The organism is Streptomyces sp. NPDC051310 (assembly GCF_044455245.1).
Taxonomy (GTDB): domain Bacteria; phylum Actinomycetota; class Actinomycetes; order Streptomycetales; family Streptomycetaceae; genus Streptomyces.
Window position 1 is genome coordinate 1 of record NZ_JBITEO010000005.1, and the last position, 112,242, is coordinate 112,242.

Consider the following 112,242-nt stretch of genomic DNA (forward strand, 5'->3'; position numbering starts at 1 on the left):
GCGGCGGGGGGCGGGGGGGGGGGCGGCGGGCCGGCGGCGGCCGCCGCCCCCCCCCCCCCCCCCCCCCCCGGCCCGGGGGCCGCCGCGCGGCGCCCCCCCCCCCCCCCCCCCCCCCCCCCCCCACTTCGCGTCCGTCCACCGCCACCGCCTGCCGCCGCCCGGGCCCCCGCCGCGGGCGCGGCCCGCGCGGGGCCGGCTGCCGTCACGCCGCGGCCGTGACCGGCACCTCCGCCGTGGCCGGGGACAGGGCGAGCTCCAGGACCTGGCGGACGTCCGTGACCGGGTGGACCTCCAGCTTCTCCAGGATCTCGGCCGGGACGTCGTCCAGGTCCGCCTCGTTCCGCTTCGGGATGATCACCGTGGTGATCCCGGCGCGGTGCGCGGCCAGCAGCTTCTGCTTGACGCCGCCGATGGGCAGCACGCGGCCCGTCAGCGACACCTCGCCCGTCATCGCCACGTCCGTACGGACCAGGCGGCCGCTCAGCAGGGAGGCGAGCGCCGTCGTCATCGTGATGCCGGCGCTCGGGCCGTCCTTCGGGACCGCGCCCGCCGGGAAGTGGATGTGCACGCCCCGGTCCTTCAGACCGGTGACGGGCAGTTCCAGTTCGGCGCCGTGCGAGCGCAGGAAGCTCAGCGCGATCTGCGCCGACTCCTTCATCACGTCACCGAGCTGGCCGGTGAGGGTCAGCCCCGCCGCACCCGTCTCGGGATCGGCCAGTGACGCCTCGACGAACAGGACGTCCCCGCCCGCGCCGGTGACCGCGAGCCCGGTCGCCACGCCCGGCACGGCGGTGCGCCGCTCGGCCGGGTCCTGGGCGGACTCGGGCACGTGGTGCGGCCGGCCGATGAGGCCGCGCAGGTCGGCGTCGGTGAGGGTGACCGGCAGCTCCTGCTCGCCCAGTTCGTGCTTGGCGGCGACCTTCCGCAGCAGCCGCGCGATGGACCGCTCCAGGGTGCGGACGCCCGCCTCGCGCGTGTACTCGCCCGCGAGCTTGCGCAGCGCCGACTCGTCCAGCGTCACCTCGCCGCTCTCCAGGCCCGCGCGCTCCAGCTGGCGCGGCACGAGGTGGTCGCGGGCGATGACGACCTTCTCGTCCTCGGTGTAGCCGTCCAGGCGGACGACCTCCATGCGGTCGGCCAGCGCCTCCGGGATGGCTTCCAGGACGTTGGCGGTGGCGAGGAAGACGACGTCCGACAGGTCGAGTTCGACCTCCAGGTAATGGTCGCGGAAGGTGTGGTTCTGCGCCGGGTCGAGCACCTCCAGGAGGGCCGCCGCCGGGTCGCCCCGGAAGTCGGAGCCGACCTTGTCGATCTCGTCGAGCAGGACCACCGGGTTCATGGACCCGGCCTCCTTGATGGCCCGTACGATCCGGCCCGGCATCGCGCCCACGTAGGTGCGCCGGTGACCCCGGATCTCCGCCTCGTCGCGCACGCCGCCGAGGGCGACCCGGACGAACGACCGGCCCATCGCGTGCGCGACCGACTCGCCCAGCGACGTCTTGCCGACGCCCGGCGGGCCGACCAGGGCGAGGACCGCGCCGCCGCGCCGCCCGCCCACGACGCCCAGACCGCGGTCGGCGCGCCGCTTGCGCACCGCCAGGTACTCGGTGATGCGCTCCTTCACGTCCTCCAGCCCGGCGTGCTCGGCGTCGAGGACCTCCCGGGCGCCCTTGATGTCGTACCGGTCCTCGGTGCGTTCGCTCCACGGCATCTCCAGGACCGTGTCGAGCCAGGTGCGGATCCAGGCCGTCTCGGGGTTCTGGTCGCTGGACCGCTCCAGCTTGTCGACCTCCTTGAGGGCGGCTTCGCGCACCTTCCCGGGCAGGTCGGCGGCGTCGACGCGGGCCCGGTAGTCGTCGGACTCCTCGCCCTCCTTGTCGCCGTTGAGCTCGCGCAGTTCCTTGCGCACGGCTTCGAGCTGACGGCGCAGCAGGAACTCGCGCTGCTGCTTGTCGACGCCCTCCTGGACGTCCTTGGCGATGGACTCGGCGACGTCCTGCTCGGCGAGGTGGTCGCGGAGCTGCTCGGTGGCGAGCCGGAGGCGGGCGACCGGGTCGTCGGTCTCCAGCAGCTCGACCTTCTGGGCGGTGGTCAGGAAGGGCGAGTAGCCGGAGTTGTCGGCGAGCGCGGCGACGCCGTCGATCTGCTGGACGCGGTCCACGACCTGCCAGGCGCCGCGCTTCTTCAGCCAGCTGGTGGCGAGGGCCTTGTACTCCTTCACCAGCTCGGCGACCGCGCCGGGCAGCGGGTCGGGGACCGTCTCCTCCACCCGGGAGCCCTCGACCCACAGGGCCGCGCCCGGGCCGGTCGTCCCGGCGCCGATCCTGACGCGGTGGCGGCCGCGGATGAGCGCGCCGGGGTCGCCGTCGGAGAGCCGCCCGACCTGCTCCACGGTGCCGAGGACGCCGGTGCCGGCGTATGTCCCGTCGATGCGCGGCACCAGCAGCACCTGGGGCTTGCCCTTGCCGTCCCCACCCGCGCGGGCCGCCGCCTGGGCCGCCTCCACGGCGGCGCGCACCTCGCTGTCGGACAGGTCCAGCGGCACCACCATGCCCGGCAGGACGACCTCGTCGTCGAGCGGCAGCACGGGCAGTGTGAGCGGTGTGGACGTCGAAGCCATGATCTCCCCTTCGGCAGCCAAGTTGAGCAGTACTGACTCAATGCTCATGAGCCGCCGGGTGTTCCCGGAGTCGCGTTCGCTGTGAGCGATCACCTCCGGCACGGGGACGGCCCGACGGTGCGTCACCCCCCGGCCTGCCGCGCGCACGCACCGGTTCCGGCACCCCGCCGTCGTCCGGGTGGCTGTCAGTGGCCGGTGCCATGATGCGCGGACCGGCGCACACCGCACGACGAGCAGGGGGGGCCACATGGGCACCTGGGACACCGGTCCCTACGACAACGACACGGCCGCGGACTTCGCCCGCACCCTGGACGAAGCCGCCCCGGAGGAGCGCCCGGACCTCGTCCGCGCCGCGCTCGCCCGCGCGGCCGGCGCCACCGGCCCCCTCGGCGCACCCGCCGGGGACGAGGCCGTCGCCGCGGCCGCCCTCGTCGCCGCGCACTGCCCGGGTGGGGATCCGGTCGATCCGGTCTACGGCCCCGAAGAGCCCCTTCCCGACCTCGCGGGTCTGCGTACGCTTGCCCTGCAGGCGCTGGACCGGGTCGTCGCGGAGCCGTCCGAGGTGGCGGAGCTCTGGGCCGGACCGGACGGCGCCCCCTGGCGGGCGGCCGTCCACCGGCTGCAGGAAGTCCTCCAGCCCCGCCCCCCGGGGACGCAGCTCCGCCCGCACTGAACCGCACGCACCGCAGTCATCGTTCCTCGCCCGGAGGTCCTTATGAGCCGGTATCTTTTCCGCCATTCTTCCGACCCCACCTGGGGAGACTTCCACCGGCGAAGCGGGGCCGGATCCTCCGCATGACGGGGCGTCACTTTCCCCGCCGCGCCCGCGCCCGGATCACTCCCGCACGACGCTGACCCCCGCCTCCGGGGCCGGGCCCGGCCGTTCCGGCCCGCCCGGCTCCGAGGCGCTCCCCAGCGACCGTACCCGCCATGAGATAAGGGGTGGCACTGCCGCACGTCCGGCATGTGTAATAGCCCCATGCTGAAGGCAGCCATTACAGATGCATGGGTCCGGGGCTGGGCCGTCTCCCGTGGCACCCCCGCGCCGGTTCCCCGGCCCTGGGGTTACCGCATCGACGTCGGCCTCCCCGGGCACGTGTTGCGGCACGTCCTGCCCCACCCCGACGAGCAGTCCGTCCGCGCGCTGTGCGCGGCCGTCACCCGGCCCGGCGCCTGGCTGAAGGTGCTGGCGGCGCCCGAGGAGGTGGCGGGCTGGATCACTCCCGGCTGGCGCGTACCGGACGACCCCGGCTTCATGATGTTCACCGCCCTGCGTGCCACGCCCGCCCCCGCGCCGCCCGAGGGGTACGCGCGGGAGACCGGCACCCGCGACGGGGTGTTCCGCGTCCGGATCACGGCGTCCGACGGGTCGCTCGCCGCCCGGGGACAGATCGCGCCGACCGGCCGGACGGCGGTGTTCGACCAGATCGAGACGTACCCGGGGCACCAGCGCAGGGGCCTCGGCAGCGTCGTGATGCGTACGCTCGCGACGGCCGGCGCCGCAGCGGGTGCCGACACGGGCGTGCTGTCCGCGACCACGCAGGGCCGGGCCCTCTACAGCGCCCTGGGGTGGGAGTACCAGGGCCCGCTGACCGGGGTGGTCAGGGACGCGGTGCCCGCCGCTCGTCCGGCCGCCCACCCGGCGGGGCCGCCCGCCGCAGCAGCGGCCAGCCGCTGACGCCGGTCAGCAGGGCCAGCGGATGACCCCAGTCGGTGAGCGGGTCCTCGAAGGCCAGCAGGTCCTGCAGCAGCATCACCGACACCCAGGCCAGCACGACCGCGCGGGCCACCGGACTCAGCAGCCCGGCGAGCGCCCCGACGCTCGCCATCAGGCCGAAGCTGATGCCGTAGTCGAGCCGGTGCAGCGACGTACCGGGCAGCTGACCCGCCAGGACCGACAGGGCGACCGGGATCTCCGTCGCCAGGGTGGCCACCACGTGCCCGACCAGGAACACGGCGGCGGCGCGCCACGCCCCGATGCGGCGCTCCAGGGCGGTGAGGACGAAGACGAAACCGACGGCGTACGGCGAGAACAGCCCGCCCGCCACCCACAGCGCGCTGGCGCCCAGGACGAGCATCGGCGTACGGGAGAGGTGCGCGACGTCCGTGCTGGAGCCGTGCAGCAGCGCGGAGACCGTGTCCGGGTCGCCGTACCGGGCGAAGAGCGAGGTGGCGACGAGCACGAGGGTGTAGCCGAAGGTGAAGGGGGCGCCGGCGGGCGTGGGCAGCAGTCGGCCGGTCGCACGCCACCACCACCGCCGCCGGGACTCCGCCGCGGCGGTGCACGGGCGGACCGCGGCAGCCCGTCCGGCCGGAGGCCCGGCCGGCGTCCCGGCCAAGGGCCCGGCCGCAGCAGAGACCGAGGCCGCCGGGACGGAGGTGGCGGCGGAGATGGAAGTGGCGGCGGGGGCGGAAGTGGCGGCGGGGGTCGCGCGCTGCGGGGGAATGCCGTGCAGGAGGCGCTCCCCGCCCTCGGCCGCCGCCGGGCGTCCTACCGCACCGGCCGGCGGTCGCGCCGTGTCGTCGTCCGTCCCCCGCGCTGTGAGCCCGTGCACCGTGGGCAGCCTTTCGCCTCGTCAGGTCCCCCCGGACCGCCCCCCGGTCATGCTTGCCCCCTCAGCCAACGCGATCACCGACCGGGCGTCCATGACGTGGGTCACACCCGTCCCGGCCGTGAACCGGCCGCGGGCACAGGGGCGATAGAGGGAGCGTGAGACTGTTGCGCCCCACAGGGGGAGACCGGGACGACGACTCCGCGCTGCTGCGCGCCGTCGCGCGCGGGGACGCGGAGGCGCTCGCGGAGCTGTACGACCGGCACGCGGGCTGGCTGCACGCCCGCCTGACACGCCGGTGCGCGGATCCCGAGACGGTACGGGAAGTGCTCCAGGACACGTTCGTCACGGTCTGGCGGTCCGCCGGGACGCACCGCGGCGGCGAGGCGGGCGGCTGGCTGTGGGTCATCGCGGCCCGCCGCCTGGTCGACGCGCGGCGTGCCCAGGCGCGGGCCGAGCGGCCCGACCCCGAGCCGGCGCCGCCCGCGCCGTCCGCCGAGGACCGAGTGCTGGCGGGACTGGAGTACGGGGACGTGGGCGCCGCCCTCGACCGCATCTCGCCGGAGCTCCGCGAGGTCCTGCGGGCCACGGTCGTCGACGGCCTGACCACCCGTGAGGCGGCACGGCTGCTCGGCATCCCGGAGGGCACGGTCAAGAGCCGCGCGCTGCGGGCACGCCGTGAGCTGCGCGACGCACTGGCGCAACTCGGCGCCCGGACAGGCCCCTTGGGAGGTACGGCATGAGGGCGGAGTGGCACGTGGACGCCGCGCTGGCGGCCCGGTACGCCGACGGCTCGGCGTCCGAGCCGGAGGCCTGGTCCCTGGAGAAGCACGTGGAGCGCTGCGGCCGGTGCGCCGCCCTGGTGTCCGCCGCGGTACGGGGGTCCGCGGCGGGCCCGGCACTCGCGGAGGCCCGCGGCGCGCTGCTCGCGCTGGTGGCGCCGGGCTCCCGTCCGGCGCCCGCGCCCGCTGCGGCCGGGACCGCGTCGCCGCGCCCCGGTCCGGCTTCGGCGCCCGCGCCCGCGCCCGCGCCGGCTGCGTCTGCCGCTGCCGCCGCGGTGCCGCCGGGTGGGCCCGCGGGCCCGGGACGCCCCCCGCTCTCCCGGCTCGGGCGCCTGGCCTGGGCCGCCGGGCCCGCCCTGCGCGGGGCGTGGATGGTCGCCGTGCTGGTGGTGGTCGCGGGGGCGCTCGGCCTCGCGTACGGCGGCGGCGTCGACGGCGTACGGCCGCTGCTGCTGGCCCTGGCACCGGTGGTGCCGCTCGCCGGGGTGGCGGTGTCGTACGGGCGGCACGCGGATCCGCTGCACGAGATCGCCGCCGCCACCCCGTCCGGCGGACTGCGGCTGCTGCTGACGCGGACAGCCGCCGTGCTCGCGGTGTGCGTCCCGCTGCTCACCGCGGCGGGCGCGGTGCTGCCCGCGGAGGCCGGGGCGCCGGGAGCCGCCGTGTGGCTGCTGCCGGGGCTCGCCCTGACGCTGGCCGCGCTGGCGCTGGGCTCGTACGTCGGCTGCCGGACCGCGGCGGTGGCCGTGGCGGTGGCCTGGCTGGCGGTGGTGGCGGGCCCGGCGCTGGGCGAGGCGTTCCCGTACCCGCCCGACGGCACCGCGTCGGCGCGGTACGTCTCCGGCGGCGCGGCGCAAGGCGGCTGGGCGGCCGCCGCGGCGGTGTGCGCCGGACTGCTGGCGCTGCGGCGCCGTTCCTTCGACCACCTGGAGCGCTGGTGACGCACATCGACAGCACCGTCGCGGTCAGCGGGCTGACCGTCCGGCACCGCCGTACGACCGCGCTGGACGGCCTCGGCCTGGAGCTCGGCCCCGGTGTGCACGGCCTGCTCGGGCCGAACGGCGCGGGCAAGACGTCCCTGATCCGGGTGCTCGCGACGGTCGCCGCCCCCACCGGCGGCCGGGTGCGGCTGCTGGGCCGGGACATCGCGGGCCATCGCGAACGCGCGGAGGTGCGGCGGCGGCTGGGCTACCTGCCGCAGGAGTTCGGCCACTACCCGGGGTTCACGGTGCGGGAGTTCGTGGCGTACGTGGCCTGGCTCAAGGAGATGCCGGCCGCGCGCGCCGCGGCCGCGGTGGAGCGGGCGGTGGAACGCGTCGGACTGGCCGGCCGGATCGACGCGAAGATCCGGACGCTGTCGGGCGGCATGGTGCGGCGGGTCGGCATCGCGCAGGCGATCGTGAACGAACCGGAACTGCTGCTCCTCGACGAGCCGACGGCCGGTCTCGATCCGGAGCAGCGCGTCGAGTTCAGAGCACTGCTCCGCGATGTGGGCACCGCTTCCACCGTCATCGTCTCCACCCACCTCGTCGAGGACGTCGCCGCGGCCTGCACCGAGGTGACCCTCATCGAGTCGGGCCGGCTCGCCTTCCGCGGCACCACCGCCGAGCTCACCGCCATCGGCAAGGACTCGCCCGCGGACGACGACGGCACCCGACCCGGCGGTACCTCCGTCACCCCCGTCACACCCGCCACACCGGGCTTCCCCGCCACACACACCAGCGCCGCCACACCGGGCACCCCCGCCACACCCGGTGACGGAGAACCTCCCGCCGCACCCGCCCCGCCGCGCCCCCGGCCCGCGCCCGCTCCCCCGCACGGCAGCGCCATCGAGCGCGGCTACACCACCGTCCTGCGCGCCCACCGCGCCGCCGTCGCGGGAGGCCGGAGGTGAGTCTGCGTACCGAGCTGCGCCGCGGCATCGGGCCCTGGTCCGGGGTGGCCGTCGCCGTCACCGTGCTCGTCGCCATGTACGGCAAGGCGCCCGGCTGGCAGGGCCGCTGGTCCGACGCCTCCGACCTGCTGCACACCGCCGCCGGGCTGCTCGCCGGACCGCTCGCGGCCGCCACCGGCTGCTGGCAGGGCGGCCGCGAACGGCGGCGCTCCACGGGCGAGCTGCTCGCCTCGGCGCCGCGCGGCCGCCTGGCCCGCACGCTGGTCGCCGCCGCGCCGGCCGCGCTGTGGCCCGCCGCCGGACTGCTGTGCGCGGTCGCCGTCTGCCTGGGCGCGACCTGGCCGTACGCCGCCGGCGGTCGCCCCTTCGTGTCCGTGCCGGCCGCCGACGCCGTCGCCGTGGCGGCGCTCGGCGCGCTCGGGTTCGTCGCCGGGCGCCTGGTGCCGTGGCGGCTGACGGCCCCGCTGGTCGCGGCCGCCGCGTACGTGGGCCTGGGCCTGCCGTCGTACACCGCCTCCCCCGCCCGCTGGCTGAGCCCGGCCGCCGACCGCTACACGGTCTGGCACGAGCCGCTCTGGTGGTTCGGCCCGGCGATGGCGGTGTGGACGGGCGGCCTCGCGGCGGCCGCGCTGCTCGCGTACGGGGCCCGGCACCGCGCCCTGGCGCTCGTACCGCTCGCCGCGGCGTGTGCCGTCGCCGTACCGGTGCTGCGCCTCGACGGCGACGACGGCCCCTGGCGGCCGGACCCGGAGGCGGCCCGCCTCGTCTGCGACGACGGCACGCCCCGGGTCTGCCTGTCGGCCGTCGACCGCGCACTGCTGCCCGAGGCGTCCCGGGCGCTCGCCGGCCTGAACGCCAGGCTGCGCGGTGTGCCCGGCGCCCCCGTCCGCTGGGTCGGCGGCCCCCGCGCGCCGGGCCCGGACGAGGCGGCGCTCCCCGACCCGGTGGCCGCGGCCGCCCACGGCGTGCTCCGGGACCCGCGGCAGTACGCGTACGACGCCGCGGCGGCCCTGTCCGACGGCTCGTGCCCGTCCGGCGAGGGCGAGGAGGGCATCGCCCTGGACCTGGCGGTCCAGGAGTGGCTCGCGCCCGCACCGCCCGGCAGCGGTGCCGACCCGGCGGCCCTCCAGCCGTACCTCGACCGGCTGCGCACCGGATCACCGGAGCGGCAGCGGGCGTTCCTCGGCCGCTACCTGACCACCGGCCTGTGCGAGTCCGCCGGGGTGCCCCTCCCATGAGCCTGCGGCTGTACGCGCGCTCCCGCGCGCTTCCCGTGACGTATGCCGCTCTCCTGGGCACGGCGCTCGCCGCCGGCTGGTCCGCCCACCGGCTCCAGGCGCAGCCGTTCCTCGACCACACCGCGCGCGTCCCCGTGGTGGTCCTCGCCCCGCTGGTCGCGGGCGCGGCGATCGGGACCGGGCTCCACGCGTACGCCGACGAGCTCGACCGCACCGCGGTACGCCCCTGGTGGCCGCGCCGCCTCGCTCACCAGGCCGTGCTGACGGCGTCGGCCGCCGTGCTGCTCGCCCTCGCGGTGCCCGGCCACCCGGAGGCGTTCGGGGCGCCCGCGATGGTGCGCAACGTGCTGGGCGCGGCGGGCGTCACCGCGGCCGCGGCCGCGGTGCTGGGCGCCCGGCTGAGCTGGCTGCCGCTGCTGGCGTACTTCGGCACCGTGTACGTGGCGGCGCCGTCCGCGCCGGGCGGAGCCGGCGCCGTCTGGGCGTGGCCGGTGCAACCGGGGCCCGAGGGCGGGGCCTGGGCGGTGGCGCTGGCGGCGTTCGTGACGGGGGTGGCGCTGTACGCGGCCCTCGGCGCGCGCCCCGACGGCGGCCGGCCACACAGGGAGGGCGTGCCACGGGGAACGGGCCCCCGCCGGCGGGACCTCCGCGCGGCGGGCGGAAGAACCGGTGGCGGGAGAACAGGTGGCGAAAAAACCGGTGGCGGGCCCAACTAGGCTGAAAGCCATGGCTGAGACGACGCCCGTGACCACGCTCGACCGACGTGTAGGCCCGTACGGCGAGGTGGTCCTGCGCCGGCGTGGCGACCACTACGAGATCATCGCCAACGGCACCTTCCTCATGGACACCTCCGACGGCCGCTCGGAGCGGCTGCTCGTCGACGCGGCGCTCCGGGCGCTGGGCGGGCGGCATGGTTCGTCCGTCCTCATCGGCGGCCTCGGGGTCGGCTTCTCGCTCGCCCACGCCGCCGCCGACCCCGCCTGGAGCCGTATCGCGGTGGTCGAGCGCGAGCAGGCCGTCATCGACTGGCACCGCGAGGGGCCGCTCGCCGCGATCTCGGGCAGCGCGCTCGCCGACCCGCGCACGGTGCTGCTCCACACCGACCTCGTGGAGTACGTCCGCACCTCGCCGGACACGTACGACGCGCTCTGCCTGGACATCGACAACGGCCCCGGCTGGACCGTCTCGGAGAGCAACGAGGGCCTGTACTCACCGGCCGGTCTGGCCGCCTGCGCGGCCCGGCTGAACCCCGGCGGGATCCTCGCCGTCTGGTCCGCGCAGCCGTCCGCCGATTTCGAGGAGTCATTGCGGAATGCCGGATTCAGCGGGGTAAGAACCGAAGAGATCCCGGTTGCCCGGGGCGTTCCGGACGTGGTCCACCTCGCCGTTCGCCCTGCGTAGCCGGGACGTGGTCGGTGCCTTTACGCTGCTGACCGAACACACGGATCTACACGCGGTTCGCGTCGCTGGACGCGAGCAGGGGCGGGGCGATGGAGCAGACACACACCAGCCATACCGGTACGGCGGTCACGCCGGGTACCCAGCGCCGAGTGCTGGTCGTCGAGGACGACACCACCATCGTCGAGGCCATCTCCGCACGGCTGCGGGCCGAGGGCTTCCTGGTGCAGACGGCGACGGACGGTCCGGCGGCCGTCGACGCGGCCGAGGCCTGGCAGCCGGACCTGATGGTCCTCGACGTCATGCTGCCGGGCTTCGACGGCCTGGAGGTGTGCCGCCGGGTCCAGGCCCAGCGGCCGGTTCCGGTGCTGATGCTGACCGCCCGCGACGACGAGACCGACATGCTGGTCGGGCTCGGGGTCGGGGCCGACGACTACATGACCAAGCCGTTCTCGATGCGGGAGCTGGCGGCCCGGGTGCACGTCCTGCTGCGCCGGGTGGAGCGGGCCGCGCTGGCCGCGGTGACGCCGCGCAGCGGCATCCTGCGCCTCGGCGAGCTGGAGATCGACCACGCGCAGCGGCGGGTACGGGTCAAGGGGGACGACGTCCACCTGACGCCGACCGAGTTCGACCTGCTGGTCTGCCTCGCGAACACGCCGAGAGCGGTGCTCTCGCGCGAGCAGCTGCTGGCCGAGGTGTGGGACTGGGCGGACGCCTCGGGCACCCGCACGGTGGACAGCCACATCAAGGCGCTGCGCCGCAAGATCGGCGCCGAGCGGATCCGTACGGTGCACGGCGTCGGCTACGCGCTGGAGACCCCGGCTCCATGAGCCGGCGGAGGGCGCCGCTCCGCTCCCGCGTGCGGTCCGGGGTGCGGTCGCGGCTGCGGCTGCGGTCCCGGGTGCGGGCGGTCACGATCTCGATCAAGACCAAGCTGGGCACCCTCGTCGTCGTGTCGGTCTTCATCACGACCGGGCTGCTGATGGTGGCGCTGCGCACCGAGACCGAGCTGCGCTTCATCACCGTGTTCTCGGTGATCGCCACCCTGCTGATCACCCAGTTCGTGGCGCACGGCCTGACCGCGCCGCTGGACGAGATGAACACGGTGGCCAAGTCGATCTCGCACGGCGACTACACCCGCCGGGTGCGGGGCGCCGACCGCCGCGACGAGCTCGGCGACCTGGCGTCCACGATCAACCGCATGGCGGACGACCTGGAAGCGGTGGACCGGCACCGCAAGGAGCTGGTCGCCAATGTCTCGCACGAGCTGCGCACGCCGATCGCGGCGCTGCGCGCGGTGCTGGAGAACGTGGTGGACGGCGTCTCCGCCGCCGATCCCGAGACGATGCGCACGGCGCTGAAGCAGACCGAGCGGCTGGGCCGGCTCGTGGAGACGCTGCTGGATCTGTCACGGCTCGACAACGGTGTCGTACCGCTCCGGTCGCGCCGCTTCGAGGTGTGGCCGTACCTGTCCGGGGTGCTGAAGGAGGCGAACCTGGCCGCCGCGCAGCGCGGCCTGAGCTCGGGCTCCGGCCACCACACCCGGACCGACGTGCACCTGCACCTCGACGTGTCGCCGCCGGAGCTGACCGCGCACGCGGACGCGGAGCGGCTGCACCAGGTCGTGGCGAATCTCATCGACAACGCCGTGAAGCACTCCCCGCCGCACGGGCGGGTCACGGTCCGCGCCCGGCGCGGGCCGCAGCCGGAGTCGCTGAACCTGGAAGTGGTGGACGAGGGGCCGGGCATCCCGGAGTCCGAGCGCCACAAGGTCTTCGAGCGGTTCAACCGCGGCAGCGTGGCGTCCCCGCACGGCCCGGGCAGCGACGGCGGCACGGGGCTGGGACTGGCGATCGCCCGCTGGGCGGTCGATCTGCACGGTGGCCGTATCGGGGTGGCCGAATCCGCACGTGGGTGCCGGATTCAGGTCACCCTTCCGGGGATCCCGCGACCACGTAATTGACGTATGGTTCGAACCGGAGGACCGGCTTCTGCGTGGACACGTGCAGGACGCGACAGGAGCCGCCCGGGTCTGCCCCCCGATGTGGGGCGCAGCCCCGCTGTCGGCTACCCGCTCCCGGGGGAACCACGCTTGTTTCCCGCCATTTCCTGCCCCGAAACCCGCCCTCGGATGTGATGTACGCGACGATGGCACGCCCGGCCTGCACCTCCAGGCCAGGGAGGCGTAGCCTTTATTTCCGCTGTCCATCACCTTGTGAAGCGGAAGAGGGCGGTTGCCGCCGTGTCGTCTCAGTCCCCCAGTAACTCGAGCATCTCGACCGACCAAGACGGGCAGGGTCCTCAGAACCCCGCCGCCGCGTTCGGTGCCAACGAGTGGCTCGTCGACGAGATCTACCAGCAGTACCTCCAGGACCCGAATTCGGTCGACCGCGCCTGGTGGGACTTCTTCGCCGACTACAAGCCGGGTTCCTCCGGCTCGGCGGACAAGCCCGCGGGCGAGGGCGGTGCCGTAGCCGCGGGGGCTGCCGGCACCACGACGCCCGCCGCCCCTGCCCCGGCGGCCCCGGCCCCGGCGCAGCCCGCACAGGCGCCGCAGGCCCCGGCGCAGCCCGCACAGGCGCCGCAGGCCCAGGCCCCGGCGCAGGCCGCTCCGGCGAAGCCGGCAGCGGCGGCACCCGCACAGGCCGCCGCTCCCGCCGCCCCGGCCAAGGCTCCCGCCGCGAAGCCCGCGGCCGAGCAGCCGAAGCCCGCCGCGGCCAAGGCCGCGCCGGACACCGAGGCGCCCGCCGGCCCCGAGTACGTGACGCTCCGCGGCCCGTCCGCCGCGGTCGCGAAGAACATGAACGCCTCGCTGGAGCTGCCGACGGCAACGTCCGTCCGCGCCGTCCCGGTGAAGCTGCTGTTCGACAACCGCATCGTCATCAACAACCACCTCAAGCGCGCCCGCGGCGGGAAGATCTCCTTCACGCACCTCATCGGGTACGCGATGGTCCGGGCCATCAAGGCCATGCCGTCCATGAACCACTCCTTCGGGGAGAAGGACGGCAAGCCGGTCCTGGTGAAGCCGCCGCACGTCAACCTCGGCCTCGCCATCGACCTGGTGAAGCCGAACGGCGACCGCCAGCTCGTCGTCGCGGCCATCAAGAAGGCCGAGACCCTGGGCTTCTTCGAGTTCTGGCAGGCGTACGAGGACATCGTCCGCCGCGCCCGCGCGAACAAGCTGACGATGGACGACTTCACCGGCGTCACCGTCTCGCTGACCAACCCCGGCGGCCTCGGCACCGTCCACTCGGTGCCCCGCCTCATGCCCGGTCAGTCGGTCATCATGGGCGTCGGTTCGATGGACTACCCGGCGGAGTTCCAGGGCACGTCGCAGGACACCCTGAACAAGCTGGGCATCTCCAAGGTGATGACCCTCACCTCGACGTACGACCACCGGGTCATCCAGGGCGCCGCGTCGGGCGAATTCCTCCGCATCGTGGCGAACCTCCTCCTCGGCGAGGACGGTTTCTACGACGACATCTTCGAGTCGCTGCGCATCCCCTACGAGCCGGTCCGCTGGCTCAAGGACATCGACGCGTCACACGACGACGACGTGACCAAGGCCGCGCGCGTCTTCGAGCTCATCCACTCCTACCGGGTGCGCGGCCACGTCATGGCCGACACGGACCCGCTGGAGTACCGCCAGCGCAAGCACCCCGACCTGGACATCACCGAGCACGGCCTGACGCTCTGGGACCTGGAGCGGGAGTTCGCCGTCGGCGGCTTCGGCGGCAAGTCGATGATGAAGCTGCGCGACATCCTCGGCGTGCTGCGCGACTCGTACTGCCGCACCACCGGCATCGAGTTCATGCACATCCAGGACCCGAAGCAGCGCAAGTGGATCCAGGACCGCGTCGAGCGCCCGCACTCCAAGCCGGAGCGCGAGGAGCAGCTGCGCATCCTGCGCCGGCTCAACGCCGCCGAGGCGTTCGAGACCTTCCTGCAGACGAAGTACGTCGGCCAGAAGCGGTTCTCGCTGGAGGGCGGCGAGTCGGTCATCCCGCTGCTCGACGCGGTCATCGACTCCGCGGCCGAGTCCCGCCTGGACGAGGTCGTCATCGGCATGGCCCACCGCGGCCGCCTCAACGTCCTGGCGAACATCGTCGGCAAGTCGTACGCGCAGATCTTCCGGGAGTTCGAGGGCAACCTCGACCCGAAGTCGATGCACGGCTCCGGCGACGTGAAGTACCACCTGGGCGCCGAGGGCACCTTCACCGGTCTGGACGGCGAGCAGATCAAGGTCTCGCTGGTCGCCAACCCCTCCCACCTGGAGGCGGTCGACCCGGTCCTGGAGGGCGTCGTCCGCGCCAAGCAGGACGTCATCAACAAGGGCGGCACGGACTTCACCGTCCTGCCGGTCGCCCTGCACGGTGACGCGGCGTTCGCCGGCCAGGGCGTCGTCGCCGAGACGCTCAACATGTCGCAGCTGCGCGGCTACCGCACCGGCGGCACGGTCCACATCGTCATCAACAACCAGGTCGGCTTCACCGCCGCCCCGGAGTCGTCGCGCTCGTCGATGTACGCGACCGACGTGGCCCGCATGATCGAGGCGCCGATCTTCCACGTGAACGGCGACGACCCGGAGGCGTGCGTCCGGGTGGCGCGGCTCGCCTTCGAGTTCCGCCAGGCGTTCAACAAGGACGTCGTGATCGACCTCATCTGCTACCGCCGCCGCGGTCACAACGAGGGCGACAACCCGCAGTTCACCAACCCGCAGATGGTGAGCCTGATCGACAAGAAGCGCTCGGTGCGCAAGCTCTACACCGAGTCGCTGATCGGCCGCGGCGACATCACGCTGGAAGAGGCGGAGCAGGCGCTCCAGGACTTCCAGGGCCAGCTGGAGAAGGTGTTCACCGAGGTCCGCGAGGCCACCTCGCAGCCCGCTCCGACGCCGGTCCCGGACGCCCAGGCCGAGTTCCCGGTCGCCGTCACCACCGCGGTCTCCCAGGAGGTCGTGAAGCGGATCGCCGAGTCGCAGGTCAACATCCCCGACCGGATCACGGTCCACCCGCGTCTGATGCCGCAGCTCCAGCGCCGCGCGGCCTCCATCGACGACGGCACGATCGACTGGGGCATGGGCGAGACCCTCGCCATCGGCTCGCTGCTGATGGAGGGCACCCCGGTCCGGCTCGCCGGCCAGGACACCCGCCGCGGCACCTTCGGCCAGCGCCACGCGGTGCTGGTGGACCAGGTCACCGGCGAGGACTACACGCCGCTGCTGTACCTCTCCGAGGACCAGGCCCGCTACAACGTCTACGACTCGCTGCTGAGCGAGTACGCGGCGATGGGCTTCGAGTACGGCTACTCCCTGGCCCGCCCGGAGTCGCTGGTCATGTGGGAGGCGCAGTTCGGTGACTTCGTCAACGGCGCGCAGACCGTCGTCGACGAGTTCATCTCCTCGGCCGAGCAGAAGTGGGGCCAGACCTCCGGCGTCACCCTGCTGCTGCCGCACGGCTACGAGGGCCAGGGCCCGGACCACTCCTCGGCCCGGCCGGAGCGCTTCCTCCAGATGTGCGCGCAGCACAACATGACGGTCGCCATGCCGACGCTGCCGTCGAACTACTTCCACCTCCTGCGGTGGCAGGTGCACAACCCGCACCACAAGCCGCTGGTCGTCTTCACCCCGAAGTCGATGCTGCGCCTGAAGGCGGCGGCGTCGAAGATGGAGGAGTTCACCACCGGCGGCTTCCGCCCGGTGATCGGCGACGCCTCGGTCGACGCGAACGCGGTCCGCAAGGTCGTCTTCTGCTCCGGCAAGGTCTACTACGACCTCGACGGCGAGCGGAAGAAGCGCGGTGTCACGGACACGGCGATCATCCGGCTGGAGCGCCTGTACCCGCTGCCGGGTGCGGAGCTCCAGGCCGAGATCGCCAAGTACCCGAACGCCGAGAAGTACATCTGGGCCCAGGAGGAGCCGGCGAACCAGGGTGCCTGGCCGTTCATCGCGCTCAACCTGATCGACCACCTCGACCTGGCGGTCGGCGCCGACCTGCCCCCGGCCGAGCGTCTGCGGCGCATCTCGCGCCCGCACAGCTCGTCCCCGGCGGTCGGCTCGGCCAAGCGCCACCAGGCCGAGCAGGCGCAGCTGGTGAACGAGGTCTTCGAGGCCTGAGCCACCGGCACCGTACGCACCACACCGGCAGGGCCCGGCACCGCGAGGTCATCGCGGTGCCGGGCCCTCCGGCGTACTGACTTAACCTGAGGGCATGTACTTCACCGACCGTGGCATCGAGGAACTGGAGAAGCGGCGCGGCGAGGAGGAGGTCACCTTCGAGTGGCTCGCCGAGCAGCTGCGGACGTTCGTCGATCTCAACCCCGACTTCGAGGTTCCCGTGGAGCGGCTGGCGACGTGGCTGGCGCGGCTGGACGACGACGAGGACGACGACCTGTAGGCACCTCGCCGGCCGCGAGGCACAGCAGCAGCCCGTCGGCCACCAGCAGGGCGCCGGCCGCCGCCCAGCCCGGGCTGCGCCGCGCGGCACCCCACACCAGGAGCGGGACACCGGCCGCGAGCCGTGCCGCGGCGAGGGCCCGGCCCCGGGGGCCGTGGAGCCAGGGAAGGCGGGCGGCGGCGGTGTCCCCGACGACGCGGTGGACCGCCGTGCCGACGGCCTCCTCGACGGCCTGCACCTCCTCCCGTACGGCGTCCCGCAGGCCCGGCCAGGCGACCTCCTGCCCGCCCGCGTCCCCGGCGGCGGTCCGCAGCCGGGCGGCCGGTTCGCCGGGGGCGAGCCCGGGCGGCAGGGCGAGGTCCAGCCGGGCGAGGACGGCGATCAGGCCGAGCAGCCGGGAGCGGGCGTCCGCCACCGGGTCGGCCCGGGTGAGGGGCTGGAGGTCCTGGACGTCCAGGACCGGATCGAGACCGAGGCGGACGGCGAAGGTGTGCATCGCCTCGTCCTCGCCGGCCGGGGTGCCGTCCGTGAGCCAGGTGTAGCCGACGGGCCGGCGGAACCCGGACGCCAGGGTGTAGCCCGCCCGGTCCGCGTCCCACCACAGGGCGAGCACCGGCCAGGGCGCGGCGACCGCGAGGGCGGAGGCCCAGCCCGCGGCGACCCGGTCGACCGGTTCGCCGCCGTCCAGCCAGGGGCGCCCTTCGGGGACGAGCACGCTCCAGCCGGGGCCCGCCGGGGCGAGCAGCAGGTGCTCGCGCAGGAGTTGTGCCGCAGGCCGTACGGCCGGGGGTTCGGCCCGGCAGAGCAGGAGCACGCCCGGGGTGGTCGCGGAGGTCGGCATGACCCATACGCTAGGCCAATTCGTCCACTTTTGCGGCCTCTATCCTCTCTGTCGCCTCCGGACCCGGCCTTGACGCCGGAGCACCGCGATATATCGTGTATCTCAGGAGACGCGATATGTTGCGTCCTGTCCCGAGGAGGCGCCATGCCGGAGTGGTCCGTCAGCGAGCCGGTGGAACTCACCCTCGACGACCCCGTGACGGCGCTGAAGGTGCGCATCGTCCACGGCACGGTGAACGTGGTCGGCATCGAGGAGGGCCCGGCGCGGCTGGAGGTCCCCGCGATCGAAGGGCCGCCGCTCGTCGTCAGCCGGCGCGGCTCCGTCCTGACCGTCTCGTACGAGGACCTGCCCTGGCAGGACTTCCTCACGTGGTTCGACCGCAAGGGCCGGCACCGCAGCGCCGTCGTGTCCCTCGCCGTACCGGCGGGCGCCGATGTGGAGGTCGGTGTCGTCGGCGCCGGGGCCGTGGTCTCCGGCATCCGGGGCCGTGTGGAGGTGCGCGGCGTCAGCGGCGACACCACGCTCGTCGGACTCCCCGGACCGGTCCGCGCGCAGACCGTGTCCGGCAGCGTGGAGGCCCAGGCGGTCGCCGGCGACCTGCGGTTCCAATCCGTCTCCGGCGACCTGACGGTCATCGAGGGCACCGGCAGCTCCGTACGCGCCGACACGGTCACCGGCGACATGGTCATCGACCTGGAGCCCGCCGACGGCTCCACCGACATCCGGCTCACCACCGTCTCCGGCGAGGTGGCGATCCGGCTGCCGCACCCGGCCGACGCGCGCGTGGAGGCGAACACCACCAGCGGCGCCGTCTCCACCGCCTTCGAGGACCTCCGGGTGGACGGCCAGTGGGGAGCCAAGAGCATCAAGGGCACGCTCGGGGCGGGCACCGGCACCCTCAGGGCCACCACGGTCTCCGGCTCGATCGCCCTGCTCCGCCGCCCCGCCACCCCCTCCGGAAAGGACCTCTGACATGCCGCCGGTCTTCGCCCACGGCCGCCTGCGGCTGTACCTGCTGAAGCTCCTCGACGAGGCCCCCCGCCACGGCTACGAGGTGATCCGGCTCCTGGAGGAGCGCTTCCACGGGCTGTACGCGCCGTCCGCCGGCACGGTCTACCCGCGGCTGGCCAAGCTGGAGGCCGAGGGCCTGGTCACGCACGCCACCGAGGGCGGCCGCAAGGTGTACTCGATCACCGACGCCGGGCGCGCGGAGCTGGCCGGCCGCAGCGGCGAACTGGCCGACCTGGAGCAGGAGATCCGCGAGTCCGTCTCCGAACTCGCCGCCGAGATCCGCGACGACGTGCGCGGGGCGGCGGGCAAGCTGCGCAGCGAGATGCGGGCCGCGGCGAGCGAGACGCGCACGCACCGGACGTCCTGGCAGGAGCAGGCCCGGCGGGCGCAGGAGGAGTCGCGCAAGGCCCGCGAGGAGGCGAAGCGGGCGCGGCACCAGGCCGAGGAGGCGCGGGACGCGGCGCGCCGGGAGATGCAGCGCATCGCCCAGCAGGTCCAGGACCACATCGCCTCGGGTGAGTGGCCCTCGGCCCTCTCCGACCTGACGGGCCGGCTGTCCGGCCTGTTCGGAGGCGGCACGCCGCCGACCGCGGCGCGCCCGTCCCGCGCCGAGCCCGAGCCGCCCGCCTGGGAGGACGTGCCCGCCACCGGCGACGCGGCCCGCGACCTGGAGCGCCTGCTGGACCGCTTCCGCGACGACATCCGCGACGCGGCCCGCGACCACGGCGTGACGGCGGCCCAGCTCTCCGACGCCCGCCGCCACCTCTCCACGGCGGCGGCCCACATCACCGCCCTCCTCCGCGGCCCGCACACCTGACACCCCCGGGGCGCGACCGGCTGCGCACCGGGGCCTTCAGCCCCGCGTGACGGCGACGGCCGCCCCGGGCACCGCCCGTACCGCCACCCGCCGCTTCGCGCGAGCGGGGACCCGGGAGGGAGCGCTCAGCCGGTGGCGGGTGATACGGACACGGTCACCGTCGCACCCGGCACGCCCCGCACCCGGACCCGCTCGGCCGTCCCCGGGGGAACCGACGTCGTGCGCGGCCACGCCCGGCCCGTCACCTCCACCCGCCAGCCGGCCGGGGACGGCGGCAGGGACAGCTCCGTGGGGCCGCCGCGCCCGGCGACGTACACCAGCCGCTCCGGCGACCGCGAGACCACCCGGCCCGCCACCGCCGCGGCGTACGGCGCGGCGGTCTGCTCCTTGTTCGTCCGCCAGGCGCCGGCGCCGTCCACGGCGCAGTACCCGCCGCCGTAGCACCACACGTACCCCGCCCACCCCGAGGACCAGCGGTCGAGGGAGGCGAGCGCCTCCCGGTAGAAGCGGCCCATGTTCGGCAGCGCGTTGTTCAGCGGGCCCCACTCCCCCACGACGACCGGGACTCCGTACTCCTCGGGGTACGCCGTCACCGCCGCCTCGTACGACTCGATCCAGCGCGCCGCCGGGTCGTAGTCCGCGCCCGCCTCCATCGCGGTGTTGTAGAAGTGCGGGGCGTAGACGACCTTCGGGTCCTCCACCCTCCCCAGGCCCGTGGGGACGCCCTCGCCGACGATCGGGGTCGGCTCGACGAAGATCCAGTTGTCGCCGTCGACCGCGCGCACCGCGTCCGCGAGGCGGTTGTACAGCGGGGTGAGGTGGTCGCGCTCGATGCGGCGCGCGGCCGTCGCGAGGTCCTCGCCGTCCCGCAGCTCGCCCATCGGCTCGTTGATGAGGTCGTAGCCGAGGACCGCCGGGTGGTCCGCGAACCGGCCGGCCAGCACCCGCCACATGCGTGCCTGGGCGCGGCGCAGGTCCTCGTCCTGGTACAGGTGCGTGAAGGCCCGCTGCACGGCCGGTTCGAAGTACTCGGCGAACCAGTCGTCCGGGTGCGGGGTGAACGGCAGTCCGTCGGTGCGGGTGGCCCACTCCGGGATGCCGCGGTGGCCGAAGGCCGGGCCGAAGACGTCCTGGTGGGCGTCGATCAGGACCTGGATGCCGTACCGCTCCGCCCAGTCCAGGATCCGCTCGACCTTGCGCAGGTACGCCTGGCTGTAGCGGCCGCGCCGGGGCTCCAGGTCGTCCCAGAACACCAGCAGCCGGGCGAAGTTGAAGCCCCGGGCCCGCAGGTCGCGGAAGTGCCGCTCGGTGATGGCGGAGAGCGCGGCGTCACCGCGGTGCGTCTTGTCCTCGACGTTCCAGCCGCGCAGCGTCAGGACGCGGCCGCGGTCGTCGGTCAGTTCCGGTATGACCGCTCGGTCCGTGCGGTCCGTGCGGTCCGTACGGTCCGCGTGGGCCGGGGCGGCGGGGGTGAGGGTCAGCAGGGCGGCCAGGGCTAAGGCGGCGGTGCGCATGAGGGACCTCCGGCGTCGGGTGCCGGAGATCCCATCAGCAGAACTGACGATGCATCAAGAGCGCGTCAGGACGTCGTCAGGACATCGTCAGGACGATCTTTCCGAAGAGGTCGCCCGCCGCCATCTTCTCGAAGCCCTCGCGCGCCCGGTCCAGCGGCAGCACCTCGTCGATGACCGGCCGCACGCCCGTCGCCGCGCAGAAGGCGAGCAGGTCCTCCAGCTCGTCCTTCGAGCCCATCGTCGAGCCGACGACCTTCAGCTCCAGGAAGAAGATGCGGGTCAGCTCGGCGTGCGACGGGCGGTCGCCGCTCGTCGCGCCCGAGATCACCAGCGTGCCACCGGGCCGCAGCGACTTGACCGAGTGCGACCAGGTGGCCGCGCCGACCGTCTCGATGACCGCGTCCACCCGCTGCGGCAGCCGCGCGCCCATCTCGTACGCCTCCAGGGCCCCGAGCTCCACGGCGCGCTTGCGCTTGGCCTCGTCGCGGCTGGTGGCGAAGACCCGCAAGCCGGCCGCCTTGCCGAGGACGATCGCCGCGGTGGCGACGCCGCCGCCCGCGCCCTGGACGAGGACCGAGTCACCGGGGCGGACCCCGGCGTTGGTGAACAGCATCCGGTACGCGGTGAGCCATGCGGTCGGCAGGCAGGCGGCCTCCGCGAAGGACAGCTCCTTCGGCTTCGGCAGGACGTTCCACGCGGGGACGGCGACCTTCTCGGCGAAGGTGCCCTGGTAGCGCTCGGTGAGGATGGAGCGGGGCTCGTCCGGTCCGACGCCGTGCCCGCTCTGCCCGATGACGGAGTGCACGACGACCTCTCGGCCCTGCTCGTCGATCCCGGCGGCGTCGCAGCCGAGGATCATCGGCAGCTTGTCCTCGCCGAGCCCGACCCCCCGGAGGGACCACAGGTCGTGGTGGTTGAGGGAGGCGGCCTTGACGGTGACGGTGGTCCAGCCGGGACGGACCTCGGGCGCGGGGCGTTCGCCCAGCTCCAGGCCGTTCAGGGGCTGATCGCGGTCGATTCGGGCGGCGTAGGCAGCGAACATGACCTTGAGGTTAGGGGGGCACCGGTGCGCTGCGGAACCGCGCACCGGTGTGACGTACGTCAGCCCTGCCGCCGGTGGGCGGCGTACGCAGGCCGTGCCGCGGGTGGGGCGTACACCGGCCCCTGTCCCGACCTGACGGCCTCCGGGCCGGTGGCCGTCCGTCCCTCCGGTGGGGCGCACACCGGCCCCTGCCGCCCCGGGCAGGCCCGCCCCCGCGCGCGGGCCTGCCCAGGCCGCGTGCCCCGGATGGGCCGGGCCCGCGGCGCGCGGCCCGGCCCCTCCCGTGCCGCTGACGCGCGGCAGCGCGACCCTGACGCGCTTCTCCCGCGCCCGCACAACGCGCAGGGCCGCGCCGTACCCCCGTGAGGGGGCCCGGCGCGGCCCTGGGAGGACCGTGCGGCGCGTCAGCGGCGAGCGACGCCCTCCGCGCGGGCGGCGGCCGCCACCGCGGCCGTGACGGCCGGGGCGACACGCTCGTCGAACGGCGACGGGATCACGTAGTCCGCGGCGAGCTGGTCGCCGACCACGTCCGCCAGCGCGTTCGCCGCGGCGATCTTCATGCCCTCGGTGATCCGCGACGCCCGCACCTGCAGCGCGCCCGCGAAGATCCCGGGGAAGGCGAGCACGTTGTTGATCTGGTTCGGGTAGTCCGACCGGCCGGTGGCCACGACCGCCGCGTACTTGTGCGCGACGTCGGGGTGCACCTCGGGGTTCGGGTTGGCCATGGCGAAGACGAACGAGTTCGGCGCCATGGCGGCGATCGCCGCCTCCGGCACCGTGCCGCCCGAGACGCCGATGAACACGTCCGCCCCGGCCAGCGCGGTCTCCAGGGAGCCGGTGAGCCCGGCGCGGTTGGTCAGCTCGGCGAGCTCGCGCTTCACCGAGGTGAGGTCCTCGCGGTCGCGGCTGACGATGCCCTTGCGGTCCGCGACCGCCACGTCACCGAGGCCGGCCTCCAGCAGCATCTTGGCGATGGCGACACCCGCGGCGCCCGCGCCGGAGATGACCGCGCGCAGGTCGCCCAGGCCCCGGCCGGTCAGCTTGGCGGCGTTGCGCAGGGCGGCCAGCGTCACCACGGCGGTGCCGTGCTGGTCGTCGTGGAAGACGGGGATGTCGAGGCGCTCCTGGAGCTTGCGCTCGACCTCGAAGCAGCGGGGCGCCGAGATGTCCTCGAGGTTCACTCCGCCGAACGAGGGCGCGAGGCGGACGACCGTGTCGACGATCTCGTCCACGTCGGTGGTGGCGAGCGCGAGCGGCACCGCGTCCACGCCGCCGAACTGCTTGAAGAGGATCGCTTTCCCCTCCATGACCGGAAGCGACGCCTCCGGGCCGATGTCACCGAGTCCCAGGACGGCCGTACCGTCGGTCACGACGGCGACGACCTGGGACTTCCAGGTGTAGTCGTGCACGAGCTCGGGCTGCTCGGCGATGGCGCTGCACACTTTGGCGACGCCGGGCGTGTACGCGAGGGACAGGTCGTTCTTGTCCCGCACGGGCACGGTGGCCTGCACGGCCATCTTGCCGCCCCGGTGGAGGGCGAATGCCGGATCGAATGCCGGATCGAAGGGCTCGTCGGATGAGCCCTCGCTACCGTCGGTGCGAGGGTTGACGATCTCCGCTGCCATTTGTTGACCCCTTAAGTCTTCATGTTGAGGGTGGCCACTCCTGGTTGAGGAGGGGTGGGCGGGCACCGCGTCCGTGCCCCGACCAGGCGATCGGGCTGCCCTGTCGGGGGGAGGTACGAACGCGCGGGCGCGCCGCACACGCGCCCTGAGCCCCGGATGAGGGGTGTAAGGATCCTTCTTACCGGACGGACACGTCCGCGGACGAGTCGGTATCCGGAGAGCGGACGCTCCGGCATCCGGACACGCCCGGTGGCGATGAGGCGACTCATGCATCAATATCTGGACAAGTCAGTACGCCACCTGGATTGCAACCGCAATCCCGTCCGCTTGACGAGATCAACCGAAGATTTTCCGGCCGGGCGAAGGTAACCCCGTAGAAGGTCCGGCCTTGATGTACCGGCCTGTAGGGGTTCGGGGGTCTCCCGTTATCCGATTTTGACATGGCTGGCCCCCTGTTTGGGCTAGTCCGAATGGCAAGATGCCGTAATCACACGAGGTCGCGACACCCGAAGGTGCGTGCCCCGACCATGTGCCGACAGTTGGGCAACCCCTCATACGCCGCTCTTAAGCCGGAGGAAACCGACCATGACCGCAAGCACCACCCGCCGCACCACCGCTGCGAAGTCCCGAACCGCCGCGGTCGGAGCCATCGCGGTCGCCGGCGCCCTGCTGCTGAGCGCCTGTGGCGACCAGACGAACGGCGGCGGCACGGCGGGTACCAACGAGCCCGGCAAGACCGTCGGCTCCGCACCGCTCTTCGACAAGCTGCCGAAGAAGTACCAGGACGCCGGTGTCATCAAGGTCGGCACCGACGCCCAGTACGCCCCGATGGAGTTCGAGCAGGGCGGCAAGATCGTCGGTATCGACCCCGACATCGCCGCCGCGCTCGGCAAGCAGCTCGGCGTGGAGTTCAAGTTCACGAGCGGCACGTTCGACGGCCTGATCTCGTCCCTGAACACGGGCCGGCAGGACCTCGTCATGTCCGCGATGAGCGACACCAAGGCCCGCCAGGAGGGCCTGGACGACAAGGGCAACAAGGTCGGCCAGGGCGTCGACTTCGTCGACTACTTCAATTCCGGCGTCTCCCTGCTGGTCAAGAAGGGCAACCCCCAGGGCATCAAGTCCCTGGAGGACCTCTGCGGCAAGAAGGTCGCCGTCCAGCGCGGCACCATCTACGAGGACACCTTCAAGCAGCAGGCCGCCAAGTGCGACAAGGACAAGAAGGGCAAGCTGACGATCGAGGCGTTCGACACCGACGCCGAGGCCCAGACCCGTGTGAAGTCCGGCGGTGCGGTCGCCGACATGAACGACTACCCGGTCGCCGCGTACATCGCGAAGACCGCCGGCGGCGGCAACGACTTCGAGGTCGCGGGCGGCCAGACCGCGGCCGGTCCGTTCGGCATCGCCGTCGACAAGGACAACACCCAGCTGCGTGACGCGATCAAGGAAGCCCTGAACGCGATCATCAAGAACGGCGAGTACGCCAAGGTGCTGGAGAAGTGGGACGTCAAGGGCAGTGCGATCACCGAGGCGACCATCAACGCCGGTAAGTGATCTTCAGCATTTCGTACCACTCTCGTGTACCACTGAAGGGCAGTCACGGTGACTGACAAGTTCGACAAGGCCCCCGCCGAAGAACCACCCGCCGGGGACCAGCCGGCCGACGCCTCGCCCGCGGAGGAGGCGGCCACGCCCGCCGAGCCCACGGCCGACGAGGCACCGGGCGACGAGGCGACGGGCGCGCAGGGCAAGGGCACGGCGTCCGAGGACGAAGCCGCGCCCGCCGACGCCAAGGCATCCGAGGACGAGACCGCGCCCGCCGACGCCAAGGCATCCGAGGACGAGACCGCGCCCGCCGACGCCAAGGCATCCGAGGACGAGACCGCGCCCGCCGACGCCAAGGCGTCCAAGGACGAGACCGCGCCCGCCGACGCCAAGGCATCCGAGGACGAGACCGCGCCCGCCGACGCCAAGGCGTCCAAGGACGAAGCCGCGGCGACGCCGAAGGGCGGAAGCGACACCACGTCCGAGGAGTCCCGGCCGGCGAGGGCGGCGGCGAAGACCGCCGCCGAGCCCGCGGGGGCCGCCCCGGCCAAGCCCGCCGGGGTCGCCAAGGAGGCGGGGCCGGGCAGCCTCGCCAAGTCCGACACGCTCCCCGAGCAGATCAAGGCCATCCCGGTCCGCCACTGGGGCCGCTGGGTGAGCGGTGTGGTCGTGGTGGCGCTCCTGGCCGCCCTGGTCTCGGCCTTCGCGCAGGGCGACCTGCGCTGGGAGACCGTCGGCGACTTCATCTTCGACGAGCGCATCCTCACGGGCCTCGGCAACACCCTGCTGATCAGCGTGCTGTCCATGGCGATCGGCCTGGTCCTGGGCGTCGTCTTCGCGGTGATGCGGCTGTCGAAGAACCCGGTGACCGGGGCCGTGGCCTGGCTCTACATCTGGTTCTTCCGCGGCACGCCGGTCTTCGTGCAGCTGCTGGTCTGGTTCAACCTCGCGCTGATCTTCCCCATCCTCAATCTCGGGTTCTACAAGGACGAGATGGTGGATGTCATGACTCCGTTCATGGTCGCCCTCCTGGGCCTCGGCCTGAACGAGGGTGCGTACATGGCGGAGATCGTCCGGGCGGGCATCCAGTCCGTCGACGAGGGCCAGACCGAGGCGGCGCACGCGCTCGGCATGAAGAACGGCAAGACCATGCGGCGCATCGTCCTGCCGCAGGCCATGCGCGTGATCGTCCCGCCGACCGGCAACGAGTTCATCAACCTGCTCAAGACGTCCTCGCTGGTCTCCGCCGTGCAGTACACGGAGCTCCTGCGGGCCGCCCAGAACATCGGTTCGACATCGTTCGCCATCATGGAGATGCTGATCGTGGCCTCCGTGTGGTACCTGGCCCTGACCAGTGTCTTCAGCGTCGGCCAGTACTACGTGGAGAGGCACTACGCGCGCGGCTCGCTGCGCACGCTGCCGCCCACGCCGTGGCAGAAGGTCAAGGCGAACGTGCTCTCCCTCTCGAACCTGTGGCGGTGAACAGATGACTGCGATGGTCAAGGCCGAGGGCGTGCACAAGTCCTACGGCGCAGCACACATCCTCAAGGGCATCGACCTCGAGGTGAACAACGGTGAGGTCTTCTGCCTGATCGGCCCGTCCGGTTCCGGCAAGTCCACCTTCCTGCGGTGCATCAACCACCTGGAGAAGATCAACGCCGGCCGGCTGTACGTCGACGGCGAGCTCGTCGGCTACCGCCAGAAGGGCGACAAGCTGTACGAGCTGAAGGACAGCGAGGTGGCGCTCAAGCGGCGCGACATCGGCATGGTCTTCCAGCGCTTCAACCTCTTCCCGCACATGACGGCGCTGGAGAACGTCATGGAGGCGCCCGTCCAGGTGAAGGGCGAGGCGAAGGCCGTCGCCCGGGAGCGGGCGGCCAAGCTGCTGGACCGCGTCGGCCTGGCCGACAAGGCCGGCAACTTCCCCTCGCAGCTCTCCGGCGGCCAGCAGCAGCGCGTGGCCATCGCCCGCGCGCTGGCGATGGAGCCGAAGCTGATGCTCTTCGACGAGCCGACCTCGGCGCTCGACCCGGAGCTGGTGGGCGACGTGCTGGACGTCATGCGGGACCTCGCGGAGTCGGGCATGACCATGGTCGTGGTCACCCACGAGATGGGCTTCGCCCGTGAGGTGGGCGACTCGCTGGTGTTCATGGACGGCGGCGTGGTGGTCGAGTCGGGCCACCCGCGCGACGTCCTGACCAACCCGCAGCACGACCGGACGAAGGCGTTCCTGTCCAAGGTGCTCTGACGTCGACGGCGAAGGGGCGGTACGGCTTCGGCCGTACCGCCCCTTCGCCCGTGTCCGGCCGTCTCCGCCCGTGTCCGGCCTCTCCGGCCGTGTCCGGGGCCCCTCCGCCGCGGGCCCGGCTACTTCAGCGCCAGCACCAGGGAGTCCGAGGGCGAGCACCACACGGCCCGCGCCTCGGCGAACCCGGCGCCGCGCAGGGTGCGCACGTGCCAGTCGAGGGAGGGGGTGTCGCCCTCGGCGTGCTCCCCGTAGATCGCGAACCGCTCGGCGGTCGGCGCGGCGAGGACCGGGTCCGCGGCGGCGCGCTCCCACCACGCGGCCCAGTCGAGCGCGCCGCCGGCCTTGGCGCGGTCCATGGCGGCGTGGCGGTGGGCGCGCTCGGCGGCGTTGATGCGGGGCGTGGACTCGTCGCGCATGCGGTCGGCGTTCATGAAGACGCCGCCCTCGCGGACGAGGCCGCCGAGCTGCCCGTACAGCGAGGCGAGCGGTTCGGCGCGCAGCCAGTGCAGGGCGGTGGCGGTCAGGACGGCGTCGTACGAGTCGTGCGGCAGCGCCCGGATCCAGCCCGGGTCGTTCAGGTCGGCCCGTACGAGGCGGACACGCTCGTCCCCGGCGAAGCAGCCCTCGGCGATGGCGAGGAGCGCCGGGTCGAGGTCGACGCCGGTGCTGGTGGCGTCCGGGAACCTTTTGAGCAGCCGGTCCGTGATACTCCCCGTACCGCACGCGAGGTCGAGCACCCTCGGCGCGGGGCCGGCGATCGCCTCGACCATGTCGAGCATCACCCGGAACCGCTCCTCGCGGTCGGGCATGTACCACTCCTGCTGGCGGTCCCAGCTCTCCTGCCACGCCTGCCAGTCGGTGCCCGCGACCGTCTCCGCCACCACGACCTCCGTAATACCCTCGTCAGATATGGGTCTCTTACAAGACCGTTGCTCCGACCCTAGACCGCCGCCGTAAGGACTACAAGTGGAACTGGCCTCTTACTCGGACTACGCCGTACGTCTGGTGAACACCGAGGAGCCGGCGCGCAACAAGGACTCCCTCACCTCCGTCGACGCGGTCCGCGCCCTGTTCGGCGAGGCGTCGCAGATGGCACGGCGCGCGACGGACGCGGACGTGACGCGCTTCCGCTCGGTGCGGAGCCGGCTGCGCGCGGTGTTCACGGCGGCCGACGCGGGCGACCAGACACAGGCCGTGGACCTGCTGAACTCGCTGCTCCTGGAGTTCCCGGTGAGCCCGCAGATCTCGGGCCACGACTACCTGGACGACCAGGGCCGGCCGCGCTGGCACATGCACCTGGCGGACCACCCGTCCAACGCCACCGCCGGGTACGCCGCGATCGCCGCGATGGGTCTGGCGATCCACCTCACCGAGTTCGGCGCCGACCGGCTCGGCCTGTGCCAGGCGGCCCCGTGCCGCAACGCGTACCTGGACACCTCCACCAACCGCTCCCGCCGCTACTGCTCCGACCGCTGCGCGACCCGCGCCAACGTCGCCGCCTACCGGGCCCGCAAGCGCCTGGAGACGGAGCGGTCGGCCGGCACGGGCCGGACCGCGGACAGCAGCCAGGAGAGCACCACCCGCAGCGACCGCTGACGCCCGGGCCGGATGCCCCGGTACCGGGCCCGCACCCGTCCCAGTACCAGCTCGGCCGGCACCGCCCCGAACGCCCGGCTGTCCACCACGTCCGCGTCCGGATTGTCCCCGAGCACCCACCACCCCTCGCGGCGCCGCTCGACCAGCCGCTTCACGATGAGCAGGTCCTGCTGGAGCGGGTGCCGCAGCACGGCCACCTGCCCGGCGCGCAGCTCGGCGCCGTAGTGCACCAGCAGCTGGTCCCCGTGCCGGAGCGTCGGCACCATGGAGAGGCCGGTGACCTCGGCGATCCCGAACGGCACCCCGGTCTCCCGCCCCTGCTCCGTCATCCCCGCACCTCCCGGTCCTTCCTCCACGGGTCCCATGGTGACCCTGGACTTTTGTCCTAAGCACCCGGGGGCACCCGCGAAAAGCCGACTCCCACGGAGTAATGTCCCACCTGAGAAGACGATCACGAGGAAGGACGGCTCAATGCTCTCCCGCCTGTTTGCCCCGAAGGTGAAGGTCAGCGCGCACTGCGACCTGCCCTGCGGTGTCTACGACCCGGCCCAGGCCCGCATCGAGGCCGAGTCGGTCAAGGCCACGCAGGAAAAGATGCAGGCCAACGACGACCCCCACTTCCAGGCCCGCGCCACGGTCATCAAGGAGCAGCGCGCGGAGCTGGCCAAGCACCACGTCTCGGTGCTGTGGAGCGACTACTTCAAGGCCCCGCACTTCGAGAAGTACCCGCAGCTGCACCAGCTGGTCAACGACACCCTGAAGGCGCTGTCCGCGGCCAAGGCCTCGACGGACCCGAAGACGGGCGAGAAGGCCCTTGAGCTCATCGCCGAGATCGACAAGATCTTCTGGGAGACCAAGAAGGCCTGATCCCGCTCCGGGACACCTTGCTTCCGCACCCGGTCCGCCACCGCACTCCACGAGAGTCCCGGCAGGCCGGGTGCTGTCGCGTCGCGGCCCCTCAGGCCGCCGGGAGCAGGGGGCTGCCGTGGCGCAGGAGCCACTGGCGGTACGTCGCGGTGCCCAGGGCCGCCTCGCGGTACGCGGCCGCGAGTTCGGCGTAGACGGCGTCGGTCTCGGTGCCCGGCCGGTGGTAGAGCAGCAGCCGTACGGCGAGGGGGTCGTCCCGTAACGGCCGGATGGCCATGTCGTCGCGCGGCCCCGAGGTCGGCTGGCACGGCGCCACCGCCTCGCCGGCCACGATGAGCGACGCGGCGGTGTGGTAGTCGCCGTGCAGCACCGGCGGGTCGATACCGGCCGCCCAGAGCACCCGCCGCAGCCCGTCCCACTCGCCGTCCACCGTCGGGTCGACCATCCACCGGTCACCGGCCAGGTCGGCGAGGTCCACGACCGGCGCGGCGGCGGCCGGGTGGTCCCTGGGCAGGGAGATGAACTGCGGCTCGCGCTCCACCAGGACGCGCCGCTCCAGCCCCTCCGGCACCCGCAGCGGACAGCCCTCCACCTCGTGGACGAAGGCGACGTCGAGCCGTCCCGCGGCCAGGCCGCGCAGCAGCGCGCCCGCCGAGACGTCCATCTGCAGCGTGATGTCGGTGCCCGGCAGCCGCCCGCGCAGCCGTCGCAGCCAGCCGGCGAGCACCCGGCTGGCGGTGGAGCCGATGCGCAGCCGGGCGACGCCGTCGGCGTGCGCGGCGGCGGCGCGGGTGTCGCTGACGAGCCGCTCCAGTTGCGCCACCAGGGGGCGGGCGCGGCTGAGGACGGCGTGGCCCAGCGGGGTGGGGCGGCAGCCGGTGCGCTCACGGGTGAACAGCTCGGCGCCCAGCGCCTGTTCGATGCGGCGCAGCTGGGTCGTCAGGGACGGCTGGCTGGTGCCGAGCCGGCGGGCGGCCTTGTGCAGGCTGCCCGTGTCGGCGATGGCGCACAGCGCCCGCAGGTGCCTCACCTCCAGCTCCATGTCCCGAGCGTAAGGCGGCACCTTGCGCCACACCAGACTCATGACGCGGGCGCGCGGGGGCTGTTGAGCGGGGGTGATGCGCCCGTCCTATCGGGAGTTGGCATCATCCGCACACCGCGCGGGCTCCCCGACACTCTGTCCCACCGAACGTGTCCACCCAACACGTTGAGGACCGAGTAGGAGCCCCCCATGAGACACCCCAAGGCCGTGCTGGCCGCTGCCCTGAGCCTGACCGCGGCTCTGGCAGCCGTACCGGCCACGACCGTCAGCGCCGCCGCGGCGCCCTCCCCCGCCCCCGGCTTCGCCGCGTACGCCGGCTCGGCCGAGAACGCCCGGGCGAACAAGGCGTTCCACGACGCCGTGATGAAGTCGGTTGCCGAGAAGCGCGCCGCGAACCCGGGCGCCCTGGCCGTCACCGTCGTGTACTCGGCGGCCAACGCCCCCAGCTTCCGCACCCAGATAGCCCGCTCCACGCAGATCTGGAACAGCTCCGTCAGCAACGTGAAGCTCCAGGAGGGCAGCAACCCGGACTTCCGGTACTACGAGGGCAACGACTCGCGCGGCTCGTACGCGTCGACCGACGGGCACGGCCGCGGCTACATCTTCCTCGACTACCGGCAGAACCAGATCTACAACTCCACCCGGGTCACCGCCCACGAGACCGGCCACGTCCTCGGCCTGCCGGACCACTACTCCGGCCCGTGCAGCGAGCTGATGTCGGGCGGCGGCCCCGGTCCGTCCTGCCAGAACGCCCAGCCGAACACGCAGGAGCGCAGCCGCGTCGACTACCTGTGGCGCAACGGCCTGGCGGCGGCCGTCGCCGCGGCCGCGTCGTCCTAGCCCCACGCGCGAGGGCGTCCCGCGAGCCGCGGGGCGCCCCCTCGGGGCTCCGGGCCGCACCCCGCGGCCGGCACCCCGCGTCAGGCGGCTTCGAGGAACCTGCCGGCGAAGCGGGCGCCGGGCGGGAGCTGGCGCAGGATGCGCGCCAGGGCGAGGTCGAAGTCGCCTCCGGCCACGCCCGACTCGTACGCCGCCCCACCGGAGTGCAGGGTCAGCTGAAGATCCACTCTCTCGGGTGAGCCGTCGGAGAGTGCTTCGCCGAGCGCCAACAGGCAACTGAGCGTGGCTCGTTGGGGCGTTCCGTCGATGACGACCGGCAGCGGCAGGTCCCACTCCAGGACGCAGCCGGCCAGCGGCAGGCCGCCGTTCTCCTCCGCCGCCCGCAGCGCGGCGCAGCCGTCGCCCGTGTATTCCACGCCCCTGATCCGGGTGGCGATGCGCCCCCCGTCCGCCGTGATGGTGATCGCTTCCGCACCCCGGCGGTCCCGGTACCAGCCGGTCCAGACTTCCGTCGACTCCGATGACATGGCGCGGACTGTAGCGGTACGACCGGCTTCGGCGTGCGGCCGGTCACCTCCCGGCCGGACTTCAGCCGGTCTCCGCCTCCTTGCCCGACTCGTCCGCCGCTTCTGCGATGTACAGCGCACAGTCGGGGTTCCGGCAGGGCCGGGGCTCCCACACGGGCACCCACGCGCCGAGGATCTTCCGTCGCTTCATCGTCGTACCGACCGGCAGTCCGCAGGCGCGGCACAGGTGCTCAGGCCCGGCCTGCGGGTGGTGGACGGTCCGGTGTCCTTCACTGCCCATGGATACAGACTATTGCGTTTTGGACAAACCGGACAGTCGACCGCAGCCGGTGGCCGCCGCTCCCGCACGACGAGTCCGTCCGTTCCGGTCCTCCCCCGCGCCGGGGCTGGGCCGGGCCGGGCGGCGGACCCCATGCGCCGGTCGCGCACAGCGACGCGCCCGCCCGGTGGACCGCACGGTCCGGACCGGGCGGGCACCCCCCGCCCTCAGCGCGTACGCCGGGTCATGAACTCCGCCAGCGCCAGCAGGTCACCGGCGGCCGACGGTTCGGGCACCGCCTGCGCGAGCTGCTGCACCGCCCACCCCATCCGGTCGGCGGCCTGGGCCTGTGCCCAGTCCCGGCCGCCCGCCCGTTCCACGGCGTCGGCCGCGCGGCGCTCTCCCGCCGCGTCCAGGACCGGTCGCTCGTGGAGGGCGGCCAGTTCCGCCCCGGCCGCCGCGCCCGAGGCGAGGGCGGCGGCCACCGGCAGCGACGTCCCCCGGGCGGCCGGATCGGCGCCGACGGGCCTCCCGGGGCGGTCCGGGTCGCCGAAGAGGCCGATCAGGTCGTCGATCAGCCGGAACGCCAGACCCGCCTCCCGCCCGAACGCGTCCAGCGCCGCCACCTCCGCCTCCCCGGCGCCCGCGTACAGCGCGCCCACGGCGCAGGCGCACCCGAGCAGGGCGGTCCCGGCGGCCGCCGTGGCGAGGCACTCGTCGAGCGACACCTCCTGCGGGCCGCGCGCCCCGGCGGCGCGGTCCGCCTGCCGGCCCGCGCACAGCTCGATCACGCACGCGGCGAGCCGGGCCGACGCGGCCGGGGCCGCCGGGTGCCCGTCCTCGGCGAGCAGCCGCAGCGCGAGGGCGAGCAGGGCGTCCCCGGCGAGGAGGGCGGCCGGGATGCCGAAGACGGTCCGCGCGGTGGGCCGGCCCCCGCCGGTGGGGCCCTCGTCGACGATGCCGTCGTGGAGCAGGGTGACGTTATGGGCAAGCTCCACGGCGGCGGCCGCGGGGACGGCCGCGTACGGGTCGCCGCCCAGCGCCCGGGCGGCGGCCAGGACCAGCGCGGGCCGGACGGCCTCGCCGTCCGCCCCGGTGGCCGGGCTGCCGTCGGCGTTCTCCCAGCCGAAGTGGTACATCGCCACCCGGCGTACGGGGCCGGGCAGCGACGCGACCGCCGAGCGCAGCCGGGGCCGGACGGTGCCGAGGGCGGGGTCGAGGAACGCCGCGGCCCCGTGGCCCCCGAGCGCGGCGCCCCGGCCCGTCGTGGTCATCGCCAGCGGCTGACTTCGACGTTCTCCAGTACGCCGAGGGCGTCCGGGACGAGGATCGCGGCCGAGTAGTAGGCGGTGACCAGGTACGAGATGATCGCCTGCTCGTCGATGCCCATGAACCGCACCGACAGGCTCGGCTCGATCTCGTCCGGGATGCCGGTCTGGTGCAGCCCGATGACGCCCTGGTCGGCCTCGCCGGTGCGCATGCAGAGGATCGAGGTGGTGCGGGCCTCGGAGATCGGGATCTTGCTGCACGGGAAGATGGGCACGCCCCGCCAGGCGGGGAGCTGGTGGCCGCCCACGTCCACGGACCCCGGGACCAGGCCGCGCTTGTTGCACTCGCGTCCGAACGCGGCGATGGCGCGCGGGTGGGCGAGGAAGAGCTTGCTGCCGCGGCGGCGGGAGAGCAGCTCGTCCATGTCGTCCGGGCTGGGCACGCCGTCGTGCGGCTGGATCCGCTGTCCGTAGTCGCAGTTGGACAGCAGGCCGAAGTCCTTGTTGTTGATCAGCTCGTGCTCCTGGCGCTCGCGCAGCGCCTCGACCGTGAGCCGCAACTGCTGCTCGGTCTGGTTCATCGGCTGGTTGTAGAGGTCGGCGACCCGGCTGTGGACCTTCAGCACGGTCTGCGCGACGCTCAGCTCGTACTCGCGGGGCGAGGCCTCGTAATCGACGTAGGTGTGCGGGACGACCGCCTCGCCGACGTGGCCGGCCGACAGGTCGATGGCCTTCTCGCCGTACTTGTTGGTGCGCTGGCGCGGCAGGGACGCCAGGGCCGCCAGGTGCCCGGCCAGCGAGCCGGCGCGCTCCGCGAGGTTGGTGACGTCGGCACGGGTGAGCTCCAGGACCGTGCAGGCGGTCGCCGCGCGGGCGGTCCACTCCCAGGTGGCGTCGGGGTCGACGAGCGAGCCGTGACCGAGGTAGGCGCCGTCGGCGAGGACGCCGAGGACCGCCTCGTCGCCGTACGGGCCGGTGCCGATCTGCTCGATCCTGCCGTGGGCGAGCAGGAACACCCGGTCCGTGGACGCACCGGCCTCCGCGATGACCTCGCCCGCCGCGAACTCGCGCTGCGTGCACCGCTGGGCGAGCTCGGCGAGCGCCGCCTCGTCGTCGTAGCCGCGCAGGGCGGGCAGTTCCCGGAGTTCGGCGGGGATCACGGCGACCCGCTCACCGGTCTGGACGAAGGTGACCCGTCCGTCTCCGATCGCGTAACTGAGTCGCCGGTTCACCCGGTACGTACCACCCTGCACCTGCACCCACGGCAGCATCCGCAGCAGCCACCTGGAGGTGATCTCCTGCATCTGCGGCGCCGACTTGGTGGTGGTCGCCAGGTTCCGCGCGGCGGCCGTGCCGAGACTCTGCTGCGGGCGTGCCTGCTCGGAGCGGATTTCCTCGCCAACCGAACCAACCGACATGAACATCCCTCTCGATCATGGTCTGACCTTCGGGAAAAGCCTTTCAGCACACAGCGTGGCGACGCCATTACACGAAGGAGCGAGACTGAATCACCTTCAACGGGGCATCACTTCGGCTTTTTCAGCCCCGGGAACACCAGGCGCCCCAGGGGGCCCGCTGTCCGGATCGGTTCGTACGCCGCCCGAACGCCGCCGCACCCCGGGGATCGCTCCCTTACACCCCCTCGTACAGCACCCCTCATGAAGGAGACGGCGTGGCCTCACCCCTGTCCGCGAACGGGTTCCTCGACGCACTGCGCGACGAAGGACTCACGGTCGTCGAGGTCGGCGACTGGCGCCACCACAACCGCAACCACAAGGGCCCCTGGGGGCCGGTGCACGGTGTGATGATCCACCACACCGTCACCAGCGGCAGCGCGAAGACGGTCCGCATCTGCCGTGACGGCCACCCCGGGCTGCCCGGCCCGCTGTGCCACGGCGTGATCACCAAGGACGGCCGGGTCCACCTGGTGGGGTACGGCCGCGCCAACCACGCCGGCAAGGGGGACGACGACGTCCTGCGTGCCGTGATCTCCGAGAAGGCACTCCCCCACGACAACGAGGCGAACCGGGACGGCAACCGGTACTTCTACGGCTTCGAGTGCGAGAACCTCGGGGACGGCGAGGACCCGTGGCCCGAGGCCCAGCTGGAGGCGATCGAGAGGGCCGCGGCGGCCGTCTGCCGGCGGCACGGCTGGACCGCCCGCTCGGTGATCGGCCACAAGGAGTGGCAGCCGGGCAAGGTCGACCCGCGCGGCTTCTCCATGAACACCATGCGCGCCCGCATCGCGGAACGGCTGAAGTGACCGCTGGGCCACAATGGCCGGGTGACCGCGCTCGACCTGTCCTCCCTGGGCCCGCTGCTGCCCTCGCCGCTGCGGCCCGTCCTGGACGAGCGCCTCACCCGGCACGGCGTGCGGCTGCTGCTCAAGCGCGACGACCTGATCCACCCGGACCTCGTCGGCAACAAGTGGCGCAAGCTCGCCCCGAACCTGGCCGCCGCCGGCGGCCGCCCGGTCCTCACCTTCGGCGGCGCCTACTCCAACCACCTGCGTGCCACGGCCGCGGCCGGCCGCCTGCTGGGCTGCCCCACGGTCGGGGTCGTACGGGGCCAGGAGCTGGCCGACCGCCCGCTGAACCCGTCGCTCGCGCGGTGCGCCGCGGACGGGATGCGGCTGCTGTTCGTGGACCGGGCCACCTACCGCGCCAAGGACGACCCGGCGGTGCTGGCGGAGCTGCTGCGCCGCGCCCCCGAGGGCAGCGTCGTCGTGCCCGAGGGCGGCAGCAACGCGCTCGCCGTTCGCGGCTGCGCGGAGCTCGGCCGCGAACTGCGCGGGCAGGCGGACGTGGCCGTGGTGGCGTGCGGTACGGGCGGCACGCTCGCCGGGCTGGCGGCGGGGCTGGGGCCCGGCGGCCGGGCGCTGGGCATTCCGGTGCTCAGGGGCGGCTTCCTCGGCGCGGAGATACGGGCCCTGCAGGAGCGGGCGTTCGGCGGGCCGGCGGGCGACTGGAGCCTCGACGAGCGCTTCCACTTCGGCGGCTACGCCCGGACGAGCCCCGCACTGGAGGCGTTCGCCGACGATTTCGAGCAGCGGCATGGACTTGCCATCGAGCGCATATATGTCGCCAAAATGCTGTACGGACTCGTCGCACTGGCCGCGGAGGGCGCCTTCCCCCGCGGCACGACCGTCGCCGCGGTGATCACCGGCAGCCCGGAGCCGCGTCAGCCGCCGGAGCCGCCCTCCCGGTAGGCGGCGGCCTCCTCCAGGTCGAGCCGGCGCAGCAGCGTGCGCATCATCTCGTCGTCGATGCGGCGGGCGTCCCGCAGGTGCACGAACACCTCCCGCTCGGCCTCGATCATCTCCCGCGCGAGGCGCCGGTAGGTGTCGTCCGCCGACTCGCCGGTGAGCCGGTTGACCCCGCCGAGCCGTTCCCACACGGCGTTGCGCCGCCGCTCCAGGACGGTGCGCAGCCGGTCGGCCAGCGGTCCCGGCAGGGCGTTGCGCTCGTCCGCGAGCAGCTCCTCCAGGCGCTGCTCGGCCGCCCGGGACGCCTCGCTCTGCGCCTGCGCCTCGGCGAGGGTCTCGGCGCGGGCGTCCCGGCCGGGCAGCTTCAGGGCCCGGATCAGCGGCGGCAGGGTGAGGCCCTGCACCACGAGCGTGCCGATCACCGTGGTGAAGGTGAGGAACAGGACCAGGTTGCGCGCGGGGAACGGCTCACCGCCCGAGACCTCCGGGATGGAGAAGGCGATCGCCAGCGACACCACGCCGCGCATCCCCGCCCAGCCGACGATCACCGGCGAGGACCAGGTGACCCCCGCCTCCCGCTCCCGGACGCGCCGCGACAGGGCACGCGGCAGGTAGGTGGCCGGGAAGACCCAGACGAACCGCACGACGACGACCGCGAGGAAGACGCCCGCCGCGTACCAGGCGGCCTCCCCCATCCCGTACGTCCCGAGGCCCCGCACCACGTGCGGCAGCTGGAGCCCGATCAGCGCGAAGACGGAGGACTCCAGGACGAAGGCCACCACCTTCCACACCGCCTCCTCCTGGAGCCGGGTGGCGAAGTCCACCTGCCAGGAGCGGTGCCCCAGGTACAGGGCGACCACGACGACGGCCAGCACCCCGGAGGCGTGGAAGTGCTCGGCCGCCGCGTACGCCACGAACGGGATCAGCAGGGACAGGGTGTTCTGCAGCAGCGGTTCGCGCAGGCCCCGGCGCAGCCAGTGGATCGGGACCATGAGCACCAGCCCGACCGCGATGCCGCCGATCGCGGCCACGGCGAACTCGGCGATGCCGCCCGCCCAGCCGATGCCCTCGCCGACCGCCGCGGCCAGGGCCACCTTGTAGGCGGTGATGGCGGTGGCGTCGTTCACCAGGGACTCGCCCTGGAGGATGGTGGTGATCCGGCCGGGCAGTCCCAGCCGGCGGGCGATGGCGGTGGCGGCCACCGCGTCCGGCGGCGCGACCACCGCGCCGAGGACCAGGGCGGCCGTCAGCGGCAGGTCCGGCACGAGGAGGTGGGCGAGGTAGCCGACGGCGACCGTGGCGAACAGGACGTAGCCGACCGACAGCAGGGCGACCGGCCGCGCGTTGGCCCGCAGGTCCAGGTAGGAGGAGTCGAGCGCCGCCGTGTGCAGCAGGGGCGGCAGCAGCAGCGGCAGCACGATGTGCGGGTCGAGGGTGTAGTCCGGCACCCCCGGTACGTACGAGGCGGCCAGCCCGGCCGCCACCAGCAGCAGGGGTGCCGGGACCGGGGTCCGGCGGGCCGCTCCGGCGATCGCGGCGCTCACCGCGACCAGCGCCACCAGTGGCAATACGTCCATCGTCTCCCCGCTCCCGGCCCGCGCCGTACCCGCCGCACCCGTCGTAACCTGGCCATCATGCGCGAGTGCCAGCACGTAGCCGAACTGCCACGGTCGGAGCCCGTCCCGTCGGGCGACACCTGTCCCGAGTGCCGGGCCGAGGGGACGGATCCGGTGCAGCTGCGGCTGTGCCTGGTGTGCGGGCACGTCGGCTGCTGCGACTCCTCGGCCGGGCAGCACGCGTCGAAGCACTTCAAGGACACCGGTCACCCCGTGATGCGGACCTTCGAGCCCGGTGAGGACTGGCGTTGGTGCTTCGTCGACGGTTCGATCGTCTGAGCCCTGGGTACGTCAACCCTCCGCCGGTTTCTCGCGATTGGGCACCGCAGACCCCTAGCCACTGTGCGTACACATGTGCTTACCATGAGTGACAGTCGCCGGGACAGGGGTCCCCGGCGACACGGCACCATGGATCGCGATAGCGTCACGGCGGACTACGCACACCTGCGTACCGCACCGGCCCGGGGAGGATCTTCCTCCCGCGAGCCCCGAATGAGCTTGTGCCACCTTGGAGGTGAGGGTGTCCCAGATCGCAGGCGAGCCCGGGACCCAGGACTTCGTGGAAGTCCGGCTGCCCGCTGCGGGTGCCTACCTGTCCGTGCTGCGGACGGCCACGGCCGGCCTGGCAGCGCGCTTGGACTTCACCCTCGACGAGATCGAGGACCTGCGCATCGCCGTCGACGAGGCCTGCGCGATCCTGCTCCAGCAAGCGGTGCCCGGCTCCGTCCTCAGCTGCGTGTTCCGCCTCGTCGACGACTCCCTGGACGTGACGGTCTCGGCGCCCACGACCGACGGCCGCGCGCCGGAGCGCGACACGTTCGCCTGGACGGTGCTGTCGGCACTGGCCGGCAAGGTCGACTCGTCCGTCGCCGACGACCGGACGGTCTCCATCAACCTGTACAAACAGCGCGGCGCGGGTCCCGGGCCGGCGTGAGGAACGGGGACGGTCCGGTGCGAAACGAGGAGCGCGGCCCCCGGGCGTTGAGCTCGCCGGAGGGCATCCCGGAGCAGCAGGCGCGGCCGCACCCGGTGGACGGTCTATTGGAGGCGCCGGAGCGGGCGGCGCGGGCAGATCAGGCGGGCCGGATGAGCGAGCACGAGCAGGACCAGCATCAACAGGACCAGCACGGGCACGACCGGCAGCAGGACCGGCACCGGCAGGCGTCGCACGCCGAGCCGCAGGACCGCAGCGGCGCGCGGGCGATGTTCATCGAGCTGCGCGGGCTGCCGGACGGCTCGCCCCAGCGGGCCGAGCTGCGCAACCAGCTCGTGCGGATGCACCTGCCGCTGGTGGAGCATCTGGCGCGGCGCTTCCGCAACCGCGGGGAGCCGCTGGACGACCTGACGCAGGTCGCCACGATCGGGCTGATCAAGTCCGTGGACCGGTTCGATCCGGAGCGCGGGGTCGAGTTCTCGACGTACGCCACCCCCACGGTGGTCGGCGAGATCAAGCGGCACTTCCGCGACAAGGGCTGGGCGGTCCGGGTGCCGCGCCGGCTGCAGGAGCTGCGCCTGTCGCTCACCACGGCGACCGCGGAGCTCTCGCAGCAGCACGGCCGCTCCCCGACCGTGCACGAGCTGGCCGAGCGTCTGGGCATCTCGGAGGAGGAGGTCCTGGAGGGCCTGGAGTCCGCGAACGCGTACTCGACGCTCTCGCTGGACGTCCCCGACACGGACGACGAGTCCCCGGCGGTCGCCGACACCCTGGGCGCGGAGGACGAGGCGCTGGAGGGCGTCGAGTACCGGGAGTCCCTCAAGCCGCTGCTGGAGGACCTCCCGCCGCGCGAGAAGCGGATCCTGCTGCTGCGGTTCTTCGGGAACATGACCCAGTCGCAGATCGCGCAGGAGGTGGGCATCTCCCAGATGCACGTCTCCCGCCTGCTGGCCCGCACGCTGGCGCAGCTGCGCGAGAAGCTGCTGGTGGAGGAGTAACCGCCCCGGCGGGTCAGGCGCGGCCGCGGATCCCGAGGGCCCGGGTGGTCTGCGGGTGGAGCAGCAGCACCAGGCCGGTGACCGCGGCGGCGGCGAGGGCGATGCCGCCCGGGATGGCGGCGCTGTCGGCCTGGAGCAGCGTCCAGGCGACCGGCAGCGCCATCAGCTGGGTGATGATCGCGGGGCCGCGGCTCCAGCTGCGGCAGCGCAGCAGGCCGCGGGCGGCGAGCAGCGGGATCAGCCCGAGCGCCAGGAGCGTCGCACCGCCGGTGAGGGCCTGGGTGAGGTTGTCGGGGGTGCCCGTGAGACTCGTCACGAACAGGTACGCGCCGCCGGCGAACAGGGCGAGCGCCTCCAGCCCTGCCACGGCCGCGGCGGCGGTGACCCGGGCGGGGCGCGGGGCGTCGGTGGCGGTCCCGGCGGTGTTCGGCTCCGTACTACTCACCCTTGCAGGGTAACGGCCGCACCGTCCACGGACCGGACAGGGGCGGGCACGGCCTGGGTCAGGTACCCGGCGGTGGGTAACCTGGCGGGCATGCGCGCACTTCTCGTGGTCAATCCGGCAGCCACCACCACCAGTGCCCGCACGCGCGACGTACTGATCCACGCCCTGGCCAGCGAGATGAAGCTGGAGGCCGTGACGACCGAGTACCGCGGCCATGCCCGGGACGTCGGGCGCCGGGCCGCCGAGGCCGAGGACGTCGACCTGGTGGTCGCGCTCGGCGGTGACGGGACGGTCAACGAGGTGGTGAACGGGCTGCTGCACCACGGCCCGGATCCGGACCGGCTGCCGCGCCTGGCGGTGGTGCCGGGCGGCTCCACCAATGTCTTCGCCCGCGCGCTGGGCCTGCCGAACGACGCGGTCGAGGCGACGAGTGTGATCCTCGACGCACTGGGCGAGCGGCGCGAGCGGACCGTCGGCCTCGGGCTGGCCTCCGGCACGGCGGGCTCGGAGGACGAGGCGGTGCCGGCCCGCTGGTTCACGTTCTGCGCCGGTTTCGGCTTCGACGCCGGAGTGATCGGCCGGGTCGAGCAGCAGCGGGAGCGCGGGCGGAGGTCGACGCACGCGCTCTACATCCGGCAGGCGATGCGCCAGTTCCTGGACGAGCCGCGCCGGCGTCACGGCACGATCACGCTGGAGCGGCCGGGCGCGGACCCGGTGCACGACCTGGCGCTGTCCATAGTCTGCAACACCGCTCCCTGGACCTACCTGGGCAATCGTCCGGTGTACGCGGCGCCGGAGGCATCGTTCGACACCGCCCTGGACGTGCTCGGGCTGAGCCGGCTGTCGACCGCCGCGGTGGCGCGGTACGCGACCCAGCTGCTGACCTCGACACCGGAGCGGGGCCCGCGGGGCAAGTACGCGCTCTCGTGGCACGACCTGACGGACTTCACCTTGCATTCGAAGGTGCCGCTGCCGTTCCAGATGGACGGTGACCACCTGGGTCTGCGTACCAGCGTGACGTTCACAGGCGTTCGTCGTGCACTGCGTGTGATTGTGTGAGTGGAAGGCCCCTTGGTCCTTTATCTCGAACGTATGGGCCAGGGTCCACCCCATAGAAGTACGGCTGTGACCTAGCCGACACCGAGGAATCAAAAAAAACTTTCCGGAAGGGGTTGTATCCGCAGCCGAGGTTTGCGAATCTCTACGTGGCGATCGGGACGGCCCGCAGAACCGGCCTCCAGTGAAAGCCAGAACCCCTCCTCAAATCCAGGTCCACACACGCCCACCCGGCGGTCGGCCCTTCACTTGTTGAGGGATTCGTGAAAGCGTTCACATTCACAAGCAACTTGAATGCAACACCAAGGAGAGGTAGCAGCCATGGACTGGCGTCACAACGCCGTTTGTCGTGAGGAAGACCCCGAGCTGTTCTTCCCCATCGGCAACACCGGTCCTGCGCTGCTGCAGATCGAGGAAGCCAAGGCTGTCTGCCGTCGCTGCCCCGTCATGGAGCAGTGCCTGCAGTGGGCGCTCGAGTCCGGCCAGGACTCCGGCGTCTGGGGTGGCCTCAGCGAGGACGAGCGTCGCGCCATGAAGCGCCGCGCCGCTCGCAACCGGGCGCGTAACGCCAGCGCCTGAGCGACGCCACCGCTACGAGCCTGAGGTCAGGCGACGCGTACAGCGTGTACGCACCACCCGCCTCCCGAGCCGCAGCGCGCAGCAGTAACCCCTAAAGCGTTCGAGCCCCGGACCGTCCCCGACGGACCGGGGCTCGCTGCTGTGCGGCGAGCCGCGCCGGACCCGGAGCCGCTCGCGGGGGGCGTCACTTCTGGGGGCGTACGGGAACGTCGAGCACCACGCGGGTGCCGCGGCCGGGGGCGGGCTGCATGTCGAACGTGCCGCCCAGTTCCCCCTCGACCAGCGTCCGGACGATCTGGAGCCCGAGGTTGCCGGCGCGCTGCGGGTCGAAGTTCTCCGGCAGGCCGCGCCCGTCGTCCTGGACCGTGATCAGCAGCCGGGCGTCGGCGGCGCGCGGATCGCCGCGTACGGCGGAGACCTCGACGGTTCCCTGCTCCCCCGGCGCGAACGCGTGCTCCAGGGCGTTCTGGAGGACCTCGGTGAGGACCATCGACAGGGGCGTGGCGACCTCGGCGTCGAGGATGCCGAAGCGGCCGTTGCGGCGGCAGGTGACCTTGCCGGGCGAGATCTCGGCGACCATCGAGATCACCCGGTCGGCGATGTCGTCGAACTCCACGCGCTCGTCGAGGTTCTGCGAGAGCGTCTCGTGCACGATCGCGATCGAGCCCACGCGCCGCACCGCTTCGTTCAGCGCCTCGCGGCCGCGGTCGGAGTCCATGCGGCGGGCCTGGAGGCGCAGCAGCGCGGCGACCGTCTGGAGGTTGTTCTTCACCCGGTGGTGGATCTCCCGGATGGTGGCGTCCTTGGTGATCAACTCCCGTTCGCGGCGCCTCAGTTCGGTCACGTCCCGCAGGAGGACGAGCGAACCGATGCGCGTGCCCTTGGGCTTGAGCGGGATCGCGCGCAACTGGATGACGCCGCCGCTGCCCTCGACCTCGGCCTCGCGCGGCGCGTACCCGCTGGCCAGCTTGACCAGCGCCTCGTCGACCGGGCCGCGGGAGGGGGCGAGTTCGGCCGTGATCTGGCCGAGGTGCTGGCCGACGAGGTCGGCGGCGAGGCCGAGTCGGTGGTACGCGGAGAGCGCGTTGGGCGACGCGTACTGCACGACGCCGTCCGCGTCGAGGCGGATCAGTCCGTCACCGGCGCGGGGCGAGGCGTCCATGTCGACCTGCTGGCCCGGGAAGGGGAAGGTCCCGTTCGCGATCATCTGTGCGAGGTCGGAGGCGGACTGGAGGTAGGTGAGCTCCAGCCGGCTGGGGGTGCGGACGGTGAGCAGGTTGGTGTTGCGGGCGATCACGCCCAGGACACGACCCTCCCGGCGTACCGGGATGGACTCGACGCGCACCGGCACCTCCTCGCGCCACTCCGGGTCGCCCTCGCGGACGATCCGGCCCTCGTCGAGCGCGGCGTCCAGCAGCGGGCGGCGGCCCCGGGGGACGAGGTGGCCGACCATGTCGTCCTGGTAGGAGGTGGGGCCGGTGTTGGGCCGCATCTGGGCGACGGAGACGTAGCGGGTGCCGTCGAGGGTGGGGACCCACAGGACGAGATCGGCGAAGGAGAGGTCGGAGAGCAGCTGCCACTCCGACACCAGCAGGTGCAGCCACTCCAGGTCGGAGTCGCTCAGGGCGGTGTGCTGGCGGACGAGGTCGTTCATGGAGGGCACAGGGGCGAGCGTACCCGTGCGCCCGACCTGGTGTTCCGTCGGCCGGTAGGGGAGGATGGGCGCTGGAATTACCATCTTCTTACCGATGGACAGACGTGATTGGTCTAGTCCACAATGCTTGACAAGCCTCCGCCCTCCCCGCACAGGAGGGTGGAACGAGGCCCCGGCGCTCTCTGCCCTGACTGCGCTCGGGACCTCTTCACGGCCGCGGGACCGCACACCCGACGGCCGGGCAACTCCGGGCTGCGGTGCCGGACGGGTTGAGGGTCCCGTCGCGGCGCCGCGGCCCGCGGGTGTTTCCGGGGCCGGCACAGGTCCCGGCGGGGCGGCGAGCCCGGCGGGCGCCCAGGCCTCCAGCCGCCGACCGCTAGCCGGGCCAGGCCCGCATGGCCGCCTCGGCCACCGCCTCCAGCTCCTCCTTCGTGGCACCGTCCCGCGCCTGCTGCGACATGCCCTGCAGGACGGCCCCGCTGAAGCGGGCGAGCGCGGTCGCGTCGGTCCCCGCGGGCAGCCGTCCCGCCGCGACGTCGGCGCGGATCCGGTCCGCCATGCCGGCCAGATTGGCGTTGCGCAGCTCGCGCAGGGCCCGCCCGACCTCGGGCGTGGAGCAGTTGACGGCCGCCGAGATCACCAGGCAGCCGCGCGGGCGCGCGGGGTCGGTGAACTCCGCGGCGGCTTCCCGGAGCATCCGGGCGATGCCGTCGCGCGCGGTGGGCCCGCCGTCGAGCGCCCGGGCGGCGAAGGAGCCGTACCGCTCCCCGTACGCGCCGACGACCTCGTCGAACAGGCCCTTCTTGTCACCGAAGGCCGCGTAGAGGCTGGGCGCGCCGATGCCCATGGCCCGGGTGAGGTCGGCGACCGAGGTCGCCTCGTAGCCGTGCTCCCAGAAGGCCAGCACCGCCTGCTCCAGGGCCGCCGCGCGGTCGAAGGAGCGGGGCCTGCCGCGCTGTCTCGTCGCCATGGCCCTCATTTTATAGCGACCACTAGAGAACGCCTGCTACTGTAATTCTGTAACGACCACTAGAGAAAAGGGGGGCGTTGCCATGGGCACGCTTACGGGCAGGACCGCGCTCGTCACGGGCGGCAGCCGGGGCATCGGCCGGAGCATCGCGGAGCGGCTCGGCCGCGACGGGGCGAGGGTGGCGGTGCACTACGGCACGAACGCGGCCGCCGCGGCCCAGACGGTGGCCGCTATCGAGGCGGCCGGGGGCTCGGCCTTCGCGATCGGCCAGGAGCTCGGCGTACCGGGCGACGCCGAGGCATTGTGGGAGCGGTTCGACCGGCACGCGGACGGGCTGGACATCCTGGTGAACAACGCGGGCATCACGTCGCGGACGCCGTTCGGCGAGATCCCCGAGGCGGAGTACGACCGGCTGTTCGCGGTGAACACCAAGGCACCGTTCTTCCTCGCCCGGCTGGGTCTGCGGCGGCTGCGGGACGGCGGCCGGATCGTGAACGTCTCGACGGGGCTGTCGAAGGCCGCGATGATGCCGGACCTCATCGCGTACGCGATGAGCAAGAGCGCGCTGGACGTCTTCACGCAGTACCTGGCGAAGGCCGTCGGCGGCCGGGGCATCACGGTGAACGCGGTCGCGCCCGGCATCGTCGACACCGACATCAACGCGGCGTGGCTGCGGACCGGCGGAACCGCCCGGACCGACGCGGCGGCCCTCTCGGCGCTCGGCCGGGTCGGCGCGCCCTCCGACGTCGCGGACGTGGTGGCGTTCCTGGCGTCCGACGACGCCCGGGCCGTCACCGGGCACTGGCTGGACGCGACGAACGGCTCGATGCCGTAGTCATGTCCGCGCCGTCCCGTCCGCCCGGCCGCGCCCGGCACGCACGCTCAGTGCGTCTCGGTCACCTTCGCCAGGGCGCGCGGCGCGTCGGGGTCCTGGCCCCGGGCGAGGGTGACCTCGTGGGCGAGGAGCTGCAGCGGGAGGATCTCCAGGATCGGCTGGAGCTCCTCGGCGACGCCGTCCGTCGGGAGGACGAAGCCCGCCGACGCGGCGTCCACCTGCGCCTGCGGGCCGACGACCACCAGGTCGGCGCCGCGGCCGCGGAGGCGGTCGAGGACCGGCTGGAGCGCCTCGCCGCCCCTGCCGTCCGGGACCACCGCGATGACCGGCGAGATGTTGTCGACCATGGCGAGCGGACCGTGCAGCAGGTCGGCGCCCGAGTACGCGAGGGCGGGGATGTAGCTGGTCTCCATCAGCTTCAGGGCCGCCTCCTTGGCCGTGGGGTAGCCGTAGCCGCGGGAGGTGATGACCATCCGCTCGGCGAAGCGGTAGCGGGCGGCCAGGGCGCGGACCTCGTCACGGCGGCCGAGGATCCGGGCGGCCAGGTCCGGGAGGTCCCGGGCGGCCGCGCCGCCGCCGTCGCCGCGCAGGCCCTCGACGAGGAGGTACAGCGACAGCAGCGAGGCGGTGTACGTCTTGGTGGCGGGCAGCGCCTTCTCGGGGCCGGCCAGGATGTCGATGTGGTGCTCGCACACCGCCGCGAGCGACGAGTCGGGGTTGTTGGTCACCGCCACGGTCAGCGCGCCCGCCTCCCGCGCCGCGCGGGCCGAGGCCACCAGGTCCGGGGAGCCGCCGGACTGGCTGACCGTGATGACGAGGACGTCGGTGTAGTCGGGCTTCGCCCCGTACGCCGTCGTCGTGGACATGGACGTCAGCCCGCACGGCAGGCCGAGCCGGACCTCCAGCAGGTACTTGGCGTACAGCGCCGCGTTGTCCGAGGTACCGCGCGCCGTCAGCAGGACGAACCGCGGGCGCCGCTCCCGGACGGCCCGCGCCACCTCGCGGATCCGCGGGGCACCCTCGTCGAGGATCCGGCGCAGCACCGCGGGCTGCTCCGCCATCTCCCCCGCCATGATCCGGCCCGGCTGCTCGCTCATGCGCACCATCGAACACGGGCGCCCGCGAGCCCGCCAGCGGGGAGGGCCGTTCTGCTAGATTGGTCTATACCACATGTCATCCTTCAGATCGGCAGGTCCAGCGTGGAAGTTGTCATCGTCCAGGACGCCAAGGCCGGCGGCGAGCTGATCGCCGAGGGCATCGCCGCCCTGCTGCGCCGCAAGCCCGACGCTCTGCTCGGCGTGGCCACCGGCTCGACCCCGCTGCCCGTCTACGACGCGCTGACCGCCAAGGCCGCCTCCGGCGCCGTGGACGTCTCGCGCGCCCGCATAGCCCAGCTCGACGAGTACGTCGGTCTGCCCGCCGGGCACCCGGAGTCGTACCGCTCGACCGTCCTGCGCCAGGTCGTCGAGCCGCTCGGGCTGGACCCCGACGCCTTCATGGGCCCCGACGGCTCCGCCGAGGACGTCCAGGCGGCCTGCGAGGCGTACGACAGGGCGCTGGCCGAGGCGGGCGGTGTGGACCTCCAGATCCTCGGCATCGGCACCGACGGGCACATCGGCTTCAACGAGCCGTGCTCCTCCCTCGCCTCCCGCACTCGCATCAAGACGCTCACCGAGCAGACCCGCGTCGACAACGCGCGCTTCTTCGGCGGTGACATCGAGCAGGTGCCCCACCACGTGATCACCCAGGGCATCGGCACCATCCTGGAGGCCCGCCACCTGGTGCTCCTCGCCACCGGCGAGGGCAAGGCCGAAGCGGTGGCCCAGACGGTGGAGGGCCCGGTCTCCGCCCTCGTGCCCGCCTCCGCGCTGCAGCTGCACCCGCACGCCACGGTCGTCGTCGACGAGGCGGCCGCCTCGAAGCTGAAGCTCGCCGACTACTTCCGGCACACCTACGCCAACAAGCCCGCCTGGCAGGGCATCTGACCGCAGGCGCGGAGGGGCCCGGTTCCGTGCGGAACCGGGCCCCTCCGCGCGTCCGCGCTCACACGCCGGCGATGGCCTCCGCCGCCGCCGTGCCGCACACCCGCGCCGCCCCGTGCGTCGCGATGTGCAGGGCCCCGCGCGCCGGGGCCTGGTTCACGCCCATCTCGACCACCACGGAGTCCGGACGGGCCGCCAGCAGGCCGTCCAGGGCCCGCGCCATCCACGGGTGACGGTGCACGTCCCGCACCACCGCGACGATCCGCCGCTCCCCCGCGTCCCGCAGCACCCGGTCCACGGCCACGTCGGCGGCGTACGTCCCCGTCGCCGTGCCCGGCAGCAGCCGCGCCAGCTCCGGCCCGATGCCCCACGGCGTCTCGTCGCCGACCGCGATGTTCGCCACCGGGGCGAAGGCGGCGACGTAAGGGGGCGCGGTGAGCGGCTCGCGCGTCCCCGTCACCGTGAGGGCGCGCCGCGCCGCCACGAGTCCGACACCGACGGTGTCGGTGCCGGGCGCGGTCCCCTCCTCTGAAGCCGCGCCCGGCTCCGTCTCAGCCCCCCTGGCCCGGTGCGCCTGGGTCCAGGACGCCAGCGCGCGCACCCGCGCCGCCGCGTCGGCCAGCCGCTCCTCGGGCAGTTCGCCGGTCCGTACCGCTGCGACCAGCGCGTCGCGCAGCCGCAGTACGGTCTCCTCGTCCGCCAGGCCGCCGCCGACGCAGATGGCGTCGGCGCCCGCCGCGAGTGCGAGGACGGAGCCGCGCTCGATGCCGTACGTCGACGCGATGGCCTGCATCTCCATGCCATCGGTGACGATCAGCCCCTCGTACCCCAGTTCCCGGCGCAGCAGTCCGGTGAGGATCCGCGGGCTCAGGGTGGCGGGGCGATCGGGGTCGAGCGCGGGAAGCAGGATATGCGCGCTCATCACCGATTTGGAACCCGCGGCGATGGCCGCGCGGAAAGGTGCCAGCTCACGGGCGTGCAGTGTGTCCGGATCCACATCGATACGGGGCATCGCGAGGTGTGAATCCACATTGGTGTCGCCGTGTCCGGGGAAGTGCTTGGTGCAGGCGGCGACACCGGCGGACTGGAGGCCCTCGACGTACGCCACGGTGTGCCGGGCGACCAGCTCGGGGTCGGCGCCGAAGGACCGGACGCCGATGACCGGGTTGCCCGGGTCCGAGTTGACGTCGGCGGACGGCGCCCAGTTGAAGTCCACGCCGCAGGCGGCGAGCCGGCGGCCGAGCTCCCGTGCCACGGCCCGGGTCAGTGCGGTGTCGTCGACCGCGCCGAGCGCGAGGTTGCCGGGGAAGGAGGAGCCGGTGCGCACCTCCAGGCGGGTGACGTCACCGCCCTCCTCGTCGACGGCGACGAGGAGGTCGTCCCGCTCGGCCCGCAACCGCGCGGTGAGGGCGGACAGTTGTGCGGGGTCCTCGATGTTGCGGCCGAAGAGGCCCACCGAGGCGAGCCCCTCGCCGATGCGGCGCAGCAGCCAGTCGGGCGCGGTGGTTCCGGTGAAGCCCGGCTGGAGCACGGTGAGGGCGTCCCGGGTGAGGGAGCCGGAGGCGGCGTCCCGTACGAGTGTGGTCATGAGGGCGTTATCCCTTCACCGCGCCGGCTGTCAGACCCGCGGCCATCTTGCGCTGGACGAGGAGGAAGAGGACGACGATGGGGACGGCCATCAGCGTGGCGCCGGCCATCATCGGGGCGTACTCGGTCCCGTGCTTGGTCGTGAAGTTCCCGAGCCACACGGTGGCCGTCTGGTTCTGCTGGCTCATCAGCATCAGGGCGTACAGGTACTCGTTCCAGGCCTGGATGAAGCCGTACACGGACGTCGCGACCATGCCGGGGGCGAGCAGCGGGAAGACCACGCGGACGAAGGCGCCGGTGCGGGTGCAGCCGTCGACCATGGCCGCCTCCTCCAGCTCCCGGGGGATGTTGACGATGAAGCCGCGCAGCGTCCAGACCGTGAACGGGAGGATGAAGGTCAGGTAGGTGATGATCAGGCCGGTGAGCTTGTCGTACTGACCGAGGTCGTTCAGGAGCAGGAAGACCGGGATGATCATCGCGACGAGCGGAACCATCTGGACCGCCAGGATGCCGATGATCACGACCTTGCGGCCGCGGAAGGCGAACCGCGAGATGGCGAGGGCGGCCAGCATGCCCACGACGATGCCGATGAGGACGACGACGACCGAGACGATCAGCGAGCGTCCGACCGGGCCCCAGAAGTCGGCGACCTGGAAGGCGCGCTCGAAGTTCTCCAGGGTGAACGTACGGGGGAAGAAGTGCGGGTCCGGGTCGATGGCGTCCCGGGCCGGCTTGAACGCCGTGTTCAGCATCCAGTAGACCGGGAAGCCGGCGCAGACGAAGACGAGCAGGCCGAGCAGGTTCCAGCCGAGCTTGCCCGCGGCCTTGTTCCGCGGCGCGGTGGTGGCGCTCACTCGACGTCTCCGATCTTGAGCATCTGGCGCATGTACACGGCCACGACCCCGAGCAGCAGGACCACGGTGACCAGGGCGATGGCCGAGCCGCCGCCGTAGTCGTTGACGACGAAGGCCTTGTCGTACGAGTACGTCGTCAGCAGCTGGAACTCGGCCTCCGGGTGGCCGTTGCGCATCACGAAGACCTGGGGGAAGACACCCATGTCCCAGATCACCGAGAGGGTCGTGAGCATCACGATGATCGGCTTGAGGATCGGCAGGGTGACGTAGCGGAAGACGCCCCAACCGCCGGCGCCGTCGAGCCGGGCGGCCTCCTCCAGCTCCTTGGGCACCTGGGTGAGGCCGGCGCTGAGGGTGATGACGACGAAGGGCACGGCGCCCCAGACGACCAGCAGCATGATCACGGCGAGGCCCTGCGGCCCGCTGGCGAACCAGTTGTGGCCGATCATGTCCACGCCGGGCAGCTTGTCGAGCAGCCAGTTCAGTACGCCGTAGTCGGTGTCGAACAGCCACTTGAAGATCGCCGTGGCGACGATGATGGGCATGCCCCAGCTCGCCACCAGCGCGATGTTGATCAGCGTCCTGACCCATCCGGAGACCCGCTGGAGGAGCAGGGCGATGAGCATGCCGAGGACCATGGTGAGGATCACCGCGCCGCCGGCGAAGACCACGGTCCGCAGGACGACGGCCCAGAACTCGCCGTCCCCGAGGATCTTGGCGAAGTTCGCGAGGCCGACGGACTCGGGCTCCTTGAAGCCCCACAGCTGGGGCTGCTCGAACTTCTGGAAGGACAGGGTGACCAGTCGCACCAGCGGATAACCGAGGACGAGCAGGAGGACGAGCAGGCAGGGCGCGAGCAGTGCCCACGGCACTCCGGCCCCTGCCGCGGTCCCCTTCCTGGTCCTGGCCGGCTTGCCCGGGCCACCGGGCGCGGCGGTTCGCGGTGCCGACGATGGCCGTATGGACGGCACCTCGGCAGTCGTTGTCTCTGCGGCACTCATCGCGCGCTCCTCAGCGGTCCCTCTCGTGTGTCGAAGCCGGCCTCCTCCCCCCGGCCGGGCCGGGGGGAGGAGGCCGGGAGCCCGTGTGGTCACCACGGGCTCCCCAGGTCACTTGGTGTTGATGACCTTGTCGATGGCGGCGTCCGCGTCCTTCGCGGCGGCCTCGACCGACTTCTTGCCGGTACCGATCTCCTGGAGCATGGTCTTGAGGGTCTGGGCCTTCTCGACCTGGCCCCAGCCGGGGGCCATGGGGACGAACCAGCTGGACTCGGCGGCCGTGGCCGGGACCGCGGTCTTGGGGTCGGCCTTCAGGGGTGCGAGGTCGGCCTTGTTGTTGGGCAGGTTGCCCTTGGCGAGCAGGCCCTTCTGGCCCTTGGCGCCGGTGAAGGCGTTGATCCACTCGGCCGCGGCGTCCTGCGCCTTGGACTTGACCGGGATGGCGAGGTCGGACCCGCCGAGGAAGACCGGGATGTTCTTGCCGGACGGGCCGGGCATGACGAAGTTCTCGAGGTTGCCCTTGAGCTTGCCGGTCTTGTCGTTCTTCGGGTCCTCGGCCGTGGCACCCTCCCAGGCGGCGGCGAAGATCATGGCGGCGTTGCCCTGGCCGTAGACGATGTACCGGTCCGACTCGTCCTTGGTCTTGTCGGCCTTCATGTACGTGTCGAGGACCTTCTTGTACTCCTTGAGGCCCTTGAGGGACTCCGGCGAGGACAGGTTGGCCTTCCAGGTGTCGCCGTCCTTCTTGGCGATGGAGCCGCCCGCGTCGTACACGAAGGACATCGCGGCGTACCAGTCCGGCGAGGGCTGGTACCAGGCGCTGAACTTGTCGCCCTTCTTCGCCTGGATCCTGTCCAGGGCGGCGGTCAGCTCCGCGTACGTCTTCGGCGGGGTCTTCACGCCGACCTCGGCGGCGACGTCCTTGCGCCAGTTGGCGACACGGCCGCCGGCGTAGTAGGGGACGCCGTAGGTCTTGCCCTCGTAGGTGACGGACTCCTTGAGGCCGTCCAGCCACTGGTCCGACTGGTCGAACTTCTTCGGGTCGACCTCGGCGAAGGCGCCCTTGACCATGTAGCCGAGCATCTCGGTGTTGCCCATCTCGACCACGTCGGGCGCCTTGTCCGTGGCGAGGACGGCGTCCAGCTTGGCGTTCTTGTCGGGCCAGCCGTAGTACTCGTGCTTGATCTTGATGCCCGGGTACTTCTTGGCGATCGCGTCGTCGGCCGCCTTGACCAGGTCCGGCCAGTTGTTCTGGGCGTCGACCGTCAGCCAGACGGTCAGCTCCTTGGTGTCGCCCCCCGCGCTGTCGCCGCCCTTGTCGGAACCACACGCCGCGACACCGGCCATCATGCCCGCGACGCCTATCGCCGCGATGAGCTTGCGCTTCACGCCACCCTCCTCAGGGATGCCTGCAACCCCTGCCCACCGCGAAGCCATACGACCTGTACTGCCCGTGGGACTGGGACCTGGTCGTTAATGGTTTAGACCAGTAGCCCGGAGCTTGGCCTAGACCTTTTGGGGTGTCAAGAGTGAGCAAGACGGGCGGTCCTGTCTGTTACCGGACCGACACCTGGCGGCGGACGCGCACGCCGGCGCCCCCGGAGCGGGGCCGCCGTCGCGCGCGGAAGCGGGGCCGGTCCACCCGCGGCCCGGTCGGCGTCCAGGTGTGCCGCCGTCATCGATGCACGTTCGCCGTCCGAAAGGTACGGACCTTCCTGACAGGCGGCAATGGGAATGCCAAGTTCCTTTCCGGTACGGCCCGATGGCCGGCGCCGCGGCTTCCCCGCCGCCCCCCGGGGCGGCCGTGCGGCGCCCCCGCACACGGCGTGCGCGCCCCGCCCGCCCGGACGCGCCGCACACCGACCGGCGAATGGCCTAGACCAACGGGGGTGTCCACGGTGTATAAGAAGCGGTGACGACGTACCGTCACTGAACCGGCGGCCTCGGGTAACGGGTCCCGGGCCCGCAAACCGTGCCACCATGTGAGCCGCAACAACGGAGGAGCCGGTGACGGCAGCAGCACAGAAGTCGGGAAGGCGGGCCATGGCCACGGATGGGGGCGGCAGCACCGAGGGCGAGAGCGGGACGGCCACGCGCACCGCACGCGTGCCCAAGTACTACCGGCTCAAGCGGCATCTGCTCGACATGACGCAGACCATGCCCCCGGGCACCCCGGTGCCCCCCGAGCGCACGCTCGCGGCCGAGTTCGACACCTCGCGCACCACCGTGCGCCAGGCGCTGCAGGAGCTCGTGGTCGAGGGGCGGCTGGAACGCATCCAGGGCAAGGGCACGTTCGTCGCCAAGCCGAAGGTGTCGCAGGCGCTCCAGCTCACCTCGTACACCGAGGACATGCGCGCCCAGGGCCTGGAGCCCACCTCGCAACTGCTCGACATCGGGTACGTGACGGCCGACGACACGCTCGCCGGGCTGCTCGACATCTCGGCCGGCGGCCGGGTCCTGCGCATCGAGCGGCTGCGCCTGGCGAGCGGCGAGCCGATGGCCATCGAGACGACGCACCTGAGCGCCAAGCGCTTCCCGGCGCTGCGGCGGTCGCTGGTCAAGTACACCTCGCTCTACACGGCGCTGGCGGAGGTGTACGACGTCCGGCTCGCGGAGGCCGAGGAGACCATCGAGACCTCGCTCGCCACACCGCGCGAGGCGGGCCTGCTCGGCACGGACGTGGGCCTGCCGATGCTGATGCTCTCGCGCCACTCGCTGGACGAGAACGGTCAGCCGGTGGAGTGGGTGCGGTCGGTGTACCGGGGCGACCGGTACAAGTTCGTGGCGCGGCTGCAGCGGCCCAACGGCTGAGTCCCGTGGCCGGTCCGTGACGCGGTCCGGCCCAAAAGCGTTGCCGTACCGATATGCGGACGGGGGGTGACGCTGCGCGAGGCACTCCCCTAGATTTCCTGCGCATTACAGGTGATCAGTGAGGGGACGTGCCACCATGCCAGAGCCGTCAGCACCACCGAACTCTTCGAGGACCGGCCTCACTCCGCGGTCGATCGCCATCTGGTCACTCGTGGCCCTGGTGGGGGCGGCGGGCTGGGCGGTGCTCGCGCTCTCCCGGGGCGAGGAGATCTCAGCAGCCTGGATGCTCGCGGCAGCCCTCGGCTCCTACGCGATCGCCTACCGCTTCTACTCCCGCTTCATCGCGAACCGGGTGCTCAAGGTCGACAAGACCCGTGCCACCCCCGCCGAGCGGCTCGACAACGGTGTCGACTTCCACCCCACCGACCGCCGGGTACTCTTCGGCCACCACTTCGCCGCCGTGGCGGGCGCCGGACCGCTGGTCGGGCCCGTCCTCGCCGCGCAGATGGGCTACCTGCCGGGCACGATATGGATCATCGTCGGCGTGATCTTCGCCGGTGCCGTCCAGGACATGGTGACGCTGTTCTTCTCCACCCGCCGCGACGGCCGTTCGCTCGGCCAGATGGCGCGGGACGAGATCGGCCCCTTCGGCGGTGCCGCGGCGCTGATCGCGGTCTTCGCCATCATGATCATCCTGCTGGCCGTGCTGGCCCTGGTCATCGTCAACGCCCTCGCGCACTCGCCGTGGGGCGTCTTCTCCATCGGCATGACGATCCCGATCGCCCTCTTCATGGGCGTGTACCTGCGGGTGCTGCGACCGGGCAGGGTCACCGAGGTCTCGGTCATCGGAGTCGCGCTGCTGCTGCTCGCCATCGTCGCGGGCGGCTGGGTCGCCGAGTCCTCCCTCGCCGACACCTTCACCCTGGAACCGGGCACGCTGGTCATCTGGATGATCGTGTACGGCTTCCTCGCCTCCGTCCTGCCGGTGTGGATGCTGCTGGCGCCCCGCGACTACCTCTCGACCTTCATGAAGGTCGGTACGATCGCGCTCCTCGCGATCGGCGTCTTCGTCGCCCTGCCGACCCTGAAGATGCCGGCGTTCACCGACTTCGCCAGCCGTGGTGACGGTCCGGTCTTCGCCGGATCCATGTTCCCGTTCGTCTTCATCACCATCGCCTGCGGTGCGCTCTCCGGCTTCCACTCCCTGGTCTCCTCCGGCACCACGCCGAAGATGGTCCAGAAGGAGACCCAGATCCGGATGATCGGGTACGGGGCCATGCTGACCGAGTCCTTCGTCGCCGTCATGGCGATGATCACGGCCTCCATCATCGACCCGGGTCTCTTCTTCGCCATCAACTCCCCGGCGGGCGTGGTCGGGACGACGGTGCAGTCCGCGTCCGAGGCGGTGACGAACTTCGGCTTCACCGTCTCGCCCGACCTGCTGGCCAAGGCGGCGGCGGACGTCGAGGAGGCGTCGCTGCTCTCCCGGACCGGCGGCGCGCCGACCTTCGCCCTCGGCATGTCGGAGATCTTCTCCGCGGTCGTCGGCGGCAGCGCCATGAAGGCGTTCTGGTACCACTTCGCCATCATGTTCGAGGCACTGTTCATCCTCACGACGGTGGACGCCGGCACCCGCGTGGGCCGCTTCATGCTCCAGGACATGCTCGGCAACGTCTACAAGCCCTTCAGGCAGGTCAGCTGGAAGCCGGGCGTGTGGTTCGCCAGCGCGGTCGTCGTCGGCGGCTGGGGCTACTTCCTCTGGGTCGGCGTGCACGACCCGCTGGGCGGCATCAACCAGCTCTTCCCGCTGTTCGGCATCGCCAACCAGCTGCTGGCCGCCGTGGCCCTGGCGGTCTGCACGACGCTGCTGGTCAAGTCGGGCCGGCTGAAGTGGGCCTGGGTCACCGCGGTCCCGCTCGCCTGGGACGTGGCGGTCACGCTGACCGCCAGCTGGCAGAAGATCTTCTCGGCCGACCCGCGGGTGGGCTTCTTCGCCCAGCGGGACAAGTACCAGGCCGGCATCGACTCCGGGCAGGTGCTGCCCCCCGCGAAGTCGATGGACGACATGCACACCGTCGTCACCAACTCCACCGTCGACGGCGTCCTCTCCGCCCTCTTCGCCCTCCTCATCATCGTGGTGATCGCGGACGCGGGGCGCGTCTGCTGGAAGGCCGTCACCGACCCCGCCGGCGTGAAGCTCTCCGAGGTCCCGTACACCGAGTCCCGGATCGTGGCCCCCGCCGGGCTGTTCCCCACGGCGGAGGAGAAGGCCGAACTGGTCGCCGCCGGGCTCGGCCCGGACGGCGGCGTCCGCGGCGACCGCAAGGACGGAGGCAGTGGTGACGAGGTGCCGGCCGGGACCGGCTCGGCATGACACCGGTGACCGCTACGGGAGCACCCGGCCGCCTGCGGCGCGCCCTGGGCCGGCTGCGCTGGTACGTGCGTGAGCTGTCCGGCGAGTCGGTGTACGACAAGTACGTCGCCCACGCCCGGTCCCACGACCCGGACGCGGAGGTGCTGACCCGGCGCGAGTTCGAGCGCAGGCGCACCGACGCGCGGGAGGCGGACCCCCGCGACGGGTTCCGCTGCTGCTGAGCGGGTGAGCGCACGACGGGCCGCCGCGATTCCGGGGACGGAATGCGGCGGCCCGTCGCCGTCCCGCTCCACACTCGGACCATGGACATCACCATCAGGGCCGTACGGCCGGAGGAGCACGGGGCGCTGGGCGAGGTCACGGCCCAGGCGTACCTCGGAGACGGGCTGCTGGACTTCGGGGAGAGCGACGAGTACCTGATCGAGCTGCGGGACGTGTCCCGGCGGGCCGCCGGGGCCGAGGTCCTCGTGGCCGTGGAGCAGGACCGGCAGGTGCTCGGCGGTGTGACGTTCGCCGCCGCGGGCGGCGGGCCGTGGGCCGGTCTCGCCGCGGACGGGGAGGCCGAGATCGGGATGCTCGCGGTGGCTCCGGCGGCGCGGCGGCGGGGCGCCGGGGAGGCGCTCGTCCGGGCGTGCGTGGAGCGGGCCCGGGCGGTGGACGGCTGCCGGCGGGTCGTGCTGTCCTCCCGGCAGGCGATGCGGGCGGCCCACCGGCTCTACGAGCGGCTGGGGTTCGTACGGACTCCGGAGCGGGACTGGCAGCCGGTCCCGGGTGTCACCCTCTTCACCTACGCACTGGAGTTGTGACGCACGGCTGACACAACATGTGGGGGGTGCCGTCGTGGGCGCCCCCCACATGTATGCTCATCTCGCTGTCGCCGCAGGGGAATCCGGTGCAAATCCGGAACTGTCCCGCAACGGTGCACCGGTGTGCTTTTGCGCACCCGGAAGTCCGATGACCTGCCGACGGCGCACCCGGCCGTCCGGTCCGGGTGCCCAGACGTCCGGGCCTCGCGGAGTGGGCCGGTGGACGCGGTGCGTGCGCCCCTGTGCCCGGGGCGCCGGGTTCCGCTTCCCCGCCCGCCCGCCGGCCCCGAGCCGAGCGAGGGAGAGCCCCACGTGACCATCGCGCCAGCCGATCCGGCTTCAGCAGTCGCGGACGCGGAGACCGACGCACCGGGGACCGCGCTGCTGCGGATCCTGACCGACCTCACCGCCGATCTGCCCGACACCGACCCCGGCCGGGTCGCCGCCGCGGCGCTGCGCGGCCGGCACGCAGGTTCGGACGAGGCGGAGCTGCGCGAGCTCGCCACCGAGGCGGCCGCCGGTCTGATCGCCGAGGACCCGGCGTACTCCCGGCTCGCGGCCCGGCTGCTGACCCGGACCATCGCGGAGGAGGCGGCCGGGCAGGGCGCGGTGTCGTTCTCGGCGTCGGTGGCGGTGGGGCACCGGGAGGGTCTGATCGCGGACCGTACGGCGGAGTTCGTGTCGCTCCACGCGGACCGGATGGACGCGCTGGTCGACCCCGCGGCCGACGACCGGTTCGGGTACTTCGGGCTGCGCACGCTGTACTCGCGCTACCTGCTGCGCCACCCGATCACGCGCAAGGTGATCGAGACGCCGCAGCACTTCATGCTGCGGGTGGCGGCAGGGCTGGCCGAGGACGACTCGGTGCGCGCGCTGGAGGAGGTGGCGGCGCTGTACGGGCTGATGAGCCGGCTCGACTACCTGCCCTCCTCCCCCACGCTGTTCAACTCCGGGACCCGCCACCCCCAGATGTCGTCCTGCTACCTGCTGGACTCCCCGCAGGACGAGCTCGACTCCATCTACGACCGCTACCACCAGGTGGCACGGCTGTCGAAGCACGCCGGCGGCATCGGCCTGTCGTACTCACGCATCCGGGCCCGCGGTTCGCTGATCCGCGGCACGAACGGGCATTCCAACGGCATCGTGCCGTTCCTGAAGACGCTGGACGCCTCGGTCGCGGCCGTGAACCAGGGCGGGCGGCGCAAGGGCGCGGCGGCCGTGTACCTGGAGACGTGGCACGCGGACATCGAGGAGTTCCTGGAGCTGCGCGACAACACGGGCGAGGACGCCCGGCGTACGCACAACCTGAACCTGGCGCACTGGATCCCGGACGAGTTCATGCGCCGGGTCAACACCGACGCCGAGTGGTCGCTGTTCTCGCCGGCGGACGTGCCGGAGCTGGTCGACCTGTGGGGCGACGAGTTCGACGCCGCGTACCGGGCGGCCGAGGCGAAGGGCCTGGCCCGCAAGACCATGCCGGCCCGCGACCTGTACGGCCGGATGATGCGGACCCTCGCGCAGACCGGCAACGGCTGGATGACGTTCAAGGACGCCTCGAACCGCACCGCGAACCAGACGGCGGAGCCGGGCCGCACGGTCCACTCCTCCAACCTGTGCACCGAGATCCTGGAGGTGACGGACGACGGGGAGACCGCCGTCTGCAACCTGGGCTCGGTCAACCTGGGCGCCTTCGTGGCCGGCGGCGACATCGACTGGGAGCGGCTGGACGAGACCGTCCGTACGGCCGTCACGTTCCTCGACCGGGTCGTCGACATCAACTTCTACCCGACCGAGCAGGCCGGGCGGTCCAACGCCCGGTGGCGGCCCGTCGGCCTGGGCGCGATGGGCCTGCAGGACGTCTTCTTCAAGCTGCGGCTGCCGTTCGACTCCCCCGAGGCGCGCGCCCTGTCGACCCGGATCGCCGAGCGGATCATGCTCGCCGCGTACGAGGCGTCCGCCGACCTCGCCGAGCGCAACGGCCCGCTGCCCGCCTGGGAGAAGACCCGTACCGCGCGCGGGGTGCTGCACCCCGACCACTACGACGTGGAGCTCAACTGGCCCGAGCGGTGGGAGGCACTGCGCGCCCGTGTCGCCCAGGTCGGCATGCGCAACTCGCTGCTGCTGGCCATCGCGCCGACCGCGACGATCGCCTCCATCGCGGGCGTGTACGAGTGCATCGAGCCGCAGGTGTCGAACCTGTTCAAGCGCGAGACGCTGTCGGGTGAGTTCCTCCAGGTCAACTCCTACCTGGTGGACGAGCTGAAGCGGCTCGGCGTGTGGGACGCCCAGACCCGTGAGGCGCTGCGCGAGTCCAGCGGCTCGGTGCAGGGCTTCACCTGGATCCCGGCCGAGGTGCGCGAGCTGTACCGGACGGCGTGGGAGATCCCGCAGCGCGGCCTGATCGACATGGCGGCGGCCCGTACGCCGTTCCTGGACCAGTCGCAGTCGCTGAACCTGTTCCTGGAGACGCCGACCATCGGCAAGCTCTCCTCGATGTACGCGTACGCCTGGAAGCAGGGGCTGAAGACGACGTACTACCTGCGCTCGCGCCCCGCGACCCGCATCGCGCGCGCCGCCCGGGCGTCCGCCCCCGTACCCGCGCAGGTGACCCCGGAGGACGCGGTCGCCTGTTCCCTCGAAAACCCCGAGTCCTGCGAGGCCTGCCAGTAATGTCCGTGGAAAAGAACCTGCTCGATCCGGGCTTCGAACTGACCCTGCGCCCGATGCGCTACCCCGACTTCTACGAGCGCTACCGGGACGCCATCAAGAACACCTGGACCGTGGAGGAGGTCGACCTCCACTCCGACGTCGCCGACCTCGCCAAGCTCACGCCGGGCGAGCAGCACCTGATCGGCCGGCTGGTGGCGTTCTTCGCGACCGGCGACTCGATCGTGGCGAACAACCTGGTGCTGACGCTCTACAAGCACATCAACTCCCCCGAGGCGCGGCTGTACCTGTCGCGGCAGTTGTTCGAGGAGGCCGTGCACGTCCAGTTCTATCTGACACTGCTCGACACCTACCTCCCCGACCCGGAGGACCGCGCCGCGGCGTTCGACGCCGTGGAGAACATCCCCTCCATCCGCGAGAAGGCGCAGTTCTGCTTCCGCTGGATGGACTCGGTGGAGAAGATCGACCGGCTGGAGACGAAGGCCGACCGGCGTCGCTTCCTGCTGAACCTGATCTGTTTCGCCGCCTGTATCGAGGGCCTGTTCTTCTACGGGGCTTTCGCCTACGTGTACTGGTTCCGCTCGCGCGGTCTGCTGCACGGCCTGGCGACCGGCACCAACTGGGTGTTCCGGGACGAGACGATGCACATGAACTTCGCGTTCGAGGTCGTCGACACTGTCCGCAAGGAGGAGCCGGACCTCTTCGACGACGCGCTCCAGCAGCAGGTCACCGACATGCTGAAAGAGGCCGTGGAGGCGGAGCTGCAGTTCGGCCGCGACCTGTGCGGTGACGGCCTGCCGGGGATGAACACCGAGTCGATGCGTGCCTACCTGGAGTGCGTCGCCGACCAGCGCCTCCAGCGGCTGGGCTTCGCCCCGGTGTACGGCTCCGAGAACCCGTTCTCCTTCATGGAGCTCCAGGGCGTGCAGGAGCTGACCAACTTCTTCGAGCGCCGCCCGTCGGCGTACCAGGTGGCGGTGGAGGGCTCGGTCGACCTGGACGAGGACTTCTGACGTGGCGCCTCCCCGGGGCCGTGGTCCCGCGCGGCCGCGGGGCACCGCCACGCGGCCGGCCGCCTGTGCCGCCGCCGCGCTGACCGTCGCAGCGGGCCTGGGTGTCCGGTCCGCGGCGACGGGCGAGTGGGCCGCGTTCGCCGGGGACGCGCTGTACACGGTGCTGATCGTGGCGCTGGTGGCGGCGGTGGCGCCCCGGCTGCGGCCGGCGGTGGCGGCCGGGACCGCGCTGGGTTTCTCGTACGCGGTGGAGCTGTTCCAGCTGACGGGCGTCCCGGCCGCGCTGGCCGCTCGCAGCGCTCTCGCCCCGCTGGTCCTCGGCACGTCGTTCCACGCCCCGGACCTCCTCCGGTACGCGGTCGGCGCGGCGGCCGGCTGGGCGGTGTACGCCGGGCTTTGCCGCCGCGCCCGGCGGCCGGAGGCCGCGGCCGGACGCTGACCGGACCGTACGGGCGGAAGGGGCACGACCGCCGTGGGCAGGACCGGTGGCGGACACGCGAAGGCCCCGTCCCGGACACCGGGACGGGGCCTTCGGCCGTGTGTCAGTCGTTGGCGACGACCGGGTAGCGCGGCGTGCCCGCCTCCATCTGCTTCAGCGCGTCCTTGCGCTCCCGCTTCGACAGCCGGTCGATGTACAGGTATCCGTAGAGGTGGTCCGTCTCGTGCTGCAGGCAGCGGGCGAAGTACCCGGTGCCGCGCACGGTGATGGGGTTGCCCTTGACGTCCTGGCCGCGCACCACGGCGTAGTCGGGCCGCGCCAGCGACGCGTACGCCGTCGGGACGGACAGGCAGCCCTCGTTGGAGTCGTCCAGCACGCGCCGGACCGCCGGCAGCTCCTCCAGCACCGGGTTGCAGACCACGCCCACGTGCCGTACGCCCTCGTCGTCCGGGCAGTCGTAGACGAAGACCTTCAGGTCCACACCGATCTGATTGGCGGCCAGGCCCACGCCCTCCGCCGTCCGCTGGCTGGCGAACATGTCGTCGACCAGCTGCGCGAGGGACTCGTCGAACGCGGTGACGTCCTTGCACTCCTTGTGCAGCACGGGGTTGCCGACGACCGTGATCGGGCGGGAGGTGCCGCGCTCGCGGTGGATCCGCTCACGCTCCTCGCAGTTCTCCGTGTCGATGACGAAGCCCTCGTCGTCCACGGGGAGGACGTCGATGTCCTGCTGGTCCGTCTCCTGCTGCGCCATGTCCGCCTTCGCGCCTTTCCGTCGGTGCCCGGGTACCCGTTGCCGTGATGTGCCCGTACAGCCTACGCGGGCGCGGGCGGCCGGGGTCAGCAGACTTCCTCGAGATCCCGCCACTCACGGCTGTCCGGGCTGTCCGCCACCCAGCCGTCCAGCAGCCCCCGCACCAGTCCGGCCGGGGCTGCGATCCCGCACTCGCGCTCCGGCACCCACAGCTCGCCCGGCGAGCGGTGCCCGAGCGGCCCGGGGTGCCCCGGCTCGCTGTGGTCGTGCGGGTCCAGGTGCTCGCCCTCGCCCTCCGCGCTCGGCATCCGCGACTCGGAGCAGGTCCGGCACAGCAGCCGCACCGACGACGACCAGTCCTCGGCGGCGAAGCCGGCGTCGGCCGCCAGCCGCTCCAGGGCGTCACGGTCGGCCTCCGTGGCCGCCTCCAGCAGCACGACCCAGGTCGGCACGGGCGACGGTGCCCACAGCTCGATCTCGTCGAACACCGGGAAGCTGTGCCCGGCCGCGGTGGTCCGCTCGCCGTTGGGCACCCCGTCGTGCAGCACGACCTCGCCCCAGCGCCGCCCCGAGGACGGCAGCGGAATGGACAGCACTTCTATCCGGGCCGGGTCGAGCCGGCGGCCCCACACCACTTCCGCCTCGCCCTCCGGCGAGAGCCGTACGGCGGCACTGCCCAGCTCCATCCCGGTCGGCTCCCCGCCCGCCGCGGCCGCCCCGGGCACCTTCAGCCCGTACGCCTGCCAGGCACGGCGGGCCAGCGGCCAGTCCTGGAGGGCGGTGGCGGCGATGCCCACGTTCCACCAGTCGGGCGCGCCGGTCTCCTTGTCGAGCAGCGCGACGGCCCGCAGACCCGCGGTGCGCGCCTGCTCCCAGTCGTGCCGGAACTTGTGCAGCAGCGCCAGATTGAACCAGGACTCCGAGAGCCAGGGCTCCAGGTCCGCCGCACGCGTCAGCAGCGCGCCCGCGTCCTCGTACCGCCCGTCCCCGATCAGCGTGAACGCGCGGTCGGTGGCCTGCCGCCACGAGGCGGAGGGCCGATGCCGTACCTTCCCGAAGATCCTCACGATTCCCGCCTGCCGGTCTGCCGGTCACTGAAGGTCTCTGCCCCCGGACACCCTCTTGTTCGCATCCAACCATGCCGGGTCGCACACCCGCTCATTACCCATGGGTTACCCCGGTGCGGGACCGGTGACGCCGCCCCGGGCCAGCACTCTGGCCAGGGACTCCACCACCGCCGGGTGGTAGTCCCGCGCGGTGCCCAGCCGGAGCTGCTCAAGGGCGGTGAGCGACCCCTGGGCGGTTTCCCCGGCGAGGTCGTCGTATGCGTTGACGGCCCGGACGATCCGGGCGGGCAGCGGCTGCTCGCGGTAGGGGTCGGCCTGGCGCTCCACGACGACCGCGACCGCCGCCGGCACCCCGGTCTGCCGCACCACGGCGCCGCCCAGCAGGGCGATACGGCGCTGCTCGGCGGCCGGGAGCAGAGCGGTGGCACCCTCCGGTACCGGGTCGACCAGCGAGAGCTGCCCGATGTCGTGCATCAGCGCGGCGTACTCCAGCACGGTCAGGTCGGGTTCCGACAGCCCCAGCTCGCGCCCGACGGCGAGGCTGAGCGCCGCGACGCGGTGGGCGTGGCCGGGCGCCGTGTAGCCGGCGATCTCCGTGGCCCGCGCGAGGGAGGCGATGGTCTGGCGGTACGTGGCGCGCACGGCGGTGTACCGGCGGAACGACAGCTGGGTGAGCAGCAGCGGTACGCAGAACAGGGGCAGCGCCCACAGGCCGGCGACCGCGACCGCGAGGGCGATGACGGCGCCGGTGGCGCATACCGCCGAGCCGATGCCGAGCAGGGCGCGCAACTCGTCACGCAGCAGCGGCCCGTACCGGTAGCCCGTGCGGACCCGCAGCAGCAGGGCGGCGAGCACGGCGTCGCACAGCGCCGACAGCACGAGCACCAGCGCCACGAAGAGCGCGTAGAAGGGCCCCTGCCCGATGGACTCGCCCAACCGGCCCGAGTTGTAGAGGGGTTGGAAGCAGGCGGCGGCGAACGCGGTGGTCAGCACCCGGCGCGCCAGGTGGTCGTGGGCGGGCCGGCAGCCGCGGGCCACGTGCGGTACGGCCCCGGTGAGCGTGCCCGCGACGACGACGGCGACGATCTGGAGCACCCCGTGGGTGGTGGCCCGCCCGGCGCACTCGCCGAGCAGGGCGTACGCGAGGGCCCCCGCGGCCCCGAGGGGTGCCGGTTCCCGTGCCCACACCTCGGCCAGCAGCGGCGGTGCCCCTCTGCCGGGCCCGGTGCCCCAGCGGGCGAGCTCCCCGACGGCGATGAGCACGCCGAAGGCGAGCGCGGTGCCCGGCTCGGCGACCCCGTGCCACAGGGTCCATCCGAGCCCGCCGGCGGCCAGGACTCCGGCCGCCCCGTGGACGACGCGCACCGGGTGCGGCAGTACCGCCGCCCGGGCGGCCCCGAGCGCCGTCACAGGGCCCCGTCCCGCGCGGAACCGGGTCCGGCGTCGCGGGCCGCGCCGCCGGGACCGGGCCGGGCCGGGGCGGCCGGGCCGCGTCCCGGGTCACGGGGTGGAGGGACGTTTCGGCGCGGTACCTCGGGCGGATCGTCGGTGGTGACGGCCGGCTCCCATCCGTGCTTGTCCAGCGCCCGCACGAGCGCCCCCACCATCCGCGGGTCGAACTGCGTGCCCGCGCACCGCTCCAGCTCGGCCACCGCCGTCGCCACGGGGCGCGCCCGCCGGTAGGAGCGGGTGGAGGTCATCGCGTCGAAGGCGTCCGCCACCGCGACGACCCGCGCGAACTCGGGGATCTGCCGGCCGCGCAGCCCGTACGGGTAGCCGCTGCCGTCGATGCGTTCGTGGTGGTGCAGGATCGCCGCCCGCGCCTCGCCGAGGAACCCGATGCCGCGCACGATCTCGTGCCCGTACTCCGGGTGCAGTTCGATCACCCGCCGCTCCTCGGGGGTCAGCGGTCCGTCCTTGCGCAGCACGCGCGTGGGCACCCCGAGCTTGCCCACGTCGTGGAGGATCCCGGCGAACCGGATCACCTCCAGCCGCGTCTCGTCCATGCCGAGCTCGCGGGCGATCAGCACCGAGGCGTGGCCAACCCGCTCGCTGTGGCCGCGGGTGTAGGTGTCCTTGAGGTCGACGGCCTGGACCAGGGCGCGGATGGTCGCCTGGTGCGCGGCGCGCTCCCGGTGGTACTGCGTGAACATCCAGCTGGAGATGTACATGGGCAGCAGGACGAACAGCGCGGCGGGCCAGCCGTACGGGCTGCGCCACAGCACCGCCATCATCAGCCCGGCCAGCCCGTGCACGGCGTGCGGCGCCAGCGACCGCGGCAGCAGCCCGCGCCAGGCGCCGCGCCACGGGACGCCCATCGCCGTGGCCATGATGCCGCCGTCGAGCGCGGTGAGCACCAGTGAGAAGGCGAGCACCGACAGGCCGGCGGGCAGCAGCACATGGGGGAAGTCGGGGAACGCGGAGAGGGCGTCGCCGTCGGCGCCGAAGGCCGCCGCGGTCTGCGCCGCGGCCCACGCGGCGAGGGCGAGCCGCGCGGCGCGCCAGGCCCGCCGGGGCGCGGCGGGCCGCTGCTCGACCGGGGCGATCAGCGCCCCGGGGACGGCCACCAGGGCGGCCGCGGCGGGTGGCAGCAGCAGCGCGGCGGCGAGCAGGACGGGGAAGAAGGAGCCCGTGCCCGCGGGCGCCTCGGAGCCCCGCCCCGGCCGGCGCGCGGGCCACTCGCAGAAGGCGTAGAGCGCGGCGAGGAGCGCGAGGGCGCGCCAGGGCGTCCCGGCGGCCGGATCGAACGCGGGCAGCGCGCACACGGCGGCGCACAGCACCGTGCCCACGAGATATGCGCACGCCCCCACCGGAATGCCCGCCACCGTTCCCGCCTCCCGCCGGCCCTCCGAAACGAGCGCAAGGCTACGAGCCGGTGACCGCTTGGTGGCGGCGGACGGAATCTATTAGCCCCTTCGGGTGACCAGCGGATGAACGGGAGGGGCGCGCCGCGGTGCTCGCGGCGCGCCCCTCCCGTCACCTGCGCGGCAGGCGCTACTCCTGGGTCGCGGGCGTGGACGACACGTCGTGGTCCGGCACGGCCTCGCCCGAGCGGATCAGCTCGATCCGCCCCATGACCTTGGCCCGCAGGTCGCTCGGTACGTCGTCATGGCCGCAGCACCGCTTGACCAGCTTCTTCACGGCCTGTTCGAGCCCGTACTTCTCCAGGCACGGGGAGCACTCCTCGAAGTGCACCTCGAACTTGGTGCAGTCGCTGTCGGGCATCTCGCGGTCGAGGAACTCGTAGAGATGGTCCAGGACCTCTGCGCATTCCGTCTCGTGCGGCTCTCCGCAGCTCATGAGCCCGAGCCTTTCCCGTTGTTCGACGACTCTCCGGCGCCCGCGGGGACCAGCCCGCGGTCGCGGGCGTAGTCCTCGAGCATGCCGCGCAACTGGCGGCGGCCACGGTGCAGTCGGGACATCACCGTACCGATGGGTGTACCCATGATGTCCGCGATCTCCTTGTACGCAAAGCCCTCGACATCGGCGAGGTACACCGCGATGCGGAACTCCTCGGGGATCGCCTGGAGCGCTTCCTTCACGTCGGAGTCGGGCAGATGGTCCAGCGCCTGGGACTCGGCGGACCGCAGACCGGTGGACATGTGCGACTCGGCGCGGGCGAGCTGCCAGTCCTCGATCTCCTCGGCGGCGCTGCGCTGGGGCTCGCGCTGCTTCTTGCGGTACGAGTTGATGAAGGTGTTGGTGAGGATCCGGTACAGCCAGGCCTTGAGGTTCGTGCCCTCACGGAACTGGTGGAACGACCCGTACGCCTTGGCGTACGTCTCCTGGACCAGGTCCTCGGCGTCGGCGGGGTTGCGCGTCATGCGCAGGGCCGCGGAGTACATCTGGTCGAGGTAGCCGAGGGCGTCCCGCTCGAAGCGCGCGTTGCGCTCGGTCTCCGTCTCCTCGGGGCCGTCGTTGGTCCCTGTGTCGGTCCCGGTGACCGGACCCACCTCCTCCAGCGCAGTGACGGGACCGAGTCCGGACCCGCTCGAATCGGAGAATAGTCGACCTTCCGGCGCCAGTCCCTTCGAATTCCCTCCGCGAGCTGCCCGGGCAGGGGCGGTCCTGGCCGCAGGGAGCACGGTCCAGTCCAGCTCGGCGGACGCGGACCGGCTGGGGCAGACGATCGAACCCATGCGACGGACTTCCTCTCCTGGCTCAGCTCTCTTCACCGACGCCCGTCATAACAACACCCCGGCGGCTCTTCATTCCCGCAGGGAACCCACCCACGCCGTGACCCGGCCGGTGATCACCGCGAGCGCCGCCTCCTGGGTCACCGGCGCCCGCTTCGGCACGGCGAACCCGTGGTCGCCGAAGGGGACCTCCACCAGGTCGTGGTCGCCATCCGGGAACTCGGCGGGCCTGCCGAAGGGGTCGTTGCCGCCCTGGACGACGAGGGTGGGCACACCCGCCCCGCGCAGCTCGTCCGCCCGCGAGTTCTCCGGCCTGCCCGGCGGGTGGAGCGGGAAGCTCAGCGCCAGTACGGCGCGGGCGCCCAGCTCACGGGCGGTGCGGCAGGCCACCCGGGCGCCCGCGCTGCGCCCGCCGGCCACGATCGGCAGCCCGGGCACGCGCAGGGCGTGCCACAGGTCCCGCCAGGCGGCGTCCAGGGTCCTGGGCGCGGGCGCGAGCTTCCTGCCGGCGACCCGCCAGGGCTGTTCGACCAGGGCGACGGTCACGCCGGCGGCGGGCAGGGCGGCGGCGAGCGCCCGGAGGTCCCGGGCCTCGATGCCGCCGCCGGCGCCGTGGCCGAGGGCCATGACGAGTCGGGCGTCGCCCTCGGCGGCGTGCCAGGTGATGCGGGCGTCGCCGACGCCGGTGGGCACGGTTTCGGTGGTGGTCGTGTCGGTCACCGTGCCATGGTGCCCGGGCGGCGGCGCACGCCGCGCACCGCGTGCCGCGCGTCAGAAAAGCGTTTCCTCCACCGGGCCGGGGAGTTCCTCCAGCAGCTCGGGCCCGTTGTTGCGGACGTTGCTGACGGCGGGCGTCACCGGGTAGGCCCGCATCAGGCCGGCCGGGGGCGGGCTGAGCAGGGAGCGCAGCTCGTCGGTGTCCGTGCGGGCCGGGTCCAGCCAGGCGTCCCACCGGTCGGGCGTGAGCATCAGCGGCATGCGCGGGTGGATGTCCGACAGCGCGTGCGGGCCCTCCGCCGGGGCCACGCCCAGCGGTTCCGTGTCCGCCTCGGTGGTGATCACCGAGCAGGTGGCCCACCACGCCCGGGGGTGGTCCGGCGGCAGGGCCGGGTCGCGCCAGAACTCGTACAGCCCCGCCATCGCGAAGACGGACCCGTCGGCGGGCGTGACGAAGTACGGCTGCTTGCGCGGGCGCTTCTTCTTCCCCTGCTCCTCCAGCTGCCGCTCGGCGGCGCCGGTCACCCACTCGTAATAGCCGTCGGCGGGCAGGATGCACCGGCGCGTGGCGAAGGCCTGCCGGAAGGACGGCTTCTCGTGGACCGTCTCCGCCCGGGCGTTGATCATCCGGGCGGCGCCCTCGGGGGTCTTGGACCACGACGGCACGAGGCCCCACTTCAGGGTCCGCAGCTGCCGGACCGGACGGGGGGAGTCCGCTCCTCTGAGCGGGCGTTCGAGGACCGCGTACACCTCCTTGGTGGGCGCCACGTTCCAGTCGGGGGCCAACGTCTCCTCCGGCTCCCACTTCTGGACCCCGAACAGACCCGTGAGGTCCTCGGGCCGCCGGCTCGCCGCATACCGTCCGCACATCGCGTACCACCCCTCCTCTGTATGCGGTACGAGCCTAGGCGGTGTCTTGCCGATCACGCCGGGGTTGAGCCATCGCCCACCGGGCACGGAGGATGCTCCCTACGCCGAGACACCAGGGAGCCGCCCCACCATGGACCGCACGAGCCTCGCCGACCTCTGGGACCGCGTCGTCGGCACCCAGCCCGCCCCGGAACTGTGGCTCGTCCTGGTCACGGCCGCCGCCGCCCTCGCCGTCACCGTCCCGCACGGGCTGTGGCGGGTGGCGCGGAACGCGATCACGATCGCCCACGAGGGCGGCCACGGACTCATCGCCCTGGTCACCGGCCGGCGGCTGCAGGGCATCCGGCTGCACTCCGACACCAGCGGTCTGACCGTCAGCCGGGGGAAGCCGACCGGCCTGGGCATGATCCTCACCGCGGCGGCCGGCTACACCGCCCCGTCCCTGCTCGGCCTCGGCGGCGCCTGGCTGCTGGCGGCGCACCGCATCACGCTGCTGCTGTGGGTGGCGACCGCGCTGCTCGTCGCCATGCTGGTGATGATCCGCAACGCGTACGGGGCCCTCACGGTGCTCGTGACGGGGGCCGCCTTCCTGCTGGTGTCGTGGCTGACGGAGCCCGTCGTCCAGGCGGCGTTCGCGTACGGCGCGGTCTGGTTCCTCCTTCTGGGCGGTGTCCGTCCGGTCTTCGAGCTCCAGGCGAAGCGCCGGCACGGCGGTGCTCCGGACTCGGACGCCGACCAGCTCGCCCGGCTGACGCACGTCCCGCCCGCCCTGTGGTTGTTCCTCTTCCACGCGGTGTCGCTCTGCTCGCTGATCGGCGGCGGACGCTGGCTGCTGGGCCTGTGAGACCGGCGAGTCCGATGATCATGAGAGCCCGGAGGAGGTGAGCTCTGGCCATAGCGCCCGTCTAAAGTGAGGGGCATGACCGATAGCCCCGCACACCTCGACCTCTGGCCCGCTCCCCCCGCACGCGGAGCCGTCGACGCGACCGTCACCGTGCCCGGGTCCAAGTCGGTCACCAACCGTGGCCTGGTGCTCGCCGCGCTCGCCTCGGAGCCGGGCTGGCTGCGCCGCCCGCTGCGCTCCCGCGACACCCTGCTGATGGCCGAGGCCCTGCGCACGATGGGCGTGGGCATCGAGGAGGGCGTGGGCCCCGACGGCACGGGGGAGCGGTGGCGGGTCATCCCCGCGGGGCTGCACGGCCCGGCGCAGGTCGACGTCGGCAACGCCGGCACGGTCATGCGGTTCCTGCCCCCGGTCGCCGCCCTCGCCGACGGCCCGGTCCGCTTCGACGGCGACCCGCGCTCCCACGAGCGGCCGCTGCACGGCGTGATCGACGCGCTGCGCGCCCTGGGCGCCCGTATCGACGACGACGGACGCGGGTGCCTGCCGATGACGGTGCACGGCAGCGGGGCGCTGGACGGCGGCCCGGTCGAGATCGACGCCTCGTCCTCGTCGCAGTTCGTCAGCGCGCTGCTGCTCTCCGCGCCCCGCTTCAACCAGGGCGTGGAGGTCCGCCACACCGGCGCCAAGCTGCCCTCCATGCCGCACATCCGGATGACCGTCGACATGCTGCGCGCGGTCGGCGCCCAGGTCGACGAGCCGGAGACCGGCGGCGAGCCGAACGTCTGGCGGGTCTCCCCCTCCGCGCTGCTCGGCCGCGACCTCACCGTCGAGCCGGACCTGTCCAACGCCCAGCCGTTCCTGGCGGCCGCCCTGGTCACCGGCGGACGGATCACCATCCCGGACTGGCCGCAGTACACCACCCAGCCCGGTGACGCGCTGCGCGAGATCTTCACCGCGATGGGCGGCTCCTGCGAACTGACCGAGCAGGGGCTCACCTTCACCGGCACGGGCACCGTCCACGGCATCGACTGGGACCTCGGCGACGTCGGCGAGCTCACGCCCGGCATCGCGGCGGTCGCCGCCCTCGCCGACTCGCCCTCGACCCTGCGCGGGGTGGCCCACCTGCGGCTGCACGAGACGGACCGGCTGGCCGCGCTCACCAAGGAGATCAACGAGCTCGGCGGCGACGTCACCGAGACGGCGGACGGGCTGCACATCCGCCCGCGCCCGCTGCACGGCGGTGTCTTCCACACGTACGACGACCACCGCATGGCGACCGCCGGCTCGATCATCGGCCTCGCCGTCGACGGTGTGCTGATCGAGAACGTGGCGACGACCGCCAAGACCCTGCCGGACTTCCCGCAGATGTGGACCGGAATGCTCGAGGCCTGACGACATGCGCCGCTACGGCAAGCACACGGACGAGGACGACATCCGTTCCCGCCCCAACCGCAAGGGCACCCGCCCCCGCACCACCATCCGCCCCAAGCACGAGGACGCGGCCGAGGGCATGGTCCTCACGGTGGACCGGGGCCGCCTGACCTGTCTCGTCGACGGCCGTACGGTCATGGCGATGAAGGCCCGGGAACTGGGCCGCAAGGCCGCCGTGGTGGGCGACCGGGTCTCCCTCGTCGGCGACATGTCCGGCGCGAAGGACACCCTCGCCCGCATCGTCCGCATCGAGCCGCGCCGCTCCGTCCTGCGCCGCACGGCCGACGACGACGATCCGTACGAGCGCGTGGTCGTCGCCAACGCCGACCAGCTCGCCGTCGTCACCGCCCTCGCCGACCCCGAGCCGCGCCCCCGGCTGATCGACCGCTGCCTGGTCGCGGCGTACGACGGCGGTCTGGAGCCGCTGCTGGTGCTCACCAAGTCGGACCTGGCACCGCCCTCCGCGCTGCTGGAGCTGTACGGCGCGCTCGACATCCCGTACATCGTCACCAGCCGCGAGGAGCTGTACGACGGGAACGCGGCCGACCGGGTCCGCGAGCACCTCGCCGGCCGCACCACCGCGTTCGTCGGACACTCGGGCGTCGGCAAGACGACCCTGGTCAACGCGCTGGTGCCGGAGGAACGCCGCCGGCTCACCGGTGACGTCAACGCGGTGACGGGCCGCGGCCGGCACACCACCACGTCGGCGCTGGCGCTGCCGCTGGACGGCGCCGAGGGATGGGTGATCGACACGCCGGGCGTGCGGTCCTTCGGGCTCAACCACGTCGACCCGTCCCGGGTCATCAACGCCTTCCCCGACCTGGTGCCGGGCACGGAGCGGTGCCCGCGCGCGTGCAGCCACGACGAGCCGGACTGCGCGCTGGACACCTGGGTGGCCGAGGGGCACGCCGATCCGGCGCGGCTGTACTCGCTGCGGCGGCTGCTCGCCACGCGCGAGCGACGCGAAGGCGACTGAGTCGCGCACGTTTGCGGATCCCGGCGCCCGGTAAGTGCATAATCGCACCAAGTCGGACCGAGCAGTCACGGACCACGGACGCGGGAGGCACTGACGATGGCGTGGCTGCTGGTGATCGTCGCGGGCTTCCTGGAGACCGGTTTCGCCGTCTGCCTCAAGCTCTCCCACGGCTTCACGCGGCTGTGGCCGACGGTCGCCTTCGCCTGTTTCGCCCTCGGCAGCTTCGGGCTGCTGACCCTGTCGCTGCGGAAGCTGGACGTGGGCCCGGCGTACGCGGTGTGGACCGGGATCGGGGCGGCGGGCACGGCCGTCTACGGCATGATCTTCCTGGGCGACCTGGTGTCCACACTGAAGATCATCTCGATCTCCCTGGTGATCCTCGGGGTCATCGGGCTCCAGCTCTCGGGCTCCTCGCACTGACGCCGCCGACGGCCCGGCGCACCAGCGCGCCGACCTCCTCCCGGGGCGCGGGCGCGACGACGCAGGACAGGGCCAGCCGCACGGCCAGCTCGCACGTCTCCTCCCCGCAGCCCTCCCGGCCCAGCGCGGCCAGGGACCGCTCGCGTACGGCCGCCACCAGTTCGGCCGGGCCGGGGGCGCCCGCGTCGGCGCGGCGCTGGGCGGCCGAGCCGGTCAGGACCCGGCGGGCGGGGCCGGGCCGGGGGCGGGGTGCCGGCAGCCGGTCGCCCCAGCAGCCGGTGAGCAGGGCGCGCAGCAGGGGCCGCGTCCGCGCCTCGCGGACGATCCACTCGGCGACGGAGGCGAGGCGGTCCCCGGCGTCCGTGCCGGTGCCGGTGCCGGCTTCCGTGTCCGCGTTCGTGTCCGTGCCGGTGCGGGCGTTCGCGCCGGTGCCCGTGTTCGTGGCGGCGCGGGTGTTCGTGGCGGTGCCCGTGTTCCCGAGGATGCGCTCGACGCCCTCCAGGTACGCGTCGGCCTCGCTGCGCAGCAGGGCCCGCGCCAGGCCCTCCTTGCTGCCGAACTCGTTGTAGAGGGTCTGCCGGGACACGCCCGCGGCTGCCGCCACGTCGACCATCCGCACCGCCGTCCAGGGCAGGTCCGCGAGCGCCGCGCGAGCGGCGTCGAGCAGTGCTTCGCGCGCGGTGGGCATCGTCGCCTCCCCTGGCCCGACGGCTCTGAACTCAGAGTTGACGGGCCGCCACGCACTGTCAAGAGCTCCCGCGGAAGCGGCCGGTCCCGCGGGATAGAGTGCCGCCCATGGCCGATTACCACGATGATCTGCGTCTTGCCCACGTCCTCGCGGATGCCGCCGACGCCGCCACCATGGACCGGTTCAAGGCGCTCGACCTCAAGGTGGAGACGAAGCCGGACATGACGCCGGTGAGCGAGGCCGACCGGGCCGCCGAAGAGCTGATCCGGGGCCATCTGCAGCGGGCGCGGCCGCGTGACGCGATCCTGGGCGAGGAGTACGGCGTCGAGGGCACGGGCCCGCGCCGCTGGGTGATCGACCCGATCGACGGCACCAAGAACTACGTGCGGGGTGTGCCGGTCTGGGCGACGCTGATCTCGCTCATGGAGGCGGGCGAGGGGGGCTTCCAGCCGGTCGTGGGCGTGGTGTCGGCGCCGGCGCTGGGCCGCCGCTGGTGGGCGGCGAAGGGGCTCGGCGCGTACACCGGCCGCAGCCTGTCGTCGGCGACGCGCATCCACGTGTCCAAGGTCGCGGACCTGTCCGACGCGTCGTTCGCGTACTCGTCGCTCAGCGGCTGGGAGGAGCAGGGCCGGCTGGACGGCTTCCTGGACCTCACGCGCGCGTGCTGGCGGACGCGCGGGTACGGCGACTTCTGGCCGTACATGATGGTCGCCGAGGGCTCGGTGGACATCTGCGCCGAGCCGGAGCTGTCGCTGTGGGACATGGCGGCGACCGCCATCGTGGTCCAGGAGGCGGGCGGCACCTTCACCGGCCTGGACGGCGCGCCGGGACCGCACAGCGGGAATGCGGCGGCGTCCAACGGCCTGCTCCACGACGAGCTGCTGGGGTACCTGAACCAGCGTTACTGACACCGCCGCGGCGGGACGGGACGGGCCGGTCCGGTCCCGCCCCACCGCGGGCGGCCGGGCGGTCCGGTCGCGTCCCCGCCAGGCGCCTACGGTCCGTCATGGCGTACGTGCGCCAGGTCATGCAGACCCCTTGTTGAGGCCGCCCCGGGCTGCCACTCTGAGAGTCCCCGCACTTGTGAACTTGTGAATCGATTCTCGACGAGTCGTTCACCAAGGAGGTGGCTCCATCCATGCTCGTCCGTGACGCCATGAGCACGGTGGTCCTCACCATCGGCCCCGCCCACACGCTCCGCCAGGCAGCGGCCCTGATGGCGGCGCGCCGGGTCGGCGCGGCCGTCGTTCTGGACCATGACACCAGCGGCCTCGGCATCCTCACCGAACGGGACATCCTCGTCTCGGTGGGCGCCGGTCAGGACCCGGATCTGGAGACGGCCGGCGCGCACACGACGACCGACGTCGTCTTCGCCGCGCCGGAGTGGACCCTGGAGGAGGCCGCGACCGCCATGTCCCACGGCGGCTTCCGCCACCTGATCGTGCTGGACGGCACCGGGCCGGTCGGCATCGTCTCCGTACGCGACATCATCCGCTGCTGGGCGCCGGCACGGCGTCACGCGGCCGCCCTGGCCTAGGCCGTATCCGGACGGCCCGGAGGGCCGGCTCCCCTGCGGGAGCCGGCCCTCTCGGCCACGACAAGCGATCCAGTGCTGTTCAGCCGCGCAGGGCCTGGACCGCGGCCTCCAGCCGCTTGCCGAAGTCTCCGTCGGCCTGACGGAAGTTGTTGATCGCGCGCTCGATGATGTCGTCGCGCGAGACCTGGGAGAGCGAGCCCGCGAGGTTCCCGATCAGGCGGTCCTTCTCGGGCTCCGTCATGAGCCGGTAGAGGTTGCCGGCCTGGACGAAGTCGTTGTCCTCGGCGTGCACCGGCGCCTCGTGGTTGCCGGTCCCGCCCGTCACCGGGATCGGCTGCCACAGCGGCCGGCCGGTCTGGAACGGGCCGCCGAAGCTGTTCGGCTCGTAGTTCTTGGCGCCCTTGTGGCGGCCGTCGTACAGGTAGCCGTCGCGGCTGTTCGTCCGCGCCTCGGTGGCGTGCGGGCGGTTCACCGGCAGGTGGTCGGCGTTGATGCCGACGCGGTAGCGATGGGCGTCGCCGTACGCGAAGAGGCGGCCCTGGAGCATCTTGTCCGGGGACGGCCCGATGCCCGGCACGAAGTGGGCGGGGCTGAATATGGACTGCTCGACCTCGGCGAAGACGTTCTCCGGGTTGCGGTTGAGCTCCAGCTTGCCGAACTCGATGACCGGGTAGTCGGCGTGCGGCCACACCTTGGTCAGGTCGAACGGGTTGAAGCGGTAGGTCGCCGCATCGGCCACCGGCATGATCTGCACGCCGACGGTCCAGGACGGGTACTCGCCGCGCTCGATGGCCTCGCGCAGATCGCGCTGGTGCGAGTCGGGGTCCTCACCGGCGAGCTTGTTGGCCTCGGCCTGGGTGAGGCACTTGATGCCCTGGTCCGTCTTGAAGTGGTACTTCACCCAGAAGGCCTCGCCGGCCTCGTTGTTCCACTGGTAGGTGTGGGAGCCGAAGCCGTCCATGTGGCGGTAGCTCGCCGGGATGCCGCGGTCGCCGAACAGCCAGGTCACCTGGTGCACCGACTCGGGCGACAGGCTCCAGAAGTCCCAGACGTTGTCCGCCTCCTGCGAGCCCGTGTACGGGTCGCGCTTCTGGGTGTGGATGAAGTCGGGGAACTTGATGGCGTCCTTGATGAAGAACACCGGGGTGTTGTTGCCGACGAGGTCGTAGTTGCCCTCTTCGGTGTAGAACTTCAGCGCGAAGCCCCGGGGGTCCCGCACGGCGTCGGCGGCGCCCAGGTTGCCCGCCACGGTCGAGAAGCGCAGGAAGACCTCGGTCTGCTTGCCGACCTCGGAGAGGAACTTCGCGCGGGTGTACGGGGTGACGTCGGCCGTCACCGTGAACGTGCCGTAGGCACCGGCGCCGCGCGCGTGGACCACCCGCTCCGGGATGCGCTCCCGGTTGAAGTGGGCGAGCTTCTCGAGGAGCAGCTGGTCCTGGACGAGAACCGGACCGCCGAGGCCCGCGGTCTCGCTGTTCTGGTTGTCGGCGACCGGCGCGCCGGCCTCCGTGGTGAGCGGTCCCTGCGTCACGTGCGCCTCCTGCGTGTTTCCTGCACAACCTGTCCCTTGGCCAAAGCCGGTACCGATCCTACAATGGACAATGTCTAAGTCAAGTCGTCATCCAAAGCCACACCCGTTCGGGACTGAGCCCCCTCCCTGTTAGGCTGGTCCTCATGAGCGACCTGTTGGAACGACTGCGTGGACGCGGCTGGCGCATGACCGCGCAGCGACGCGTCGTGGCCGAGGTCCTCGACGGCGAGCACGTCCATCTGACGGCTGACGAGGTCCACGCACGCGCGGTGGAGCGGCTTCCGGAGATCTCCCGTGCGACCGTCTACAACACGCTGGGCGAGCTGGTGACGCTGGGTGAGGTCCTGGAGGTCACGACGGACCGCCGCGCGAAGCGGTACGACCCGAACGCGCACCGTCCGCACCACCACCTGATCTGTGCGGGCTGCGGCGCGATCCGCGACGTGCACCCGTCGGGCAACCCGCTGGCCGACCTGCCGGACACGGAGCGCTTCGGCTTCACGATCTCGGACGTCGAAGTCACGTACCGGGGCGTGTGCCCCACCTGCGCGGCCGCCTGACGCGCCGACGACACCGAGCCCCCCGGGAGACCGGGGGGCTTTTGCGTTGCGGAAGCCTGCTGCCGGGCGGGGTGCGCGGACCTGCCGGGCGCGGGGCGCCGAAACGTACCGGCAGGGGAAAACACCGAAGGCCCGGATCTCGTAAGATCCGGGCCTTCGGCTTCAGTAGCGGGGACAGGATTTGAACCTGCGACCTCTGGGTTATGAGCCCAGCGAGCTACCGAGCTGCTCCACCCCGCGTCGATGAACACAACCTTACGGGACTGCGTGGAACAGCGCAAATCCATAAGCGAGGCTTGGGAGTGAGCTGCGTTACGCCACCGCCGGGCCTGGCCGCCGGGCGGGGTTCGAGCCCCGCGGTGCGGGGTCCGGTGCCGCGTGCGAGGCCCCGGTGCGGGCCCGCCGGACGGCGCAGGCGCGCCGGATCCGAGCCCCGGACCGGGTGCCGGGCCTGGCCGCCGGGCCCGGGGACAAGCGGTTACGCGGTGAGTTCCTGGTGCAGCGCCTCGCTGAGGCGTGCCGCCCGCTCGGCGACCTCCGCCGGGCCGAGCTCGACGGCGCGCGCGCACCAGCGCCGGCCCTCGGCCAGTTCGCCCCGGCGGGCGGCGAGCAGCGCGAGGCGCAGGGCGGCCCGTCCGTGCCCCGCGCGGGCGGCACGGGTCCACCAGAGCGCCGCCTCGCGCTCGTTGCCGTCCCGGGCGAGCAGCAGGCCGAGGTTGAACGCGCCGTTGCGGCTGCCCGCCTCGGCGGCCTCCCGGTACCAGCGGGCGGCCCCGGCGGTGTCCCCGCGCTGGGCGGCGAGCATGCCGATCCGAACCTGGGCGCGGCGGTGCCCCTGCTCGGCCGCCCGCTCGTACCACTCCTCGCACTCCGTCTTGGGCGCCTGGGGCTCGCCCAGCGCGGGGCGGCCCGGCGGTGGCTGGCGTGCGTCCAGGACGGTGGCCAGCCGGAACGCCGCCTCGGCGCTGCCGCCGCCCGCCGCGCACCGCAGGTGGCGCTCGGCCTCCTGCTCGTCGCCGTCGCGGAGCTTGGCGATGCCCACCTGGAGCGCGGCCTCGGTGTGGCCGGCCCCGGCGGCCCGCTCGTACCAGGTCAGGGCCGTGCGGTCGTCGCCCCGGCCGGCGTACAGGATGCCGAGGTTGAAGGCCGCGTCGACGCTGCCCGCCTCGGCGGCCTTGGAGAACCAGGGCTCGGCGCCGTTGGGGTCGCCGCTCTGCAGCAGCAGGACGGCCAGCGCGTTGGCGGCCTCGCGGTGGCCCGCGTAGGCGGCGCGGCGGTACCACTGCTCGGCCTGCGCGGTGCGGTCCTGGGCGGCGTACAGCAGCCCGAGGTTGTACGCGCCGTTGACGTCACCGGCGTCGGTGGCCGCGCGGTACCAGCGCTCGGCCGTCTGGTGCTCGCCGCGCGCGGCGTGCAGGGCGCCCAGCGCGTTGGCGGCGTTGCCGTCGCCGTCCTGGGCGGCGCGCAGCCACCACACGGCGGCGCTCTCCTCGTCGCCCGCGTCCCGCAGCAGGAAGCCCAGCGCGCAGGCGGCGCGGGGCTCGCCGTCCTTGGCGGAGGTGAGGTACCAGCGGCCGGCCTCCTTCAGCTCGCCGCGCTTCTCCAGGATGGCGCCCAGGTGGAGCGCGGCCCGGCGGTGGCCGCGCGCGGCGGCCTGCCGGTACCACTGCTCGGCCGTCTCGTTCCCCGTGGCGGCCGCGTCCTCGCCCTGCTCCTGCGCGGCGCGCTCCAGGGCGCGGGCGAGGCGGTAGGCGGCTTCGCGGTGGCCCTGTTCGGCGGCGGCGCGCAGCCAGCGCTCGGCGCCGGCGTCGCTGCGGTGCTCCAGCAGATCAGCGAGGGCGTAAGCGCCCAGGGCGTGGCCCTGCTCGGCGGACTGGCGCAGCCAGTACTCGGCGGCGGGTTCGTCGCCGCGCTCGCGGTGGTGGCGGCCCAGGGCGTGGGCGGCGGCCGCGGACCCGGCGACGGCGGCGATGCGCCACCAGCCGGCGGCCTCGTCGGCGTACCCGCGCTGGTGCAGCAGGACGCCGAGGTTGTTGGCGGCGGCGCGGTCCCCGTCGGCGGTGGCGGCACGCAGGTACGGCTCGGCGCCGTCGAGGTCTCCTCGGCGCAGGAGCATCGCGCCGACGATGCTCATCGATGCGGTGTCACCGTTGTCGGCGGCTCGGCGGTGCCGTGCCTCGGTCTCGACGGCGTCCCCGGTCTCCGCGCCGTCCACAAACCGCCCTGTTTCCAAAAGCGTTGCCCTGTCCCCCATATTTTCCATCGTCGCACCACCTGCAACCCGGGTACACCTGGTATACCGCAGCCAGTGAGGTCACTACAGCGTTTTGTCGACATGCCCACAGGGAGACAAGTCAAACACGAGTCGCCCCAACTGCCCCCCTACGGGACGCCGATTGCATCGCCCACGCACCAAGGGCCCGGATCTCGAAAGATCCGGGCCCTTGACTTCAGTAGCGGGGACAGGATTTGAACCTGCGACCTCTGGGTTATGAGCCCAGCGAGCTACCGAGCTGCTCCACCCCGCGTCGGTGAAACCACCGTATCACGACGCGGGACGGACTCCGTCAGCCTGCGGGTTTCTGGTCGGCGGGCTTCTGATCGGCCGGCTTTGGAGCGGCGGGCTTCTGGTCCGCCGGCTTCTCGTCGCCCGGCTTCTCGTCCGCCTCGGCCGCGGCTTCCGCCGCCGCGGCTCGCCGCAGCGCTTCGGCGAGGTCCGCCTGGGCCTTGCCGTACGCCGTCCAGTCGCCCTTCTTCAGCGCCTCCTCGCCTGCCGTGAACGCCCTCTGCGCATCCGCGATGGCCTGCTGCAGTGCGGCGTCGCCGGTGGCCGGCGGCTTGGTCGGGTCGCCGGGCGGCGGCGTGGTGGGCGTCTCGCCGTCCACCCCGAAGACCGCGTTGAGCGCCTTGCCGAGGTCGTCCTCGAACACCGTGGTGTCCTTGGTGGTGTCACCCTCCGGCTGGTCCGCGTCGACGTACGACACGGCCACCTTCCTCAGCAGCGGGTACAGCGCGTTGCGGCCCTGCGCGTACACCGGTTCCACGTACAGGAAGCCACCGTCGAGCGGCACCGTGAGCAGGTTGCCGTACTGGATGTCGGAGTCGGCGCCCTTGAGGTCGCGGACGAACTGGGCCACGGACGGAAGGCTGTTGAGCTTGTTCTGCACCTGGGCGGGGCCCGGTACGTCCTGCGTCACCCGCAGCAGCCTGATCCGGCCGTAGTCCTTGCTGCCGGCGTCGGCGTCGACCGCCATGAAGCCGCCCAGGTTGGGCCGCCCGTTGGGGGTGAACGTCGTCGTCAGCGCGAAGCGCTGCTCCTTGTCGCCCGGCATCTTCATGCTCAGGTAGTACGGCGGAACGGCGTTGCCGTCCTTGTTGGTCGGGTCGTCCGGCACCTGCCAGGCGTCACTGCCGCTGTAGAACTGCGCGGCGTCCGTGACGTGGTAGCGGGTGAGCAGCTCGCGCTGCACCTTGAACATGTCCTGCGGGTAGCGCAGGTGCTCCTTGAGGCCCGGCTTGATGTCGTCCTTCGGCAGCACGGTGCCCGGGAACGCCTTCATCCAGGTCTTGAGGACCGGGTCCTCGGTGTCCCACTGGTACAGCTTGACCGTGCCGTCGTACGCGTCGACGGTGGCCTTCACCGAGTTGCGGATGTAGTTGACCTGGTTCTGCTGCGCCACCACCGCCCGGGTCTCGTTGCCGGCGGTCAGGGAGTCCGTGGTCGTCGTCCCCAGCGTCGTGCGCGAGGCGTACGGGTAGCCGTTCGTCGTCGTGTACGCGTCGACGATCCACTGGATGCGGCCGTCGACCACCGCCGGGTAGGCGTCGCCGTCGATGGTCAGCCACGGGGCGACCGCCTCGACGCGCTGCTTGGGCGTGCGGTTGTACAGGATCCGCGAGCCGTCGCCGATCGCTCCCGAGTAGAGGATCTGCGGCTCGCTGAAGGTCACGGCGTACGCGGCCCGGTTGAACGCGTTGGAGAGGTCGACCCCGCTCTTGCCCTGGTAGCTGGTGGTCTTCTCGCCGTTCTCCTCGTAGTCGAGCTCCTTCTGCGGACCGCCGACGATCGAGTACTGCTCGGTCTTCTCGCCGTAGTAGATCCGCTGCTCGTACTTCCCGGCCTGGCCCGTGGTCGGCAGGCCGGCCTCGGTGAAGATCGGTGAGCCGTTGGCGTCCGTGGTCGTACCCGTGGCCATGATCGCGCCGTAGCCGTGGGTGTAGGTGAAGTGGTCGTTGATCCAGTTCCGCTTCGGGATGCCCTTGATGTTGAGCTCCCGCAGACCGACGACCGTGTCCTTGCCCTCGTAGCGGTCGACGTCGAGCGTGGTCGGGAACTGGTAGTACTTCCGCTTCTGCTCCAGCTGCTGGAACGTCGGCGAGACGATGTTCGGGTCGACGAGCCGGTAGCTGGCCGCCGAGTCGGCGTCGCTGCGCAGCCGGTCCTTGGCCTTGACCGTGGACTTGCCGGAGTAGTTCTCCGGCTTCGCCCGGTCGATGTCGTACGCCTTGCGCGTCGCCTCGATGTTCTTGGCGATGTACGGCGCTTCCTTGGCCTGCTCGTTCGGCTGGACCTGGAACTTCTGCACGATCGCCGGGTACAGCCCGCCGATGAGGATGGCGGAGAGCACCATCAGGCCGAAGCCGATCACCGGCAGCTGCCAGGTCCGGCGCCAGAGCGTGGCGAAGAACAGCACGGCGCAGATGACGGCGATGCAGAAGAGGATGGTCTTGGCCGGGAGGTAGGCGTTGGCGTCGACGTACCGCAGACCCGTCCAGTTGCCGGTCGCCTTGAAGTCGCTGGACTTCACCGCCAGGCCGTACCGGTCGAGCCAGTACGCCACGGCCTTCAGCGACACGAAGATGCCGAGGAGGACCGAGAGGTGCCCGGTGGCGGCGGCGGTGGCGCGCGCGCCGGGGCTGGTGATGCGCAGCCCGCCGTACAGGTAGTGCGTGAGGGCGGCGGCGATCAGCGACAGCACGGTCGCCGCGAAGCCGAAGCCCAGCAGGAACCGGTACCAGGGCAGGTCGAACGCGTAGAACGCCACGTCCATCCTGAACTGGGGGTCCTTCTGGCCGAACGGCACGCCGTTCACCCACATCAGCCAGGTGCGCCACTGCCCGGAGGCGGACGCGCCGGCGATCAGCCCCACCAGGGCGGTGATCGCCAGGAACACCCACTTCTTGTACGGGGCGACGCCCATCCGGTAGCGGTCCAGGCTCTGCTGCTCCAGCGACATGGCGCTGAGCGGCGGGCGGAGCCGGTGGGCGAGCCAGATGTTCAGCCCGACGGCGGTCGCCATGAGCAGACCGAAGACGGCGAACAGGCCGATCTTGGTCCACAGGGTGGTGGTGAAGACGGACGAGTACTGCACGGACCGGTACCAGAGCCAGTCCGTCCAGAACCCGGCGAACATGACGAAGAGCATGGCCAGGACGGCCAGCACCCCCAGCGTCATGAGCAGGGTGCGGGCCCGCCGGGACGGCCGGCCGACTCTGATCCGTGGCCCGGTCGGGCCTCCGCCGCGGTCCGGCATCTGGAAAGCCAACGTGCGCCCCTCGAAGTTCGCGTCGTGTCTGTGCAGGTCGTGTTCCGGGCAGCTGAAGCGGCTGCGCCGGGCCCCAGCGATCGTAGGACCCACTGATGCAACTTACTCAGGCTTTACCTAGTTCCCGTATCGGGGTGGAAAGCAGGCAGGATATTGGTCATGTCCAACGTTTCCCCTTCCGGTCCCCCGATGGCCGCGAGCCCGCTCACCCGCGCGGTGCTCGAGATCGACGAGTACGCCTCCGGTCTCGGCTGGGACCAGCCGGCCCGGCTCTTCGCCCTCGTCGACACGGCGCAGCTGCGCTCCCAGGAGCCGGGGCTGGCCGCCCAGCTCGGTCTCGACGCCGATGAGGCCGCCGCCCCGCTCACCCCGATCGAGCAGGACGAGATCCCGGCCGGCCGGCCGCTCGACGAGTTCCTCGCCACCGTCGCCTGGCCGGACGCGGTCGCCGGCTGCGCGATGACGGTGGAACGGCTGATGCTGCCGCCGTCCGCCGAGGCGTCCGTGCCGGAGGGGCTCGACGAGGCGAAGCTGGCGAAGTGGGTGGCCGCTCACCCCGACCGCCAGGAGGTCCGGATGACGGTGGCGGTGCTGCGGAACGGGGCGCGGGAGTCGGCGCTGCGGCTGCGCGAGAAGGACTCGCCGACGGAGGTCCTGACGGGCGCGGACCTGGTCCCGGGCCTGGCGGACGCGCTGGCGGCGACGTTCGAGTCCTAGGCGGCCGGGTCCTGGTACGCGATCGTCGCGTACGGGGCTGTGAGCGGGGGGAGGGGCGTGGCCGGATGCCGCGCCCCTTTTCCGTGCCCGCGGCCGCCCAGGGGCCGCGGCGGACCGCTGCCGGGGCCGGTGCAGTCCAGGGTGCCAGTACGGGCGCTAGGAGGCCGAGCAGCCGGGCAGGCCGGCGGTGTTGCCCGTGCGGACCTTCTCCAGGGACTTCACGGCGTCGTCGATGGACCGCACCTTGATCAGGGTGAGGCCCTCCGGAGTGTCCGTCGCCGCTGCGGCGCAGTTGTCGGCGGGCGTCAGGAAGTAGCGGGCGCCGGCGTTCCGCGCGCCGACGAGCTTCATGTCGATGCCGCCGATGGGACCGACCTTGCCCTGGTCGTCGATGGTGCCGGTGCCGGCGACGAACCTGCCGCCGGTCAGATCGCCGGGCGTGAGCTTGTCGAGGATGCCGAGGGAGAACATGAGGCCCGCGCTGGGGCCGCCCACGTCGGCCAGCTTGATGTCGACGGTGAACGGGAAGGTGTGGTCGATCCCGGCCTGGATGCCGACGATCGCCCGGTCGCCCTCGTCGGACTTCCTCGTGGTGATCGTGACCTTCTCGGTGGTGGTGGGCTCCTGGCCGGCCTTCTCGGCGGCGGCCGCGGCCTTGGCCGGGACGACGGTGAAGACGACGTCCTGGCCCGGCTTGTGCCGGGTGACCAGCTTGGCCACGTCCTGCGGCGCCTTGACCGCCGTGCCGTCCACGGCCTTGATCACGTCGCCGGCGTGGAGCGCGCTCTCGGCGGGGCTGCCCCTCTGCACGGAGGAGACCACGACCCGGGAGGTGACCGGGATGCCCAGCTGTCCGAGGGCGGCGACCTTGGCGCTCTCCTGGGACTGGCTGAACTCCTCGGCGTTCTCCTGCGTGGACTGCTCCTCGGTCTTGCCGTCCGGGTAGAGCGTCTCGTGCGGGACGACGACGCTGTCGTGGGCCAGCCAGCCGTACACGGCCTCGACCAGGTTCATCCTGTAGTCCGCACCGGTGACTCTGACGGTCGTCATATTGAGATGCCCGGACGTGGGGTACGTCTTGTGCCCGGAGATCCGGAGCACCGGCTCGCCACCCGAGTCCCCCAGCGTGTTGACCGTCGGACCGGGGCTCATCTCCGCATAGGGCACCTTGATGAAGACCCCCGCGCAGAGCAGCGCGATGAGGATGAGGGTCGAAGCGAGCATCGTCGCGGTGCGGCGTGGCATGGAACGACAGTACGGGACGCGTCTGTCAGTACACCCCTGGGGCCGGTCCGTACGGGGTGGCTCCGGCACGTGCTTTTCGGACGCGGACCAGCGGGCCGGAGGCCTCAGGCGGGGCCGCCGCGGGAGTGCGATTTCTCCATCGCGTCACGGAAGCGTGCGTAGCCGGCGAGCTCGGCGACGTCCTCGATGGTCTTGGTGCGCGATGCCCAGCTTCCCCATATCGCAGCTCCGATGGCAGCGAACAGCGGAATCAGCAACCAGGCGAGTACTGCCATCGCGACCTCCCGTCCCCATGCGCGAACGCCACTGACTGATCAGCAGATTAACCATCCGCCCTCACAACGCTCGTGCCCGGGGTGCGGTTACGCAAATCGGACCATCGCCACGTCCGACCGGACGGACCTCTCCGCTTGCGATCAACGGGACATGCCCGCTCGGGTCCGGCGGGCAGCGGCCCTTCCCCTCAGGGTGTTCGTGCCGTCCGGGCCCCGTCATGGGCCTGCGGCTCAGCAGGCGCCGACCCACTCCTCGGTGCCGTCGGAGAAGCGCTGGTGCTTCCAGATCGGCACCTCGTGCTTGAGGTCGTCGATCAGCTTCCGGCAGGCCGCGAAGGCCTCGGCGCGGTGCGGGCACGACACGGCGACGACGACCGCCAGGTCCCCGACGGACAGGTCGCCCACGCGGTGCACGGCGGCCAGCGCCCGGACCGGGTGGTCGGCGACGACCTTCTCGGCGACCCGGCGCAGCTCGGCCTCCGCCGTGGGGTGGCTGGAGTAGCCCAGGGCGTCCACGTCGGCGCCGCCGTCGTGATTGCGCACGGTGCCCACGAAGAGCGCGGTCCCCCCGGCCGCGTCGTCGCCGACGGCCCGGAAGACCTCGTCGAGGGAGAGCGGGGTGTCACGGATCGCCAGCAGCCGGATCGGGTCCGCCGCCGCGCGCTCGCCGGGGTGGTCGTACGTGGGTGCCATGCGCTCCATCGTGCCGTACCGCACCGACATCGTGGAATAGCGCTTTCGCCCGGCCCGTCCCCGCGCGCGTTGGAGCCTCCTACAGGGAGGGCCGGGCCTGCGGGACGGCATCGGGACCAGCGGCCCCGCAGCGCCCGGCGCCACAGCCCGCGGCGCCTACAGCCCGCGGCGCCTGCGGGCCCGCCGTACCAGCGCCGCCGTGCCGAGCAGGGCCACCGTCGCGCCCGCCGCCCCCGCGGCGGTGGCGTCCTTGCGGCCCAGGCGGCGCCCGGCGACCGTGTGGCGGCCCTGGACCTCCTCCAGCAGCGCGGCGAGGACCTCCTCGTTGGTCCACTGCGGCCGCCACCCCGCGTCGTGCAGCCGTCCGACGCTCACCACCCACGGATGCATCGTGTAGGCGAGGTCACCGGCCGGTGAGGGGGTGAGACCGATCCGGTGCAGCCGGGCCGCCGCCCCGAGGGCCACCGCCGAGGGCAGCTCCATGCGGCGGATGCCGCTGAGCTCCTCGACCTCCTCCTGCTCCAGCCAGCCGTCGCAGCCGACGACGAACTCGCCCTCGACCTTCTCCAGCGCCGCGTACTCCAGCGCGCTGACCAGGTCCTCGACGTGGCAGAACTGCCATGTGGGGTGCGACCCCGCTACCACCAGCAGCCGCGGCGACTCGAAGTAGCGGGTCAGCGCCGTGTCCGTGCCGCCGACCAGGACGGCCGGGCGCACCACCGTCACGTTCAGGCCGGGGTGCGCGCGGGGCGCCCGGCGCGCCAGTCGCTCGATCTCCAGCAGGTCGCCCACACCGGTGGCCTCGGCGGTCGCCCGCAGCTCGGCGTCCTCCGAGAGCGGGATGTCGTTGTCGGGCAGGGCACCGTAGACCATGGCCGACGTGCACAGCACCACCCGGTGGACGCCGGCGGCGGCGGCCGCCGTCAGCACGGTCTGGGTGCCGCGGACGTTGTACGCCGTGCGGGCGGCCGCGTCGGTCTCCAGGTCGAGATCGAGCGCCAGGTGCACCACCACGTCCGCGCCGCGCAGCTTCTCGGCGATGGCCGGGTCACGGACGTCCAGGATGTGCCAGTGCGCCTCCGGGACCTCGCCGCGGCGCTCGTCGATGGCGATGACCTGCTTGATCTCCTCGGACGCGACGAGGCGCCGGATCAGCAGGTCGCCGACGCCGGAGGCGGCACCGGTGACCGCGACGACGGGGCGGCGGCCTGCGGACGGGACTGCATGGTTTCGCGCTGCGCGAACCTGCGGATCTGGGGAACTCACCAGGCGTCTCCAGCGGTTGTCTTCAGTACGTACGTGAATGACGCGTACGTACCAGGTGGCGTCCATCCTGCCGCAGCCCACGTGTCGGCGGAGCACCGAGCCCTTATCCGGCCCGGATGTCTACGCTGGTGGTGTTGTCGGGCAGCCGCCGCCGGCAGGAGAGCCGGCGGCCCTACGAGCCGAGGAAACCCGTGAGTGACACCCCATTCGGATTCGGCCTTCCGCCGGAGGAGCCGGAGGACGGCGACGAGGGCAAGAAGAAGCAGCCCTCCGAAGGTGGCAAGGGGGCGGGCAATCCCTTCGGGTTCCCCGGAATGCCGGGCGGCGGACAGGGCGGCGCGGACAACCCCTTCGCCGCGATGTTCGGCTCGCTGAACCCCACCGACCTGGGAGCGGCCTTCCAGCAGCTCGGCCAGATGCTGAGCTACGAGGGCGGCCCGGTCAACTGGGACATGGCCAAGCAGATCGCGCGCCAGACGGTCGCCCAGGGCACCTCGGACGGCACCAAGGACTCCAGCGTGGGCCCGGCCGAGCGCGCCGCGGTCGAGGAGGCCGTACGCCTGGCGGACCTGTGGCTGGACGGCGTGACGTCCCTGCCGTCCGGGGCGAACACGGCCGTGGCGTGGAGCCGCGCGGAGTGGGTCGAGGCGACGCTGCCGGCCTGGCAGCAGCTCGTCGACCCGGTCGCCGAGCGCGTCGGCGCCGCCATGGGCGACGTGCTGCCCGAGGAGATGCAGGCCATGGCCGGTCCGCTGATCGGGATGATGCGCTCCATGGGCGGCGCCATGTTCGGCCAGCAGATCGGCCAGGCCGTCGGCGTGCTGGCGGGCGAGGTGGTCGGCTCCACCGACGTCGGGCTGCCGCTGGGCCCGGCCGGCAAGGCCGCGCTGCTCCCGCTGAACGTGGAAGGGTTCGGCAAGGACCTGGGCGTGCCGCAGGACGAGGTGCGGCTGTACCTGGCCCTGCGCGAGGCCGCTCACCAGCGGCTCTTCGCGCACGTGCCGTGGCTGCGCTCGCACCTGTTCGGCGCGGTCGAGGGGTACGCGCGCGGGATCAAGGTCGACACCTCCAAGCTGGAGGACGCGGTCAGCGGTCTGGATCCGTCGAACCCCGAGCAGCTGCAGGAAGCGCTGCAGCAGGGCATGTTCCAGCCGGAGGACACGGCCGAGCAGAAGGCCGCTCTGGCCCGTCTCGAGACGGCTCTGGCGCTGGTCGAGGGCTGGGTGGACGCGGTGGTCCACGAGGCCGCCAAGTCCCGGCTGACCTCCGCCGCGGCGCTGCGGGAGACCCTGCGGCGGCGGCGCGCCTCGGGCGGCCCGGCCGAGCAGACCTTCGCCACGCTGATCGGCCTGGAGCTGCGCCCGCGCCGGCTGCGCGACGCCGCGCGGCTGTGGGCGTCTCTGACGGACGCGCGGGGTGTCGACGGGCGCGACGACCTGTGGCAGCACCCCGACATGCTGCCGACGGCGTCCGACCTGGACGATCCGGACGGGTTCGTGCACCGGGAGCACCTGGACTTCTCGGAGCTCGACAAGATGCTGGGCGAGGCGGCCGGCGGCACCCAGGGCCGGCCGGGCAGCGACGACACCCGCGGCGAGAGCCCGCGCGCCGACGACGAGGACGAGTCCGACAAGTGACCTTGCACGATGACGCCGTCCTGGTCCTGAAGGCGTACGAGGGGTCCGGGGACCAGGAGCGGCTGCGCCAGGTCTACCTGGATCACCTGGCCGCCCACCCGGACGGAATGTGGAAGGCCTGCGAGGCCGGGCACCTCACGGCGAGCGCGCTGGTGGTGGACCCCGAGCGCGGCCGGGCGCTGCTGACCTTGCACAAGAAGCTGGGCATGTGGCTGCAGATGGGCGGGCACTGCGAGCCCGGTGACGCGACGGTCGCCGAGGCGGCGCTGCGGGAGGCCACGGAGGAGTCCGGGATCCCGGGGCTGACGCTGCTGCCGGGCGGCCCCGCGCGCCTGGACCGGCATCCGATTCCCGCGCCCTGCAACTGGCACCTGGACGTGCAGTACGTGGCGGTCGCGCCGCCGGACGCGGTGGAGGCGATCAGCGACGAGTCGCTGGACCTGCGCTGGTTCCCGTACGACGAGGTGGCGGCCGTCGCCGACACGTCCGTCGTCCGGCTGGTGGAGGCGGCCCGCGCGTCGCTGTGAGGCGGTTCACGTTGCTGTGACGCAGCGCGATGCGGTGCCGCGGCGCGAGCGGTCGCCGCGGCGCTCGCGAGGAGCGGTGAGGAACGGGTGAGGGGCGGTCGCCGCGGCGGCCGCCCCTCCCGTATGCCCGTCGTCCCGCGGGCCCGTCGTATCCGCGGGCCCATGGTCCCCCGGAAGCTCAGTTCCAGGCGTTGTTCTGGTTCTGGGCGTGCGCGCCGTGCTGGCCGACGCCGAACTGCGCGCCGACGCCCTGCCCGATCTGGGCGTTCTGCGGCGGCATGACCTCACTGGGCTGCACCAGGGCGAAGCCCTGCCCGAGGAAGCTGAGCTCCCAGCCCTCGCCGGTGCTGCCGCGGCGGCGGCGCACGTTGGTGGAGTGGGTCTGCGCCTGCATCTGGACGCGCAGCGACGACGACCAGGCGACGATCGCGTCCGAGTCGACGCTGACGTACTTGTCGGGCGTGACGTGCATCATCAGCGGCTGGCCGGAGGTCATCAGGGCGACCTTGCCGCGGCCGGAGATGTTCAGCTGGTACTTGCCGGAGCCGGAGATGCCGTACTGGCTGTCCACGGCGATGACCTCGGTGTGCAGCGTGGAGTCGAGCGCCAGCACATAGGCGCTGTCCACGGTCATGCCGTCCTGGTCCACCTCCACGACGTGGACGTACTGCGCCAGGTTGGCGAAGTAGACGGTGCCCTGCCCGGAGCAGCGCATCAGGTCCAGTCCCTCGCCGGTGTTGGCGCGGGCGCGCTCCTGGGTCCGGTTCCGGTACTCGCCGTCGAAGTCGATCAGGCCCTGGTACGCGACCATGGCGCCCTTGCGGGCGAGGACGTCGTCGTGTCCGGTGAGCGCCACCCGCAGCAGCTGCGGGTTCTGGACGACGTACCGCTCCTGGCTCTGCTGTTCGGTGTGGCTGAAAAGCGGGCTCTGCATGGTGTGTTCTCGCTCCCCCTCAGCCCCGGATCCGCAGGCGGTCCGTGCTGTCCTCGCTCGGCTGTACGACGACGATGCCCTGTCCGGAGAAGGCCATCTGGTACGCCTCTCCGCTGCCCCGCCCGATCAGGGAGGAGGCCTTGAAGCTGCGCTTGCCCTTCACCTTGAGCGCCGGCGACCAGGCGACGAGGGCGTCGGGATCGACGTACGTCTCGTCCTCGCCGCGGCCGCAGTCGACGACGACGGGCGTGCCGCGCGAGGTCAGGGCGACCCATCCGGTGCCCGCGATCTGAACGTTCCACAGGCCTTGGCCGGCGAACTTGGCCAGGCCCTTGACCCGTTCCGCACCCCACTGGAGGTGGGCGTCGAAGGCCAGCACATTGGTGCCGTTGACGGAAATGGCGTCGTTGTTGAGGTTGATCACGACGACATCGGCGCCGTAGTCCGCGAGGTAGAGCAGTCCGTCGCCCGTGCACTTCATGACGGGCGCGCCTTCGCCGGTCATCCACTGGGAGGCGATCTGGCGGACGGCGGGCGGGTTGGGCTCGTACTGGATGAAGCCTTCGTACGACACCATCGAGCCGGTGCGCGCGTACAGGTCGTGGCCGGAGGCCATGGCCACCTTGAGCATGTGACGGCCGTGGTTCTCCATCCGGGCCGCGACGGGGGTCGGGGCGAAGCCCGCGAGCTGCTGGTTCATTGTCCGGGCTCCCTCAGACCTCGTACGGCTGGACGACGATGAAGTTCCCGGGGGCGCCCCGGAACTGGAGGTTCACGGTCTCGCCGCTGTGTCCCGGGTACGCGTTGCGGCGCAGCCGGACCTGGCTGGAGAGGATCACCTGCGACGCGGCCGACCAGGCCACGACGGCGTTGCAGTCCGCGAAGGTGGTGGGCGTGACCGGCAGGACGACCGGGACGCCGTTCGTCTTGACCACGACCGTGCCGGTGCCCGTGAACTGCATCGTGAACAGCGCGCCGCCGGGGATGCCGTGGCCCTCGATCCGGCGCACCTCGTACTGGAGCGTCTCGTCGAACGCGAGGACGTTCTCCGCCGATACGCAGATGCCGTCGCCCTGCAGCTCGATGGGGTGCAGGTGGGCGCCGTTCTCGGCGAGGAAGACCTGGCCGCGGCCGGTGCAGCGCATCAGCTGCATCTCCTGGCCGGTCGCGTTGCCCACGATGCGGCCGGTGAAGCCGGCGCCCTTGTAGCTGAAGTCGACCTTGCCCTGGTACATGACCATGCTGCCCTGGCGGGCGAGGACGGGGCTTCCGCCCATGGCGAGGTCGACCCGCATGAGCTGCTGGTTCTGCGGGGTCCACCGCTGGCCGGTGGCGGTCTCGCGGTACGGCTGGAGCGCGGCCTGCAGACCGGCTCCGCCCTGCGGGACACCCTGGGGCATGCCGTGCGGGGCGCCCGGAGGCATGCCCGCGGGCGGCTGCTGGCCGTACGGGGACGGGGCCGGCTGTCCGTAGGGGGACGGCGCCGGCGCGGGCTGACCGTACGGCGGGGTCTGGCCGGGGACCTGGCCGTACTGCGGCTGCTGCGGCGGCTGCCCGTACGGGGACGGCGCGGGCGGCGGCGTCGGGGCGACCGGCGCCTGCATCGGCGCGGCCATGGTCGGCGCGGCGTGCATGGGCTGCTGCGGTGCGGGAGCCGGGACAGGCGCGGGGGCTGCGGGCGCCGGGGCCACCGGCGCGCCGAACGACGGAGCGGGCTGCTGCGGAGCGGGCGCCGCCGGTGCCGGGGCGGGGGCCGCGGGTGCCGGGGCGGCGAACGCCGGCGGGGCGAACGACGGCGGCACGGCCTGCGACGGCTGAGGGGCGGCCTGCTCCTCCTCGGCGACCTCGCCCCCGAAGTTCTTCAGCAGCGCCTCCAGTCCGCCGTCGAAGCCCTGGCCGACCGCGGCGAACCGCCAGACGTCCTTCAGGTAGAAGTCCCCCAGCATGACGGCGCGCTCGGTGCTGAACTCGGCACCGTTGAAGGAGTACCGGGCCACTTCCTCGCCGCCCGCGACGATACGGAGGTAACCCGGGCCGATCTGCGACATCTGGCCGGCACCGTCGATGGTCGCGGTGAAGGAGAGCTTGTGGATGTGCGCGGGGATGCGGTCGAGCGTGACGCGGAAGGACTCGGTGTCGCCGGCCTGCGCGCCCAGCAGCTGGATGGACTCCTCCGGCGACTTGGGCTGGTTGAAGAAGATGAAATACCGGTCGTCCGACAGCCGTTCGTCGGCGTCGAGGCCGAAGCAACTGATGTCGAAGGTGAGACCGGGCGCCGTGATCTGCACTCCTACGTACAGATCGGTCCCTGGTGTCAGGTCACTGATCCTGGCCTTGTGGCCGCGTTGGAATTCCCTGGCCATGCGTAACGACCGTCCCCCATCCCGAAAGGTGAATCCGTCGCGCCAGGCTAACGGCTTGCGCCGACATTGAGCCAAGCCGGTACACGTTCGGTACAGGATCGGTGAATGTCACTCTCCGCTAGCGGCCGGCAGGTGCGGCAGGCGGCCCGCGGCGGCGACCCCTTCGAGGTAGCCGCGGGCCCGTTCGGTGCGGGGGTACGCCTCCAGCAGCCGCCAGAACCGCGGACCGTGGCCGGGCACCAGCAGGTGCGCCAGCTCATGGAGGAGTACGTAGTCGATGACGTACTCCGGCATGCCCTGGAGCCGGTGCGACAGGCGGATGCTGCCCTCGCCGGGCGTGCACGAGCCCCAGCGGGTGTTCTGGTTGGTCACCCAGCGGACGGAGGTCGGCCGCGTCCGGCCCTCGAAATACTGGGCGGACAGGCGCTCGGCGCGCTCGGCCAGGTCGGTGTCGCCCAGGGTGCGCCGGCTCTCCTGTGCGGCCAGCTTGTCCAGCATCAGGGTCACCCAGCGGCGCTCCTCGGCCTCGGACATGCGGGCCGGGATCAGCACGATCGTCCGGTCGCCCTCGCGGTACGCGGAGACGGTCCGGCGGCGCCGGGAGCTCCGTCGGACCTCGACCGCTTGCGTCCCCGGCAGGCAGGGCGGGTCGCTCGTCAGGCTGGGCTGGGGATCGGCGGGCACGCCCCGACGTTACCCGCTGTCAGCGGGAGAAGTCCCGCCTCCGGAGTTGATCCCCCATGATCCATCCACAGCCTGCACCATTTGAACGATTATTGGACCGACCCTGTGGACAACTTTGCGCCGCGATTGGCCGCGGCGGGCATTCTGGCATCGCGGACCGACGGGGATTCGCAAAGATCACGGGGGACGATATGCATCCGATGGTGAAGCCGGCGCTGCGGCGCGCCTGGCGGAATCTTCAGTTCGTGCAGTTCGGGGCGACACCGGCGCATGCCGTGGTGCTGGGTCCCGTGGACACGACGACGGGGAGCCTGCTCGGTCTGTTCGACGGGACACGGGGACTCGCTCTGCTGCGTGAGGAGGCCCGGGCCCTGGGGTTGTCCGAGGAGCGGATGGAAGCGGTGCTGGCCCGGCTGGCGGACGCGGGGCTGCTGGACGACGCGGCCGTGGGCGACCCGGCGGCGGACGCCCTGCGCGCGGAGGACGGCACGCTCGACCGGCTCCGCGCCGACCTGGCGTCGCTGTCGGTCGTCCACCGCGATCCGGGTGGCGCGATACGACGGCTGGCGGCGCGGCGCTCGATGCGGGTGCAGGTGCGGGGCGCCGGACGGGTGGGGGCGGGTGTCGCGGCGCTGCTGTCCGCGTCGGGCGTCGGCACCGTGGAGGTGCTCGACGGCGGTCGCGTGGAGCCGTGGGACGTGGCGCCGGGCGGGCTGCCGGCGGAGGCGGTGGGCGAGCGGCGGGACGCGGCGGCCCGGCGTCTGGTGGGCAGGTCGGCCCCGGGGACCCGGGTGCCCCGCACGGCGCGGGGGCCCCGCGCGGGGAGGGCGGCCTGCTCGGAGCCGGGACTGTCGCTGGTCGTGGTCGCCCCGCGGGACGGGCTGGCGGCGTACGCGCCGGATCCCTTGCAGGCCGACGACTGGGTCGCCACGGGCACGCCCCATCTCTACGCGGGGGTGGTCGAGGCGACCGGTGTGGTCGGGCCGCTGGTGCTGCCCGGAGGGACGGCGTGCGCCCGGTGCCTGGATCTGGAGCGGGCGGATCGCGATCCGGCGTGGCCACGCATGGTGGCGCAGTGGCGTTCGGGACGGCAGAGCCGGGTCCCGGCCTGCGATCTGGGTCTGGCGTCGGCGGTCGCCGGGCTGACGGCGGCGCACGCGCTGGCGTATCTGGACGGGGAGTTGCCCGCGAGCACGGGGGCGCGCTGGGAGACGTCGCTGCCCGCGCTGGACTGGCGCTCCGAGCGCATCGCCCCGCACACCGACTGCACGTGCGGGGCCGCCGGGCGGCGAGAGGGGGTGCGCGCATCGGACACCGGCCGGGGGCAGGACACAATGGCGGGGTAAGGCCGACGACGGAAGTCTGCCTCGGCAACGCGGCACGGCAGGCTGGGATGTGGAGGGGCGTATGTCTGATCTTCCCCGGAAGGCGGTCACCCGAACCGCCAAGTTGGCCGCGTTGCCGTTGAGCTTCGCAGGCCGGGCCACATGGGGACTGGGCAAGCGGATCGGCGGCAAGTCGGCGGAGCTCGTGGCGCGCGAGCTGCAACAGCGGACGGCCGACCAGCTGTTCAGGGTGCTCGGTGAGCTCAAGGGCGGCGCGATGAAGTTCGGGCAGGCGATGTCCGTCTTCGAGTCGGCGCTTCCGGAGGAGGTCGCGGGACCCTACCGGGCGGCGCTGACCAAGCTTCAGGAGGCGGCGCCGCCGATGCCGACCCGTACGGTCCACGCGGTGCTGGAGGAGCGGCTGGGTCCCGAATGGCGCGAGCTGTTCGCGGAGTTCGAGGACAAACCGTCCGCGGCGGCGTCGATCGGCCAGGTGCACCGGGCGGTGTGGCACGACGGCCGTGAGGTCGCGGTGAAGGTGCAGTACCCGGGGGCGGGGGAAGCCCTGCTGTCGGACCTCGCGCAGCTGAGCCGGTTCGCCCGGCTGCTCGGGCCGCTGATGCCGGGCATGGACGTCAAGCCGCTGATCAAGGAGCTGCGCGACCGGGTGGCGGAGGAGCTGGACTACGGCCTGGAGGCGGAGGCGCAGCGCCATCACGCCACGGAGTTCGCCGACGACCCCGATGTCGTGGTGCCGGAGGTGGTGCACCAGTCCGACCAGGTGCTGGTGACGGAGTGGATCGACGGGATACCGCTGTCGGAGATCATCGCGGACGGGACGCAGGAGCAGCGCGACCGCGCGGGTCAGCTGCTGGCGCGGTTCCTGTTCTCGGGCCCCGCGCGCACGGGTCTGCTGCACGCGGATCCGCATCCGGGCAACTTCCGGCTGCTGCCCGCCGATGACGGCGACTGGCGGCTGGGCGTGCTGGACTTCGGCACGGTGGACCGGCTGCCGGGCGGCCTGCCGGAGACCATCGGCACCTGTCTGCGGCTGACCCTGGAGGGCGACGCCGAGGCGGTCTACGCGCTGCTGTGCGCGGACGGGTTCGTCAAGGAGACGATCGAGCTCGACCCGGACGCGGTGCTGGAGTACCTGCTGCCGATCATCGAGCCGGCGGAGGCGGACGCGTTCACGTTCACCCGTGGCTGGATCCGTTCGCAGGCGGCCCGGATAGCCGATATGCGTTCCCCCGCACACCAGTTGGGCAAGCAGCTCAACCTGCCGCCCTCGTATCTGCTCATCCACCGGGTGACGCTGAGCACGATCGGTGTGCTGTGCCAGCTGAACGCGACGGTGCGGCTGCGGGACGAGCTGGAGTCGTGGCTGCCGGGGTTCGTGGCGGAGGACGGCGACGACACCGCGGACGCTGCGGACACCGCGGATGCCGACGACACCGCGAGCACGGCCGGCAGCGCCGACGACACGGAGGAGACGGTCCCGGCGGAGGCGTAGGCCCGGCCTGGAGGTGGTGGCGGCCGCGCCGTGCGCTGCGCCGTCACCACCAGGCGGAGTCGAGTCTGCTCTCGATGGCTCTGAGGTGGGTGCGGGCGCAGTCGTCACAGAAGTAGTGGCGGCTGCCGTTCTCCACGGAACACGTCCAGGTCACCGGCAGGTTGTCGGCGGTCTTGCCGCAGCGGGAGCACACCACGCTGTGCTTGCCCTGCTGCCCGGGGGGAGGAATCCGCTCGTTCACCACGGGACGATAACTCCGCGGGCCCCCGGGCCGGGCGCAACGCACCGCGGGGACCGGTCCGTTCGGACCGGTCCCCGCGAGGGTTCCGCTGTCTGGCTCAGTACCGGGTGGTACTAGTGCATGACGGCCATGGCCAGCGCGCGGCGGGCGCGCATCGACACGCGCTCGGCGCGGCGCTGCATGCGCCGGGCGGCGACCAGGCGCACGGCCTGGCGTTCCGCGTCGACTTCGCGCATGCGCTCGTGCATATGAGCACGGGCCAAGGCTTCTTGGATGAGTTGCATCTCACGGGTCCTGTTCTGGCGCGAGGCGTTCGCACCGATGGTGGTGAAGGCTGGGGTGGCGGAGCCGTTGGGCTCGCTCGCGGAAGAGGTCATAGGGGCCTGCTTCTGGGGATCGTGCGTCAGGGGGCGGTCGATGGTTCCGGTGCGGACGTTCATGCGGTGACCGGGTTCTTGCGCGGGCGGCCACGGGGCCGCTTGCGGGCGACGACCACGCCCTGGACGAAGAGCTCACCGCCCCAGACGCCCCACGGCTCGCGGCGCTCCTTGGCACCGGCCAGGCAGGCCGCCATGAGCGGGCAGGTCCGGCAGAGGGACTTGGCGTACTCGACGTCGGCCGGCGACTCCGCGAAGAAGACCTCCGGGTCGTAGGCACGGCAGGGAACGGGTACGCCGAGGTTCTCGATGGCGTCGTCGAGCGCGGTCAGCGCGGTGAGGGGGGTCAAAGCGGGGTCCTCCGTGAGGCCGGGCGGGGTGATCGTTTGCGAAGGCGGTACGGACGGGGCGTGCGCTTCGAGTTGCACGGTTCTGTCTTCCTCGTCTGGTCGGTCCGGCCGGTCGGCCGGTGGGCTGGTACCGGGTCGTGCCTTGTCCCGAGGCCCCTTCACTCCGTCTCCCTCGTGAGGGCAAACAGAAGGGCCGCGGATCCCGGGTGGGGTTCCGCGGCCCTGAAGGCGCCGGCCTGATCTGGATCAGGCTGGATCACTCCAGGGTTCGAGCCCACGGAAGGCCCACATGGTGTGGTGCTGCTGCGTCTGCTGCTTGGTTTCGGCACCGGTCGCCGCAAAGGCATAGGCCTGGGCCTCTGCCGCTGCTACTCCTGCTTCCAGTGCCTTGGTCGGTCGCTCATTGCGCTCACGGACGGGGAGAGCCGTCAGGAGCGTGGCGGGACGCACGGCTGCGAAGCCGGACATGCCGGTGCCGATGAACGCCGAACCGGAGAGGCCGAGCGAGCAGGCGGAGACGACCGAGCGATCGGTCATTTTGGCGGTGGTGCTGATGAAGCTGGCGTTGATGCTGATCACTGGAATCGCCTCCTCTCGGCGTCTCAGGGGACCGGTCGCAGCCGGTCCCGCGCGTATTCGGATAAGTACAGCACAAGGACAGGGCTTCAGAGAAGCCGCTGTGCTCGTGGTTAAGAACCTATGGGGATCACTACTGCGGGCGCAAACTATTTTTCCGACGAGTTTTCACGCGTCTTCGCCGTCGTCCGCCGCAAGCTCTTGACCAGCGCAAAGGGCGAGGACATCGGTGCCGAAGCGGTCCAGTTTGCGGGCGCCGACACCGGAGATGGCCGCCAGCTCGCCGTCGGTCGACGGCACGGTCTCCGCGATCGCCATCAGCGTCTTGTCGGTGAAGACGCAGTACGCGGGCTGTCCCAGCTGCCTGGCCTGCTCCGAACGCCACTCGCGCAGCCGCTCGTAGAGCGCCTCGTCCATATCGGAGGGACACCCCTCGCAGCGCATCAGCTTCATCTCGCCGGCGTCGGTGAGGGTCGTCCCGCACACCCGGCACTGCACCGGGCCGCGGCGCTTGCGCCGGCCGCCGCTGCCCCGCTCGATGCCGCCGCTCCCGCCCGGGGTGCGGGCACCGGGCAGCGAGGAGCCCGGCCGCAGCCCCGCGAGGAAGCGGGTGGGGCGGCGCGAGGCGCGCCCGCCGGGCGCGCGGGAGAGCGCCCAGGACAGCGACAGGTGCAGCCGGGCGCGGGTGACGCCGACGTAGAGCAGGCGGCGCTCCTCCTCGACCTGCTCGTCGGTCTTGGCGTAGGTGATCGGCATCATGCCCTCGGTCAGACCGACCAGGAACACCGCGTCCCACTCCAGGCCCTTCGCCGCGTGCAGCGACGCCAGGGTGACGCCCTGGACCGTGGGCGCGTGCTGGGCGGCGGCCCGCTCGTCGAGCTCGGCGACCAGGTCGCCGAGGCCCGCGTCCGGACGGGCCCGGGCGAAGTCCTCGGCGAGCCGGACCAGGGCGGCCAGGGACTCCCAGCGGTCGCGGACCGCCCCGGAGCCGGCCGGCGGCTCGGTGGTCCAGCCCTTGGTGGACAGCACCGCCCGCACCTGCGAGGGCAGGTCCCCGGCGTCGTCCAGCAGCGCGTCGTTGCCCCCGGCGCGGGCCGCGCCGCGCAGGGCCACGCCCGCCTCGCGGACCTCGGCGCGCTCGAAGAAGCGCTCGGCGCCGCGCAGTTGGTAGGGCACACCGGCGTCGGCCAGGGCCTGCTCATAGACCTCCGACTGGGCGTTGATCCGGTACAGCACCGCGATCTCGCCGGCCGGGACGCCGGCGGCGATCAGGTCGCGGATGCGGCGGGCGGTGCCCTCCGCCTCGGCGGGCTCGTCCGCGTACTCGGTGTAGGCGGGCTCGGGGCCGGGGTCCCGCTGGGAGATCAGCTCCAGGCGGTGCTCGGCGGCCCGGCCGCGGGCCTGGCCGAGCAGCCCGTTGGCGAGGTGGACGATCTGCGGGGTCGAGCGGTAGTCGCGGACCAGCTTCACCACGGTGGCGTTCGGGTGGCGGGTGCGGAAGTTCAGCAGGTGGTCGGGGGTGGCACCGGTGAAGGAGTAGATCGTCTGGCTGGCGTCGCCGACGACGCACAGGCTGTCCCGGTCGCCCAGCCACAGGTCGAGGAGCCGCTGCTGGAGCGGGGAGACGTCCTGGTACTCGTCCACCACGAAGTGCTGGTACTGGCGGCGGATCTGCTCGGCGATGTCGTGCCGGTCCTGGAGGATGCCGACGGTCAGCAGCAGGACGTCCTCGAAGTCGATGACTCCGCGGTCCCGCTTCAGCTGTTCGTACATGGCATAGATCTGGCCGATCTCCGCGGGGTCGCGCGGAGCGTCGCGCTGCGCCTTGGCCACCGCGGCCGGGTAGTCGCCGGGCACGGTCTGGGTGACCTTGGCCCACTCGATCTCGCCCGTGGTGTCGCGCAGCTCGTTGCGGTCGAGCCGGATCCGGCAGCGCGCGGCCGCCTCGGCGACGAGCTGGATCTTGCGCTCGACCAGCCGGGGCAGCTCACCACCGACGGCTTTCGGCCAGAAGTACTGGAGCTGGCGCAGGGCCGCGGAGTGGAACGTGCGCGCCTGGACGCCGCCCGCGCCGAGCTGGCGCAGCCGGCCGCGCATCTCGCCCGCGGCGCGGTTGGTGAAGGTGACGGCGAGCACGCTGGCGGGCGCGATGATGCCCGCCCGGACGCCGTAGGCGATCCGGTGGGTGATCGCACGCGTCTTGCCCGTACCGGCTCCCGCCAGCACGCACACCGGACCGTGCAGGGCCGTCGCCACCTCGCGCTGCTCGGGGTCGAGCCCGTCGAGCACCGCGTCGGCGGTCGGAGGGACCTGCGGGAAGAGAGTGGAGTCCGTTGCTGCTGTCACCCTGCCATGCTGCCAGGTCGCCGGTTGCGGGCGTGACGGTTGTCCACAGGGCAGGGGTCGCGGTCGTATGAATGGGGCCGGGGCGCGGTCGTACGGCTGGGACGGGGGCGGCGGCCGTGGGCGGGCGGCTGGGGCCGCGGTCGTCGGGGTCCGGGGCGGGGCGCCGTGCTTTTGTCCCGGGCCGGGGCTGTCCGGCGTGCCGGCCCGGCGGGAATGGTGACGGGGCCCCGTACGTTCTGTCTGCTGGTGCCGTGCGGCACCCTCACCCCCGAGCGACCCCGAGGAGCGCAGAGACGATGCAGGGCAGCCTGACGATGTACAGCACGACGTGGTGCGGCTACTGCCGGCGGCTGAAGAGCCAGCTGGACCGGGAGGGCATCGCGTACACGGAGGTCAACATCGAGCTGGATCCCGAGTCGGCCGCGTTCGTCGAGAAGGCCAACGGAGGCAACCAGACCGTGCCGACCGTGCTCTTCGCGGACGGCACGACGCTGACCAACCCCTCGCTGGCCCAGGTCAAGCAGAAGATCGGCGCCTGAGGCGCCGGCGGGACGCCTTCAGGCCGCGTTTCCGGGCCTCGGCAGCGGCTCGCCGTACCAGAGCTCGATCAGACGGGCCGCGATCGAAATCCCGTACGGGGGAAGGACCTCGCCGGATTCGAACGCGGCCCGCAGCTCGTCCCGGGAGAACCAGCGGGCCTCCTCGATCTCGTCCCCGTCCACGTCGATCTCGCTGGACGTCGCCCGCGCCATGAAGCCCAGCATGAGGCTGGACGGGAACGGCCACGGCTGGCTGGCGACGTACCGGACCTCGCCGACCGTCACGCCGGCCTCCTCGTAGACCTCGCGCGCCACCGACTGCTCGATCGACTCGCCCGGCTCCACGAAGCCCGCCAGCGTCGAGAAGCGGCCTTCCGGCCAGTGCACCTGGCGGCCCAGCAGCGCGCGGTCCTGGTCGTCCGTCACCAGCATGATCACCGCCGGGTCCGTACGCGGGTAGTGCTCGGCGCCGCAGGCCGGGCAGCGGCGGATGTGGCCGGCTGCCGCGATCACCGTGCGCTCTCCGCACCGCGAGCAGAAGCGGTGCAGCCGCTGCCAGTTCTCCAGCGCCACCGCGTGCACCATCAGGCCCGCGTCGCGCGGCGACAGCAGCAGCCCCGCCTCGCGCAGCCCGGCCGGGCGGGCCGACTGGTCCATGCGGCCCGGCAACGCGTCCTTCTGGAGCGCGAAGTAGCTGACGCCGTCCTCGTCCGTCCCCAGGAAGTAGCGGTGGGTCTCGGTGAGCGGGGCCTCGAACGACGGGGTCATCACCAGTTCGGTGCGCCCGTCGGGGGTGTCGTCGATCAGGACCTGGCCGCCGGAGACCACGAACACCCGGGTCGTCGGGTGGCTCCATGCCGCGGCCAGCCACGCCTCGTCGAGACGGTGGTGCGCCGCGCGGTCGATACCGCTCGGGGCCGTCAGGCCGATCGGCCGGCGGGTTTCGTTGCTGATGGTGGTCACTGGTGGTTCCAACTCCCCCGGGTGGTTTGACGTGTCTTCATCGCTTCCGCCGCTCCGGCCGCTTCAGCGCAGTGCCGCGGAGAGGTCGCCCCACAGGTGGGCCGTCGTCTCCACGCCCTTGAGCAGCAGGTCGAGCTCGACCTTCTCGTTCGGCGCGTGCCAGCCGTCGGACGGCACGGAGATGCCGAGGAACAGCACCGGGGCCTCCAGCACGTCCTGCAGGTCCGCCGCCGGGCCGGAGCCGCCCTCGCGCGTGAAGCGGATCCGCGCGCCGTCGAACGCCGTGCTCATCGACCGCACGACCGACTGCAGGGCCGGGTGGTCGAGGGGCGTCAGACAGGGGCGGGTGGCCGCGCCGAAGGTGATCTCGTGGCGGATGCCGGCCGGGACGCGGGCGGCGACCCAGTCGCGGACGGCCAGTTCGATCTTGTCCGGGTCCTGGCCGGCGACCAGCCGGAACGACAGCTTCAGATGCGCCGTCGCGGGGATGATCGTCTTGCCGCCGGGGCCCTGGTAGCCCCCGCCGATGCCGTTGACCTCGGCGGTCGGGCGGGCCCAGACCCGCTCCAGGGTGGAGTAGCCGGCCTCGCCGAAGGTGGCGTACGACACCGCGCTTGCCAGCCAGGACGCCTCGTCGAAGGGGAGCTCGGCGATCAGTGCGCGCTCCCGGTCGGTGAGCTCCGCGATGCCGTCGTAGAACCCGGGGACGGTGACCCGTTCGTCCTCGTCGTGCAGGGCGGCGACGAGGCGGGCGGCGACGGTGGCCGGGTTCGGCACGGCGCCGCCGAACGAACCGGAGTGGATGTCCTGGTCCGGTCCGTACAGCGTGATCTCGCAGTCGGCCACACCGCGCATCCCGGTGCACACCGTCGGGGTGTCCCGCGACCACATACCGGTGTCCGAGACGACCACCGCGTCGGCGGTGAGGCGGTCGCGGTGCCGCTCGACGAGCGCGCGGAAGTGCGGCGAGCCGGACTCCTCCTCCCCCTCGACCAGCAGCTTGAGGTTGACGGCGGGGGCCGTGCGCCCGGACAGCGCGAGGTGGGCGCGGACGCCGAGCGTGTGGAAGAACACCTGGCCCTTGTCGTCGGCGGCGCCGCGCGCGTGGAGCCGGCCGTCGCGGATCACCGGCTCGAAGGGGTCGGTGTCCCAGCCGTCCGCGCGGGCGGCGGGCTGGACGTCGTGGTGGCCGTAGACCAGGACGGTGGGCGCGTCCGCCTCGCCGGAGGGCCACTCGGCGTAGACCGCCGGGGCGCCGTCCGTCTCCCAGACCTCGGCGACCGGGAACCCGGTCTCCGCGAGCTTCGCCACCAGCCACTCGGCACTGCGCCGTACGTCCGGGGCGTGCTCGGGCTGCGCCGACACGGACGGGATGCGCAGCCACTCGGCGAGGTCGTCGAGGAAGGCGGCGCGGTGCTGCTCGATGTACGTACGGACGGTCTGGACGGCGCTGTCCGGGGTGTCGCTCATGCCCTTGAGCCTATCCGGGATCGCGGGTCGTCCCGTCGGCCGTCCCACGGAGCAGGATGCGCTCGATCTCCGCCCGGCCGGGGAGGCCGTCCGGGCGGACGACCTCACCCGTGCGGACGTACACGAAGGCCGCCGCGACCTCCTCCGGCGCGAGGCCGTGCTGCTCGGCCCAGGCGAGGCGGTAGACCGCGAGCTGGAGGGGATCGGCGGTGCGGAAGCGGTTGGTCTTCCAGTCGACGATCTCGTACGTCCCCGTCCGCGCGTCCCGGTAGACGGCGTCGATGCGGCCGCGGACCACGCGTCCGGCGAGGGTCAGCTGGAACGGCGCCTCCACCCGGTACGGGATGCGGTGGGCGTACGGGGTGTTCTCGAACGCCTCCTTGAGCGCCGCGAGGTCCCGCTCGTCGGCGATCTCCGGCTCATCGGCGTACGCCTCGCCGCCCGGCAGCTCGTCGGGCCCGAGCAGCGGGAGCGGGAGCTCCTCGAACCGGGCCTCCACCCACGCGTGGAACCGCGTCCCGCGACGCGCGGCGGGCTGCGGCGGACGCGGCATGGGCCGGGCCAGCTCCTGCGCGAAGCCGTCGGGGTCGGCGGCGAGGCGCAGCAGCTGCGAGGCGGTGAGCGACGCGGGCAGGTGGACGTCACGGGTGGTGGCGCGGGCGCGCAGCAGCTCGGTGGTGAGGGCGCTGAGGTCGCGGTCCCAGGAGGCGATGGTGCGGGCCTCCTCGGGGGTGAGGCGGGCCGCGGCACCCCGCTCACCTCCGGGGCCGAGGGCGGGTGCCTGGGCCGGCGCGGCTTCGTGGGTCTGGGCAGGGGCCGGAGCCGGGTCCTCGGACCGTGGGCCGTCGGCGGCATCGCCGCGCCGGGGGGCGGGCAGGTCCGCGTGCGGGGGGCCGGCGGGGCGCTCCCCGGGCAGCTCGGCCGCCCACTCGTCCCAGTCGGCGAGGTCGTCGGGCCACGGCTCGTCGGGGTCGGGGTGGTCGCGCAGGTCGGGGCCTGCCAGGTCGTCGGGCCACGCCTCGTCCGCCTCGGGGTGGCCGTCGGGCCACGGCTCGTCGGGGCCTGCCAGGTCGTCGGGCCACGGCTCGTCCGGGTCGGGGTGGTCACGCAGGTCGGGGTGGTCACCCAGGTCGGGGTGGCCGCGCAGGTCGGAGTGGCCGGAGATGCCCGAGCGGCCGGAGAAGGCCGAGTGACGCGAGTGATCGGAGAGGTCCGCGTGGCCGGAGGTGTCCCGGGCGGCGGTGGACCGGGTCTCCAGGTGGCGCAGGACCGTGTCGGCGGCCGCACGGCGGCGGGCGAGGGAGGCGGGGTCCAGCGGGAGCGGCCAGGGCCGGTCCGCCGACGACGCGCCCAGGCAGGGGTTCTCGGCGCCCTCCTCGGGCTCGTCCGCCCATGCCTCGATCTCGCCGAAGCCCGCCGCGCAGTGGTCGTACAGCGCGTGGAGGAACGGCGACGGGCCGCGCGGCCGCTTCTGGGACGGGCCCCACCAGTGGGCCGAGGCCAGCAGCAGGGAGCGCGGCCGGGTGAAGGTCACGTAGCCGAGGCGGAGCTCCTCGGTGTGCTGGTGGTCCTTCATGGCGTCCTTGAAGGACTTCAGGGACTTCGCGTCCCACCCGTCGACCGCCGGCAGTGTCGCGGCGTCGCCGCGCAGCGCGTGCGGGAGGACCTGCGGCTGGGCTGTCCAGGACTCGCGGGACCTGGTGCTGGGGAACTGGCCGGTGACCAGGCCGGGGACGGCGACCACGTCCCACTCCAGGCCCTTGGACTTGTGGGCGGTGAGGACCTTGACCGTGTTCTCGCCGCCCGGCAGGGCGTTGTCCAGGCCCTTCTCGTACTGCGCGGCCGTGCGGAGGAACCCCAGGAAGGCCAGCAGTGTCGCCTCGCCGTCGAGGGAGGCGAAGCCGGCCGCTATGTCGAGGAAGTTGGCGAGCGTCTCGCGGCGGCGGGCGGCCAGGGCGTGCGGGGACGCGGAGAGCTCGACCTCCAGGCCGGTCGTGGCGAGGATCCGGTGCAGGACGTCCATCAGCGGGTCGGCCAGGGAGCGGCGCAGGTCGCGCAGCTCGGCGGCGAGGCGGGCGAACCGCACCCGCGCCTCGGCGGAGAAGGGCAGGCCGTCGTCCTGGCCGGCCGGCTCCAGGAAGGTGTCCAGGGCGTCGGCGAGCGAGACCACCTCGGCCGGGTCCACGCCCTCGACCGCGGCCGCCAGCCGTTCGTCGGGGTCCGTGTCGGCGTCCCGGTCGCGGTGGACCAGGAGCCGCGCGCGGCGGCCCAGCAGCGCCAGGTCGCGGGCGCCGATGCGCCAGCGCGGGCCGGTGAGCAGCCGTACCAGGGAGGCGTTGGCGCCGGGGTCCTGCAGGACCTCGCAGACGGCGACCAGGTCCGCCACCTCGGGCAGGTGCAGCAGGCCGGACAGGCCCACCACCTCGACCGGGATGTCGCGCTCCACGAGGGCGGCCTGGATCTCGGGGAAGTCGGTGGCCGTACGGCACAGGACGGCGATCTCGCCCGGCTCCCCACCGGTGCGGACGAGATGGGCGATGGAGTCGGCCAGCCAGGCGATCTCCTCCGCCTGGGTGGGCAGCAGGGCGATGCGGACGCTGCCGTCGCGTTCGGCGCCGGGCGCGGGGCGCAGGGCCTCCACGCCCTCGTGCATGGCGCGCAGCGGCGCGGCGAGGCCGTTGGCCAGGTCGAGGAGACGCCCGCCGCTGCGGCGGTTCTCACTGAGCGCGTGGCGGGTGGCAGGGGTCCCGTCCGCGTACGGGAAGTGCTCGGGGAAGTCGTCCAGGTTCGCCACGGACGCGCCGCGCCAGCCGTAGATCGCCTGGCAGGGGTCGCCCACGGCGGTGACCGGGTGGCCGGTGCCCCCGCCGAAGAGCCCCGACAGCAGCAGCCGCTGCGCGACGGACGTGTCCTGGTACTCGTCGAGGAGGACGACACGGAACTCGTCGCGCAGCAGGGCCCCGACCTCGGGGCGGGTGAGGGCGAGCTCGGCGGAGAGGGCGATCTGGTCGCCGAAGTCGAGCAGGTCGCGGCTGCGCTTCGCCTCGCGGTAGCGGGCCACGAGGCCGGTGAGCTCGCGGCGGGCCCGGGCCGCCTCGGGGACCTTGCGCAGGTCGGCGTTGGTGAGCCGGGCGTCTTCGAGGGCGGCGAGGAGCTCGGCGTCGTACGCGAGGAGGTCGGCGGGGCGTACGAGGTGCTCGGCGAGCTCCGCGTCGAGGGCGAGGAGGTCGCTGACGAGGGCCGGGAACGACTTGGTGAGCGCCGGGTAGGGCCCGGGGGCCTCGCGCAGCACCCGCGCGGCGAGCTGGTAGCGGGTGGCGTCGGCGAGCAGCCGGGCGGTGGGCTCCAGGCCGAGCCGCAGGCCGTGGTCGGTGAGCAGTTGTCCGGCGAAGGCGTGGTACGTGGAGATGCGCGGTTCGCCCGGGGGGTTGTCCGGGTCGATGAGGTCCGGATCCGTGACCCCGGCCCGGACGAGGGCCTTGCGGACGCGCTCGGCGAGCTCGCCGGCCGCCTTGTTGGTGAAGGTCAGGCCGAGGACCTGCTCGGGGGCGACCTGGCCCGTGCCGACCAGCCAGACCACCCGGGCGGCCATCACCGTCGTCTTGCCGGAGCCGGCTCCGGCCACGATGACCTGCGGGGCGGGCGGCGCGGTGATGCAGGCCGTCTGCTCCGGGGTGAACGGGATGCCGAGGAGCTCCTTGAGCTGCTCGGGGTCGGTGAGGCGAGGGGTCACGGTCAACGAGGCTAACCGCCGCCACTGACATCGCTCACTCGAGGATCTGGCGGCCCTCGGGGCGGGCGCTGCACGAGGCCCGGAACGCGCAGTGCGTGCAGTGCTGGCCGGCGGAGGGGGTGAAGCGCTCGTCCAGGACGCGTCCGGCGGCGGTGGCGAGCAGGTCGCCGACCCACTCGCCGGCGAGCGGCTCCTGGGCCTGCACCTTCGGCAGCAGGTCGCCGCCCTCCTTCCGGGGCGCGGGCTGGCGCAGCTGGACGAGCTCCGCGCCGCCGGGCTCGGGGCGGCGGCCGTCGAAGACCTCGTCGAGGGCACCTTCGCGGACGGCGAGCTGGTAGACGGCGAGCTGCGGGTGGTGGGCGACCTCGTCGCGGGTCGGGGCCGACTTGCCGGTCTTGAAGTCGACGACGTACGCGCGGCCGTGCTCGTCGGCCTCGACGCGGTCCATGGAGCCCCGGATGCGCACCTCGTACTCCCCCGCTTCGAGCGTGACGTCGAAGTCGTGCTCGGTGGCCGCGGGGCTACGGCCGCCGCGGTCCATCACGTGCCAGCGCAGGAACCTCTCCAGCGCCACGCGCGCGTGCTCCTTCTCCTGGGCGGACTTCCAGGGGGCGTCGAAGGCGAGCGCGTTCCACACGGAGTCGAGGCGCTCCATGAGGACGGCGAGATCGGCGGGGGTGCGGCCGGAGGCGACCTCGTCCGCGAGGACGTGGATGACGTTGCCGAAGCCCTGGGCGGCGGTCGCGGGGGCGTCCGCCTTGACCTCGCGGCCCAGGAACCACTGGAGGGCGCAGGTGTGGGCGAGCTGCTCCAGGGCGCTGCCGGAGAGCGCGACGGGCCGGTCGCGGTCCCGGAGGGGGGCGGTGGAGTGGGTCGGCTCGTACAGCCCCCACCAGCGGTAGGGGTGCGCCGCCGGGACGAGCGGCTGGTCCTCGTCGTCGGTGAGCGCGGCGAGCTCGGCCAGGCGCCGGGCGGCGGCGTCGCGCAGGGCCGGGGAGGCGTCGGGGTCGACGGTCGTGGCGCGCAGTTCGGCGACGAGCGCCGCGACGGCGAGCGGACGGCGGGGGCGGCCGGTGATGTCCTTCGGCTCGACACCGAGCTCGGCCAGGAAGCGGGAGGGCTGGTCGCCGTCGTCGGCGGGCGCCTTGACGGCGGTGACGACGAGGCGGTCGCGGGCGCGGGTGGCGGCGACGTAGAACAGGCGGCGCTCCTCGGCGAGGAGGGCGCCGGGCGTCAGCGGCTCGGCCAGGCCGTCGCGGCCGATCCGGTCGGCCTCCAGGAGGGAGCCGCGGCGGCGCAGGTCCGGCCAGAGCCCTTCCTGTACGCCGGCCACGACGACCAGGCTCCATTCGAGGCCCTTGGAGCGGTGGGCGGTCATCAGGCGGACGGCGTCGGGGCGGGCGACCCGCCGGGAGAGGGTGTCCGCGGCGATGTCCTGGGCGTCGAGCTCTTCGAGGAAGTTGAGGGCGCCGCGGCCGCCGGTGCGTTCCTCGGCGCGTGCGGCGGTGTCGAACAGGGCGCACACGGCGTCCAGGTCCCGGTCGGCGTTGCGGCCGGCGGCTCCGCCGCGGAGCGCGGCGCGCTGCAGGCGGGCGGGCCACGGCGTGCCGTCCCACAGCAGCCAGAGGGCCTCCTCGGCGGTGCCGCCGGCCGCGAGGAGCTCGCGGGTACGGTGCAGCAGCCGGCCCAGCCGCTGGGCGCCGCGGGCGTAGGCGGGGTCGTGGGCGACGAGCCGCTCGGGCTCGGCGAGGGCGCGGGCGATGAGCAGGTCCGAGGGCGGGGGGACCTTGTTCCCGCCGGCCCGCTCCTCGTCCCGCAGGGCCCGCCCGAGGCGTCGCAGGTCGGCGGCGTCCATGCCGCCGAGCGGTGACGCGAGCAGCCCGATCGCCGTCTCGGCGTCGAGCCACGCGTCCCCGGCTTCCGGCGGCTCGGAGCCGCCCGGGAGCCCGACCCCCTCCGCGCCCTCGGCGCCGCCCGCGGGCTCGGCACTCTCCGCAGGCTCAGCGCGCAGGGCGGCCTCCGCTTCCCCGACGCCGTCCGCCGGCACGGCGCCCGCACCGGCGCCCGGTCCGAGCGCCGCCGTGGCCGCGGCGCGCAGGGCCGTCAGGAGCGGGGAGACCGCGGGCTCGTGGCGCAGTGGGATGTCGGGGGCGTCGACCTCGACGGGGACGCCCGCGGAGGTGAGGGCGCGACGGAGGGTGGGGATGGTGCGGGTGCCCGCGCGGACGAGGACCGCCATGTCGTGCCAGGGCACGCCGTCCTCCAGGTGGGCGCGGCGCAGGATGTCCGCGATGTTGTCGAGCTCCGTGGAGGCGGTCGGGAAGGTGTACGTCTCCACGCGGCCGCCGTCCCGTACCGCCGCCAGGTCCCGGTGGGCGCGCACCTTGTCGGCGGGCAGCCGCGGCAGGGGCATGCGCGCGGTGAGCAGGCGGGTCGCCGACAGCAGCGCCGCGCCGGAGCGGCGCGAGGTGGTCAGCACGGCGACCGGTGCCGGGGAGCCGTCGGCGCGCCGGAAGGCGTACGGGAAGTCGAGGATGCCGTTGACGTCGGCGCCCCGGAACGCGTAGATCGACTGGTCGGGGTCGCCGAACGCGTACAGGGTCCGCCCGCCCCCCGCCAGCGCCCTCAGCAGCCGGACCTGCGCCGGGTCGGTGTCCTGGTACTCGTCGACGAAGACCGCGTCGTAGGAGGGGAGGTCCGCGGAGCCGGCGAGCAGCACGGCGCGGTGCACGAGCTCGGCGTAGTCCAGTACGCCCTGCATGTCGAGCACGTCGAGGTACTCGGCGAGGAACTGCGCGGCCGCCGACCAGTCGCGCCGTCCCTGCCGCGCCGCGAAGTCCGCCAGGGCGCGCGGCCCGAGGCCCAGCTCGCGGGAGCGGGCCAGCACGGCCCGCACCTCGTCGGCGAAGCCGCGCGTGGTCAGGCAGGCCCGCAGTTCGTCGGGCCAGTGGACGCGGGCCAGGCCCTCGCGCTCCAGGTCGAGCTGTCCGGCCAGCAGCTCGCGCACGGCGAGGTCCTGTTCCGGACCGGACAGCAGGCGCAGCGGCTCGGAGAACAGCTCGGCGTCCTGGTGCGCGCGGATCAGGGCGTAGCAGTAGGAGTGGAAGGTGGTGGCCTGCGGGGCGCGCGCGCCGGGGATGCGCGCCGCCATCCGGTCGCGCAGCTCCACCGCCGCCTTGCGGCTGAAGGTGAGGACCAGGATCCGCTCGGGGTCGGTGCCGCCGGCGATACGGGCGGCGACCGCCTCCACCAGGGTGGTCGTCTTGCCGGTGCCGGGCCCGGCCAGCACCAGCAGGGGTCCGCCGGTGTGGTCAACCACGGCACGCTGCGATGCGTCCAGGAGAGGGGGGTTCACGGGAGCCGGCGGGGTACGCACCAGTCGGTACGCGCCGGGGGTGCGCCCCCGGTACGGCGTACGCCCGGTGGTAGTCGAGGAGGAGCTCACGTGGATCGCCGGTCCTGGTGGGTGTGCTGGTGGTGAAGGGCAACGTTACGCGGGCGCCGCGGACGACGGGGCCGTCACGCCGGAGCGGCCACGTCACCGCCGTCCCACCGCGCCCGGCGCATGTCGAGGCGCGGCAGGTGCCCCTCCGCGGTGCGCGCGGCCTCGCGCAGCGGGGTGCCCTCCTCGCGGTAGTGGCCGAGGGCGCGCAGCTCGTGCCCGGGCAGCAGCTGCCCGTCGGCGCGCACCACGCGCCACCACGGCACGCCGCCGCCGTACAGCGCCATGACACGGCCGACCTGGCGCGGGCCGCCCTCCCCGAGCCACTCGGCGACGTCCCCGTACGTCATCACCCGGCCGGGCGGGATCAGCTCCGCGGCCTCCAGCACCCGCTCCGCGTACTCCGGCAGCCCGGGCGGCGGCCCGGGCGGTTCCGGCAGCCCCTGCGTACTCATCCGGACCATCCTGCACCACGGCACCGACAACGCGGGCGACGCGGGCAGTGCACCCTGATGCCCCCGCCCGGCGCCCGGTCATGCCACCATCTTCCGGGCGGTGACTGGTGATACGAGATCAACAAGACAGAGGGACCATGGAGGGGCAGGATGTACGGCCTCTCGGGGAGTCGCAGAAGGAGACGGTATGCGTGAACGCGGAGGGGCCCATCGACCGCGTCTCCGGTGACGAGCCGCTTCTCGCTGCCCGCGTCCACCGCCCGTCCGATCTGCTGCGGCTGCTCATCGGTCTCTTCGCGATCGCCGTCGTCCTGGCCATCGCCGCGTTCGCCCACGCCACGACCTCGGGCCTGGAGCAGGACATCAACAAGGGCACCGGCCAGGCGCCCGACCTCTTCGTCAAGCTCGCCGGGCTCGCCTCCAGCATCGCCGTCCTGCTGGTGCCGGTCGCCTTCGCGATCGAGCGGCTGATCAAACGGGACGGCCTGCGCATCGCCGACGGCGTCCTCGCCGCCGTCTTGGCCCACGGCGTCACCCTCGCGACGGACCTGTGGGTGGCCAGGGGCGCCCCGGCCACCATCGCGGACGCGCTGACCCAGCCGGCCGCGGGGGGCGGGCTGACCGACCCGGTCCACGGGTACCTGGCCCCGGTCATCGCCTACATGTCGGCCGTCGGGATGGCCCGCAGACCCCGCTGGCGCATCGCCCTGTGGGCGGTGCTGGTGCTGGACGCCTTCACGATGCTGGTGGCCGGCTACACCACACCCCTGTCGATCATCCTGACCATCCTGATCGGCTGGACGGTCGCGTACGGCACGCTCTACACGGTCGGCTCCCCGAACGTCCGCCCCACCGGTCAGACACTCCTGGCGGGTCTGCGCCACGTCGGTTTCCGCCCGGTCAGCGCCATGCGCGCCGAGGACGTGACCGACACGGCCGAGCAGGGCGACCGGGGCCGGCGCTACCTGGTCACCCTGGAGGAGGGGCCGCCGCTCGACGTCACCGTCGTGGACCGCGAGCAGCAGGCGCAGGGCTTCTTCTACCGGGTGTGGCGCCGGATGACCCTGCGCGGGATCACCACCCGCCGCTCCATCCAGTCGCTGCGCCAGGCCCTGGAGCAGGAGGCGCTGCTGGCGTACGCGGCGATCGCCGCCGGCGCCCACGCCCCCAAGCTGATCGCCACCTCCGAGCTCGGCCCGGACGCCGTGATGCTGGTGTACGAGCACCTGGGCGGCAGATCGCTCGACGCGATGGCGGACGAGGAGATCACCGACGGCGTCGTGCGGGGCTCCTGGGAGCAGGTCAAGGCGCTCCAGTCGCGCCGCATCGCGCACCGCAGGCTCACCGGCGACGCGATTCTGGTGGATCGTTCCGGCAGGGTGATCGTCACGGATCTGCGCGGCGGTGAGATCGCCGCCGGCGACCTGGTCCTGCGCATGGACATCGCGCAGCTGCTGACGACGCTGGGCCTGCGGGTCGGCGCGGAGCGCGCGGTGGCCGCCGCGGTGGAGGTGCTCGGCCCCGACAAGGTCGCCGACTGCCTGCCGCTGCTCCAGCCGATCGCGCTGAGCCGCTCCACGCGCGCGACGCTGCGCAAGCTGGCCCGGGAGCGGGCGCAGCGGGAGCGCGAGGCCGTGCTGCAGGCCTCCGAGGAGGCGCGGCAGGCGCGCCTGGAGGCCGCCGGGACGCCCGGGGCGCCGCACGGCGCGGAGAAGGACGAGAAGGCGGAGCGCAAGGCGGTACGGGCGGA

At 72.9% G+C, this 112,242-nt stretch carries 101 protein-coding genes, 2 tRNA genes, 1 pseudogene and 1 riboswitch (1 of these 105 only partly in view); of the genes and pseudogenes, 50 read left to right on the forward strand and 54 right to left on the reverse strand.

Translation table 11 applies throughout. The features are described from left to right. Positions 1-202: 202 nt before the first annotated feature. Positions 203-2,620, reverse strand: a complete 2,418-nt coding sequence (lon, locus tag ACIA79_RS09050; protein WP_399427505.1) for an endopeptidase La — start codon at positions 2,618-2,620, stop codon at positions 203-205. Positions 2,621-2,867: 247 nt separating this feature from the next. Between lon and ACIA79_RS09055 the strand changes: the two genes are divergently transcribed. Both ACIA79_RS09055 and ACIA79_RS09060 read left to right on the forward strand, forming a co-directional pair. After that, positions 2,868-3,293, forward strand: coding sequence for a DUF4259 domain-containing protein (locus ACIA79_RS09055; RefSeq protein WP_399427506.1), 426 nt, complete (start codon positions 2,868-2,870; stop codon positions 3,291-3,293). Between the two features lie 306 nt (positions 3,294-3,599). Then, on the forward strand, positions 3,600-4,298 hold the full coding sequence (locus ACIA79_RS09060) for a GNAT family N-acetyltransferase (protein ID WP_399427507.1): 699 nt from the start codon (positions 3,600-3,602) through the stop codon (positions 4,296-4,298). Here the strand turns inward: ACIA79_RS09060 and ACIA79_RS09065 are convergent. Further along, positions 4,222-5,175: a rhomboid-like protein gene (locus tag ACIA79_RS09065; RefSeq protein ID WP_399427508.1), complete on the reverse strand. Its 954-nt coding sequence runs from the start codon at positions 5,173-5,175 to the stop codon at positions 4,222-4,224. The two genes, ACIA79_RS09060 and ACIA79_RS09065, sit on opposite strands and share 77 nt — an antisense overlap. A 155-nt stretch (positions 5,176-5,330) precedes the next feature. Here ACIA79_RS09065 and ACIA79_RS09070 point away from each other — a divergent pair, with 155 nt between their 5' ends. The 10 genes and pseudogenes from ACIA79_RS09070 (at position 5,331) to ACIA79_RS09115 (ending at position 16,879) form a co-directional block, all read left to right on the forward strand. Then, positions 5,331-5,915, forward strand: coding sequence for an RNA polymerase sigma factor (locus ACIA79_RS09070; RefSeq protein ID WP_399427509.1), 585 nt, complete (start codon positions 5,331-5,333; stop codon positions 5,913-5,915). Continuing rightward, positions 5,912-6,895 (forward strand): zf-HC2 domain-containing protein, encoded by a 984-nt coding sequence (locus ACIA79_RS09075; protein ID WP_399427510.1) that lies wholly within the window; start codon positions 5,912-5,914, stop codon positions 6,893-6,895. The genes ACIA79_RS09070 and ACIA79_RS09075 overlap by 4 nt, the downstream gene beginning before the upstream one ends. A 5-nt stretch (positions 6,896-6,900) precedes the next feature. Beyond that, positions 6,901-7,599 (forward strand): annotated as a pseudogene (locus ACIA79_RS09080) (ATP-binding cassette domain-containing protein); the annotation flags it as partial. 245 nt (positions 7,600-7,844) lie between these two features. Further along, positions 7,845-9,086, forward strand: coding sequence for a hypothetical protein (locus ACIA79_RS09085; RefSeq protein ID WP_399427511.1), 1,242 nt, complete (start codon positions 7,845-7,847; stop codon positions 9,084-9,086). Continuing rightward, complete coding sequence (locus ACIA79_RS09090) at positions 9,083-9,802, forward strand: hypothetical protein (RefSeq protein ID WP_399427512.1); 720 nt, start codon at positions 9,083-9,085, stop codon at positions 9,800-9,802. The genes ACIA79_RS09085 and ACIA79_RS09090 overlap by 4 nt, the downstream gene beginning before the upstream one ends. A 10-nt stretch (positions 9,803-9,812) precedes the next feature. Beyond that, positions 9,813-10,487 (forward strand): spermidine synthase, encoded by a 675-nt coding sequence (locus ACIA79_RS09095; protein ID WP_399427513.1) that lies wholly within the window; start codon positions 9,813-9,815, stop codon positions 10,485-10,487. An 89-nt stretch (positions 10,488-10,576) separates the two neighbouring features. After that, positions 10,577-11,314, forward strand: coding sequence for a response regulator transcription factor (locus ACIA79_RS09100; protein WP_031076924.1), 738 nt, complete (start codon positions 10,577-10,579; stop codon positions 11,312-11,314). Then, positions 11,311-12,447 (forward strand): ATP-binding protein, encoded by a 1,137-nt coding sequence (locus ACIA79_RS09105; RefSeq protein WP_399427514.1) that lies wholly within the window; start codon positions 11,311-11,313, stop codon positions 12,445-12,447. The genes ACIA79_RS09100 and ACIA79_RS09105 overlap by 4 nt, the downstream gene beginning before the upstream one ends. Before the next feature lie 279 nt (positions 12,448-12,726). Further along, positions 12,727-16,599 (forward strand): multifunctional oxoglutarate decarboxylase/oxoglutarate dehydrogenase thiamine pyrophosphate-binding subunit/dihydrolipoyllysine-residue succinyltransferase subunit, encoded by a 3,873-nt coding sequence (locus ACIA79_RS09110; protein ID WP_399427515.1) that lies wholly within the window; start codon positions 12,727-12,729, stop codon positions 16,597-16,599. A gap of 94 nt (positions 16,600-16,693) precedes the next feature. Beyond that, positions 16,694-16,879 carry a DUF6104 family protein gene (locus tag ACIA79_RS09115; protein ID WP_031076920.1) on the forward strand — a complete coding sequence of 62 codons (186 nt, stop codon included), beginning with the start codon at positions 16,694-16,696 and terminating at the stop codon, positions 16,877-16,879. Here ACIA79_RS09115 and ACIA79_RS09120 read toward each other — a convergent pair. After that, positions 16,797-17,720: a hypothetical protein gene (locus tag ACIA79_RS09120; RefSeq protein ID WP_399427516.1), complete on the reverse strand. Its 924-nt coding sequence runs from the start codon at positions 17,718-17,720 to the stop codon at positions 16,797-16,799. The two genes, ACIA79_RS09115 and ACIA79_RS09120, sit on opposite strands and share 83 nt — an antisense overlap. Before the next feature lie 144 nt (positions 17,721-17,864). On the opposite strand from ACIA79_RS09120, the gene ACIA79_RS09125 reads away from it, so the two are divergent. Then, the gene (locus ACIA79_RS09125) at positions 17,865-18,692 is read left to right on the forward strand and encodes a DUF4097 family beta strand repeat-containing protein (protein ID WP_399427517.1); all 828 of its coding nucleotides are present in this window, start codon (positions 17,865-17,867) and stop codon (positions 18,690-18,692) included. Between the two features lies 1 nt (position 18,693). Beyond that, complete coding sequence (locus ACIA79_RS09130; protein WP_399427518.1) at positions 18,694-19,548, forward strand: helix-turn-helix transcriptional regulator; 855 nt, start codon at positions 18,694-18,696, stop codon at positions 19,546-19,548. Positions 19,549-19,673: 125 nt separating this feature from the next. Here the strand turns inward: ACIA79_RS09130 and ACIA79_RS09135 are convergent, their stop codons facing one another. The 3 genes from ACIA79_RS09135 to ACIA79_RS09145 all read right to left on the reverse strand — a co-directional run bounded on the left by ACIA79_RS09135 (position 19,674) and on the right by ACIA79_RS09145 (position 23,729). After that, entirely contained in the window at positions 19,674-21,062 is a 1,389-nt protein-coding gene (locus tag ACIA79_RS09135) for a glycoside hydrolase family 5 protein (protein ID WP_399427519.1), read from the reverse strand. A 76-nt stretch (positions 21,063-21,138) separates the two neighbouring features. Further along, positions 21,139-22,104 carry a zinc-binding dehydrogenase gene (locus ACIA79_RS09140; protein WP_399427520.1) on the reverse strand — a complete coding sequence of 322 codons (966 nt, stop codon included), beginning with the start codon at positions 22,102-22,104 and terminating at the stop codon, positions 21,139-21,141. A 404-nt stretch (positions 22,105-22,508) separates the two neighbouring features. Continuing rightward, positions 22,509-23,729 carry an NADP-dependent malic enzyme gene (locus tag ACIA79_RS09145; protein WP_399427521.1) on the reverse strand — a complete coding sequence of 407 codons (1,221 nt, stop codon included), beginning with the start codon at positions 23,727-23,729 and terminating at the stop codon, positions 22,509-22,511. 585 nt (positions 23,730-24,314) lie between these two features. On the opposite strand from ACIA79_RS09145, the gene ACIA79_RS09150 reads away from it, so the two are divergent. The 3 genes from ACIA79_RS09150 (at position 24,315) to ACIA79_RS09160 (ending at position 27,522) form a co-directional block, all read left to right on the forward strand. Then, entirely contained in the window at positions 24,315-25,283 is a 969-nt protein-coding gene (locus tag ACIA79_RS09150) for an ABC transporter substrate-binding protein (RefSeq protein WP_399427522.1), read from the forward strand. 609 nt (positions 25,284-25,892) lie between these two features. Next, on the forward strand, positions 25,893-26,756 hold the full coding sequence (locus ACIA79_RS09155) for an amino acid ABC transporter permease (RefSeq protein ID WP_399427830.1): 864 nt from the start codon (positions 25,893-25,895) through the stop codon (positions 26,754-26,756). Between the two features lie 4 nt (positions 26,757-26,760). Then, positions 26,761-27,522: an amino acid ABC transporter ATP-binding protein gene (locus ACIA79_RS09160; RefSeq protein WP_399427523.1), complete on the forward strand. Its 762-nt coding sequence runs from the start codon at positions 26,761-26,763 to the stop codon at positions 27,520-27,522. A gap of 119 nt (positions 27,523-27,641) precedes the next feature. Here the strand turns inward: ACIA79_RS09160 and ACIA79_RS09165 are convergent, their stop codons facing one another. After that, the gene (locus ACIA79_RS09165; protein ID WP_399427831.1) at positions 27,642-28,331 is read right to left on the reverse strand and encodes a class I SAM-dependent methyltransferase; all 690 of its coding nucleotides are present in this window, start codon (positions 28,329-28,331) and stop codon (positions 27,642-27,644) included. Positions 28,332-28,488: 157 nt separating this feature from the next. Here ACIA79_RS09165 and ACIA79_RS09170 point away from each other — a divergent pair, with 157 nt between their 5' ends. After that, entirely contained in the window at positions 28,489-29,118 is a 630-nt protein-coding gene (locus tag ACIA79_RS09170; protein WP_399427524.1) for a CGNR zinc finger domain-containing protein, read from the forward strand. On the opposite strand, the gene sodX is transcribed toward ACIA79_RS09170, so the two are convergent. After that, positions 29,022-29,447: a nickel-type superoxide dismutase maturation protease gene (sodX, locus tag ACIA79_RS09175; protein ID WP_399427525.1), complete on the reverse strand. Its 426-nt coding sequence runs from the start codon at positions 29,445-29,447 to the stop codon at positions 29,022-29,024. The two genes, ACIA79_RS09170 and sodX, sit on opposite strands and share 97 nt — an antisense overlap. 142 nt (positions 29,448-29,589) lie before the next feature. Between sodX and sodN the strand changes: the two genes are divergently transcribed. Next, positions 29,590-29,985, forward strand: coding sequence for a superoxide dismutase, Ni (gene sodN / locus ACIA79_RS09180; RefSeq protein ID WP_031076896.1), 396 nt, complete (start codon positions 29,590-29,592; stop codon positions 29,983-29,985). Between the two features lie 91 nt (positions 29,986-30,076). Here sodN and ACIA79_RS09185 read toward each other — a convergent pair whose 3' ends face one another. Further along, positions 30,077-31,027 (reverse strand): LysR family transcriptional regulator, encoded by a 951-nt coding sequence (locus ACIA79_RS09185; RefSeq protein WP_399427526.1) that lies wholly within the window; start codon positions 31,025-31,027, stop codon positions 30,077-30,079. A 189-nt stretch (positions 31,028-31,216) separates the two neighbouring features. On the opposite strand from ACIA79_RS09185, the gene snpA reads away from it, so the two are divergent. Next, positions 31,217-31,867: a snapalysin gene (gene snpA / locus ACIA79_RS09190; protein WP_399427528.1), complete on the forward strand. Its 651-nt coding sequence runs from the start codon at positions 31,217-31,219 to the stop codon at positions 31,865-31,867. Positions 31,868-31,947: 80 nt separating this feature from the next. Here the strand turns inward: snpA and ACIA79_RS09195 are convergent, their stop codons facing one another. From ACIA79_RS09195 to ACIA79_RS09210, 4 genes are all read right to left on the reverse strand, one after another. After that, entirely contained in the window at positions 31,948-32,394 is a 447-nt protein-coding gene (locus ACIA79_RS09195; RefSeq protein ID WP_399427529.1) for a DUF6304 family protein, read from the reverse strand. 61 nt (positions 32,395-32,455) lie between these two features. After that, on the reverse strand, positions 32,456-32,674 hold the full coding sequence (locus ACIA79_RS09200) for a hypothetical protein (protein WP_399427530.1): 219 nt from the start codon (positions 32,672-32,674) through the stop codon (positions 32,456-32,458). Between the two features lie 206 nt (positions 32,675-32,880). Continuing rightward, positions 32,881-33,927 (reverse strand): polyprenyl synthetase family protein, encoded by a 1,047-nt coding sequence (locus tag ACIA79_RS09205; RefSeq protein ID WP_399427531.1) that lies wholly within the window; start codon positions 33,925-33,927, stop codon positions 32,881-32,883. Beyond that, positions 33,924-35,339: a family 2B encapsulin nanocompartment shell protein gene (locus tag ACIA79_RS09210; protein ID WP_399427532.1), complete on the reverse strand. Its 1,416-nt coding sequence runs from the start codon at positions 35,337-35,339 to the stop codon at positions 33,924-33,926. Before ACIA79_RS09210 ends, ACIA79_RS09205 begins: the two co-directional genes overlap by 4 nt. A gap of 254 nt (positions 35,340-35,593) precedes the next feature. Here ACIA79_RS09210 and ACIA79_RS09215 point away from each other — a divergent pair, with 254 nt between their 5' ends. Further along, positions 35,594-36,184: an N-acetylmuramoyl-L-alanine amidase gene (locus ACIA79_RS09215; protein ID WP_399427533.1), complete on the forward strand. Its 591-nt coding sequence runs from the start codon at positions 35,594-35,596 to the stop codon at positions 36,182-36,184. A 21-nt stretch (positions 36,185-36,205) separates the two neighbouring features. Next, positions 36,206-37,129 carry a 1-aminocyclopropane-1-carboxylate deaminase/D-cysteine desulfhydrase gene (locus tag ACIA79_RS09220; RefSeq protein WP_399427534.1) on the forward strand — a complete coding sequence of 308 codons (924 nt, stop codon included), beginning with the start codon at positions 36,206-36,208 and terminating at the stop codon, positions 37,127-37,129. Here ACIA79_RS09220 and ACIA79_RS09225 read toward each other — a convergent pair. Then, positions 37,102-38,703 (reverse strand): Na+/H+ antiporter, encoded by a 1,602-nt coding sequence (locus ACIA79_RS09225; protein ID WP_399427535.1) that lies wholly within the window; start codon positions 38,701-38,703, stop codon positions 37,102-37,104. The two genes, ACIA79_RS09220 and ACIA79_RS09225, sit on opposite strands and share 28 nt — an antisense overlap. Positions 38,704-38,760: 57 nt before the next feature. Here ACIA79_RS09225 and ACIA79_RS09230 point away from each other — a divergent pair, with 57 nt between their 5' ends. The 3 genes from ACIA79_RS09230 (at position 38,761) to ACIA79_RS09240 (ending at position 40,674) form a co-directional block, all read left to right on the forward strand. Next, entirely contained in the window at positions 38,761-39,021 is a 261-nt protein-coding gene (locus tag ACIA79_RS09230; RefSeq protein WP_031076873.1) for a UBP-type zinc finger domain-containing protein, read from the forward strand. Between the two features lie 241 nt (positions 39,022-39,262). Beyond that, on the forward strand, positions 39,263-39,676 hold the full coding sequence (locus ACIA79_RS09235) for an anti-sigma regulatory factor (RefSeq protein ID WP_031076871.1): 414 nt from the start codon (positions 39,263-39,265) through the stop codon (positions 39,674-39,676). After that, on the forward strand, positions 39,673-40,674 hold the full coding sequence (locus tag ACIA79_RS09240; protein WP_399427536.1) for an RNA polymerase sigma factor SigF: 1,002 nt from the start codon (positions 39,673-39,675) through the stop codon (positions 40,672-40,674). The genes ACIA79_RS09235 and ACIA79_RS09240 overlap by 4 nt, the downstream gene beginning before the upstream one ends. Before the next feature lie 13 nt (positions 40,675-40,687). Here ACIA79_RS09240 and ACIA79_RS09245 read toward each other — a convergent pair whose 3' ends face one another. Continuing rightward, positions 40,688-41,119, reverse strand: coding sequence for a hypothetical protein (locus ACIA79_RS09245; protein ID WP_399427537.1), 432 nt, complete (start codon positions 41,117-41,119; stop codon positions 40,688-40,690). Between the two features lie 90 nt (positions 41,120-41,209). Here ACIA79_RS09245 and ACIA79_RS09250 point away from each other — a divergent pair, with 90 nt between their 5' ends. Continuing rightward, complete coding sequence (locus ACIA79_RS09250) at positions 41,210-42,178, forward strand: diacylglycerol/lipid kinase family protein (RefSeq protein WP_399427538.1); 969 nt, start codon at positions 41,210-41,212, stop codon at positions 42,176-42,178. Between the two features lie 318 nt (positions 42,179-42,496). Beyond that, positions 42,497-42,754 carry a WhiB family transcriptional regulator gene (locus ACIA79_RS09255; RefSeq protein WP_003953983.1) on the forward strand — a complete coding sequence of 86 codons (258 nt, stop codon included), beginning with the start codon at positions 42,497-42,499 and terminating at the stop codon, positions 42,752-42,754. A 184-nt stretch (positions 42,755-42,938) separates the two neighbouring features. Here ACIA79_RS09255 and ACIA79_RS09260 read toward each other — a convergent pair whose 3' ends face one another. Both ACIA79_RS09260 and ACIA79_RS09265 read right to left on the reverse strand, forming a co-directional pair. After that, positions 42,939-44,408 (reverse strand): sensor histidine kinase, encoded by a 1,470-nt coding sequence (locus ACIA79_RS09260; protein ID WP_399427832.1) that lies wholly within the window; start codon positions 44,406-44,408, stop codon positions 42,939-42,941. Between the two features lie 376 nt (positions 44,409-44,784). Further along, positions 44,785-45,378: a TetR/AcrR family transcriptional regulator gene (locus tag ACIA79_RS09265; RefSeq protein WP_399427539.1), complete on the reverse strand. Its 594-nt coding sequence runs from the start codon at positions 45,376-45,378 to the stop codon at positions 44,785-44,787. An 82-nt stretch (positions 45,379-45,460) separates the two neighbouring features. Here ACIA79_RS09265 and ACIA79_RS09270 point away from each other — a divergent pair, with 82 nt between their 5' ends. Then, positions 45,461-46,213, forward strand: a complete 753-nt coding sequence (locus ACIA79_RS09270) for an SDR family oxidoreductase (RefSeq protein ID WP_399427540.1) — start codon at positions 45,461-45,463, stop codon at positions 46,211-46,213. Between the two features lie 47 nt (positions 46,214-46,260). On the opposite strand, the gene ACIA79_RS09275 is transcribed toward ACIA79_RS09270, so the two are convergent. Further along, positions 46,261-47,310 (reverse strand): SIS domain-containing protein, encoded by a 1,050-nt coding sequence (locus tag ACIA79_RS09275; RefSeq protein ID WP_399427541.1) that lies wholly within the window; start codon positions 47,308-47,310, stop codon positions 46,261-46,263. A gap of 102 nt (positions 47,311-47,412) precedes the next feature. On the opposite strand from ACIA79_RS09275, the gene nagB reads away from it, so the two are divergent. After that, the gene (gene nagB, locus ACIA79_RS09280) at positions 47,413-48,198 is read left to right on the forward strand and encodes a glucosamine-6-phosphate deaminase (RefSeq protein ID WP_399427543.1); all 786 of its coding nucleotides are present in this window, start codon (positions 47,413-47,415) and stop codon (positions 48,196-48,198) included. Positions 48,199-48,256: 58 nt separating this feature from the next. Here the strand turns inward: nagB and ACIA79_RS09285 are convergent, their stop codons facing one another. The 4 genes from ACIA79_RS09285 to ACIA79_RS09300 all read right to left on the reverse strand — a co-directional run bounded on the left by ACIA79_RS09285 (position 48,257) and on the right by ACIA79_RS09300 (position 53,023). After that, on the reverse strand, positions 48,257-49,783 hold the full coding sequence (locus tag ACIA79_RS09285; protein ID WP_399427544.1) for a glycoside hydrolase family 3 protein: 1,527 nt from the start codon (positions 49,781-49,783) through the stop codon (positions 48,257-48,259). A 7-nt stretch (positions 49,784-49,790) separates the two neighbouring features. Beyond that, on the reverse strand, positions 49,791-50,636 hold the full coding sequence (locus ACIA79_RS09290) for a carbohydrate ABC transporter permease (RefSeq protein ID WP_391812873.1): 846 nt from the start codon (positions 50,634-50,636) through the stop codon (positions 49,791-49,793). Next, the gene (locus tag ACIA79_RS09295) at positions 50,633-51,637 is read right to left on the reverse strand and encodes a carbohydrate ABC transporter permease (RefSeq protein ID WP_399427545.1); all 1,005 of its coding nucleotides are present in this window, start codon (positions 51,635-51,637) and stop codon (positions 50,633-50,635) included. The genes ACIA79_RS09290 and ACIA79_RS09295 overlap by 4 nt, the downstream gene beginning before the upstream one ends. A gap of 108 nt (positions 51,638-51,745) precedes the next feature. Next, positions 51,746-53,023 (reverse strand): extracellular solute-binding protein, encoded by a 1,278-nt coding sequence (locus tag ACIA79_RS09300; protein WP_399427546.1) that lies wholly within the window; start codon positions 53,021-53,023, stop codon positions 51,746-51,748. A 654-nt stretch (positions 53,024-53,677) separates the two neighbouring features. Between ACIA79_RS09300 and ACIA79_RS09305 the strand changes: the two genes are divergently transcribed. The 7 genes from ACIA79_RS09305 to ACIA79_RS09335 all read left to right on the forward strand — a co-directional run bounded on the left by ACIA79_RS09305 (position 53,678) and on the right by ACIA79_RS09335 (position 61,744). Next, a complete protein-coding gene (locus tag ACIA79_RS09305; protein ID WP_399427547.1) occupies positions 53,678-54,445 on the forward strand; it encodes a GntR family transcriptional regulator in 768 nt (255 codons plus the stop codon). 136 nt (positions 54,446-54,581) lie between these two features. Beyond that, positions 54,582-56,819 (forward strand): carbon starvation CstA family protein, encoded by a 2,238-nt coding sequence (locus ACIA79_RS09310; protein ID WP_399427548.1) that lies wholly within the window; start codon positions 54,582-54,584, stop codon positions 56,817-56,819. Positions 56,820-56,824: 5 nt separating this feature from the next. After that, positions 56,825-57,040, forward strand: coding sequence for a YbdD/YjiX family protein (locus tag ACIA79_RS09315; protein ID WP_399427549.1), 216 nt, complete (start codon positions 56,825-56,827; stop codon positions 57,038-57,040). A gap of 81 nt (positions 57,041-57,121) precedes the next feature. Continuing rightward, complete coding sequence (locus tag ACIA79_RS09320; RefSeq protein WP_399427550.1) at positions 57,122-57,625, forward strand: GNAT family N-acetyltransferase; 504 nt, start codon at positions 57,122-57,124, stop codon at positions 57,623-57,625. A gap of 19 nt (positions 57,626-57,644) precedes the next feature. Then, a riboswitch (cobalamin riboswitch) is annotated at positions 57,645-57,801 on the forward strand. Between the two features lie 136 nt (positions 57,802-57,937). Continuing rightward, on the forward strand, positions 57,938-60,295 hold the full coding sequence (locus ACIA79_RS09325) for a ribonucleoside-diphosphate reductase subunit alpha (protein ID WP_399427551.1): 2,358 nt from the start codon (positions 57,938-57,940) through the stop codon (positions 60,293-60,295). Beyond that, entirely contained in the window at positions 60,295-61,305 is a 1,011-nt protein-coding gene (locus ACIA79_RS09330; RefSeq protein ID WP_399427552.1) for a ribonucleotide-diphosphate reductase subunit beta, read from the forward strand. The genes ACIA79_RS09325 and ACIA79_RS09330 overlap by 1 nt, the downstream gene beginning before the upstream one ends. Before the next feature lies 1 nt (position 61,306). Further along, positions 61,307-61,744 (forward strand): DUF2809 domain-containing protein, encoded by a 438-nt coding sequence (locus ACIA79_RS09335; RefSeq protein ID WP_399427553.1) that lies wholly within the window; start codon positions 61,307-61,309, stop codon positions 61,742-61,744. A gap of 103 nt (positions 61,745-61,847) precedes the next feature. Here ACIA79_RS09335 and def read toward each other — a convergent pair whose 3' ends face one another. From def to ACIA79_RS09375, 8 genes are all read right to left on the reverse strand, one after another. After that, on the reverse strand, positions 61,848-62,498 hold the full coding sequence (gene def / locus ACIA79_RS09340; protein WP_399427554.1) for a peptide deformylase: 651 nt from the start codon (positions 62,496-62,498) through the stop codon (positions 61,848-61,850). 86 nt (positions 62,499-62,584) lie between these two features. Beyond that, positions 62,585-63,565: a tetratricopeptide repeat protein gene (locus tag ACIA79_RS09345; protein WP_399427555.1), complete on the reverse strand. Its 981-nt coding sequence runs from the start codon at positions 63,563-63,565 to the stop codon at positions 62,585-62,587. Between the two features lie 105 nt (positions 63,566-63,670). After that, positions 63,671-64,975 carry an HD-GYP domain-containing protein gene (locus ACIA79_RS09350; protein WP_399427556.1) on the reverse strand — a complete coding sequence of 435 codons (1,305 nt, stop codon included), beginning with the start codon at positions 64,973-64,975 and terminating at the stop codon, positions 63,671-63,673. After that, positions 64,972-66,390 carry an HD-GYP domain-containing protein gene (locus ACIA79_RS09355; RefSeq protein ID WP_399427558.1) on the reverse strand — a complete coding sequence of 473 codons (1,419 nt, stop codon included), beginning with the start codon at positions 66,388-66,390 and terminating at the stop codon, positions 64,972-64,974. Before ACIA79_RS09355 ends, ACIA79_RS09350 begins: the two co-directional genes overlap by 4 nt. A gap of 169 nt (positions 66,391-66,559) precedes the next feature. Continuing rightward, complete coding sequence (gene rsrA, locus ACIA79_RS09360; protein ID WP_031076821.1) at positions 66,560-66,865, reverse strand: mycothiol system anti-sigma-R factor; 306 nt, start codon at positions 66,863-66,865, stop codon at positions 66,560-66,562. Further along, complete coding sequence (locus tag ACIA79_RS09365; RefSeq protein ID WP_031076819.1) at positions 66,862-67,518, reverse strand: sigma-70 family RNA polymerase sigma factor; 657 nt, start codon at positions 67,516-67,518, stop codon at positions 66,862-66,864. Before ACIA79_RS09365 ends, rsrA begins: the two co-directional genes overlap by 4 nt. Positions 67,519-67,773: 255 nt before the next feature. Next, positions 67,774-68,421, reverse strand: a complete 648-nt coding sequence (locus tag ACIA79_RS09370) for an alpha/beta family hydrolase (RefSeq protein WP_399427559.1) — start codon at positions 68,419-68,421, stop codon at positions 67,774-67,776. 51 nt (positions 68,422-68,472) lie between these two features. Further along, on the reverse strand, positions 68,473-69,288 hold the full coding sequence (locus ACIA79_RS09375) for an SOS response-associated peptidase (RefSeq protein WP_399427560.1): 816 nt from the start codon (positions 69,286-69,288) through the stop codon (positions 68,473-68,475). A gap of 130 nt (positions 69,289-69,418) precedes the next feature. Between ACIA79_RS09375 and ACIA79_RS09380 the strand changes: the two genes are divergently transcribed. The 4 genes from ACIA79_RS09380 (at position 69,419) to ACIA79_RS09395 (ending at position 72,959) form a co-directional block, all read left to right on the forward strand. Then, positions 69,419-70,132 (forward strand): M50 family metallopeptidase, encoded by a 714-nt coding sequence (locus ACIA79_RS09380; protein WP_399427561.1) that lies wholly within the window; start codon positions 69,419-69,421, stop codon positions 70,130-70,132. 75 nt (positions 70,133-70,207) lie between these two features. Then, a complete protein-coding gene (gene aroA, locus ACIA79_RS09385) occupies positions 70,208-71,524 on the forward strand; it encodes a 3-phosphoshikimate 1-carboxyvinyltransferase (protein WP_399427562.1) in 1,317 nt (438 codons plus the stop codon). 4 nt (positions 71,525-71,528) lie between these two features. Next, on the forward strand, positions 71,529-72,539 hold the full coding sequence (gene rsgA, locus ACIA79_RS09390; protein ID WP_399427563.1) for a ribosome small subunit-dependent GTPase A: 1,011 nt from the start codon (positions 71,529-71,531) through the stop codon (positions 72,537-72,539). A gap of 96 nt (positions 72,540-72,635) precedes the next feature. Beyond that, positions 72,636-72,959 (forward strand): multidrug efflux SMR transporter, encoded by a 324-nt coding sequence (locus tag ACIA79_RS09395; protein WP_031076809.1) that lies wholly within the window; start codon positions 72,636-72,638, stop codon positions 72,957-72,959. Here ACIA79_RS09395 and ACIA79_RS09400 read toward each other — a convergent pair. Further along, entirely contained in the window at positions 72,925-73,647 is a 723-nt protein-coding gene (locus ACIA79_RS09400) for a TetR/AcrR family transcriptional regulator (RefSeq protein ID WP_399427564.1), read from the reverse strand. The two genes, ACIA79_RS09395 and ACIA79_RS09400, sit on opposite strands and share 35 nt — an antisense overlap. 107 nt (positions 73,648-73,754) lie before the next feature. Between ACIA79_RS09400 and hisN the strand changes: the two genes are divergently transcribed. Together hisN and ACIA79_RS09410 are read left to right on the forward strand one after the other, a co-directional pair. Next, complete coding sequence (hisN, locus tag ACIA79_RS09405; protein WP_399427565.1) at positions 73,755-74,555, forward strand: histidinol-phosphatase; 801 nt, start codon at positions 73,755-73,757, stop codon at positions 74,553-74,555. Positions 74,556-74,785: 230 nt separating this feature from the next. Next, on the forward strand, positions 74,786-75,184 hold the full coding sequence (locus ACIA79_RS09410) for a cyclic nucleotide-binding/CBS domain-containing protein (protein WP_399427566.1): 399 nt from the start codon (positions 74,786-74,788) through the stop codon (positions 75,182-75,184). Positions 75,185-75,263: 79 nt separating this feature from the next. Here the strand turns inward: ACIA79_RS09410 and ACIA79_RS09415 are convergent, their stop codons facing one another. Next, the gene (locus tag ACIA79_RS09415) at positions 75,264-76,715 is read right to left on the reverse strand and encodes a catalase (RefSeq protein WP_399427567.1); all 1,452 of its coding nucleotides are present in this window, start codon (positions 76,713-76,715) and stop codon (positions 75,264-75,266) included. 143 nt (positions 76,716-76,858) lie between these two features. On the opposite strand from ACIA79_RS09415, the gene ACIA79_RS09420 reads away from it, so the two are divergent. Next, on the forward strand, positions 76,859-77,275 hold the full coding sequence (locus tag ACIA79_RS09420; RefSeq protein WP_399427568.1) for a Fur family transcriptional regulator: 417 nt from the start codon (positions 76,859-76,861) through the stop codon (positions 77,273-77,275). 166 nt (positions 77,276-77,441) lie between these two features. Here the strand turns inward: ACIA79_RS09420 and ACIA79_RS09425 are convergent. The 4 genes from ACIA79_RS09425 to ACIA79_RS09440 all read right to left on the reverse strand — a co-directional run bounded on the left by ACIA79_RS09425 (position 77,442) and on the right by ACIA79_RS09440 (position 82,809). Continuing rightward, positions 77,442-77,515 (reverse strand) — tRNA-Met (locus ACIA79_RS09425). Positions 77,516-77,753: 238 nt separating this feature from the next. Next, positions 77,754-79,538, reverse strand: coding sequence for a tetratricopeptide repeat protein (locus ACIA79_RS09430; protein ID WP_399427569.1), 1,785 nt, complete (start codon positions 79,536-79,538; stop codon positions 77,754-77,756). A gap of 191 nt (positions 79,539-79,729) precedes the next feature. Further along, positions 79,730-79,803: transfer RNA gene (locus ACIA79_RS09435), tRNA-Met, on the reverse strand. Positions 79,804-79,842: 39 nt separating this feature from the next. Next, the gene (locus ACIA79_RS09440; protein WP_399427833.1) at positions 79,843-82,809 is read right to left on the reverse strand and encodes a UPF0182 family protein; all 2,967 of its coding nucleotides are present in this window, start codon (positions 82,807-82,809) and stop codon (positions 79,843-79,845) included. A 171-nt stretch (positions 82,810-82,980) separates the two neighbouring features. On the opposite strand from ACIA79_RS09440, the gene ACIA79_RS09445 reads away from it, so the two are divergent. Further along, on the forward strand, positions 82,981-83,538 hold the full coding sequence (locus ACIA79_RS09445; protein WP_399427570.1) for a PPA1309 family protein: 558 nt from the start codon (positions 82,981-82,983) through the stop codon (positions 83,536-83,538). A 156-nt stretch (positions 83,539-83,694) separates the two neighbouring features. Here ACIA79_RS09445 and ACIA79_RS09450 read toward each other — a convergent pair whose 3' ends face one another. The 4 genes from ACIA79_RS09450 to ACIA79_RS09465 all read right to left on the reverse strand — a co-directional run bounded on the left by ACIA79_RS09450 (position 83,695) and on the right by ACIA79_RS09465 (position 87,017). Then, positions 83,695-84,783 (reverse strand): PDZ domain-containing protein, encoded by a 1,089-nt coding sequence (locus tag ACIA79_RS09450; RefSeq protein WP_399427571.1) that lies wholly within the window; start codon positions 84,781-84,783, stop codon positions 83,695-83,697. Between the two features lie 104 nt (positions 84,784-84,887). Next, a complete protein-coding gene (locus ACIA79_RS09455; RefSeq protein ID WP_399427572.1) occupies positions 84,888-85,058 on the reverse strand; it encodes a hypothetical protein in 171 nt (56 codons plus the stop codon). Positions 85,059-85,289: 231 nt separating this feature from the next. Next, entirely contained in the window at positions 85,290-85,751 is a 462-nt protein-coding gene (locus tag ACIA79_RS09460) for a molybdenum cofactor biosynthesis protein MoaE (protein ID WP_031076789.1), read from the reverse strand. Positions 85,752-85,907: 156 nt separating this feature from the next. Continuing rightward, positions 85,908-87,017, reverse strand: coding sequence for an SDR family oxidoreductase (locus ACIA79_RS09465; protein WP_399427573.1), 1,110 nt, complete (start codon positions 87,015-87,017; stop codon positions 85,908-85,910). A gap of 191 nt (positions 87,018-87,208) precedes the next feature. On the opposite strand from ACIA79_RS09465, the gene ACIA79_RS09470 reads away from it, so the two are divergent. Together ACIA79_RS09470 and ACIA79_RS09475 are read left to right on the forward strand one after the other, a co-directional pair. Further along, positions 87,209-88,654 (forward strand): zinc-dependent metalloprotease, encoded by a 1,446-nt coding sequence (locus tag ACIA79_RS09470; RefSeq protein WP_399427574.1) that lies wholly within the window; start codon positions 87,209-87,211, stop codon positions 88,652-88,654. Next, the gene (locus ACIA79_RS09475; RefSeq protein ID WP_399427575.1) at positions 88,651-89,181 is read left to right on the forward strand and encodes an NUDIX hydrolase; all 531 of its coding nucleotides are present in this window, start codon (positions 88,651-88,653) and stop codon (positions 89,179-89,181) included. Before ACIA79_RS09470 ends, ACIA79_RS09475 begins: the two co-directional genes overlap by 4 nt. A gap of 178 nt (positions 89,182-89,359) precedes the next feature. On the opposite strand, the gene ACIA79_RS09480 is transcribed toward ACIA79_RS09475, so the two are convergent. From ACIA79_RS09480 to ACIA79_RS09495, 4 genes are all read right to left on the reverse strand, one after another. Further along, positions 89,360-90,115: an AIM24 family protein gene (locus ACIA79_RS09480; RefSeq protein ID WP_399427576.1), complete on the reverse strand. Its 756-nt coding sequence runs from the start codon at positions 90,113-90,115 to the stop codon at positions 89,360-89,362. A gap of 19 nt (positions 90,116-90,134) precedes the next feature. After that, complete coding sequence (locus tag ACIA79_RS09485) at positions 90,135-90,815, reverse strand: AIM24 family protein (protein ID WP_399427577.1); 681 nt, start codon at positions 90,813-90,815, stop codon at positions 90,135-90,137. A 13-nt stretch (positions 90,816-90,828) separates the two neighbouring features. Beyond that, positions 90,829-92,478: a TerD family protein gene (locus ACIA79_RS09490; RefSeq protein ID WP_399427578.1), complete on the reverse strand. Its 1,650-nt coding sequence runs from the start codon at positions 92,476-92,478 to the stop codon at positions 90,829-90,831. 108 nt (positions 92,479-92,586) lie between these two features. Then, positions 92,587-93,162, reverse strand: a complete 576-nt coding sequence (locus ACIA79_RS09495; RefSeq protein ID WP_399427579.1) for a M48 family metallopeptidase — start codon at positions 93,160-93,162, stop codon at positions 92,587-92,589. Between the two features lie 191 nt (positions 93,163-93,353). On the opposite strand from ACIA79_RS09495, the gene ACIA79_RS09500 reads away from it, so the two are divergent. Both ACIA79_RS09500 and ACIA79_RS09505 read left to right on the forward strand, forming a co-directional pair. After that, positions 93,354-94,508 carry a ThiF family adenylyltransferase gene (locus ACIA79_RS09500; RefSeq protein ID WP_399427580.1) on the forward strand — a complete coding sequence of 385 codons (1,155 nt, stop codon included), beginning with the start codon at positions 93,354-93,356 and terminating at the stop codon, positions 94,506-94,508. Positions 94,509-94,569: 61 nt separating this feature from the next. Further along, on the forward strand, positions 94,570-96,000 hold the full coding sequence (locus ACIA79_RS09505; RefSeq protein ID WP_399427581.1) for an ABC1 kinase family protein: 1,431 nt from the start codon (positions 94,570-94,572) through the stop codon (positions 95,998-96,000). A 43-nt stretch (positions 96,001-96,043) separates the two neighbouring features. Here ACIA79_RS09505 and ACIA79_RS09510 read toward each other — a convergent pair whose 3' ends face one another. The 5 genes from ACIA79_RS09510 to ACIA79_RS09530 all read right to left on the reverse strand — a co-directional run bounded on the left by ACIA79_RS09510 (position 96,044) and on the right by ACIA79_RS09530 (position 99,890). Continuing rightward, the gene (locus ACIA79_RS09510; protein WP_399427582.1) at positions 96,044-96,241 is read right to left on the reverse strand and encodes a hypothetical protein; all 198 of its coding nucleotides are present in this window, start codon (positions 96,239-96,241) and stop codon (positions 96,044-96,046) included. Between the two features lie 113 nt (positions 96,242-96,354). Next, positions 96,355-96,681, reverse strand: coding sequence for a hypothetical protein (locus ACIA79_RS09515; protein WP_399427583.1), 327 nt, complete (start codon positions 96,679-96,681; stop codon positions 96,355-96,357). Beyond that, the gene (locus ACIA79_RS09520) at positions 96,678-97,046 is read right to left on the reverse strand and encodes a WhiB family transcriptional regulator (RefSeq protein WP_399427584.1); all 369 of its coding nucleotides are present in this window, start codon (positions 97,044-97,046) and stop codon (positions 96,678-96,680) included. Before ACIA79_RS09520 ends, ACIA79_RS09515 begins: the two co-directional genes overlap by 4 nt. A 168-nt stretch (positions 97,047-97,214) precedes the next feature. After that, on the reverse strand, positions 97,215-97,547 hold the full coding sequence (locus tag ACIA79_RS09525) for a hypothetical protein (RefSeq protein WP_399427585.1): 333 nt from the start codon (positions 97,545-97,547) through the stop codon (positions 97,215-97,217). Between the two features lie 165 nt (positions 97,548-97,712). Next, positions 97,713-99,890 (reverse strand): ATP-dependent DNA helicase UvrD2, encoded by a 2,178-nt coding sequence (locus ACIA79_RS09530; protein ID WP_399427586.1) that lies wholly within the window; start codon positions 99,888-99,890, stop codon positions 97,713-97,715. A gap of 296 nt (positions 99,891-100,186) precedes the next feature. On the opposite strand from ACIA79_RS09530, the gene ACIA79_RS09535 reads away from it, so the two are divergent. After that, the gene (locus tag ACIA79_RS09535; RefSeq protein WP_031078567.1) at positions 100,187-100,429 is read left to right on the forward strand and encodes a mycoredoxin; all 243 of its coding nucleotides are present in this window, start codon (positions 100,187-100,189) and stop codon (positions 100,427-100,429) included. A gap of 18 nt (positions 100,430-100,447) precedes the next feature. Here the strand turns inward: ACIA79_RS09535 and nudC are convergent, their stop codons facing one another. The 5 genes from nudC to ACIA79_RS09560 form a co-directional block, all read right to left on the reverse strand. Beyond that, the gene (gene nudC, locus ACIA79_RS09540; protein WP_399427587.1) at positions 100,448-101,392 is read right to left on the reverse strand and encodes an NAD(+) diphosphatase; all 945 of its coding nucleotides are present in this window, start codon (positions 101,390-101,392) and stop codon (positions 100,448-100,450) included. A 63-nt stretch (positions 101,393-101,455) separates the two neighbouring features. Then, positions 101,456-102,862 (reverse strand): dipeptidase, encoded by a 1,407-nt coding sequence (locus ACIA79_RS09545; protein WP_399427588.1) that lies wholly within the window; start codon positions 102,860-102,862, stop codon positions 101,456-101,458. A 10-nt stretch (positions 102,863-102,872) separates the two neighbouring features. Further along, positions 102,873-106,595 (reverse strand): UvrD-helicase domain-containing protein, encoded by a 3,723-nt coding sequence (locus ACIA79_RS09550; RefSeq protein ID WP_399427589.1) that lies wholly within the window; start codon positions 106,593-106,595, stop codon positions 102,873-102,875. 34 nt (positions 106,596-106,629) lie between these two features. Continuing rightward, positions 106,630-110,040, reverse strand: coding sequence for an ATP-dependent helicase (locus tag ACIA79_RS09555; RefSeq protein ID WP_399427590.1), 3,411 nt, complete (start codon positions 110,038-110,040; stop codon positions 106,630-106,632). 74 nt (positions 110,041-110,114) lie between these two features. Further along, entirely contained in the window at positions 110,115-110,492 is a 378-nt protein-coding gene (locus ACIA79_RS09560; RefSeq protein WP_399427591.1) for an MGMT family protein, read from the reverse strand. A 137-nt stretch (positions 110,493-110,629) separates the two neighbouring features. On the opposite strand from ACIA79_RS09560, the gene ACIA79_RS09565 reads away from it, so the two are divergent. Continuing rightward, positions 110,630-112,242: the 5' portion of a lysylphosphatidylglycerol synthase domain-containing protein gene (locus ACIA79_RS09565; protein ID WP_399427592.1), read on the forward strand. The gene runs 1,060 nt beyond the window's last position; the window shows 1,613 of its 2,673 coding nt (coding positions 1-1,613); it begins with the start codon at positions 110,630-110,632; the stop codon falls past the right edge of the window.

Excerpts from the sequence above, each read along its gene's own strand:
- lon (WP_399427505.1), bottom strand. The coding sequence starts at position 2,620 with ATGGCTTCGACGTCCACACCGCTCACACTGCCCGTGCTGCCGCTCGAC.
- ACIA79_RS09055 (WP_399427506.1), top strand. The coding sequence starts at position 2,868 with ATGGGCACCTGGGACACCGGTCCCTACGACAACGACACGGCCGCGGAC.
- ACIA79_RS09060 (WP_399427507.1), top strand. The coding sequence starts at position 3,600 with ATGCTGAAGGCAGCCATTACAGATGCATGGGTCCGGGGCTGGGCCGTC.
- ACIA79_RS09075 (WP_399427510.1), top strand. The coding sequence starts at position 5,912 with ATGAGGGCGGAGTGGCACGTGGACGCCGCGCTGGCGGCCCGGTACGCC.
- ACIA79_RS09090 (WP_399427512.1), top strand. The coding sequence starts at position 9,083 with ATGAGCCTGCGGCTGTACGCGCGCTCCCGCGCGCTTCCCGTGACGTAT.
- ACIA79_RS09095 (WP_399427513.1), top strand. The coding sequence starts at position 9,813 with ATGGCTGAGACGACGCCCGTGACCACGCTCGACCGACGTGTAGGCCCG.
- ACIA79_RS09100 (WP_031076924.1), top strand. The coding sequence starts at position 10,577 with ATGGAGCAGACACACACCAGCCATACCGGTACGGCGGTCACGCCGGGT.
- ACIA79_RS09105 (WP_399427514.1), top strand. The coding sequence starts at position 11,311 with ATGAGCCGGCGGAGGGCGCCGCTCCGCTCCCGCGTGCGGTCCGGGGTG.
- ACIA79_RS09115 (WP_031076920.1), top strand. The coding sequence starts at position 16,694 with ATGTACTTCACCGACCGTGGCATCGAGGAACTGGAGAAGCGGCGCGGC.
- ACIA79_RS09120 (WP_399427516.1), bottom strand. The coding sequence starts at position 17,720 with ATGCCGACCTCCGCGACCACCCCGGGCGTGCTCCTGCTCTGCCGGGCC.
- ACIA79_RS09125 (WP_399427517.1), top strand. The coding sequence starts at position 17,865 with ATGCCGGAGTGGTCCGTCAGCGAGCCGGTGGAACTCACCCTCGACGAC.
- ACIA79_RS09130 (WP_399427518.1), top strand. The coding sequence starts at position 18,694 with ATGCCGCCGGTCTTCGCCCACGGCCGCCTGCGGCTGTACCTGCTGAAG.
- ACIA79_RS09135 (WP_399427519.1), bottom strand. The coding sequence starts at position 21,062 with ATGCGCACCGCCGCCTTAGCCCTGGCCGCCCTGCTGACCCTCACCCCC.
- ACIA79_RS09140 (WP_399427520.1), bottom strand. The coding sequence starts at position 22,104 with ATGTTCGCTGCCTACGCCGCCCGAATCGACCGCGATCAGCCCCTGAAC.
- ACIA79_RS09145 (WP_399427521.1), bottom strand. The coding sequence starts at position 23,729 with ATGGCAGCGGAGATCGTCAACCCTCGCACCGACGGTAGCGAGGGCTCA.
- ACIA79_RS09150 (WP_399427522.1), top strand. The coding sequence starts at position 24,315 with ATGACCGCAAGCACCACCCGCCGCACCACCGCTGCGAAGTCCCGAACC.
- ACIA79_RS09160 (WP_399427523.1), top strand. The coding sequence starts at position 26,761 with ATGACTGCGATGGTCAAGGCCGAGGGCGTGCACAAGTCCTACGGCGCA.
- ACIA79_RS09165 (WP_399427831.1), bottom strand. The coding sequence starts at position 28,331 with ATGCCCGACCGCGAGGAGCGGTTCCGGGTGATGCTCGACATGGTCGAG.
- sodX (WP_399427525.1), bottom strand. The coding sequence starts at position 29,447 with ATGACGGAGCAGGGGCGGGAGACCGGGGTGCCGTTCGGGATCGCCGAG.
- sodN (WP_031076896.1), top strand. The coding sequence starts at position 29,590 with ATGCTCTCCCGCCTGTTTGCCCCGAAGGTGAAGGTCAGCGCGCACTGC.
- ACIA79_RS09185 (WP_399427526.1), bottom strand. The coding sequence starts at position 31,027 with ATGGAGCTGGAGGTGAGGCACCTGCGGGCGCTGTGCGCCATCGCCGAC.
- snpA (WP_399427528.1), top strand. The coding sequence starts at position 31,217 with ATGAGACACCCCAAGGCCGTGCTGGCCGCTGCCCTGAGCCTGACCGCG.
- ACIA79_RS09195 (WP_399427529.1), bottom strand. The coding sequence starts at position 32,394 with ATGTCATCGGAGTCGACGGAAGTCTGGACCGGCTGGTACCGGGACCGC.
- ACIA79_RS09200 (WP_399427530.1), bottom strand. The coding sequence starts at position 32,674 with ATGGGCAGTGAAGGACACCGGACCGTCCACCACCCGCAGGCCGGGCCT.
- ACIA79_RS09205 (WP_399427531.1), bottom strand. The coding sequence starts at position 33,927 with ATGACCACGACGGGCCGGGGCGCCGCGCTCGGGGGCCACGGGGCCGCG.
- ACIA79_RS09210 (WP_399427532.1), bottom strand. The coding sequence starts at position 35,339 with ATGTCGGTTGGTTCGGTTGGCGAGGAAATCCGCTCCGAGCAGGCACGC.
- ACIA79_RS09225 (WP_399427535.1), bottom strand. The coding sequence starts at position 38,703 with ATGGACGTATTGCCACTGGTGGCGCTGGTCGCGGTGAGCGCCGCGATC.
- ACIA79_RS09230 (WP_031076873.1), top strand. The coding sequence starts at position 38,761 with ATGCGCGAGTGCCAGCACGTAGCCGAACTGCCACGGTCGGAGCCCGTC.
- ACIA79_RS09250 (WP_399427538.1), top strand. The coding sequence starts at position 41,210 with ATGCGCGCACTTCTCGTGGTCAATCCGGCAGCCACCACCACCAGTGCC.
- ACIA79_RS09255 (WP_003953983.1), top strand. The coding sequence starts at position 42,497 with ATGGACTGGCGTCACAACGCCGTTTGTCGTGAGGAAGACCCCGAGCTG.
- ACIA79_RS09260 (WP_399427832.1), bottom strand. The coding sequence starts at position 44,408 with ATGAACGACCTCGTCCGCCAGCACACCGCCCTGAGCGACTCCGACCTG.
- ACIA79_RS09265 (WP_399427539.1), bottom strand. The coding sequence starts at position 45,378 with ATGGCGACGAGACAGCGCGGCAGGCCCCGCTCCTTCGACCGCGCGGCG.
- ACIA79_RS09270 (WP_399427540.1), top strand. The coding sequence starts at position 45,461 with ATGGGCACGCTTACGGGCAGGACCGCGCTCGTCACGGGCGGCAGCCGG.
- ACIA79_RS09275 (WP_399427541.1), bottom strand. The coding sequence starts at position 47,310 with ATGAGCGAGCAGCCGGGCCGGATCATGGCGGGGGAGATGGCGGAGCAG.
- ACIA79_RS09285 (WP_399427544.1), bottom strand. The coding sequence starts at position 49,783 with ATGACCACACTCGTACGGGACGCCGCCTCCGGCTCCCTCACCCGGGAC.
- ACIA79_RS09295 (WP_399427545.1), bottom strand. The coding sequence starts at position 51,637 with ATGAGTGCCGCAGAGACAACGACTGCCGAGGTGCCGTCCATACGGCCA.
- ACIA79_RS09305 (WP_399427547.1), top strand. The coding sequence starts at position 53,678 with ATGGCCACGGATGGGGGCGGCAGCACCGAGGGCGAGAGCGGGACGGCC.
- ACIA79_RS09310 (WP_399427548.1), top strand. The coding sequence starts at position 54,582 with ATGCCAGAGCCGTCAGCACCACCGAACTCTTCGAGGACCGGCCTCACT.
- ACIA79_RS09320 (WP_399427550.1), top strand. The coding sequence starts at position 57,122 with ATGGACATCACCATCAGGGCCGTACGGCCGGAGGAGCACGGGGCGCTG.
- ACIA79_RS09330 (WP_399427552.1), top strand. The coding sequence starts at position 60,295 with ATGTCCGTGGAAAAGAACCTGCTCGATCCGGGCTTCGAACTGACCCTG.
- def (WP_399427554.1), bottom strand. The coding sequence starts at position 62,498 with ATGGCGCAGCAGGAGACGGACCAGCAGGACATCGACGTCCTCCCCGTG.
- rsrA (WP_031076821.1), bottom strand. The coding sequence starts at position 66,865 with ATGAGCTGCGGAGAGCCGCACGAGACGGAATGCGCAGAGGTCCTGGAC.
- ACIA79_RS09375 (WP_399427560.1), bottom strand. The coding sequence starts at position 69,288 with ATGTGCGGACGGTATGCGGCGAGCCGGCGGCCCGAGGACCTCACGGGT.
- ACIA79_RS09380 (WP_399427561.1), top strand. The coding sequence starts at position 69,419 with ATGGACCGCACGAGCCTCGCCGACCTCTGGGACCGCGTCGTCGGCACC.
- aroA (WP_399427562.1), top strand. The coding sequence starts at position 70,208 with ATGACCGATAGCCCCGCACACCTCGACCTCTGGCCCGCTCCCCCCGCA.
- rsgA (WP_399427563.1), top strand. The coding sequence starts at position 71,529 with ATGCGCCGCTACGGCAAGCACACGGACGAGGACGACATCCGTTCCCGC.
- ACIA79_RS09395 (WP_031076809.1), top strand. The coding sequence starts at position 72,636 with ATGGCGTGGCTGCTGGTGATCGTCGCGGGCTTCCTGGAGACCGGTTTC.
- ACIA79_RS09400 (WP_399427564.1), bottom strand. The coding sequence starts at position 73,647 with ATGCCCACCGCGCGCGAAGCACTGCTCGACGCCGCTCGCGCGGCGCTC.
- hisN (WP_399427565.1), top strand. The coding sequence starts at position 73,755 with ATGGCCGATTACCACGATGATCTGCGTCTTGCCCACGTCCTCGCGGAT.
- ACIA79_RS09410 (WP_399427566.1), top strand. The coding sequence starts at position 74,786 with ATGCTCGTCCGTGACGCCATGAGCACGGTGGTCCTCACCATCGGCCCC.
- ACIA79_RS09420 (WP_399427568.1), top strand. The coding sequence starts at position 76,859 with ATGAGCGACCTGTTGGAACGACTGCGTGGACGCGGCTGGCGCATGACC.
- ACIA79_RS09430 (WP_399427569.1), bottom strand. The coding sequence starts at position 79,538 with ATGGAAAATATGGGGGACAGGGCAACGCTTTTGGAAACAGGGCGGTTT.
- ACIA79_RS09440 (WP_399427833.1), bottom strand. The coding sequence starts at position 82,809 with ATGCCGGACCGCGGCGGAGGCCCGACCGGGCCACGGATCAGAGTCGGC.
- ACIA79_RS09445 (WP_399427570.1), top strand. The coding sequence starts at position 82,981 with ATGTCCAACGTTTCCCCTTCCGGTCCCCCGATGGCCGCGAGCCCGCTC.
- ACIA79_RS09450 (WP_399427571.1), bottom strand. The coding sequence starts at position 84,783 with ATGCCACGCCGCACCGCGACGATGCTCGCTTCGACCCTCATCCTCATC.
- ACIA79_RS09455 (WP_399427572.1), bottom strand. The coding sequence starts at position 85,058 with ATGGCAGTACTCGCCTGGTTGCTGATTCCGCTGTTCGCTGCCATCGGA.
- ACIA79_RS09460 (WP_031076789.1), bottom strand. The coding sequence starts at position 85,751 with ATGGCACCCACGTACGACCACCCCGGCGAGCGCGCGGCGGCGGACCCG.
- ACIA79_RS09480 (WP_399427576.1), bottom strand. The coding sequence starts at position 90,115 with ATGCAGAGCCCGCTTTTCAGCCACACCGAACAGCAGAGCCAGGAGCGG.
- ACIA79_RS09485 (WP_399427577.1), bottom strand. The coding sequence starts at position 90,815 with ATGAACCAGCAGCTCGCGGGCTTCGCCCCGACCCCCGTCGCGGCCCGG.
- ACIA79_RS09490 (WP_399427578.1), bottom strand. The coding sequence starts at position 92,478 with ATGGCCAGGGAATTCCAACGCGGCCACAAGGCCAGGATCAGTGACCTG.
- ACIA79_RS09500 (WP_399427580.1), top strand. The coding sequence starts at position 93,354 with ATGCATCCGATGGTGAAGCCGGCGCTGCGGCGCGCCTGGCGGAATCTT.
- ACIA79_RS09505 (WP_399427581.1), top strand. The coding sequence starts at position 94,570 with ATGTCTGATCTTCCCCGGAAGGCGGTCACCCGAACCGCCAAGTTGGCC.
- ACIA79_RS09515 (WP_399427583.1), bottom strand. The coding sequence starts at position 96,681 with ATGAACGTCCGCACCGGAACCATCGACCGCCCCCTGACGCACGATCCC.
- ACIA79_RS09535 (WP_031078567.1), top strand. The coding sequence starts at position 100,187 with ATGCAGGGCAGCCTGACGATGTACAGCACGACGTGGTGCGGCTACTGC.
- ACIA79_RS09545 (WP_399427588.1), bottom strand. The coding sequence starts at position 102,862 with ATGAGCGACACCCCGGACAGCGCCGTCCAGACCGTCCGTACGTACATC.
- ACIA79_RS09560 (WP_399427591.1), bottom strand. The coding sequence starts at position 110,492 with ATGAGTACGCAGGGGCTGCCGGAACCGCCCGGGCCGCCGCCCGGGCTG.